Here is a 115,343-nt window from a genome sequence, read left to right on the forward strand (position 1 = left end):
AGCCACGTAAGCAGCACCACCGCTTATGCCTATCATGAGTCCATCACTTTTTGCGATTGCTCTAGCCGCGTTTAGTGCGTCATCGTTGCTTACTTTTTCTACCTCGCTAACTAAGCTCATATTCATAGTATTTGGTAAAAATCCGGCTCCAATGCCTTGAATTTTATGTGGTCCTGGGTTGCCACCACTTAAAACCGGCGATGCTTCAGGCTCAACTGCGATGATCTTAGTATCATAGCCCTTTTCTTTTAAAATTTTTGCTACGCCACTTATTGTGCCACCTGTACCAACACCAGCTACAAATGCATCAAGCTTACTAAAATCAGCCACAATTTCAGCAGCTGTTGTTAGTTCGTGAGCTTGTGGGTTATACTTGTTTTCAAACTGGCTTAGCATTACGTGATTTGACTGAGCTGCTAGCTCTGTAGCTCTTGCGATCGCTGCTTTCATACCACCAGACGCTGGAGTAAGCTCAAGTTGTGCGCCATAAGCAGCTACTATTTTGCGTCTTTCGATACTCATGCTCTCTGGCATGCAAAGTATCACTTTAAAACCAAGTGCAGCACCGCACATCGCTACACCAATGCCAGTATTTCCGCTCGTTGGCTCAACGATAGTATCACCATGTTTTAGCGTACCGTCAGCTAGCATCTTAGTTATCATATTAAATGCAATCCTATCTTTTACAGAGCCACCTGGGTTAAAAAACTCTAGTTTTACGTAAATTTCGGCTTCATCAGCACCTGTTTTTATCTTTACAATAGGTGTATTACCAATCGTTTTAACGATGTTATCGTAAATCATCACTCCTCCTAAACTAAATAAGATAAATTTTGTGTAAATTTAGCACAGAATTTTAAAATAGACTATAAAAAGCCCCGATATTTGGCAAATTTATAAATAGTTGTTACATATTAGTAGTTTAATTTTTAATGCTGCTTAATATTTTTTGGCCATTTTGGCTTAAAATTTTACCTTTGAAATTCTCTTTACAAAACTCCAAAATAAGAGCGTGATAGAGTTTTAAAATTTCAATCTCATCAAATTTCTCGCTATCAAGAATTTTATAAATTTCATCATAATCAAGCGAGCTAAACCACTCAGCCGCCTCGTCATAGCTCTCAAAAATGTAGTCAAAATACGCCATTATCCTAAGCGCGTAAGCATCAACGACCATATAAGGCTTGCCGCAAGCATATGCCAGTATCGCGTCGCAAGTCTCGGCTCCAACGCCTTTTACGCTTATTAGCCACTCACGGCTGGCATTTTCTTTAAAATTTTCAAAGCTCTCGAATTCATTTTTTATAGCCAGACAAAGCGTCTTTAGTCGTTTAGCCTTTGTATTATAAAAGCCACTTGGCTTTATAAGTGTGGCAAGCTCACTGTTTTCAAGAGAACAGATGCCATTTAGGCTATCTTTACCTGCATTTTTTAGATTATTTAGCGCTTTTTCTACGTTTTTCCAGTTGGTATTTTGCACTAAAATAGCACCTAAAATAACCTCAAAAGTACCCTCGTCTGGCCATTTTAGCTCATCAAAATTTCTACTTTTGTGATTTAGCAGAGCCAAAAACAGATCAGTTGATCTCATTTTAAATTTTCTTTAAAAGTTAGATAAAACTGCTTTGCTGTCCTACCACTTCTGCTGGCTCTTAGCGTGGCAAAATTTTTAGCAAGCGTATGAAGCTCCTCTTTGTCACCTGCGTAGTCTTTGAAGTAAAAATCAACCATTTTTAGGTACTCGTCGTAGTTACCTTGATAAAAGCTGATCCAAAGGCCAAAGCGATCTGAGAGAGAAATTTTCTCCTGAGCTGCGTCGCTGTAGTGAATTTCTCCGTCAATTAGCTCTGAGTTTTCATTTTCACTTTTAAACTCACTTATTAGATGTCTACGATTTGATGTAGCGTATAAAAGGACGTTTTTTGGTGGCTTTTGGATAGAGCCATCCATGATAGGTTTTAGAAATTTATACTCATTGCTGCCATTTTCAAAGCTTAGATCATCACAAAAAATGATAAATTTAAACTCACTCTTTCTGATCTCATCGATGATGTCGCCAAGGTATTTTAGATCTTCGCAGCCGATCTCGATGATGCGAAGTCCCTCTTTACAAAATTTAGTAAAAACAGCCCTTACAAGGCTTGACTTGCCACATCCTCTCTCACCCCAAAGAAGCACGTGATTTGCCTCCTTGCCTTCTATAAAATTTAGAGTATTTTTTAGCAAAATTTCTTTTTGTTTCTCTAGCCCGTAAAGTGAGTCGATATCTACAAAATCAATATCCTCAACCGGCTTTAGCATCCCTTTTGTGCTCTTATAAATCGCTGCGTATTTCACACCCCAATCTATCATTTCTTATCCTTTCTTAGATAGACCAAAATTTCAGCCAAAACATCGTCATCGTCCTTGCTACGTGACTTTAGCCTGATCTTCTCGTCATCATTTTTTGTTATTAGTATATTTTGTTCGCTGTTTGAGATCGTCTTTATGCCAGCTTTTAGAGCTAAAATTTTGATGATGATAAGGTCTAAAAACTGCTTTGTAAATGTATCTATCTTGCCAAATCTATCTTCAAGCTCGCTTTGTATCTCATAGACTTCACTCACCTCTTTACACTTGCTAAGACGCCTGTAAATTTCAAGCCTTAGCCTATCTTCTCTTATAAATTCTTGATTTAAAAAGGCACTCACACTAAGCTTTAGATCGATCTTGTCAAGCTTTGCGGAGTCTTGATTAAGAAGCTTGTTTATCTCATCTTCTAGCATCTTTAGATATAGCGAGTAGCCGATAGCCTCGATGTGACCACTTTGCGCCTCGCCGATGATGTTGCCACCACCCCTTATCTCAAGGTCGTGATAGGCTAGCACTGAGCCAGCGCCTAAAAATGAGTTGCCCTCAAGTGCCACGAGGCGTTTTAGAGCGTCTTTACTAATGGCATCTTTATCTTCTACCAAAAAGTAGCAATAAGCCTGCTTATCGCTTCTGCCCACACGTCCGCGCAGCTGGTGCAGGTCAGCCATGCCAAATTTATTGGCATTTTCTACGATTATGGTATTTGCATTTGGCAAGTGGATGCCGCTTTCAACGATACTGGTGCAAAGAAGCAAGTCATACTCACCCCGCTCAAATTTCATCATCTCATCTTCAGCGACTTTTGCATTTACCTTTGAGTGAAGTATCAAAATCCTAAGCTTTGGCAAAATTTTTCTTAGCTCATTTGCCGTCTGCTCGATATCTGCGATGTGGTTGTGGATGTAAAAAGTCTGTCCACCACGTCTTAGCTCACGCATGATCGCCTCTTTGACGACCTTTTCGTCCCACTCTCTCACACTGGTTCTCACATCCAACCTCGAGTTTGGCGGAGTGGCCAAAATGCTATATGTTTTTATCTTGCTAAGCGCCATATTTAGGCTTCTTGGTATCGGTGTGGCGCTCATACTTAAGATGTGCGAGTGCTGAGAAATTTCTTTTAGCTGCTCTTTTTGCTTAACGCCAAATTTATGCTCTTCATCAACTACTATAAGCCCTAAATTTTCAGCCTTTACGCCAAGAAGCGCATGCGTACCCACGCAAACTATAGGCTCATTTTCTTTTAGCGCTTTTTGTAGGTTTGATTTTTCTTTGGCACTTGAGAAGCGATCCAGCCTAAAGACCTTTATGCCAAATTTGCTAAATCTTTGGCTTAGCGTCTTGTAGTGCTGTGAGCTAAGAAGCGTCGTTGGCACAAAGAAAAACGCGCTAAAGCCTGATTTTATGCAGGTAAATATAGCATTCATCGCTACTTCAGTCTTGCCAAAGCCAACGTCTCCGCTAAGCAGCCTATCCATGACCTTGCCGCTTTTTAGCTCATCCCTTATATCATTTACCGCCTTTTGCTGGTCGCTCGTGTATGAAAAGCCAGCGTCTTGGACGAAATTTAGATAAGAGATATCCTCTTTTTGTAAAATTTTGCCTGCGATTAGCTCCCTTTTTGCAGCCATTGCTACGATCTTTGAGGCGATCGCGAAGAGTTTTTCTCTGACCTTTTCTTTTATCTTTGCAAAATTTGCCTTACCCAAACGATCAAGCACCGCCATAGAGCCATTTTGAGCGATGTAGCGGTCTATCAAATTTAGATGTTCAACTGGCAAAAGAAGCTTGTCGTCATTTTGGTAGGCGATAACCACAAATTCTTTCGTCGCGCCCAAAACCTTAATCTTTTCAAGGCCCAAAAAACGTCCTATACCATAATCTTCATGCACGACGTAGTCATTTACTTTTAGCTCATCCACCACGAGGCTTGAGCGTTTTACTCGCCTTTTTTTCTCAAATTTATTAAGTGAGACTACGATCTTGTCGCTTGAGGTTAAATTTACTACAAGGGGCGAAATTTCAAGCTTTACGTTGGTAAAGCCATCAAGCTCATAGCCCTTAAAAAGCCCTTCATTTCTTGAAAGAACGGTTATACTTTTGCTCTTATTTAGCTCAAAAAAGTCAAAATTTAAAGTAACTTCTAGATCTTTATAGACCTTTGGCTCGGGTAAAATTTCAATGCCCTTAAATTTATCTTCAGGCACATCATAAATTTCAAAATCGATCTTTTTAACAAGCTTTGAGTCAAATTCTTTTAAATAGTCACTAAAGCTATCTATCGCCCAAAATCCAAGTGAATTTAGATCACTCACCAAGGCGTCACTTTGCATATCCTCAATCTTTTGGCTAACTTTTTCAAACTCATCTTTGCTCAAATTTGCGATAAATGGCACGATCTCAGCTTCGCTTAGCTCAGCTTTATTGCTAATTTGCGTGGCGGTGTTATAGTTTCTTATACTCTCAACCTCATCACCAAAAAGCAAAATCCTAACAGGATCGTCCATATTTACGCCATAAATGTCAATCACTTCGCCGCGTATGCTAAACTCGCCAACGCTCTCAACGATATCGACGCACTCGTAGCCAAAGCGTATGAGTAGGTCAGCAAATTCGTTTAAATTTAGATTGTCTTTTAGCTTGATTGTTGAGCTTTCTAGGTTTTTTTGCGTTGGAAGTGGGTTTAAAAGCGTGCTAAATGGGCTTATGATAATCTTTTTGCCATCAAATTTATAGTATTTGCTAAGAACGGATGAAATTTCAAAGAGCTCTTCGTTAAAGCTTCTTAGATCATCGCCCTTTTTAGCTCTAAAATCAGGTAGTTTAAAGGCGTTAAAGCCAGCAAAACTGGCCGTATCCGCACAAAGTGCCGCCTCCTTATCATCTTCGCAGATGAGAATTTGTGGAACGTGCGTTAAAAGATACTCATAGACCTTTGCTTGCATAGTACTCTTTTAAAAAGGCTTCGGCTAAGTGAAACGAGCCAAATGCTAGGTAAATTTTGCCGTTTTTTGCCTCTTTTATATCGTTCATATCGCTTGACTCAAACTCTCTATGCGAAATTTTAAGCTCGTTTAACGCTTTATTTATGAGCTCTCCGCCAAGCTCCCTACCCTCGCAGTGATAGTGATAAAGCAGCACATCCTCAACGACTGGCTTTAAAGCTGCCAAAACCGCTTTGAAATCTTTATCCAAGAACGAATTATATACCAAGGTAAGCTTCTTGCCAACAAACTCACCTTGGCTAAATTTCTTAGCAACAGCCTTTGCGCCAAGCTCGTTGTGACCGACATCAACGTATAAATTTGAAGCGATCTTTTCGCATCTGCCTCGAAGCGTAAGAGCACCCAGCTTTTTGATATCTATGCTGCTATCTAAAATTTTAGCCGCAGCGTAGGCTAGAGTTAAATTTGATCGTAAAAACTCTGGCAGATTAAATTTATTTGCATAGTTTGCGATCTCGTTTAAATTTTCTTTGGTTAAAATTTCTCTTGGGAAGCTTAAAGTGGAGCCTTTTTCACTTGCGATCTCTTTTGCGATAGCAACGCTTATCTCGTTCATCTCATCATTTAAAATAGCTCTTGCGCCCATAGCCTCAAATTTCGTACGTGAGATTTCTTCCAAACTATCCCCAAGAACTGCCGTGTGATCAAGCCCAATAGGCGTAAAAATGCTTAACTCTTTTTCAAAGACATTTGTCGCATCAAGCACACCACCCATACCAGCCTCACAGACAAAGTAGTCACAACCCTCAAAAAGCACGGCAGAAAGCAGCGTCATATACTCAAAATAGCTCGTTTTTACCTTGTACTCGTCGCTTAAAAGTCCTTGCAAACGCTCATGAGCTGCCTCTAAAATTTCATCGCTAGCGACCTCACCATTTAGCCAAAATCGCTCATTAAACTTAAATATATGAGGGCTCGTGTAGTGCCCTACTTTTGCGCCATTTTGGCTTAAAATTTGCGCTAAAAAGCGGCCAGTGCTGCCTTTGCCATTTGTGCCTATTATGTGAATAATCTTAAATAGCTTTATATGTTCTTTTATAGTCGCATACGCTCTAATGATCCTGCCGTAGTCAATCTCTTTATAGTAAAGTGGTTTGCCATCAAGAAATTTAGCTAGGCTCATTTTTCCTCGATTATCTTTGGCATTACTTGATTTCTACCATTTTCTTTTGAGAGATAAAGCATCTTGTCAGCAGCCTCAAGCGTCATCGTCTCGCTTAAATTTGCACTTCTTGTCGCTATACCAGAGCTGATAGTAACCTTAATACGCTCGTTTTTATAGATAAATTTGAAATTTTCTATCATACTTCTTAGCTTATCCCCAAATTTAACACTATCTTTTAAGCCAGTACTTGGAAGTAAGATTACAAATTCTTCGCCACCATATCTACCAACGAAATCAACCTTTCTAGCATTTTTCTTAAGCACTTGAGCTACCGCCGAAAGTATAACATCTCCAGCCTCATGCCCATAAGTATCGTTTATACTTTTGAAAAAGTCAATATCAACAAAGCATATAGAATAATCGGTCCCATAGCGTTTATACGCTTCTTCGATGCGTTGAATCTCGTTCATCAAAGCACGCTTAGTAGATACTTTTGTCAAAAAGTCCTCTTTGCTCTCCAGCTTGGCTTCCTCAAGCTCTTTTTCAAGACTATTTACTCTATTTTGAAGCTCTAAGATAGTAGCTTGCCTATTGTGCATCTCGATACCAAGCTCTTTGCTCTCGATCTCCAAAGCTCCAGCGATCTCAATAAGCATGCTTCTTACTTGATCAATGCTGTTTGTATTTAAATTTACATTTTTTAGATCATTTTTAATGCTTTTTACTTTATCAGAACTACTTTGCGAACTAACCGCGATATCAGAAATTCTCTCGCTTATATTTTGTAAGACATTATTTAACGAACCAACTTTTTCTATGATTTCCGTTCTATCTTCTTCTATTCTGCGATCAACAAATGCCTTTACCTTTTCTTGAAATTCTTTGCTATTTAAGGTTTTAGGATTTTGCTTCAAAGTACTTCTTATTGTGCTAAGCTCTTCATCAAGATCCTTTGTAATAGAAGGCTCAAGAGTAAGGCTTAAAAGCTGAATCAAAACATCCTCTTCGTCATCTTCATCTTTTTGTGTAAGAAATTTCTCAAGTTCAGAACTCATTGTCTTTAAATCATCAAAATTTCTAACACCATAATATTTCAAAAATTCTAAAAATTCAGTGTCATACGAGCTAACAAAGTCAAACCATCTAAGGCACATCTCTTCAAGGTTTTTCTCATCATATCTTCTAGCAAGTAGCTGCATACTTTGCTCTGCTAGGCTTTTTGCATCTTTATTGTGAAGCATTGAGATAGCTTGGAGAATTCTTCTAGCAAATGCGTTTAGTGATTGTAGTTTTTTATCATCAGTCGCAAATCCTGCTCCTTGTTGAGCACCTCTAGAGAGCCTGGCGGTCATAAAAGCGACAAACTCATCGACCGTCTTTATATGAAGGCTTAGGGCTTGATTTTTATATTCATCGCCAAGCCTTGAGATATATTTTTCTATCTTTTTACTCTCTTCTGTTGTAAAGCCGTATTTTTTAGAAATTTCATTATAGACTTCAGTGTAATTCTCTGGCGTTAGCATCAAATGGCGATCTTTGATCTCATTTAAGGCTTCCTTGACTATTTGACTAACGGTTACTGCTGCCATTTCTATATCCTTTTACCGCTAAACTTGCGATATACTCATCAAAGGCCTCTTTTGATGCCTCTTTGATAGCTTCGTATTTTTGAGTATCACTAAGAACGCTATCAGCAAATCTTACATCTTTTTGACGTCTTGCGACACTAAAGTCATACTCGCCAGTGGCTGGAATGTCAACTACGCTACCATCTTTAAATTTAGTCTTATAATTTAAGCTAAGATGTGCTTTGTATGACGTAATGTAGCCAAACTCATCATAAATGATCGCTTCGTAATTTAAATCTTTTACCGAAATAATTATTGAAGTATCAGCACTCTCTTTGCTTGATAAATTTTTATTTAGCCTTGCGACCATGCCTTCTTTTACAGCGTCTTTTATCCAAACGCTATTTTTTGGCTCTTCTTTGCTGATAATCACATCAACGTAAATTTTATCGCCAACTAGATCATGTGTGATTTTTGAAACCGGCTTATAACCACACCCACAGATAAATATCGCAATAAAAAATGCTAAAAAATATCTCAAAATTTATCCTTTAATGACAAAATTTACTAATTTGCCTTTTATATAAATCTCTTTTAAAATTTCTTTTCCTTCAAGCCACTTAGCTACGTTTTGCTTAGCTAGCTTTAAAATTTCACCCTCACTCTCGCTTGCTGCCACTTCAAACTCAGCCCTTTTTTTGCCATTTACTGTAACTGCAAGAGCGATACTATCTTTTACAAAAACCTCTTCTTTTACGGCTATCTTTGTGAAATTTTTCCTACCAAAAAGCTCTTCACTAAGCTCATTTGCGATGTGCGGTACGATAGGTTCTAGTAAATTTAAGATGATAAAAAAGCCTTCAGCATTTACATCGTCGTTATCCTGAGCATTTATAGCATTTAGTGCCTCCATGCAAGCAGCGATCAATGTATTAAAAGCAAATGTGTCACCAAAAACCTCGGTTGATTTTTTAAGTGCTTCATAAATTTTTAGCCTTGCAAATTTCTCATCTTTGCTTAAACTCTCATGGTCTATAGCTGGGATTTTATCCATCTTTTTGATGGTTTGTGCCTTTTCCCAAAGTCTATTTAAAAATCTAAAAGCACCCTCAACTGCGCTATCGTTCCACTCAAGCTCTTTTTGAGGAGGTGCAGCAAAAAGAATAAAGAGCCTTGCCGTATCAGCACCATATTTATTGATAATATCGTCAGGATCTACGACGTTGCCCTTACTTTTGCTCATCTTTTTGCCATCTTTTAAGACCATGCCTTGAGTTAGTAAATTTTCAAACGGCTCATCATCTCTTAGATAGCCTAGATCTCTTAAGACCTTTTGGAAAAATCTAGCGTATAAAAGGTGCAAGATCGCATGCTCGATACCGCCGATATACTGATCTACATTCATCCAATAATTCACGCTCTTTTCATCAAGTGCTTTTTGCTCCCAACTCTTCTCATCGCTTGCAAATCTAGCAAAATACCAGCTACTCTCCACAAACGTATCCATCGTATCAGTCTCTCTGATCGCATCTTTACCGCATTTTGGACACTTTGTAAATTTCCAAGTTGGATGTTTATCTAAAGGATTGCCCTCGCCTGTGATCTCGACATCTTCAGGAAGTGCAATAGGCAAATTTTCCTCTTTTTCAGGCACTACACCGCAGCATTTGCAGTGCACTACTGGTATTGGTGCACCCCAATATCTTTGACGAGAAATTCCCCAGTCTCTTAGTTTGTAGTTTGTGATCCTTTTGCCAAGACCATCTTTTTCAAATTTTTCTATTATGAAATTTTTAGCTTCTTCAGAAGTAAGTCCATTTATAAGCTCAGAATTTATAGAAATTCCATACTCAGAGTATGCTTTTGAGCTATCACTCTCGCCCTCAAGTGGCTTTACGACCGGTTTTATAGGAAGATTAAATTTACTTGCAAACTCGAAGTCTCTTTGATCATGTGCAGGGACAGCCATAATAGCGCCACTGCCGTAGTCAGCTAGGATAAAATTTGCAACCCAAACTGGGATTTTTTCATTGGTAAGTGGATGAACGACGTAAATTCCTAAAAATTCCCCGTCTTTTTCGCTTGCTTGACGCTCTCTTGGGCTTTGATTTAGGATTGCTTTTATCTTTGCCTTTTTGCTTTCATCAATTTTATCACTCTCAAGAAGCGCTTTTACAATAGGATGCTCAGGGGCAAGAGCTGTGTAGCTAACGCCATAAATCGTATCAGCTCTTGTAGTAAATACCTCAAAGCCGTCAAATTTACCACCTAAAGCCTCTTTTGAAGCTTCATCAAGATAAAATTTAAACTCCAAGCCGTAGCTTCTACCGATCCAGTTTTCTTGCATTGTGATTACTTGATTTGGCCATTTGCTTTCAAGAAGTTTTAGATCATCAAGTAGCTCGCTAGCGTATTTTGTGATGTTGAAGTAATATCCTGGAAGCTCTTTTTGCACCACATCATTACCGCATCTCCAGCATTTGCCATCCTCCACCTGCTCGTTCGCAAGCACGGTTTGATCGTATTCGCACCAATTTATAATTGCATTTTTTCTATAAACAAGCCCTTTTTCAAACATCTTTATAAAAAAGCTTTGCTCCCACTTAGTGTAAAGTGGATCAGACGTGGCTAAAATTCTCTTTTTAGAAAATGAAAAACCAAGGCTTGCAAGCTCTTTTTTCATATAGTCGATGTTTTCGTAGGTCCAAATTTTAGGGTGAATTTTATGTTTTATGGCTGCGTTTTCAGCTGGCATACCAAAGCTATCAAAGCCAATAGGATGAAGCACATTGTAGCCACTTTTTCTATATGATCTAGCCAGCGCATCGCCGATAGAGTAGTTTCTCACATGCCCCATATGTATACGTCCGCTTGGATACGGAAACATACTTAGGATATATTTTTTCGGCAAGCTTAGATCGTCTTTTGGCTCAAATTCCTCATTTTTATCCCAAATTTCTTGCCATTTTTTTTCTATCTTTAAAGGCTCATATTTTCTCTTTTCAGCCATTTTTTCTCCTAAAATTCTTCTTGAGCTTTACTTGATTCTATTAAAACCAAGGCTAGTGAAAATATATTTGCAATGACTGCGCCAATAGCCAATGAATAGCTAAGTGTTATATTTTCAGAGACTTGCAAAATAACAAAAGCTGGTATAAGGTGCAAATCAGCAACCAGCGAGCTTGCAAAAAGCTCAGCTGAGAGTAAATTTTTAACACCGATCTTAAGTAGCGTTGAAACCAAATTTATACTAGCCGCCACAAAAAGTGCAATCTCATTTTTATCATATAAAAACTCCGCTGTAGTCGTAAGACTCATCAATGCAAAAAATATGTAGATAACTTTTCCCCAGTTCATTATCCCTCCTTACACAACGCCTTTCTCAAACATAGCACGCTCTTTTTCGCGCTCTTTTTTTATCTTTTGCTTTTCAGTCTCTCTGCTTCTAAAATGCTCGATGCTAAATTTAAACCAGATAAGAAACGGCGAAGAGATATAGATCGAGCTGATCGTTCCTATGACAATACCAACAATAAGAATAAATGAAAATCCATGTATCATATCTCCACCAAATAAAAATAACACAAGAACTGTCATCATTGTAGTTGCTGAAGTTAGGATAGTTCTTGAAAGCGTGGCTGAGACCGACTCGTTGATAACGCCCTCGATATCAGTTCGCTTGCTCTCTTTGATACCTTCTCTTATCCTATCAAAGATAATAATCGTATCATTTAGAGAGTAGCCAAGTACTGTTAATACAGCCGCTAGCGTATCTAAATTTACATCAATATTAAATAGCGAAATAGCACCAACAGTTATAACTATATCGTGAATTTCAGTTGCGATCGCAGCAAGCGCAAAACGCCACTCAAACCTAAATGTGATGTAGATTAATATGCCAATTAGTGAAATTCCAAGAGCCATCAAGCCTTTTTCTCTAAGCTCATCACCAACCTTTGGTCCAACGATATCAACACGTCTTACTTCAAAATTTCCAGTATCTTTTAAAATTTGCTTTATCTCAGTACCGATATCGCCAGTTAAATTTGAGCTTGAACCTGAAAATCTAATAACAGCCTCATCTTCGCTTCCAAACTCAGTAACAGAGGCGTTTTTAAGCACTTCATTTGTGTCAAAAGCATCACGAATTTTATCAAGTGGCGCTTTGGTGTCGTATTTTAGCTGAATAAGCGTACCGCCAGAGAAATCGATGCCGTAGTTTAGACCCTTTGTTGCAAGCAAAAAGATCGAACCAACAAATAAAAATATAGAAAGTGCCAATGAAGCAAATCTAAACCGCATAAAATCATAAACTTTTGCCTTAGTAAAAATTTGCATCCCTAGCTCCTTTTATAACCAAACCAAAGTCTGGTATTTCCACTTTTTTCTATCTTATCCATAGCAGCATCAAACATACCATGGGTGCCAAGTATAGCTGTTAGCATCGAAGCCATGATACCTATGGCCATAGTTACTGCAAAGCCTTTAACTGGTCCAGTACCATAAGCATAGAGTACTGCAACTGTGATGATAGTAGTTAAGTTTGAGTCGATGATCGCGCTCATTGCATGCTCATAGCCCTTTTGCACAGCTGTCCTTATCGCCACTCCCTCACGCAAAAGCTCGCGGATACGCTCGTTTATGATGACGTTTGCATCGACCGCCATACCGATAGTTAGCACGATACCAGCCATACCAGGTAAAGTAAGCGTCGCTCCAAAAAGTGCCATAACAGCGACTAATATAACGACGTCTGCAACTAGTGCGATATTTGCAAAAATTCCAGAAATTCCATAATAAACTAGCATAAATAGTACGACTAAAATAGATCCAGCAGCAAGTGCTACCATACTTTGGTTGATACTCTCTTGTCCCAAAGATGGGCCAACGCTTCTTTTTTCCAGCATCTTAACAGGGGCTAAAAGTGCACCACTTCTAAGAGCGATCGCTACATCGTGAGCCTCATCAAGAGTAAAGCCACCACTTATCTGACCGCTGCCGCCACCTATTCTTTCATTTATAACAGGAGCTGAATAAACCTTACCATCAAGCACGATAGCAAGTCTTTTGCCAACATTTGCGCCAGTAAAATCACCAAAAATTCTAGCGCCTTCTGAGTTAAGAGTGAAATTTATGATCGGTAGGTTATTTTGCTGAGAAAATGCAACCTTTGCGTCAGTTAGCATCGAGCCATCAAGCACTGGGATGTTTTTAACGACATATTTCACGCGGTCATTTTTAGCATCTTTAAAGATCACATCGCCGTAGCTTTCAGCTTCAGCCTCGCTCATTGTATTAGCCTGATCTTGTCTTTTATCATCAACTGCCATAAGCTGCAAGTGAGCAGCCTTTGCGATGAGATCTCTTGCTCTTTGTTCATCCTCTTCAGTTTTTATACCAGGAAGCTCAACTAGGATATTATCTTTGCCCTGTCTGGCAACAGTTGGCTCAGCTAGACCAAACTGATCGAGTCTGTTTCTAATAGTTTCAACAGCTTGTGAGATCGCATACTCGATCGTATCCGTTCTTTCTTGTTCTGTTAAAGATATGCTGTAATTTAAACCATCTTTTTTGATATCAAGCCCCTTTATCTCAGCTAGTGCTTTATCTACTTTTGGAGCTTCGTCGCCATCAAGAAGAGTAAAGTCAATGTTCTCTTCTTTAATCTTAAATTTATCAATTAACACATCTTCTTTTTTAGCATAATAATTTATACTTCCAGCTATTGATTTTATTTTTGAGTGAATAGCTTCGCTCGTTTCAACACCAAGTAGCATATGAAGGCCGCCTTGAAGATCAAGGCCAAGTGAAATTTTAGCTCCACTTTGTGTTTGAAAAAAAGATGGCACCGAAAAGCCAAAACCAAAAATCAAGGCTAATATTAAGATAACTAGCCTATATGTGACTCTTGCGTTACGCATTATTTATCTTCGATCTTTTTAGCTACAAACTCGCGTGCTATACGAACGATTACATCATCGTTAAGTTTAACTTTGATAAAATCATTTTCGGCTTTAATCACTTCGCAGATAAGTCCGCCATTAGTTATTATCTTATCACCTTTATCAAGAGCTGCGAGCATTGCTGCATGGGCTTTTTGTTGTTTTTGTTGAGGTCTAATAACCAAAAAGTAAAATATGGCGAAAAGCACAACAAGAGGTAGTAATGATGTTAAAAAATCAGCGTTTTGCATGGATTTCCTTATTTGTAAGATTTTTAAATGGGCATTTTAGCACTAAAATTATAATAAAAGCCTTTGTCGGTGCTTTTTTGCTTTCCAACTTTATTTTTTTAAGCCTCTTCGAGAATTTGCTCTTAAATTTCATCTCACCGTTTCTAACTTTGACTGGAATTTACATCATCATAAATTTAAGCAGAGCTGGTTTTTTTACGGCTGGATTTTTCATAGGAATTTTATGGTTTTATTGGATCAGCTTTAGTTTTATCTACTATGATTTGATCTGGCTTATTCCGTTTGTCATTCTCTTTGTAGCCATTGTTTACGGATTTATGTTTTGGGTGGCTTCTTTTCCCAGTTTTGTCGTGCTAAGAGCTGTTTTACTATTTTTAGTAAGCTACGTTCATCCATTTGGCTTTAACTGGTTTAACCTTGAAGCAACACTTGTTTTGGGTGTTTTTGAGCCAAGCACAAGAGGGCTTATATTTATATTTTTAGCAGCCATTTTTTTAAGTTTAAAGAGTAAATTTTTAAAATTTATCCCTACTTTTATCTGTCTAATCGCTGCCTTGCAATTTAAAAGTAGCGAGGCAAAAACTCTGCCATTTGACGTGGAGCTAATAAACACCGATGTCACTCAAAGGGTGCGCTGGGATAAAAGCTTACGCATGGAATTTACAAATGAAAATTTAGACTTAATAAATAACGCCATAGCCGAGCAAAAACGCCTTATTGTGCTGCCAGAGAGCTCGTTTCCATTATTTATGACAAATGAGCCACTACTTGTCGATGAGCTAAAAGAGCTTTCAAAAAAGATAACCATCGTAGCTGGTGCGCTTGCCTATGAAAATAAGCAAATTTATAACTCCGCCTTTTTGTTTCAAGATGGCAATCTTAGGCGAATGGATAAGAAATTTTTAGTACCATTTGGAGAAGAAATTCCTCTGCCAAATTTTATGCAAGATGCTGTAAATAAGCTATTTTTTGGCGGAGCTAGCGACTTTAAAAAGGCTGAAAATTTTAGCGACTACGAGGTAGATGGAGTAAAAATTAGAAACGCTATCTGCTATGAAGCGACAAGAGAGGAGCTTTACAAGGGCGAATTTGACGTGGTTGTAGCTATCACAAACAATGGCTGGTTTGTGCCAAGCAGCGAGCCTGTGCTTCAAAGGCTGCTTATAAAACACCTTGCCACGAAATACAATAAAACGGTCTATCACAGCGTAAATGGCTCAAAAAGTGAGATCATAAAACCTAAAAAAGTATTTTGGGATGAGTTTTAAAAAGAAATTTAAAGTGGCTTTTAGATAAAGCCACTTTGATATGATTATTTTTTCAGTAAAGCTTTGAAGGTATCAACCGCATCAAGCTTTTCCCAAGGGTATTTTGCATTTCCTACTTGACCTTTTGCAGCTACTTTTGCATATAAAAACGTATCTTTACTTGGCTTATCAAGACCAAATTTATTTGTTATCCAGCGAGGCGTTAGAGCGAAATGCTCGCTTACAAAATTTGAAAGCATATCGTCATTTATGCCATTTGCATGAGTTCCCATGGTATCAACACTAACTGAAGTTGGCTTTGCAACACCGATCGCGTAGCTTATCTGGACGATACATTTTTTAGCAAGGCCTGCTGCAACGATATTTTTAGCTATCCAGCGAGCTGCGTAAAGTCCGCTGCGATCAACCTTTGTATAGTCTTTGCTTGACTGAGCACCGCCGCCTATTGGGCTATATCCACCAAAACTATCAACGATTAGTTTTCTACCTGTTAGACCGCTATCATGAAGTGAGCTATGGTTTACATATCTGCCTGTTGGGTTTATGTAAATGATCGTTTTTTCTTTATTATATAGCTCTTTTGGAAGACCAGTTTCGTCTATTAAATTTTGAATTAGTGCGCGAAGCTCTTCTATCTTCATGCTCTCCACGCAAGGAGCAGAGACAACGATAGTGTGGATGCTTTGAGGTTTGCAGTTTTCAAAGTTGTCTTTGCTACCGTAATCAATCGTAACTTGCGTTTTAATATCAACGCCAAGCTTATCAGGGTTTGCTTTGGCAAATTTATATACTTTATCGCAAAGCATTCTTGCGTAAGTTATAGCTGCTGGCATAAATTCTTTCGCTTCGCAGCTTGCAAAACCAAACATAATGCCTTGATCGCCCGCTCCGATCTCACCGCTACTTTGATCAACACCTTGATTTATATCTGGGCTTTGTTGATTTATGCAAACTTTAACCTCGATATCATCTGGGTGCAAACACTGCTCTTTTGTAAAATTACTCTTTCCATCATATCCGATATGCGCAAGAGCATCTTTTACGATCTTTTCATAGTCTTTATAAGAGAGTTTTACTTTTGAGTTTATCTCTCCGCCTATTACTATATTTTTTCCAGCCACAAAAACTTCGCTAGCGACGCGTCCATTTGGATCTTGCGTTAAAATAGTATCCACTATGCTATCAGCGATGATATCAGCACATTTATCTGGATGGCCCGGACTTACAACTTCAGAGGTAAATAGATACATTTTTATCCTTTTATTAACTAAAATTTTGTGCAATTGTAACAAATCTATTTAAAAAGCTAATTAATCTTTATCAAATTCTTTATATTTAAAAATTGTTTAGCTAAAATCAACAAAAAACTAATTTATTAAGGTGTCAAATGAATATGCTTAAAAACATAGCAAGAAGATACGCCGATGGAAATTTGATAATTCAAATTTTAGTTGGTATCATCCTAGGTGCCCTAGTTGGCTTTTACACACACTACGAAGTAGCTCCTTATAACAAGATCTCAGCTAAAATTCAAACTATTCAAAACGAAAGTGGTTTGAGCGTAGATGAAGTTATAAAAACTCGCCTTAGTCAAAATGAAGCCAAGCAGCTAAATGAAGCCAAAGAAAAAGCTAGTTCAGCCGATTCTATCGCAGCTTCAGCTTCAGTTTTAGGAGATTTATTTAAAGGCGCTTTAAAAGCTATCGCACCAATTCTTGTCTTTGTTTTAGTGGCAACATCCATCATTTTAAGAGATTTTGGTCATACAAAAGGTATGCAAAAGATCATTACACTCTATCTAATTGGTACATTTTTAGCAGCCGTTGTTGCAGTTATTGCTAGTTTTTTATTTCCAGTGGAGCTTTCTTTAAAAGGTCTTGCAAGTGCTGATATGTCAGCGCCTCAGGGAATTACTAATGTTTTAAAAGATCTCATTTATAAAATGGTTGAAAACCCGATAAATGCTTTAGCAAATGGTAACTATATAGGTATAATCACTTGGGCGGTTGGTAGTGGTATCGCACTTAGAAACTCCACAGCTGAGACCAAAAAAGTATTTAAAGACATAAGCGATGGTGTGACTCATATCGTTAAATTTATCATTAGACTAGCTCCATTTGGTATCTTTGGTATGGTAGCTATTAGCATTCATGAAACTGGATTTGAAGTACTTGCAGGATATCTAAAACTAATTTTAGTTCTTGTTGGAGCAATGCTTGTTGTCGCATTTATCATCTACCCAGCCATGGTTTTTGTATTAACTAGAAAAAATCCTTATCCACTTGTCATGATCTGCCTAAAAGAGAGTGCTATTTCAGCATTTTTTACAAGAAGCTCAGCCGCAAACATCCCTGTAAATATGGCACTTTGCAAAAAGCTTGGTCTAAAAGAGGAGCTTTACTCGATCTCGATCCCACTTGGAGCTACCATAAACATGGGCGGTGCAGCAGTTACTATCAGCATCCTAGCGCTTACTGCGGTAAATTCTATCCCATCTATCACAGTTACATTTGGCGATGCGCTACTTCTTTGCTTCATCTCAGCTCTTGGTGCGTGCGGCGCATCTGGTGTGGCTGGCGGCTCACTTCTTTTAGTGCCATTAGCGTGCGGACTTTTTGGTATCGGCAACGACATCGCCATGCAGTTTGTCACAGTTGGCTTTACAATAGGCGTCATCCAAGACTCAGTTGAAACTGCGCTAAATAGCTCATCAGACGTGCTTTTTACAGCCGTAGCCTCAGAGACTTCAAACTAATCTTCATAAAATTTCAGCTAAATTTTGGCTGAAATTTTACTTTTATCCATTTTTTTGTAAAATGTCCCAAAAATTTAAAGGATAAATATGCAAATTTGGGATCTAAAAGCACTTTTTGCAAACGAAAAAGAGTGCGAGCAAAACGCACTAAATTTACAAAAAGAGTGCGAGAAATTTAAAGATAAATACCTAGAAAATTATGAAAATTTAAAAATAGACGAGTTTTTAAATGCGTTTTCTGAATATGAAAACTTGATCACTAAAATTTCAAAAGTAATGACCTATTCTTTTTTAAATTTTGCCAAAGATACAAGCAAGGGAGCGTTTTATGCAAAGATCGATGAGATAGCGACAAAAGCAAATGAAAATTTGATATTTTTTGAGATCAAATTTAATGAGCTTAGCCCTAAAAAACAAGAAGAGATCATCAAAAGCTCTAAAAAATATGGCTACTATCTAAGCAATCTCGCTAAAGCAAAACCACACCAACTTAGCGTTGCTGAAGAAAGAGTTTTGCTTCGCACTGCAAGCACTGGGGCTGAGGGCTTTTCGAGGCTTTTTGATGAGAGCATGAGCAAGATGAGGTTTAAATTTAAAGGTGAGCTTTTAAATGAAGAGGAAATTTTAGCCAAGCTTCATGATAACGACCAAAACGTGCGAAAACTAGCCGCCAAAAGCCTCTCAAACGAGCTTAGCAAGCACCAGCACCTTCTTGGCTACATATACAATATGATAAAAACTGATCTAAAAACAAGCTGCGAGCTTAGAAATTTCAAGCTTCCTGAAGAGCCAAGACACCTTGAAAATCAAATCAGTAAAAAAAGCGTTGATTCGCTAATTGCTGTAACTGAGAAAAATTTTGACCTAGTTTGTAAATTTTACGAGCGAAAAAGAGAAATTTTAGGCCTTAAAAAGCTTTATGACTACGATAGATACGCGCCTCTTAGCAGCGAGGGTGAGTATAAATTTGATGAGTGCAAAAAGATAGTTTTAAAGGCGTTTGGGGCGTTTTCACCTAAATTTGGCGAGATCGCAAAAAGCGCCTTTAGTGACGGCTGGATCGACGTTTATCCAGCGCCAAACAAGCGAGGTGGGGCGTTTTCTCACTCAGGATCAAGCGACACACACCCTTATGTTTTGCTAAATCACACCAATCAACGAAGAGACCTTTTCACGCTAGCTCACGAGCTTGGCCACGCCGTGCATCAAAAGCTCTCATATAGTGTAAGCTACCTAAACTCAGATACGCCACTAACCACGGCTGAGACAGCTTCAGTATTTTGCGAGATGCTAGTTTTTGATCACATTAAAGACGGTCTTGGCAAAAAAGAGAAAATTTCACTGCTTGCTGGCAAGATCGAGGATATATTTGCCACGCTTTACCGCCAGATAAATTTCACCACTTTTGAGCGAGCTGTGCACGCACATGAGGGCGAGATCAGTCTAGACGAGCTAAATAAAATTTGGCTAAGAGAGAGCAAAAAGATGTTTGGCAAAAGCGTCACACTAAATGACTACTACAAAATTTGGTGGAGCTACATTCCGCACTTCATCCACACGCCATTTTACTGCTACGCCTACTCTTACGCGCAGCTTCTTGTGCTTGCACTTTTTGGGCTTTACAAAAGTGGCAAATGCAAAAATTTTGTCGAAATTTACACCGAGTTTTTGAGCCTTGGCGGCAGCCTTAGTCCAAAGGAGCTTGTAGGTAAATTTGGCTTTGATATCGATGATAAAAATTTCTGGCAGATCGGTATAAACGAGGTTAAAAAGCTAGTAGATGAGTTTTTAGAAATTTCAAAGGATTAAGATGTTAGACGAAATTTTAGATGATGAGAAATTTTCACTTTTGATGAAGATGCACGTCTATGAGTGCATTGATTTTTTGCTTGAAAAAGGGGTAAATTTCTCAGTTATGGCAAATTTACCACTAGTTAGCTTTGAGCCAAGCTTGCCAGATGAGATAAGTAGAAGCTTTAGCATGCCTGTCATTATGTTTTCACTTGGTGGCTATACGCTTGAGAGTGCAAAGTTAACGCAAGATGAGCTTAGCTTTGAGGCTGGCTTTGGTAGTGAAAATTTTGCCTCTGTGGTTTCTTTTCCACTCGGTGCAGTGGTTCAAATTTTGGTTGAAAATAGCCCGATTCTTGTAAATTTCTCTATCTACAAGCCAAAAGAAAAGCAAGCAGACCACACGAAAAAATCGGTTTCAGTCTTTTTACAAAATCCTAAAAATAAAGATATATTTAAGAAAAAATAGTAATTTTAAGCATTTTTGGCTAAAATCAAAAGAAAATTTAAAAAGCAAAAAATGGAAAAATTACTATCAAATTTAAACGAAGCCCAGCGCGAAGCAGCCACCCACATAGATGGTCCGATGCTCATACTAGCAGGTGCTGGCAGTGGCAAGACAAAGACGATCACAACTAGGCTTGCCTATCTCATCGGCGAGGTCGGCATAGACGCGGCAAACACATTAACTCTTACATTTACAAATAAAGCCGCAAACGAGATGCGCAGCAGAGCCATGGCGATGCTAAGTCAAAGCGGTAAAAACTACTCGCCACTGCTTTGCACATTTCATAAATTCGGGCTTTTGTTTTTAAAACTCTATATAGAAAAGCTTGGCAGAAAAAATAATTTCGTCATAATCGACACAGACGATAAAAAACGCATTATAAAAAGCTTTGAAAGTCCAGTCGCCACGGCGATTTTGTCAAGTGAAATTTCAAATTATAAAAACTCACTTTTAAGCGTCGAAGAGGTCTATAAAAATGCAAATTTCTCTTCATTTGACAAGAGCAAGGACAACTTTTACAAGCAAGCAGCACAAATTTATGAAAAGTATGAGGACTATTTAAAGGCAAACAACCTTGTTGATTTTGACGATTTGCTAGGGCTTACATATAAAATTTTAGACGAAAACGAAGATCTTGCTAGAGAAATTTCAAACCGCTACAAATACATAATGGTTGATGAGTATCAAGACACAAACGACCTTCAGTATAAGCTCCTAAAAAAACTCTGTCTATGCCACGAAAACATCTGTGTCGTGGGCGATGATGACCAGAGTATCTACGGCTGGCGCGGCGCAAAAATAGATAATATCTTAAATTTTAAAGATCAGTTTAAAGATGTAAAGATTATCAGGCTTGAGGAAAACTACCGCTCGAGCGAGGCGATACTAAAAGCCGCAAATGAGCTGATAGATCATAACCGCAACCGCCTTGGCAAGAAGCTTGTGGGCACAAAAGGCGAAGGCGAGGCCGTAAATTTGATAGAGAGCTTTGATGAGAGCGTCGAGGCTGGCAAGATTGCAAAATGCATAAAAGAGCTCTTAAGCAAAGGCGTGCAGGCAAAAGATATTGCGATCTTATACCGCATAAATGCGCTCTCTCGCTCGCTTGAAGATGGACTAAACAAAGAGCAGATCGCCTATAAAATGGTCGGCGGTGTAAAATTTTACGAAAGAGCCGAGATCAAAGATATCATAAGCTACCTAAGGCTTATAAATAATCCAAACGATGATTTTTCAATAAGGCGCATCATCAACCGTCCAAAGCGCGGCCTTGGTAAAGTTAGTCTTGATAAGCTTGAAAAAATGGCATTTGATAGCAAAATTTCCATTTACGAGGCGATCTCAAACATCTCTGATAACGACGAAGCCTTTAGTAAAAAGGTAAAATCAGCTCTTGTTGAGTTTGCAAACAACCTAAAAGAGCTTCAAGAAAGTAGCTCAGTTTTTGACCTCATAGATAATTTTGAAGCTAAATTTGGCGTGAAAAAATACTACGAGAGCCTACCAGATGGCGCTGAAAGAGCGGCGAATATCGACGAGTTTTACGCTGTTTTAAAAGATCAGATCAAGCAAAATCCCAGCTTTGATCTGGAGGAATTTCTAAACGAGATCACGCTAACAAGCGAGCAAGACGGTATCAGTGATGAGGCTATAAGTATTATGAGCGTGCATGCGAGCAAGGGGCTTGAGTTTGAGCACCTTTTTGTTATCGGTCTTGAAGAGGGATTTTTCCCACTAATTGGCGATGGAAGCGACATCGAAGAGGAGCGCAGGCTTGCGTACGTGGCGATAACAAGAGCCAAAAAGACACTTAGCCTAAGCTTTGCAAATTCGCGTTTTCACAAGGGTCAGCGTACGAGGCTAAATAAGAGTAGATTTTTAAGCGAAAGTGGCATAACGCATGGCTCGCTAGTCATCGAAAAGAGTAATGAATTTAAAAAAGGCGACCTTGTTAAACATAAAATTTTTGGTATCGGTAGAGTGAGCGCGGTTAGTAAGATCAAAAAAGAGTTTAAGCTTACTATAAATTTTGGTGGCAACGTAAGAGAGATAATGTCAAGCTTCGTGGAAAAGGCCGTATGAACGCCATCTTCGTAGCAAACAAGCCAGCTGGCATGAGCTCAAACCACTTTTTAGGGCGATTAAAGAGAAAATACGGCGTTAAAAAAGCTGGCTTTTCAGGCACACTTGATCCATTCGCTAGCGGCTGCCTAATAGTCGCTTTTGGTTCATATACGAAATTTTTTAGATTTTTAGACAAAAGTCCAAAAGTCTATGAAGCTACGATCTGGCTAGGGGCGAGTAGTCCGAGCATGGACAATGAAAATATCACTGAAATTTCAAATGTAAAAGAGATAAATTTAGAAAAACTAGAAGCCATAAGAGGCGAGCTAACTGGTAAGATAAGCTACATCCCACCAAAATTTAGTGCCAAGCACATAAATGGTACAAGAGCCTATAAGCTAGCTAGAAACGGCGAAGAATTTGAGCTAAAGACAGAAACGATGGAAATTTTTGATAGCCAAATTTTAAACTACTCACACCCATTTTTAACTATCCGTCTAAGCGTAAGCGAAGGAAGTTATATCCGTTCGTATGCAGAAATTTTTGGGAAAAGACTTGGTTATAATGTAACTTTAAGCTCATTAAAAAGGATAAGTGAAGGTAAATTTTGCTACGAAAATGAAAAATTTTTGAATATTTGTGATTTTTTAAACATTCAGAAAAATACATACTTTGGGGACATAAATGATATTCTTGAAGGTAAGAAATTAAAAATTAACGATTTTGAAACACAAAAGCAAGGAATTTATTTGCTAAATTATGATAAATTTATGAGCGTAATCCAAATCACGGATGATACTATAAATTACACTCTAAATAAGGTTGAAAAATGTTAATCCTAGCAAGAAAAGAAAATGAAGAAATTTTAATAGGAAATGACATAAAAGTTGTCATAGTAAATATTTCAAAAAATACCGTTAAACTCGGTATCGAAGCGCCACGAAATACAATGATACTAAGAAGCGAACTAGCAAATGATATCAAAAACGAAAATATCCATGCCACAAAAACTGCAAGTGAAGCCGATATCCACGAGCTAGCAAAAAAAATCGAGAAATGAAAAGCTTTGCAAAGATCAATGTCTTTTTGAAGGTAGTTGGCACCAGAGGCAACTACCACGAAATTTTATCGCGCTTTGTTCTCTGTGAGCAGCTTTTTGACGAAATTTATTTTAAAAAGTCAGATTCATTTGCCATAGAATGCAGCAACTGCGATATAAAAGAAAACATCATCCAAAAAGCGATAGATGAGCTAAAAAGAGCCGGCTTTTCAAACGAGCTCGACGAGTTTTTTAGCTCCCATAAAATCATCATCAACAAAAATATCCCAATTGGTGCTGGTCTAGGAGGAGGTAGTTCAAACGCTGCCACCTTTTTGCTAATGGTAAATGACGAACTAAATTTAAATATAAAACATGAAAATTTGATGCAAATAGCCTCCAAAATTGGCGCAGATGTGGCCTTTTTTGTAAGTGGCTACAAAGCAGCAAATGTAAGCGGCATAGGCGAGATCATAGAAGAATTTGACGATGAAGTGCCAAATTTAAATATCTTCACGCCAAATGTTTTTTGCTCCACACCGATGGTTTATCAAGAATTTAGAAGCAATTTCTTACAATACATAGACGTCAATGCTGCAAAAAAGATACAAAATTTAAAGAGCAAAGAGCTACTTGAAATTTATAAAAACGAGGAGCTAAACGATCTTTTTGCCCCATGCTTTAAGCTCTATCCACAGATGAACGAGTTTAAAGATAAATTTCTAAGTGGTAGCGGCAGTAGCGTATTTAGCGTAAAATAAAAGGTAAAATTTTGATAAAAGATCTAGCAAAAAACAAAAAAGCCCTGCATGACTTTAGCATACTTGAGACCTTTGAAGCTGGCATCGTTTTAAAAGGCAGCGAAGTCAAGGCTCTAAGGGCTGGTAGAGCAAATTTAAAAGATAGCTTTGTGCGCATCATAAAGGGCGAGCTTTTCTTACTAAACGCCCACATTAGCTATCTTGAGACTACACATAGCGTATTTCGTCCAAATGAGCGAGCAGCCAGAAAACTTTTGATGCACAGAAAGCAGATCGATAAAATTTTCGGTCAAGTCTCACAAGATGGGCTGACACTAGTTGTCCTAGCATTTTACCTAAGCGACAAAAACATCGTAAAAGCAAGACTAGCCATTGCAAAAGGTAAAAATTTACACGATAAACGCGAGACTCTAAAAAGACGCGAGGCAGACAAAGAGGCAAGAGCTGCCATAAAAAGATATGTTTAAGGGATAAGATGAAGAATTTGCTTGTTTTAATAATCACTTTATTTGCTTTTTTTGGCTGTGGTGACGATGAGAGCAGTAGTGTAACTTTTAAAGAATTTAGTCCAAATGAAGAGGTTAAGCTTGTAGATGTGAGCGGCAAGGAGCTTACTTTAGTTCGAAAAAATCACAGCTTTGCTATCAAAAATGATGAAAATAAAGTTTTAATGATAGACATTTTTGGCACATTTTGCCCGCCTTGCCAAAAAGAGGCAGCTGAACTTACAAAATATCAGCTTGAAAACAAAGATAAATTTACACTAATTGGACTAACTCATTTTGAAAATGTCACAAATGAGTATGTTTTGCACGAATTTATGCAAAAATTTAACGCCTACTACTTCATAACAAACGATCAAAAGATAAATGACAGAATTGCCGAGCAGATCGTAAGAGACATCGAATACAAACACGAGATCGCGCTACCTTTTAAAGTGGTGATAAAAAACGGCGAATATCAAATTTTAACAGACGTAGATAGCGGACAATATGGGGTAAAATACTATCTTGGTGGTATAAAAGTCACAAAAATGAAAGAAGATCTGGCAAAAATTTATGAGACAAAATAAATTTACCCTATATTTGGAACATCGTTTGCTTATAAAAATGTGAAATTTCATAAGGATTTTAAATGTTTGTTTTAGATAAATCAAAATCTAGCCCACTTGTTGAATCAGCTCTTGCAGGCAGAGAACTACGCCAAAAACTAATCTCTGGCAATCTTGCAAACGTTGATACACCATTTTATAAAGCTAGAGATATAAGATTTGAAGATGTTTTAAAAGAAAAAGCAAATGAAATTTATAACACTTCAAGCCAAAAAAAGCTACAACTTGCTAAGACAAACGAAGCACATATGGCTGCAGTTGATTTTCCAAAAAGTGACACAGCTCAAATTTTCTTGCGTGACGGTCACATGGCTAGAAACGACGCAAACACAGTCGATCTTGATGTTGAGACAACAGAAATGGGCAAAAACACAGTTATGATAAACGCCCTTGATAGCGCCTACAAGGCTCAGGGCAATATCTTTAAAAGCGTAATAGACGCAAGTGCTAAGAACTAGGAGAGATGATGTCATACTTAAATGATTTTGATATTAGCGGATACGGACTAAGCGCACAACGCTTCAGGATGAACGTCATCAGCTCAAACATAGCAAATGCTCAAACCACAAGAACAGCTGAAGGTGGACCATATAGAAGGCAAGAGGTCATCTTTAAAGAGATGAACTTTGATAAAATTTTAAACGACCAGCTTAAAAGCTCACAAAGTCTACTCGAGTATGAAAATCCGCTTGACGATCCAAACTCACCAAGAAACGCTCATCCTGCCCTAACTAGCGTGATCGTGGATAAAGTGGTGCGTGACGATAAGGACTTTCAGCTAAAATATGACCCAAGCCACCCTGACGCAAATGCAAATGGCTACGTCGCATTTCCAAATATAAATCCAGTCATCGAGATGTCTGACCTACTTGAAGCAACAAGGGCATATCAAGCAAACGTGGCAGCCTTTCAAAATGCAAAAACAATAGCACAAAGTGCGATATCACTTATTTCAGGACAAGCATAATGATAAATAGTATAAATTTAGACAAAATAAATAAAAATGAAAATTCAAATAAAATAGCAAAAGCAGGCGAAGAAGGCGGCTTTGAAAATGCTCTAAACGACTCTTTAAAAGAGCTAAATAAAGTCCAAATCAACGCAGATAAAGCCATAGCCGATCTTGCAACTGGCGAGGTAAAAGATCTTCACCAAGCTGCTATTGCGATAGGCAAAGCAGAGACTAGCATGAAGCTTATGCTAGAAATTCGCAACAAAGCACTAAGTGCTTATAAAGAAATTTCTAGAACACAAATTTAAGTCATTAATGAATTCCAGAAAATCAAAAATAACCATACTTTTTTTATTAATTACTTTTGGAATTTCAATATTTGTACTTGTCATATTTTATAGAGCAAGTATCGAGCGAAAGCTTCCTAGGCTTCAAACAAGCGATATAAATACGGCAATTCGTGGCAATATAATCACAAAAGATGGCTTTAGCATCTCTTCAAGCCAAAAACTCTACAAAGTGATGCTTGATACTAGAAATATTGATCCTAATAAAAAAGAGATGTTTATCAAGCTATATTCGCTTTACAGCGGCGACGATCCAAACAAAGTAAGAAAGATTATAAATGACACAAAAGGTATCGTTACACTTTCATATAGCATTGATGCAAAGGGTGCTACTTATCTTCAGGAGCTCTCAAGAAAGCTAAATCGCAAGAGTATTTTGGTTTCATACCTTGACCCAAAAACAGGTCTTGCTTCATTTCAGGGCATGAGAGTAATGGAGAGCGGCCAAAATCGTAAATTTATGTCAAAAGACGCCCTCACACCAGCTATTGGCTACGTGAGCAAAACTGAAAGTGATGCACTTACAAAAAGCAAAGGCGTAAAAGGTCTTGAGAGATATTATGAAGATTATTTAGCTCCTATACAAAATGCAAAAATTTTAGGGCCTCGCGATATTGGAAATAATATCATTTTAACAAGTGACTCAAATTTAGCAACAAGAGTAGATGGCTACAATGCAGTACTTTCTATACCGCTTAAATTTCAAACCAAACTAGAGCAAATTTTAGATGAAAAGCGTGAATTTCTAGATGCAAAAGAGCTAGTCATCTGTATAATGAATAGCAAAAATGGAGAAATTTTAGCTCTAGCCTCTAGCTCAAGATATGATCCTTCAAACATAAGAAAGCAAGATTATAGCGCTCTAAACTCTACCGTTAGCGAATATGCTTATGAAGTTGGCTCAGTTTTTAAACCATTTATATTTTCTATCTTACTTCAAGAGAAGAAAGTAAATCCATTCGAGCTTGTAAATACCTATAATGGCCGATACCAACTTGGCAAAAGGATAATCAAAGATACCCATCCAGAGCCTTTTATGAGCGCTGAAGATATAATCGTGCACAGTTCAAACATCGGTATGATTCAGCTTGTTGAGCGTTTAAATGGGCCACAAATTTACCAAGGACTTTTAAATTTTGGCTTTTCAAGAAAGACCGGCATAGACCTACCTTACGAGCAAGTAGGTATGATGCCAACAGTTACAAAGCTAAATTCATCGACATATAAGGCGACTGTGAGCTACGGATACGGCTTGCAAGCTACATTTATGCAGCTTTTAAAAGCCTATAATACATTTAACAATAAAGGCATTGAAGTTACTCCTCACATGGTTGCCTACTTAGAAAGAAATGGGAAAAGATACGATTTGCCAAAGTCCGAGCCAGCTCAAGTTATATCACAAGAAACCGCAAAGATAATGAAGAGAATTTTAATAAAAACGGTTGAGAAAGGTACTGGACTAAAAGCCTTTACGCCAGGGCTTGAGATAGGTGGCAAGACTGGAACTGCACACATTGCCTCAGGTAGTGGTGGATACAGCAATACCTACAATGGCTCATTTTTTGGCTTTGTAAATGATACAAGAGGCAATAGCTACACAATAGGCGTTTTAGCAAGGGATCCTAAAAGACCTTACTACTACTTCGGCGCTCAAAGTGCGTTGCCTATGTTTAAAAAAGCAGTTGATCTGATGGTTGAAGATGGATATTTATTTCCTGATGCAAATGTAATAGCTGAGTTTGAAGCCAAAAAAGATAAGCTTAAAAACGATAAGACAAAACAAAAGCCTGCTTTAGACTAAAATTTAAGGATAAGAAAGATATAAAAACTAAGCAAAAGCTAAATATAAAAATTTCTCTTGCTTTTTGGCATTTTCTCTAATTGCAAAACCTTTAATGCTCTTAAAATACTTTTAGTTTCTAATAGCAATTAAATTATAAATGGAAAATCTAAACTGATCAAAAAATTTTAAGTCTTTAATATTTTTAGAAGTTATCTCTTTGTCATCTTTATAGTTTTTTCCGCCTAAAAAGAGCAGATAAATAAGCGGCATAACATAATTAAATCTTAAGAAAAGCGCTACGATACAATGAAAAAAGCCGTAGTTGTATCTGATACAAACATAAAAACCATAAATTATATAGGCCATCATTAGAATCAAAAAAGCATAGAATACAAAGCTTAAACCAGCATAATCTGAAATATTTAAAAAGCTACAAACTAAAATAAAAGCACTTACCAAAGTAGGTAATATAATGATTGGAAAAATTAGATGAAATCCGATTAGATCAAATTTACTCGCATAAACCTTTATATTATACCTACCTGCTGGGATTATCAAAAATATAGGCAATACGATTGAAAAGAAAATAAGAAATATCACATACATAGAATCAATATCATAAGAACTCATTTTTTATCCCAAGCTTGATTTTAAGATATTTCAACTACACTTTTTTGAATAAATTTATCTACGATTTTTGCGATTTTCTATGCCGATTTTTTCACTCTCTTCTATTTCGACAATGTAGCTTGGATTTTTCTTTTTAGCCTCTTTGTCTAAAAAACTAATGAGCTTTGCATCAGAATTTTTATGAGAGCAGATCAAAATTATGAAATTTATATAGTTGTTTGCCTCTTTTGGCATGACTTGGTTATTTTTAGCTGGTATACTAAAATTTCCTACAAAGATTTGAATAAGTTCGAAAAGCTCGTTTTTGCTTAAACTATTATCACCCGCAAGCTTTTCAAGCTTTTCGATCGTTATCTCTTCTTTTTCTAATACAAGCTCCTTTGTTTCGGTGCTATAATCCCTATTTCTTAAAAGTATATAGATTAACACACAAATTGCAATTAATAGCAATACAATAAAGAAAACTATTAGACCTTTTATTAGCATCTAAAGCCTTGAACAAAGTGATCGCTTTGTAAATGCCAAAATACTCATAAGCACCATTATCACGATACTAATCCAGACAAAATCAGGCACTGGTAATGGATCGCCAGCTGCATACGAGTGCATACCAGCTAAATAAAAATTTACGCCAAAATAAGTCATAATAATCGACCAATAAGCAAAGAATGAAGCCACTGCAAATGCATACTGGTTATTTAGCTTTGGAATAAATCTTATATGAAGAACTGCGGCATAAACAAGTATCGAAACTAATGCCCAAGTCTCCTTGCTATCCCAGCCCCAATATCTACCCCAACTCTCGTTCGCCCAAACACCGCCCAGGAAATTTCCAAGAGTAAGTAAACTAAGTCCTAGTATCATAGCCATCTCATTTATGCGGGTGGCTTCGAGGATATTGCGAGAAATTTCTGGATTTGGCTTTTTCTTATTTTGCAAAATGATAAGTAATAGAGTAAAGCCACCAAGTAACGCGCAAAGCCCTAAAAATCCATAACTTGCAGTAATGACAGAAACATGTATTGTTAGCCAGTAGCTTTGAAGCACTGGCACAAGTGTAGTGATCTGCGGATCCATCCAGCTAAGGTGTGCAACAAATAATGTAACACCAGCCAATATAGACGTAAGAGCAAGAGCGATAGGGCTACGTTTTGCAAAGACGATACCAGAAAATCCTAAAGCCCAAGCGATATAGACCATTGATTCATAAGCGTTACTCCAAGGCGCATGCTCAGCAATGTACCAACGAAGTCCAAGTCCAACAGTATGAGCAAGAAAAGCTAGTAAATTTACAATATATACAACTCTTACAATACCATTTATCTGAACATTTGGAGCTAGCATTTTAACAAAAACAAAAAATAAAAGTGCAAGGCCAGCCAAAAGATAAACCGGCGTCAATCGTTCAAAAATTTGAATTTTATTAAACAAAATTTCTATATTTATCTTTTCTTCACTTGGCATTACAGCAGAGCCGTACTTTTGCTGATAGGCTGAAATTTTATCAAGTGCAGCATCAGCCTTACTCCAATCACTATCTTTTGTTGCCGCATCAACTGCTGCAAAATACTCTCTCATCATATTGATGACTAGATCGGCCTCCTTAGGCGGAAAGTACATCATTGCACTAGCAGGCGAATACCAAGAGTTTGACGGGTCATCTTGTTTTGGAAAAATTTTAAAAATTTCACCAATAAATATCATATAAAAAACATTCAATCTCTCGTCGATCTTTATCACATCTTTATCAAATGTATTGCGTGATCCAGGATGCTTACGATTAGCAATTTCGGCAAATTTTGTAAGTTTATATTCACTTCCGCCATCTTTTGTGGCTCTAAAAAAATCATTAAAACTTGCATATTTTGCATTTTCATCTATGCCAAGCTCTTTTTTTAGCTCCTTGCTTTGTCCAAGTGAGATAATTTTTTCACTTCGCCAAAAATCAGGCGTTACCATTATTGAAAGCATAGCTTGATTAGAGTTTAGGCTATTTATGTTCTCGCTTCTATGTATTTTATTTAAAATTTCTTTGCTAAGAGTATCAAATGGCTTCATTCTACCATCTGAGCTTTGCACAATAAGTCTAGAAAGCTTTTGTGTGTGCTCTTTGCTGATATTAGGCAAAAAGTCTTCAGCCTTTAATGAGCTAAAATTTAAACTTAAAAGCATAATGGCAATGATAGCAACAACCTTTTTACCACCTTTTGTTGATTCATTGTCTATTAACTTAGCTAGTTTTCTAAAACGGCTACCAGGATTTACAACATTTAACACAAAGCCAAGCCCAAGTAAAAAGTACCCGATATAAGTTGGTATCTTGCCTGGATCTTTATTGACAGAGAGAATGGTTCCTTTTTCGTCTGTATCGTATGAACTTTGGAAAAATCTATAACCATCATAATCAAGCACGTGATTCATATAAATTTTATAGTCAAGCCCCGACATGTTTGTATCATCTTTTACAATAACTTCACTTGAATAGCTCATAGGAGAATTTGAGCCAGGATATCTTTTAAGCTCAAAGTCTTTTAAGTATAAGCTAAACGGGAGTTTAACTTGCTGCGCACCCCATGAAGCGTTAAATTTTTGTCCGGCCACAGCCAAGCGTGAAGGTTCTGTTAGGTTATAAAAAATATGCATCTCTTTACTCTCGCCTTTATAATTTAATTCAGCTATCAAGGCGTTAAATTCGCTATCTTTTGTGCTAACTAGCTTCCTTGAGGCATGAGCTGAAACTAATCTTGGAGCAAAATTTATATTTGAAATAGTATAAAGACTACCCATGCCAAATTCATTTACGCTACCAGCTTTTAACTCAGTTTTTGAGCTATCACTCATTGTAAATTTTGAAAGATCAGTATTTGAAGTAACTGTAAAATTTCCATCCACTAATTTAAAAAGCACATATTTTTTGCTTTCGTCTGGCTTAGCATTAAAGATAAAACTAATATCTGCAACTCTTGCTTCCTCTTCTTCTAACAAGAAGATTTCTTCACTTTCACTCTCGTTTGAAACCACAAATTCCACTACTGGTTGCCCGTTTTTATCATCCACAAACTTATAACTTGCATTTGGCACAAATTCTTTAAATTTTAAATTAGCTTCATTATCTGCTATTTTTAGCTTTAGATCAAAACCTTTTTTTGCATCAGAAATTCCTAGTGGCAAAGCAGCGTTTATCTCTTCTCCATTATCGTTTAATGCGGTTAAATTTAAATAGGATATTTTTGTCGTAACGATATTTGACTGAGTTTTTTCTCTTATATGCATATCAGCCTCAAAGCCAAGATATCTTGTTATACCAGCACCGATTAAGATAACGATAAAACCAAGGTGAAAGGTAAGCGAAGGGAGTTTTTTTGGATCGATTAAGTTATATCTAAAGATATTATAGGTCAAATTTATACCAAGCAGTAGTTGAATGATAGCAAACCAGCTGGCACCATAAACATAGTACCATGCAGCTTCTGTACTAGTTTTACTTTCTATTATCGTAGCGGCTCCGCTAGCTATGGCAAAGATTATCATCAAAACGATAGCTGAGCCCATACTTAAAAATAATGATTTTGGATTTAACATCTGCTTCCTTTTATTTATATTATGACAAAGCTATCAAAGTGAAAATTATCTTAAATAACTACCTTGCTTTGTTTGAGTAGAGACTGGTTTGTTTTCATTTGCGTCTTGTTCAGCAAATGCATCTTTGCCTTTTAGATAGGCAAGAATCGCACCAAGGTCATTATTTGAAAGAATTTTAGCTTGGTTTTGCATTACATTTTTACCGCTTCCACCGAAACTTGAGTCACTTCTATAAGAGATGATGCTATCTTCAATATCCTTAGCATCTATATTTTTTAGAGGCGTTGAACCAAATGGCCTTTTATCAGCATTCTCGCCATGACAGCTAGCACATTGCTTTTCATAAAGCTCCTTACCCAAAGAAACACTATATCTGCCCTTTCTATCAACGCCTAATTTTAAAATTCTATTATCTTTATAACGTCTTGGATCTTCATCAACATAGACATTTACTTTTTCATTTCTATCATTAGCCTGTTTTTTTGCCATTTCAGCAAGTTCTTTACCAAACTCACCACGAGCTTCTATATAGTAGACTTGTGAAGCTGCAAAGGCATTTGCCACCAAAAAACACGCCAAAAAAGAAATTTTAATACTTTTCATAATTTTCCTTGAAATTTTGCTCTAAATTTAAAAATCCCGGATCAGATTACTCCGACCCGGGATTATATCATAAGTTGATTAATGAGCTATGAATTAGAATGAGTATTTAGCTTCAAATCTGAATTTATCTTCTTTCTTTTTCTCATCATTATCTAATTTATGTGTTTGGAAAGAGTAGAATGAACTAAATTTCAACTTTTTGCTGTATTGATAAGCAAATCTTGGAACAAATTCTTCAACTTTATCTTTTGCATCTGGATTACCAGCACCAGCTGATGTTTTTTGAGTACCTTTTACATAGTCTAAACCAGCTGTAAATTTATCAAATGTATAAGCACCTGTTACGTAGAAGAAGTTACCTTTGCCTTCTGCATATGTCCAGTCAAATATATCTTCACCTGCGTCAATCAAGCTTCCTTGATCTTCAAATGAAAATGCTGATATACCTTTATCTTTAGATTTCCAACCGATATAACCACCAGCTAAATCAAAACCAAATAGTGAAGTTGAAAGTTCTCCAGCATAGAAGTTACCATCGTTATATCCTAGTTTGCTTTTTGCACTAGCATCAACTGTGCTATTTACATAGTTAAGTCTTGCACCCAAAGAAACATCATTAGTAATAGCAAAATTTGCTGAAACATCAGCAGCAAGTAGGTCAGCTAGGTTTGTTAAACTAGCATACCATAGTTGGAAATTTACTGGATCATATGAGCCAGCTATGCCAGCTGCATATAGATTACCAACATCATAACTGTCTAAAGAACCTGTTGCCTTCTTGTATAAATCACCATCAGCCCATTCACTAGAGATAGCATCAAATGCTAAAGCTGTAAGCGTAAGACCTTCAATGTCTTCATTTACTACTCTTACACCTGTACCAACTGCATCATCAGTAAAGTATGAACCAATGGCTTGTTTACCGGCTGTGATAGTTGTACCGCCAATTTTATAGCCAAGATAGAATTGGTGAACAGCAAATGTCTTTGTTGTATCTGTTTTATCTGTACCATCTGTATTATCTGTTTTAGCGTTATCGCCTGAGCCATCAACAGAGTTATATCTTAAACCAATAACTCCAAAGAAATTATCATCAATAGCGGCTTTAAAGTTTGTAACCATTCTAAATTGATGATTAGCTTCGCTTTTTTTTGTAACATCACTTTGCTCTGTATCTTTATTGTGAGTATTTGTATATCTATATCTTGCAAATCCTGAAAGATCTACATTTTTTATAGCTTCTTCAAGTGGAGTAGCACTTGCTACGCTTGAAAACGCACCTAAAGCAACCAAAGTGGCTAAACTAATTTTTGTTAGTTTCATTTTTTCTCCTTTTAAGGTTTTGTGACAACGATTATAATCTATAAATTTTAATTTAAAGCTTAAAAAATCATAAAATTTTTAATTTTTGTTACCAATCGTTTACTGATTTTAACCAAAAAAGTATATTTTTGATAATTTTAACCTCAAAAACAGCATTTTTGGAAAAGGGAATAAAAAGAAAAAGGGGCTGTTGCTTTGCCCCTTAAAAGGAGTTCTAGTTTTGATTGCTGTTGAAATTATATAAGTAAGCAGTAAATCAACGGTAATTAAAAAGAAATTTTTTCCTCTTTTGGCACTTCGATATTTGTTTTTACATTTTTTCTTTTAATAATCACTTCATTTTGTGGCTTTTTTATACCATTATATAAGCCACTAGAGCCGCCCTCTTTTATAAGAAGCATATCTATAAGTTTATCTGCATAAAAGGTCGCATAGACTAAGTCGCCTTTATCATAATAGTATCTATTTGCACAAAAATTTGCTTTATTGAGTTTGTGGTTTTTTGTATCGCTCGCCACTATTTCATAGCAGTATTTTGAATCTTTATATGTAACCTCTTTTATAAAACCTTTGATCGAGCTTTTTACTGGTGTATTTTGCATGACCTGTCTTGGCTGTTTTCGCACTGGTGGGTTATCCTCAAAAAATGAACAACCAAAAAACATGATAGCAGTTGCCAGTGGAAGTAAAATTTTAGCTTTCATCTCTTCTCCTTAGTGTAAAACGGCGAAGTATAACTTTTAAGATTAAATAAATTTTGCGGGAAATTAAAGGCTCGTATCTAAATTTATATGATCGTGTATATAAATTTATCTTAGGCGAGCCTGCCTAAGATAGTTAAGCTGAAACATTTAAAACGTTACCACCAAGCTCGGCGATCTTTTTATCAAGTGTCTCAAGGGTCTTTTCAATAGTCTTTTGTGAAATTTCAGGAAGCTCGCCTCCCCAAATTTTCTTCGCATCCTCAAAACCCTTTGCCACGCCATCTCTACCGGCTTTTAGTTTTTCCACGTCATCACCTGCACCATTTAACACAAAGCTAGCTATCCTATCAGCCGTATTTGCGATACCAAAAAATCCATTCTCACTAATAAGATCATTTGCCTCGTCACTAGTTAGCTCGTTTAAAGATTTACCATTATAGCCGATACTTGCAAGATCAAGTCCTGATAAAATTTCTGATAAATTTTTAGGCACATTAAAGCTTAAGCCACCTTGAGCTAATAAATTTGAACTACTACTTTGAGCGATCTCTTTTTGATACTGCAAAAAGTAGCTATTTGAAATATCTTTGGCTGTTAAATTTGTAATTTCAGACTCTTTTTTAGAGATATTCTTTTCATCTTTATGAAGCGAAATTTCTGATTTTACATTTTCTTTTATACTTGAACTATTATATGAGTTTGCGATTTGAGAAATTTTCATTTTGGCTCCTTAAAATTTTATAGAATCAATATCGCCAAAAAATAGAATTTATTTAGATAAAGCGGGAAAACTCCCGCTAGTAGTTATTTGCTAAGTGTTGCGTTTAGCATCCAGATCGCTTTTTCAAATTTTGCGATTTGATCTTGTGCATACATTTGAGTTGTTGTATCACCTTCTGCAAGCTCGTCAAGCTTTTTAAACTCGCCCAAGAGGTGTTTATAATCAGCCAAGACAATCTCTAAAACCTCAGTTGGAGTGTAAATTTCTTTTGGCTCGTGTTTGATATGAGTAACTTTTGCTAGCTCCTCAGCCTTGACGATAGGTCTGCCACCAAGCATAAGAGCTCTCTCAGCTGCATCGTCAAATATCTCACTCATATCTTCGTAAGCTTTTTCTGTGTATTCATGAACGCTAAAAAATTGAATACCTTTTACATTCCAGTGAAGATCGTGAAATTTAATATAAAGTGCATTTGCATCAGCCTGAATAACATTTAATTGTAAAATAACTTTTGACATTTTGTCTCCTTCTTTATTGTAAATATGATGAAATTATATATAGCTAGAGTTAATCGGTGGTTAATCAAATAATAAATTTTATTATTTGATATAAAATTTGACTACAAAATAAAATTATCTTGTAGTCAAATGTAGAATCATAAATTTTTCTATTTTTTATATGGTGTAGTTTTGTAGCCTTGCTCGATCAAACTACTCATACCTCCATCCAAATTTATTATCTTAAGATCTGAGCTATCTATCGATGTAGCTGCTGCCGTACTTCTTCTGCCGCTTCTGCAAACAAGAGCAATAGGTTTTTTGATATCAACTGCCTTTGAAAGCTCCTCCAAAAATGTACTCTTATCGTTTGGATTAAAAGTTATAGTCTTTGCACCTGCGATAACGCCAGTCTCTTGCCACTCAGATGGAGTTCTTATATCGATAATCTGATCATATTTTTTGATCTCATCTGGGCTTATATTAACGGTTTTAACATCAGCTGACAACATACAACAAACAGCTCCTAAAAGTAAAATTTTTTTCATCTACTCTCCTTAAATAAATTTTTGAAATATTAGCACGGATTATTAAATATATAAAAATTTTTGTTGATAAAATTTATTAGTTTAGATAAAAATTAATAATATAACGTGTTGATAAAAAAAGCTAAACCCACTACGAATGCATATATAGATAAACCGACTAGATTGATAAAAAATATAGCTGCTTACCATTACACATTTTTATAAAAATTTTTCTTTGATTTTAGTGATCATATTTTTAAAAGTCTATTCTTTGTTTTTTATTTTACTCTATTTGCCGATCTTCATAAGAATATTTTTTATAAATTGCTATATCTTAATTGTATGTTTTGGTATATACCTGTTTGAGTATTTTGTATTTTATAAAGATGATTATATGATGGTGTCCCCAACAGGGTTCGAACCTGTGGCCTTAGAATTAGGAATTCTACGCTCTATCCAGCTGAGCTATGAGGACAATTCATATATTTTGTAGATAGATTTTATCAGAATAAATAATTTTTGAAGGACAGATTACTCTGCCCTTCCTTGGTTAATTAGCCATTTCTTTTTTTAATGATCTCATCACTTACGTTTTTAGGAACTTCTTCGTAGTGATCGAATTCCATTGAATAAGTTGCACGGCCTTGAGTCATTGAGCGAAGATCTGTTGAATAGCCAAACATTTGAGCTAATGGACAATAAGCTGCAATGATCTTCACACCATTTCTATCATCCATTGAATTTACTTGGCCACGGCGTTTATTAAGGTCGCCTATAACATCACCCATATACTCTTCTGGAGTTTCTACTTCAACCTTCATCATAGGCTCAAGAATAACAGCACCTGCTTTTCTAGCACCTTCCTTAAAGCCCATTGAAGCAGCAAGTTTAAATGCCATTTCAGACGAGTCAACTTCATGGTAGCTACCATCAAATAGTGTAACTTTAACATCTTCGACTGGATAACCAGCAAGAACACCACTTTGAAGTGCCTCTTTACAACCTTTTTCAACAGCTGGAATATATTCTTTTGGAACAACACCACCTTTGATATCATTAACAAACTCAAATCCACTAGCAGCTGGGAGCGGCTCAATACGTAAAAATACGTGACCATATTGACCACGACCGCCTGATTGTTTAGCATACTTATATTCCTGCTCAACTGTCTTACGAATAGTTTCGCGATAAGCAACTTGTGGTTGACCAACTTCAGCATCAACTTTAAATTCACGAAGCATACGATCAACAATGATCTCAAGGTGAAGCTCACCCATACCACTAATAATAGTTTGACCGCTCTCTTCGTCTGTGCTAACTCTAAAACTTGGATCTTCTTGAGCTAGTTTTTGAAGCGCTATTGCCATTTTTTCCTGGTCTGCTTTTGTTTTTGGCTCAACCGCAACACTAATAACTGGCTCTGGAAAGTCCATTCTTTCAAGAATAACTTTATCTTTTTCACTAGCTAGAGTATCACCTGTTAGAGTATTTTTTAGACCAACAACAGCGCCGATCTCACCAGCGAAAAGCTCAGTAATCTCTTCACGTTTATTTGAGTGCATTTTTAGCAAGCGACCGATTCTCTCTTTACTATCTTGAACAGTATTATAAGCATAGCTACCACTTTCCAAGCTTCCTCTATAAACACGAATAAATGTTAGCTGTCCAACAAATGGGTCAGTCATAATCTTAAATGCAAGAGCTGCAAATTCCCCATTATCAGTGCTTTCAACAGTTACTTCAGTACCATCTTCATATACGCCTTTAATAGCTTCAATTTCATCTGGAGCTGGCAAGTAATCAACAACAGCATCAAGTAGAGGTTGAATACCCTTGTTTTTAAACGCGGTTCCACAAAGCATAGGCGTGATAGTCATTCTCAAGCACCCTGCTTTTATGCCTTTTTTAATCTCTTCTTCACTTAGCTCTTCACCAGCAAAAAATTTCTCCATCAAGCTATCATCTGTCTCTGAAACTGCTTCGATTAGTTTTGCACGGTATTCCTCTGCTTTTTCTTTAACTTCAGCTGGAATTTCTTCTTCAACATAGTCAGTTGGCTTTTTCTCATCATTCCAAACGTAAGCTTTCATTCTTACAAGGTCAACCACACCTCTAAAGTTATCCTCAGCACCTATAGGAATTTGAATAGGAATTGGGTTTGCTTTTAGTCTTTCCCTGATCTGCTCTTCAACTCTAAAGAAATTTGCACCAATTCTGTCCATTTTATTAACAAAAACAATTCTTGGTACGTGATATTTATTTGCTTGTCTCCAAACGGTTTCTGATTGTGGTTGAACACCACCAACAGAACAAAATACTGAAACAGCACCGTCAAGGACACGCATAGAACGCTCAACTTCGATAGTAAAGTCAACGTGTCCCGGAGTGTCAATTAGGTTTATTTGATAACCCTTCCAAAATGCCGTAGTTGCAGCCGAAGTAATAGTAATACCACGCTCTTTTTCTTGTTCCATCCAGTCCATGGTAGCAGCACCATCATGAACCTCACCTATTTTATGGCTCATACCAGTAAAGAATAAAATTCTCTCACTAGTAGTTGTCTTTCCAGCATCAATGTGAGCCGCAATACCGATATTTCTTACCTTATGTAAAGGCGTTTTTCTCTCTGCCATATTAATTCTTTCTTACCAGCGGTAGTGAGCAAATGCTTTATTAGCCTCTGCCATCTTGTAAGTATCTTCCTTCTTCTTGAAAGATGCACCTTTTGAGTTTGCCGCATCTAAGAGCTCATTCGCTAGTTTATCTATCATAGTTCTTTCGCTTCTCTTTCTAGCGTAAGTTATAAGCCAGCGAATAGCAAGAGCTTGTTGGCGAGCTGGGCGAACCTCAACTGGTACTTGATAAGTAGCACCACCAACACGGCGTGATTTAACTTCTAAAATAGGTTTTACATTTTCAATAGCATCGTTAAAAACGTCAATGCCTTTAACCTCAGCATTTTTCTTTTCTATGGCTTTAATAGCACCATACATTATCTCAGTAGCGACGCTTTTTTTGCCATCATACATAAGAGAATTAATAAATTTAGTGATTATTTTATTTCCGTAAATCGGATCAGGTAAGACTTCCCTTACAGGGGCTTTTCTTCTTCTCATTTTGATCTTTCCTTCAAATTTTTATGAAATTTTACTCAAACGTTTGCAAATTTTAGCAACGTCTGCGAACCTAAATTTTTACTTTTTTGTTGCAGCTGCAGCGCCAGCTTTAGGGCGTTTCGCACCATATTTAGAACGAGAAACTGTTCTTTTTGCAACACCAGCAGTATCAAGTGCACCACGAACGATGTGATATTTAACACCTGGTAAGTCTTTAACCCTACCGCCGCGAACTAAAACGATACTGTGTTCTTGTAGGTTGTGACCTTCACCACCGATATAGCTGATGACTTCAAAACCGCTTGTTAGCCTGACTTTGGCAACTTTCCTCAAAGCTGAGTTTGGTTTTTTAGGAGTTGTAGTATAAACCCTAGTGCAAACTCCTCTTCTTTGAGGGCACTCTTTTAACGCTGGAGATTTTGACTTAACAGTCACTTTCTTGCGTTCTTTTCTGACCAATTGATTTATGGTTGGCACAATAATTCCTTTCAACTAAATTTATTAAAAAGACCTAATTTTATTTAAAATAAACTTAAATAACGGTTAATAAGTTAGACTTACTCATCTAATTCTTGATTTTATAAATTCTTGATTTTATAAAACTCTGCTGTCTTTATTTTGTATTAGTCTTGTTTGATAGCATATTTGCCACTACCTATCAAAAGAATACAAAGTGAAATAGCAATATAAAGATAGATAAGTTCCGATTTAAAGCCATTAACCTCATTTAATGCAAATAAATTTGCAAATCCATAGTACGAGTATAAAATAGTAATACTAGTACCTAAAACTAGGATAGCGCCTACTCTTGAATAAAAACCAATAATTAACATGATGGGTGCTAAGAGCTCTCCAAGGTAAGAAAAATATGCCAAAAATCCAGGTAATCCAGCATTTACTAATATACCTTTTACTCCACTAAGTCCATGTAAAATTTTACCAAAACCATGCATAAAAAGGCAGATACCGAGTCCTAAACGTATAAATAAAAGTCCAAGATCAACGTTTTTCATAAATTCTCCATAATGTGATTTAAAGACAATGATTTTATTAGGTGATAGTTAATAGCTTGTAAATTTTTAATTGATTTAATTTTATAAAGAGGTTAAGCCCCAAAATAGGGGCTTAAAGGACTAGTTTTCTTTGATTTTTACTTTTTTATCTTTATAAAAACCTGTTCCAACTGGGATCATACGTCCGAGGATAACGTTCTCTTTTAGATCTTCAAGATAGTCAAATTTAGCAGCAATCGATGCTTCTGTTAAGACCTTAGTTGTCTCTTGGAACGATGCAGCAGAGATTACACTATCACTTCCGATAGCTGCTCTTGTAACGCCTAATAAGATCGGCTCAGCAATAGCTGGCTCACCGCCCATGTTCATGATGCGCTCGTTCTCTTCTTTAAATTTATTTCTTGAAACCATATCGCCAACAATGAAATTTGTATTTCCGCTATCAACGATTTTCACTTGGCGAAGCATTTGAGAGACGATGATCTCGATGTGCTTATCAGCGATCGCAACACCTTGGCGACGATAAACTTGCTGAATTTCACTGATCAAATAGTAGTGAAGTGCCTTTTCACCAAGAATTCTTAAGATATCATGGCTTGAGATTAGTCCGTCTGTTAGTTTCTCGCCAGCATGGACAAATTCGCCGTCTCTTACTTGGATCTGACGGCTCTTCTCGATCAAATACTCAGCTGTCGTGCCATCTTCTGCTTGGATAATTATGCGCTCTTTTGAGCGAAGTGGCTTGTCAAATCTAACCACACCATCAATCTCTGCAACGATAGCTGTATTTTTAGGGCGTCTTGCTTCAAATAGCTCACTAACTCTTGGAAGACCGCCGGTAATATCTTTTGACTTAGCAACAGCTTTTGGGGTCTTGGCCAAAATATCAGCCTGAGCTACTTCATCACCACTTGAGACAAAGATCGCAGTTTTTGGATCAAGCGGATACTTAATTAAATTTCCTTTTTTAGTAGCGATAATAATCGCAGGTTTTACACCGCTTGGCAAATACTCATTGATAACAAGACGTCTTTGTCCAGTCGCCTCATCTGCTTGCTCAGTCGCACTATATCCTGGCTCAATATCCTCAAAGCTAACCACACCAGCTTCTTCAGCAATAGTTGGAGTTGAGTATGGGTCCCACTCAGCAATAATCAACTTGTCATCTTTTTCAGGCAATGAGACTACTGTCGCTCTCTCAACTGCATCATTATCAGAAACTTGAATGATAGAATTCCTTGGGATATAATGGCGAACCGCCTCACGTCCATCTTTATCAGAAACAACTACAAAGAAACCTTTTTCAGTTACTTTGTGACCTTTTTTGATATCTTTAACCCTATCAAGATAATCACCTTTTAATATGAAAAATTTAACCACACCATTTGCGTCAGCTAAAATTTTACGAGTTACCGGATCTCCGTCTGAAATTTTAAGTTCACTAGCGTATGGGATACGATTTGGGATATTCCAACCCTCTTTTATGATCTCAACGATACTTTCATTCTCTTTTACTTTATCACCACTTACATAAGGTATATACATCTTTCCTTCGATCTTTCCGCTAACACCAGCTAATTCATTTGGCTTAGCAAGATCATTTCTTCTAATTGTATATTTAACCTCTTCTTTTTTACCTTTTATCACGATATTTACATCTTCGTGGGCATATTCGATCTCTATTTTGCCGTCAATCGTTGATTTAATCTTTGGCTCAACAAGTAGCACAGCTGCGCTTCTTCTATTTGCAACGATCTTCTTATCGCCGTTATCATAAGTATTAAGGTTATAATATCTGATGAATCCCTCTTTTTGGGCGATTACTTGACGATCTTGTTGCTCAGTAGAAGCCGTACCACCGATGTGGAATGTTCTTAGTGTTAGCTGCGTACCTGGCTCACCGATAGATTGGGCTGAAATGATACCAACTGCTTCACCTGGTTTTACAAGTTTACCCTCACCCAAATTTAAGCCGTAGCATTTTGCACAAACGCCTTTTGGTGCTTTGCACGTGATAGGTGTTCTAATGCTTACTGATTTTATACCAGCTTCAGTTATAGCTCTAGCTTTTTCTTCATCAAGTAGCGTGCCTTCGCTAAATAAAATTTCATTTGTTATAGGATCGATCACATCATCTGCTAAAACACGGCCCAATACTCTCTCTTCAAGGCTTTCTATTAGCTCGCCGCTCTCAGTAATATCTGTGATTTCAACGCCCTCGTGCGTACCGCAGTCATGCATTGTTACTTTAACGTTTTGAGCAACATCGATTAGTTTTCTTGTTAAATAACCGGCGTTAGCGGTTTTTAGCGCTGTATCTGCAAGACCTTTTCTAGCTCCGTGGGTAGAGTTGAAGTACTCCATTATGTTTAGACCTTCACGGAAGTTTGAAATAATAGGCGTTTCGATGATCGAACCATCAGGTTTTGCCATAAGACCACGCATACCAGCTAGCTGGCGAATTTGTGCTGCACTACCTCTTGCGCCTGAGTCTGCCATCATATAAATCGAGTTAAATCCGCCCTTATCATTTTGGATAAGCTTCATCATCTCGCTTGCAACGCTGTTGTTTGTATCTGTCCAGATATCAATGATCTTGTTATATCTCTCACTATCTGTTAAAAGACCAGCACCGTATTGCTTTTGAATTTCACGAACTTTTTTCTTAGCTTCGTCAATATATTTTTGCTTGCTATCAGGCACGATGATATCAGCAATAGAGATAGAAATTCCCGCTTTTGTAGCATATCTAAAGCCTAAATTTTTAAGCTTATCAAGGAAGTCGGCCGTTACTTCAAGACCACCATTTCTATAAACATAATCAACCAAATTTGCGATATCTTTTTTCTTCATGATCTTATTCCACATATTTTCAGGAACAAAATCAGGAAGTATAGCTCTTAAGATCAAGCGACCAGCAGTTGTAAAGATGATCTTATTATCAACCATAGTCTTGATTTTAGCATGAAGACCAAGAGTATTAGCCTCTTCAGCAATCATTACTTCATCAACGCTTGAGAAAATTTTATTTGCGCCTTTTTCGTCATTTCTCTCTAGGCTTAAATAATAAATTCCTAAAACCATATCTTGTGAAGGGACTGTGATAGCCTTACCACTTGCAGGAAGCAAGATGTTCATTGAGCTAAGCATTAAAATTTTACACTCAGCGATAGCTTCTTGAGATAGTGGTACGTGAACAGCCATTTGGTCGCCGTCGAAGTCAGCGTTGAACGCCGCACAAACTAGTGGGTGAAGCTGGATCGCCTTGCCCTCAACAAGCACTGGGTGAAACGCCTGGATAGAAAGCTTGTGAAGTGTCGGAGCACGGTTTAGCATAACTGGATAGTCTTTAACAACCTCTTCTAGACACTCCCAAACCTCATTTGTCTTATCTTCTATCATCTTTTTAGCTTGTTTAACAGTTGTTGCATAGCCCTTTTCTTCAAGGCGAGCAAGCAAATGTGGCTTAAATAGCTCTAGAGCCATCTTCTTTGGAAGACCGCACTGATCCATCTTTAGCTTTGGACCAACAACAATAACAGAACGTCCAGAGAAGTCAACACGCTTACCTAGCAAATTCTGGCGGAAACGGCCTTGCTTACCTTTGATGATCTCGCTTAGTGATTTTAGCGGGCGCTTATTTGCACCTTTTACTGCATTTGCTCTGCGGCCATTGTCAAATAGCGCATCAACAGCCTCTTGAAGCATTCTCTTTTCGTTTCTGATAATGATCTCAGGTGCATCAAGCTCAAGTAGACGTTTTAGACGGCTATTTCTGTTTATTACACGGCGATATAGGTCATTTACGTCTGAAACAGCAAATTTACCACCATCAAGGCTGACTAGCGGTCTGAGATCAGGTGGAAGAACTGGTAAATTTGTTATCATCATCCACTCTGGGCGATTGCCTGAATTTAAAAAGCTCTCGATAACTTTTAGGCGTTTTACGATAGTCTTTTTCTTAGCCTCAGAATTTGTAGACTCCATCTCTTCTTTTAGTTGATTTAAAATTTCCATCAAATCAAGCTCGGCTAGCATATCATAGATGACCTCGCCACCCATTCTAGCCGTAAAACCAGTCTCTTCATATCTTGAAGCTAGGCTTTGATATTGTTCTTCATTTAAAACGTCGTATTTTTCAACTTTCTTAGAATTTTCATTGTCGTAATAAGCCTCACCAGCATTATCAACAATGTATGCCTCATAGTAAAGTACGCGCTCAAGGTCTTTCATCTTAATACCAAGAAGTGCACCAATACGGCTTGGTAAGAAATTTACATACCAGATGTGAGCCACTGGAGTTACAAGCTCAATGTGACCCATGCGAGAGCGGCGTACTTTAGATGTCGTTACTTCAACGCCGCACTTTTCACACTTGATGCCTTTATAACGCATCTTTTTATATTTGCCGCAAAGGCACTCGTAGTCACGGATCGGTCCAAAAATTTTGGCACAAAACAAGCCGTCACGCTCAGGTTTTAGTGTGCGGTAGTTGATAGTTTCTGGCTTTTTAACCTCACCATAACTCCAAGATTTTATCTTCTCAGGACTTGCTAAACGAAGTTGAAAAGCTTCAAAATCACGAGGTCTATGCTCTTCTTTTATCTCAACTGGTTTTAAATTAGTTAGTTTCATTTGTCTCATCCTCATCATATACTTCTACATCAAGAGCTAGTGATTTTAGCTCGTTTGTTAGAACAAAGAACGTCTCAGGGATACCAGTCTCAGGAACGTTTTCACCTCTTGTTAAAGCTTTGTAAGCAGAAAGTCTTCCCTCAACATCATCTGATTTTACAGTTAGCATCTCTCTTAGTGTATGAGCGGCACCATAAGCCTCAAGTGCCCAAACCTCCATCTCACCAAATCTTTGACCACCAAATAACGCCTTACCACCGACAGGTTGCTGTGTAACAAGGCTATATGGTCCAGTGCTTCTTGCGTGAACTTTTTCATCAACCAAGTGGTGAAGTTTTAGCATATACATACAACCAACATTAACGCGTTCTCTTATCTTTGAGCCTGTGCGTCCATCGTATAGCTCAGTTTTGCCGTCACTATCTATCTTTGCCATCTCAAATAGTTTTGCAAATTCATCAGCCTTAACGCCTTCAAAAATTGGAGTTGCAAATCTTACGCCATTACTCCAATCTTTTGCATATTCAAGAAGCTTCTCATCGCTCATCTTACCAAGAGCTTTTTTAGCATCCATTAGCTTAGCAACACCTGCTATCTCTATCATCTTAGCTCTTAGCTCTTTTATCCACTCGCCTTTTTTAGTTTCAAAAATTTCATTTATCTGCTCGCCTAAGCGGTAGCCAACAAGACCAAGGTGGCTCTCTAAAATTTGACCAATGTTCATACGGCTTGGAACGCCAAGTGGGTTTAGCACGATATCAACGATCTGACCGCTTGGAAGATACGGCATATCGACTTCTCTTACTATATTTGAAACGATACCTTTGTTACCGTGACGTCCAGCCATTTTATCGCCGACTTTTAGTTTGCGTTTTGTAGCTATGTAAACTTTTACAAGCTTTACAACGCCGCTTGGTAAAATGTCATCTTTTTCTAAAATTTCTATCTTAGCATCGTGCTCTTCTTTGAGCTTTTTCTTCTCATTTTGGAAGTAATTTTTTAGCTCGTCATATTTCTTTTGGATATCTTTTGAAAAGCTTTTAACGATAGCATTTAGAGTAAACCTATTTATATTTTCAAGATCAGCCTTATTGATCTTTGAGCCTTTCTTATACTCTTTTTTATTTACCTCTTGATCACTTGCTAGTGGATTTTTAGAAAGAAGTGCTGTAACTTTTAGCATCTCTTCGCGGTCCAACATAAGTAGTCTATCGTGATGTTCTTTTTCTAAAAGAGTCTTCTCTTCTTCGTAAGCTTTATTTGTTCTGCTATCTTTTTCATATCCTTTTTTGGTGAAAATTTTAACATCAACAACCACGCCCTCCATTGAAGCTGAAGCATAGAGCGATTTATTTACAACGTGACCAGCCTTTTCACCAAAGATCGCACGTAATAGTCTCTCTTCTGGAGTTGGCTTAACCTCGCCTTTTGGAGATACTTTACCAACTAGAATCATGCCAGGTTTGATCTCTGTACCAATTTTTACAATACCACTTTCATCAAGGTGCATGAGCTCCTCTTCTTTGACGTTTGGTATATCTTTTGTTATCTCCTCAACGCCATCTTTTAACTCACGAGCCTCGATCTCTTTTTCATAAATATGAACACTTGTAAAAGCATCTTCACGTATCATTTTTTCGCTAATAACGATCGCATCTTCGTAGTTATAGCCATTCCAAGGCATAAATGCTATTAGTGCGTTTTTACCAATAGCTAGCTCGCCTTTTTCCATACTTGGACCGTCAGCTATGATTTGGCCAGCAACGATTTCATCACCTTTTTTAACTATCGGATGTTGAGAAAAAGTCGTATTTTGGTTTGTTCTTAAATTTTTCTCCAAAGAGTAGTGATCAATATATGGACCAGCTTCGTCTTCGCCTAAAATGAATATATTTTTATTATCAACCTTTTCAACCACACCACTACGTCTTGCTTTTACGCTTTCCCACGCATCTCTTGCGATAACACTCTCCATGCCTGTTCCAACAATAGGAGCAGTTGAGCGAAGTAGTGGCACTGCCTGACGTTGCATGTTTGAGCCCATGAGAGCACGGTTAGCATCATCATGCTCTAGGAATGGAATAAGTGAAGCCGCAACACCAGCTATCATACCAGAACAAAGGTCGATCAAAGTAACATCTTCTCTACGGGCAAGCATCATCTCGCCATCTTTTCTAACCTCAATCAAGTCCTCAACGATGTATCCATTTTCATCAAGTTTAGTTGATGCTGGAGCTATAACATTGCCCTCTTCTTGAGTTGCGGTTAAATAAACTATCTCATCAGTTACTTTGCCATCTATAACTTTTTTGTAAGGAGCTTCAACAAAGCCAAGATCATTCACTTTTGCATAGGTTGAAAGCGTATTGATAAGACCAATATTTTGACCTTCAGGAGTCTCAACCGGACAAATTCTACCGTAGTGGGTTGGGTGAACATCACGCACCTCAAAGCCAGCACGCTCTTTTACTAAGCCACCCTCGCCAAGTGCAGATAGACGGCGCTTGTGAGTAACCTCACTAAGCGGGTTTGTCTGATCCATAAACTGGCTTAACTGTCCGCCTGTGAAAAATTCCATAATCGTAGCAGTAATCATTTTTGGATTAATAAGGTCGTATGGCATAATCTCTTCAGTATTATTGCTTAAGCTTGTAAATTTATCGCGAATTGCCTTTTGCATCTTTACGAAACCAAGGTGAAGTTCGCTAGCAAGTAGCTCACCGATTGACCTTATACGGCGATTACCAAGGTGGTCGCGGTCATCAATGTGACCTTGTCCGTTTTTAACTTTTATAAGATATTTTGCAGTTTTTATGATATCTTCACTTGTTAGCAAAGTAACATACTCTGGCACATCAAGCGAGAGCTTATGATTCATTTTCATACGACCAACTTTTGTTAAATCATATCTCTCAGGGTTAAATAGCATATCATTTACAAAACTCTTTGCGGCCTCTTTTACAACTGGCTCTCCTGGTCTCATAACCTTATAAATTCTAATAGCCGCAAGATCGTTTTCGTCATCCACGCCCTCAGTTTGTTTTAAAACCTTAAGCATATCGTTGTCAGCTATGAAAGAATTTATAATCGCATCATCAACACCAGCAGCAGAGTTATTTATAATCTCAATACTTTCATGTTCAGCTAAAATTTTTGCAAGTTTATTCTCGTCAAGAGCAGATAATGTATCATATAAAATTTCTCCACTCTCTGTATTTATTACAGGATTTGCCAAATATCTACCGATAAGTGCTTCAACTGGGTATTCAACAAATTTTACGCCATCTTCAATTAACTTATCAGCTTTTTTCTTAGTTAGACGTTTGCCTGCTTGGTGAAGAATTTCTCCATCTTCGTTTTTTATATCATATTCAACTCTTCCCAAATAATCTTCAGGATTAAAAAGAGTTAAGAATTTGTTATTTTTAATAATTAAATTTTGTATTGGATAAAACAACTTAATAATGTCTTGTTTTTTATATCCAAGCGCCCTAAATAATATAGTTACTGGCACTTTTCTACGTTTATTTATCCTAACATATAAAATATCTTTTGTGTCATATTCGAAATGTAGCCAAGAGCCACGATCAGGTATTATTTGAGCTGTATAAATTAATTTATTTGCAACAGTCGCACTCTCTTCTTGTTTAAAAATAACACCTGGACTTCTATGGAGTTGATTAACAACAACGCGCTCAACACCATTTATAATAAATGAAATTCTATCAGTCATTAGTGGAATTTCGCGTATAAAAATTTCTTGTTCTTTTATATCTTTAACACCAACTTTATCACCTGTCTTATCATCTTTCTCATGAACGATAAGACGTATTTTCATCTTTAAATTTACAGAGTATGTAAGACCTCTTTCTATACACTCTCTAATTGTATATTTTGGTCTTCCAATTTCTGAGCCAACATATTCTAAAGTCAAACGATTTTGCGGATCATGTATTGGAAAGATTGATTTGAAAACTTTTTCTATACCGCTTTCTGTTTGATTGTTATTTAGATTTAAAAAATTATCAAAGCTCTTTTTTTGTAGTTGTAGTAGGTTCGGAACGTCTATCTCCTTAACGACATTAGAGAAGTCAACCCTAAGACGATTTCCTGAGTATAAGCTATTTAACATTGCATCTACCTCGTGGTAATTTTGAAAGAAAAGTATAGCCTTTTAACAAGGCATCTAAAATTTAAAAAAGAGAGAGCCTATGCCCTCTCTTGAAATATTAAGCTCAAATAATAAAAAATTATTTAAGTTCAACCTTGGCACCAGCTTCCTCAAGCTCTTTTTTAGCTGCCTCAGCCTCATCTTTGCTAACGCCTTCTTTAAGAACAGATGGTGTTCCCTCAACTGCGTCTTTAGCTTCTTTAAGACCAAGACCAGTAAGCGCTCTAACAACTTTAATAACGTTGATTTTCTTATCACCAGAATCAACCAGGACAATGTTAAATTCTGTTTTTTCCTCTGCTGCAGCTGCTGCACCGCCTGCTGCAACAGCACCACCAGCTACCATTACAGGAGCTGCGCTAACACCAAATTTCTCTTCGAACTCTTTTACAAGTTCACTAAGTTCAAGTACAGAAAGATTAGATATAAACTCTAATACATCTTCTTTAGTAATTGCCATTTTTAATCCTTATTATTTTTTTAATTTAAATTAAGCTGATTGTTCTTTTTTCTCTTTAAGTGCATTCAAACCAATTGTAAAATTTTGAATTGGCGCATTCCAAACTTGTAAAAGCATCGCAATAAGCTCATCACGGCTAGGCATTTTAGATAGAGCTTTAACTTTATCAACGCTAGCAATTTCGCCATCAATATAAGCTGTTTTTATTTTAAAAAGATCAGCATTAGACTCTTCAAATTTTGCGGCTACTTTAGTTACTGCTAATTGATCTCCACTCCAAAGATAGATATTTGTATCTTTGAGTTCCATTCCGACTTTATCAGAATTTTTAAGAGCAATATTTGCAAGAGTATTTTTAATAACCTGAACTTTTACATTTTGTTCTTTAGCAGAATTTCTTAAAACTTCAAGTTTCTTTACTGAAAGGCCACGATAGTCACAAACTATAATAGCTTCAGCAGTTTTAAATTCACTCTCTAATTTTGCAACAACTTCAGTTTTTTCGTTACGTGTCACTTTTTCTCCTTTCCGACCGGTGATTTCAAGCAGAGCGGGTCGAATCAATTAAGCCCAATGGCCTCGGCTATCTCCAATCTAAGATATAAATTTTAATTTTTAGTTTTATTTTAAGTCCATAACTTCTTGAGTATCAAGAGCTATAGATGGGCTCATTGTCAAAGACAACGAAGCATTTCTAACATATCTGCCCTTTGCTGTTGCAGGCTTATGTTTATTGATCGCTTTAATAAATGTTGAAATATTTTCATTTAATTGTTCTTTAGTAAAATTAACTTTACCAAGACCTGCATGTATATTTCCTTGCTTATCAACACGGAAATTTACTTGGCCGCTTTTTGCATTGTTAACAGCTTGTGCAACATCCATTGTAACTGTGCCAGTTTTTGGGTTTGGCATTAATCCTTTTGGTCCTAAAATTCTACCGACCTTACCTACAAGACCCATTAAATTTGGAGTAGCTATAAGAACATCAAAATTCATTATACCTTTTTGAATATCTTCGACCAAATCATCTGCACCAACAATATCAGCACCAGCTGCTTTTGCCTCATCAGCTTTAGTATCTTTTGCAATAACTGCAACTCTTACGGTTTTACCTGTACCAGCTGGTAAAACTACTGAACCACGAACCATTTGATCAGCATGTCTTGGATCAACATTTAATTTTAATGCAATCTCAACTGTTTCATTAAATTTAGCAGAAGCTAGAGTTTTAACTGTATCAATAGCCTCACTAAGGTTATAAATTTTATCTTGCTCTACTTTTTTGAGCAATTCTTGAAATCTCTTACTAGTTTTTCCCATAAATTTCTCCGCATATATATTGCTTCCGTCTTTTGCTAATCAACCTGACGGTAAAGGTTTTAGTCTATTACTTCGACACCCATTGATCGAGCTGAACCAGCAATAATTTTAGCTGCTTGCTCTTTATCATTTGTATTTAAATCAACAAGTTTTTTCTCAACTATTTCTAAAACTTGAGCTTTTGTTAGTTTGCCTACTTTATTTTTTAAAGGATTATCAGTTCCTTTTGTTATACCTGCAGCCTTTTTAATAAGATCTGTAGCAGGAGGCTGTTTTGTGATAAATGTAAAACTTTTATCAGCATAAACAGTTATAACAACTGGAATATTAAACCCAACCATATCTTTTGTTCTCTCATTAAAGGCTTTACAAAATTCCATAATATTAACACCTTTTTGTCCAAGAGCTGGACCAACCGGCGGACTAGGGTTTGCTTTTGTTGCAGCAATTTGTAATTTTATTTCACCTATAACTTTTTTAGCCATTTCTTGCTCCTTAAATTATCTTCTCAACTTGTGAATACAAAATATCAACAGGGGTGCTTCTACCAAAAATAGAAACATTAAGCCTAAGTTTTCCATGTATCATGTCATATTCTTCAACAATACCTGTAAAGTTAGCAAAAGGACCTTCTGTTATACGAACACTCTCACCATCCTCAAAGAATATCTTAGGTTTTGGCGCAGCTCTTTTTTGAACTTTTTCTAAAATAGTATTAATATCTTTTTCAGATAATGGTGTAGGTTTTTTAGCTTCACCAATAAAACGTCCAACTTTTGGTAAAGATTGAATCCTGTGCCAAAGAGCTGTATCAAGGTCTAAGCATGCAAAAGCATAACCTGGATAAAGAGTTCTTTCGTTGATTTTTTGCTTGCCATTTTTTATTTCAATTACGTCTTCTGTAGGAACTATAACTTCTTTTAGCTGATCTTCTATTCCATGATCTTTTACTAAATTTTCAATTCCTCTTTTTACTGCCATTTCACTTCCAGCGTAAGTCTGTATAGCATACCATTTATGTGACATTACTTTTCCTTATATCATATAACTTTAGATAGAACAAAGGACATAATAACATCGACAAGAGCTAAAAAAAGTGATACAACAGCAACTACGATAAAAACTGCAAAAAAAGCATTTCTAATTTGTTCTTTTGTAGGATAGATAACCTTCATTATTTCCAATTTAGAAAGCTTAATATAATTTATAATTTTCTCCATAATCTTAACCTTAGTCGTGGCAGGGCAAGAGGGATTCGAACCCCCAACCATTGGATTTGGAATCCAGCGCTCTACCGTTGGAGCTATTGCCCTAATAGCTTCTTAATTAACTTTTTAATTTAACTTCTTTATGTATAGTATGTTTTTTTAGTCTTGGGCAATACTTTTTAAGCTCAACTTTATCTGTAGTAGTTTTACTATTTTTAGTTGTTGTATAATTTATATCACCACTTTCAGAGCATTTTAAACCAATTTTAATTCTCATATAAGTCCTTTTCAAAATATCAAAGGGAATATTCTCCCTTTGACAAATTTTTATAAATTAACCAAGTATTTTTGAAACAACACCTGAACCAACAGTTCTACCACCTTCACGGATAGCAAAACGAGTACCTTCCTCAAGTGCTACTGGAGCAATCAACTCGACTGAAATTCTTACATTATCACCTGGCATAACCATCTCTGTTCCTTCTGGAAGCGTAATTGAACCAGTAACATCAGTTGTTCTTACATAGAATTGTGGTCTATAGTTATTAAAGAAAGGAGTATGACGACCACCTTCTTCTTTTGTCAAGATATAGACTTCGCCTTCAAATTTTGTATGAGGGGTAATTGATTTAGGCTTGCAAAGAACCATACCACGCTCAACATCCTCTTTCTTAGTACCACGGAGAAGAACGCCAACATTATCACCAGCTTCGCCTTGATCCATCTCTTTTCTAAACATTTCAACACCAGTAACTGTTGTTGTTTGAGTTGGCTTAATACCAACAATTTCAATTGTATCACCAACCTTAATAACACCTTTTTCGATTCTACCAGTTACAACTGTACCACGACCTGAAATCGAAAAAACATCTTCAATCGGCATAAGAAGGTCTTTATCTGTCGCACGAACTGGAGTTGGAATATAGCTATCAACTGCATCCATTAATTCCATAATTTTTGCCGACCATTCACCATCTTGACCAGCTTTTGCCTCTTCAAGAGCTTTAAGCGCTGAACCAGAAACAATAGGTGTATCATCGCCTGGGAAATTATACTCATTAAGTAACTCGCGGATTTCCATTTCGACCAATTCAAGTAGCTCAGCATCATCAACCATATCAGCTTTGTTCATGAAAACAACAATATATGGAACACCAACTTGGCGTGATAATAAAATATGCTCTCTAGTTTGTGGCATTGGGCCATCAGCTGCAGAAACAACCAAAATAGCTCCATCCATTTGTGCGGCACCTGTAATCATATTTTTTACATAGTCGGCGTGACCAGGGCAATCAACGTGAGCATAGTGGCGTTTCTCTGTCTCGTACTCAATATGTGAAGTAGCAATTGTAATACCACGCTCTTTTTCTTCTGGAGCATTATCAATATTATCATAATCCTTTAGCTCAGCAAGTCCCTTGCGTGAAAGAACAGCAGATATTGCAGCTGTTAATGTAGTTTTACCATGGTCTACGTGACCAATAGTGCCTATGTTTACGTGCGGCTTGTTACGTGAAAATTTTTCTTTAGCCATCTTTTCCTCCATATGTGATATATGTCTTTTTTCTTACTAAATTTGTATAATCATAAATAAAACCATATTAACCAGTGGAGCTCATAGCGGGATTTGAACCCGCGACCTCTTCCTTACCAAGGAAGTGCTCTACCTCTGAGCCATATGAGCGAAAAACGCTTGGCAGAGATGATTCCAATTAAACAATACAAACAACTAAAAATTTTGAAAATAAAGTAAGGAATAACTGTGTTTAGTAAAATCTAGATACAGCTCCCAGTTTATTTTCCCAAATTTTGGAGCGGGAAACGGGGCTCGAACCCGCGACCCTCAGCTTGGAAGGCTGATGCTCTAGCCAACTGAGCTACTCCCGCATAACAATGGTGGTGAGACGTGGATTCGAACCACGGAAGACATAGTCAGCAGATTTACAGTCTGCCCTCGTTGGCCGCTTGAGTATCTCACCTTAAACATTAATAAACTATTTTGGTATTTTCTGGTCAAACACTGTTACAAAAATGGAGCTGGTGAACGGACTTGAACCGCCGACCCACTGCTTACAAGGCAGTAGCTCTACCAACTGAGCTACACCAGCACCTGTTTTGTGAAGTGGCAATTATATATCAAAACAAGGTAAAAGTCAAGGGAAATTTAAAAAATTTTCATAAAAATTAAAATCATAAAATACAGCCATTTAAGAATACAAATTTTTATTACATTTAAATCCGTAATGCATCATTAAATATTTATGAAATATGTATAATTTTTATAGTTTTATTTTTTTTAAAAGCTAAAATTTCTATAATTACAAAAAAATATATAAGGACTTAATATGCAATTTTTACCTTGGGCAATAATTTTATTACTGATTTACGTAATTTATTTTCTAATGATACGTTATGAGAAAAGAATATCAACTCTTAGCAAATTAATTGAACAAAATAGCGATGGCATTAAAGAAAATAGGGATTTGATTGGACAAAATAGATCACTTATTGAAAAAAATAAACATGATATTGAAAAAAATACAAAAGACATCATAACAAATGTTGAAAAAGTAGATATCGATTTGGAAGACTAAAGTTTCTGATTTCTTATCTCGGCTATTAATAAATTTGCTAGAATTTTTTATTTATTTTATTCTTTAGCCAGTAAAAGTTGTGTATGTATTTCTTATAGGCGCATATATAAAAATTTATAGTTTTTGAAGAAGGATTTTAAATTTCTCACAAAAATAAATCAAGATTTTATGCGTCAAGCTGTTTCATTAAAAGCACAAGTCCTATTCTATCCTTTACATTTAGCTTACTATAAATTGAGCTTGTATGTGCCTTGACCGTCCTTAGTGTAATGCCTGTTTTTTCTGAAATTTCATTATTTGTTAGACCCTGATAGATTAAATCTGCAATTTCTCTTTCCCTTGAACTAAGCTCAGAGAGATCGGTCTTTTTGTCTATCTTTTCACTTTCGCTATTAATATATGAGCCGGTTAGCTCACTAATCATTGCCTGAACAAATTCTTGGTAAAGCCATATATTTCCATTAAAAATAGTTTCAAAAGCATCTTCAAAGTGAGTCTTCCTCATATGAGAATTTGCATAGCCCTTGATTCCAAGCGTAAGTAGATGCTTGCCTTCGTTTATCGTTGGCCTATTTGAGAGTATGAGTATTTTTATATTTGGGGAATTTTCAATTATATTTTTTATAACATCATCAATATTATCTTTAAAAACATCAATATCAATGCCTATAATATCAACATCATCATTTATATGAGAAAAAAACTCTTTTCTATTATGTATAAATTTCACATCGCTATTGCCAGTAAAATAACTTCTCCAAATATTGTTTAATGCACTATTTTGTGTAAATAAAATAACTTGCATTACCTTTCCTTGGATTATTTATATGATTCTTTCATAAATTTTTTTACTATTTATAAAAAATTCTATATGACGACTTTCGCCATTTCTGTGTATCTTGTAATCTATTGATGAGAAAAATTTAGTAACCACAGAAGGTTTTTCTTCTAAAAAAATAGTCATTTCAAAAAAATCTTGTGATATAGCATATTTATAAGGAGTATTTAAATTTAAAATTCCAGGATCAAAGTCAAATTTATCCAAACTCTGGTCAAAGCCTTTTATTAAAATTTTAATACTTCTTACTATATCATCTTGAATTTTTATATTTTCAAATAGTTTTTTATGTCTACTAGCAACATCTACTAATTGTAAAAATTCTATTTCACAATCACTAAATTTAAATCGTTCAATTTCATCATTAACTATATCGCAGGAATGATCATCTTTTATGAGATAGAAATTTTGTAAATTTTGAAATTTTTCAATCTCATATTCACCAAATTTCTTATCATAAAAAGCGATCTTGCCCATTACCTCTCCGTTAAGGCATTTTGTTTTGCCTTTAAAATAGGCTTTAATAAATAATCAAGTATTGTCTTTTTACCGGTAATGATATCAGCTGAGACTATCATACCAACTTTTATTCTAAGCGGTTTTTCTTCGCTACCAAGATAATTTTTCTCAGTTTCTATCCTGACCAAATAATAGCTCTCGCCAGTTTTTTCATTAGTCTCCGTATCGGCACTAATCTGCGTTACTTTACCTTTTAAACCACCGTAAATACTAAAATCATAAGCCGTAAATTTAACCATCGTATCAAGTCCAGGTCTCAAAAACGCAACATCAGCTGGTTTTACTTTTACTTCAGCAACCAATTTATCCTCAAGAGGAACGATCTCGGCAATATTTTCACCAGGCTTGATAACTCCTGATACGGTATGAACCATCATTTTGCTGACGATACCATTTACTGGAGATCTTACATATGTTCTTTCCACTCTATCGCTTAGGCTGATTTGTGATTCATTTATCCTTGCGATCTCTGCTGAAACCTCATTTAGCTCTTTTTTTGCATTGTTTTTAAATGCAAGTTTTGCTTCTTCGATTTTATTTTTCGCTTCTTTTATAGTTGATTCGACCCTTGGCACGGCAAGCACAGATGCGTCAAGCTCGCCTTTTAGGTCATTTACGCGTCTTTGAAGCTGGATATACTCGACCTCGCTAACAAGACCTTTTTTAAAGATAGGCTCCATGATAGCTTTTTCTTTTAAAACAAGGTTGTAGCTATTTTGAGTTTGAGAAATTTTATTTCTAAGCTCATTTAGCTCACTTTGGCGTTGATGGATCTGCTCTGTTAGAATTCCTATTTGCTCATTTAAGTGATCAATATTTGAATTATGCAGACTTAGCTCGTATCTTATGGCTTTACTATTGTTCGCATCTCTAGCTTCGTCGTAGTCAAATTCCTTATCATTTGCCTCAGCATCAAGTCTCATAAATTTTGCTTGAAGTTCATCAAGTCTTAGTTTTGACTCGCCATAACTACTCGTAAAATTTTTATTATCTAGCCTTATTAGAATTTGATCTTTCTTGACTTCATCACCCTCTTTTACAAAAATTTGATCGACTATACCGCCTTCGAGATTTTGTATCGCTTGGTTTTTTCCAGACGGGATGATTTTACCACTACCTCTTGTGATCTCATCTATTTGTGCCCAGGAAGCCCAAACAAGAAGCCAAAAGATAGTTATAGCAACCGTATAGAGTATCTTTTTAGATGTAGATGGGGCTTTAGCCAAAACAGCCTCAGAAAGACTTGACATAAATTTCAAATCATAAGCATCATAATTTTTTGTTTGAAGATTAGACTTTATATCATCTACACTATTTAAAATTTTATTACTAGCTTCCTCTTGTTCTTTTATACTATTTTCAGAAATTAATCTCTTTTCAGTTTTTAGATTTTCATTTTGTTTATTCTTGATATCTTCTTGCATGATCACTTCCCACTAAGTCTTGCTAAAACTTCATCTCTTGGTCCGTCCAATAAAATTTTGCCATTATCCATAACTATAAGTCTATCAACAAGATCTAGCATCGACGTCCTATGTGTAACAAGCAGCATCGTTTTATTTGCTGTATTTGTCTTTAAATTTATTTTTAGCTTATTTTCAACTGTATTATCAAGAGAATTTGTTGGCTCATCAAGCAAAATAATAGGACTATCTAGCAAAAATGCCCTAGCCACAGCTATACTTTGACGCTGTCCACCACTTATGCCGTCACCTCTTTCAAAGACTGGCATGTCAAATCCAAGTGGATGGGCATTTACATATTCATCAACTCCGCTTACTTTAGCTGCTTTTATAATCTGAATATCATCAACATATGGTGCTTTTTGAACAATATTTTCTCTAACCGTTCCTTTAAAAAGCACAACATCTTGCGGAACATAGCCGATGTTTCGCCTAAGATCGGCTGGATCAATTTGATTAATATCAATACCATCAATTAGCACTGAGCCTTCAGTTGGTGAGTAAAGTCCCAAAATGAGCTTTTGCAAAGTAGTCTTTCCAGAGCCATTTTTGCCTATAATGCCAACTTTTTCACCTGGCTGAATAACAAAATTTATCCTATCAAGCGAACCTTTTGTGGTATCTGGATATGTAAAGCTTACATTTTTAAACTCGATCTTTCCATCAAAAGAATTTCTTCTAACAAATTTTTTACCTTCTGGCCTTTCAACAGGCATTTGCATAATCTTACTAAGACTTTGATAGGCTGTTTTTGTCTGCTCAAAATTTGCAGCTAGTGAAGCTACCTGTCCCATAGGAGCGATAGCACGAGAGCTAAGCATAACTGCAGCGATAAGACCACCCATTGTAAGATGCGTATCTTGTATCATATAGACGCCAAGAACGATGATGGCAATAGTATTTAATTGCACTAAAAAAGATGTAACAGTCGTTATCGAAGTTGTAATAATTTTTGATTTAATGCTTCTATTTGCTATCTCACCGGTTGCCTCTTCCCAGTTCCACTGTATATGTCCGCTAGCGCCAAGAGTTTTGATGGTCTCAAGACTACTAAGGCTCTCTATTAAAATTCCATTTTTTATAGCCGAAGCCTCAAATGTACTTTTAATAGCATTTTGAAGTGGATCTTTTATAAAAAATGTATAACATAAAATAGCTATCATAATAACAATTGGCACTAGTACGATATAGCTTCCTATAAAATAAGTAACTATCAAGAAAATGATCGCAAATGGAAGATCGACAATGGCTGCCAATGAGGCTGATGAGAAGAAATTTCTAACCGTATCAAACTCTTTTAGATTACTAGCGAAAGAACCAACAGATTTTGGTTTATTGCTAAATTTCATATCCATAACGCGCTCAAATAAAATAGAACTCATTATGATGTCACTCTTTTTGCCAGCAATCTCAAGAAAATATGATCTTACAAATTTTAAGAAAAGATCTATGCCATAAACTACACTTACGCCAAGCGCCAAGACCCAAAGTGTCTCAACTGCATTATTTGGCACGACACGGTCATATACGTTCATCGTAAAAAGCGGACTAGCAAGAACAAATAAATTTATAATAAAACTTGCAAGAACAACATCAAAATAAATCTTTTTTGAACGTTTTAGAGTTCCCCAAAACCAGTGGTCGTTGCCCGCATCAATTAGCTTTGTTGAGCTAGTATCCTCTGGAACAAACTCGCGCTTTAAATAGTATGCATAGCCTAAATATTCTTCTTTTAATTTACTTATTTCTATCGTGCTAGTACCAGTTGAAAGTTCTGGAGTTATGATATTTGCTGTCTTTTTATCTTTACTAAAAGATTGCAAGATGCAAGCTTTTTTGCCTCTAAGCATTAAAATGCAAGGTAAAACTAAAGGAGAGATTTGTTCGAGATCTTTTCTTACAAGGGTAGAAGCAAAACCAGCACGAGAAGCAGCACGAGAAAATAAAGACCTTGAGCTTTTAAGTGAAAAAAGCTCAATCTCATCGCCATCTTTTACTGGCAAGCCAATAGTTAAAGCATCGGCACTGTATGGATTATTATGAAGCTTGGTAAAAATAACCAAGCATTGAAGCAGCTCATCTTTTATCTTATCACTATGCATCTATCATCCAATGTTCTTAATTTCATCTATATAAATTCCTTGCATATTTTTAATGCCAAGATCAATTAGCTTTTTCTTCTGCTCTTCGCCTTCAACACCAATTGCGATCAAAATAATGTCTTTTGAGCTTAAAACAACGTCAAGCGATTGTTTTGTATTTACTCCTGACTTATCACTTAAGAAGTCGATTAAGACATTTGACTGAATTTTTACATAATCAGGGTTAAATTCTTTTAGCTTCTCGATACCTTTTGCATTAAGCTCGAAGTGGTCAAAGCCAAATCCAAAGCCAAGTTCTTTTAATTTTTTAGTAAGCTTAACTATACTTTCTATGCTAATATCGTCTTTATTTGGAATTTCTATATAGTTTTTATATTTTGAAATTTGACTTATCTTTTTAAGTGTAGCTTCAAGTTTTGAAAAATTTTCATCTGAATTTAATATCTCTTTTCCCAAATTTATGGCCAAGTTGCCACTTGGTAAGATATTCTCCGGTAAAATTCTGGCTACTCTATTTAAGATATGAAGATCAAGCATTGCACCTAAATTTAGCTCATTTACCATCGGCATGAAATATGAGGCCATACGCCATACACCATCTTTATCAACAAGCCTCAAATAAAGCTCATACTGCTCAAAATTTGAATTAAGATCAATCACTTTTTGAGCTGCGAATTTAAATTCATCTTCTTTTATTGAGTCAAAAATAAGCTCTTTATACTTCTCTTTACCAATCACTAAAGTATTTTGATTTTCATTAAATACCTTATATGTAAAGCTTCCAGCAAGTCTTGAGCTAGCCAATGTAACGTCAGCTGAAGTAAGAAGTGTCTTGATATCAGTATTTGGTGAATACTCAACTATCGCAGCATTTACTGGATACTCGCTATCATTTAGCGCAAAATTTGCATAAAGCTTTTTAAACTCGTTCATAATTTCATCACATAGAGCCAAGAAATTTGATGAATTTCTACCATACGAAAGTACAATGAAATCATTATCGTTAAGCCTTGCAACAATCGCATTTTTATCATTATGGATTGATTTTTCTTGTAAAATTTGAGCTATTTTCATTATAACGCTTTGCCATTTTTCAAAGCCAAGCGTACTTTTTAAATTTATTAGATCTTTAAAACTAACAAGTAAAGCAACACCACTTGAATATTCTTCACTTGCTAGATACTCACTAAATTTAGTTTGAAAAAATCTTCTGTTATTAGCACCACTCATTGTATCTTTATATAAAAGTTCTTGATACTTACTAAGTGTGGCTGCCTCTCTCTCAAAAATGTCTTTTACTTTACTAACCATAGAGTTCATAGCTAGAACCATTTTTTTAAGATCAGCTGTAAATGGAATTCTTTTCTGAATAATAAATTTATTATCAAGTATGGCCTCAGCCTGATCTTGAACCTTCATAAGTGGTCTAAAAATAGCTTTTAGAGCGAAATATGCCACCACGAGAGTGACAATTATCATTAGAAGAAGAAAATTAAAAATATTTTTTGAGTTAGTATAAAGCTCATTGTAGGCAAGTGCGGTGCTGCCTTGAACATAAAGCGTGCCAAATTTTGCCCAGCCAGTCATAATCTCGCTATCTGCTATTGGCGCTTCAAACTTGGCTATTTTGTAAAACCACTCAGGAATATCTTTAACAACAGTTTGTTGAGAATTTTCAATAAGAACCTTGCCATCAACATCTTCAAGCTTGATAAGCTTGTATCTACCGCTGTCAAACATAGAATTTATCATTGTTTGAGCCAAGGACATGTCATCTGGATCGATAATAGGCTTTAAAGCAAGTCCAAGCGAATTTGCTGTATGTCTTGCGTTTTCACCAAGCTGGTCATTAATATATCCATTTAGGCTCTTAAAATTTAAGTAGCCAACAGCCATAAAAATCATGATACCAAAAGTTATCACGGCGATCATAATTTGTTTAAATAGCGTCATAAATCCTCTTTTCCTATCCTATCTATTAGTTCCATCCACTTAGGATTTTGTTTTTTATTTCCACCTGGTATTGCTTGACCAAGACCTTCTTGTTTTGCCAAGTATAGCGAATCACCATTAAAACTATAAACCGGAACAAGGTCTGTTCTTTGAGTTGCGATTTTTATTTTACCATTTATGTTATCTAAAATTAATGGAATAGATTTTGGTGTATCGTAGTATGCTAAAACCATATGAGCTTGATTGTATCTTAAGGCTTTAACATATGTGAAGTATAATTTTTGAGTTGGAATTCCTAGCTGCTTTAGTGTAAAATATTTTGCGATAACGTAGTCTTCGCAGTCACCAGCACCTTTTCCTATAAATTCCATTCTAGTAGCCCAATAATCCTTTTTGTGCCAAAGCTGCATATCATCAACCCATCTAAAAGAGTTAAAAAAGTCATTTACTTTTATCAATTTCTCTTGTTCAGTTGCATCTTGCAATGAAGTCATTAAAGAATTTAGAGCAGAAGCCCTTCTTCTTGCATCTTCTCCATAAATTTTAGCTACCTTTGCTATAGTTGTTGATTTTATAAAATCCCCAATAGCACTTGCTAATAATAAAAAAAGGACGCTTACTATAAGCGTCCAAAAATTTGTCTTGACCCTCATGGTCATTACTTTTTACATTTTTATCTTAAATCGTTTTGAATGCTGCAAGCACCTTGAATGTATCTCTTTGCAAAACCTGGTTCAAAGCTATCTGAGATCATTCCCATATTATCTAATAGTCTGTATTTTGCATAAGATAGTGCTGTCTCAGTTGTAGCGATCTCTTTTAACGCAGAGTTATATTCATTTTCAGCATCAAGCAAGTTTATAAGATCACGACGACCGATTCTAAATTCATCCTGATAAGCATCAAGTGTAGCTTTAGCATATTCAACGTGTTGATTTAGATATCCCATTTTTTCTTGGTTAAGAATATAATTTTGCCATGAAAATTCCAAAGATTCTTTAAGCTCTCTTACAAGATTATCCAAAGTTTGTTGCTCTTGTTGAACGGCAAGTTGGCTTTTTTCTTTATCTAGTTTATCATTACCTTTATTGTAAAGGTTATAGTTTAGTCTTAAAAGTGCATCAAATGTTTGTTCTTCATAATTGTCATATAAAACATTTGAATGATCATACGCACCAGATACAACAAGATCTAGTTTTGGTAAGAATGGCGCATTTTTCTCTTTCACAACTGACTCTGCCATAGCAATATTTGATTTTTGAACCAAAAGTGATGGGTTGCAAAGAATTGCTTTATTATAAACAGCCTCTTTTGTGCTAGGCAAAGGAAGGCTAAACTCAGGCATTACTAAATTTTTAGCTGCAACTTTTTTTCCATATAATTTCTCAAATGTAGAAAGTGCATCTTCATAGTTATTTTTAGCAGCTGTATAGTTTGATTGAGCTAAAGTATAGCGTGATCCAGCTTGTCTCTCTTCAGAAGCTACGCCATAACCTGACCTTGCTCTATCTTTAATTTGGCTATAAATTTCCTCATGACTCTTTACGTTTTCTTCTTCAATGTCTAAAATTCTCTTAGTTTGAAGAACTTGTAAGTAAGCATTTGCAGCATTTAATGTAAGTCTATCTGCAGCTTGTGCTACTGAATAAGCAGCTGAATCAAGTCTTGCGCTTTGAGAATTTATTCTATTTTTATCAGCACCACCATTGTATAAATTTTCAACCAAGGTTAGAGATGTACCAGAAATTCTTCCATCTCCTCTTCTTGTAGAAACTCCATCATCAAGGCGTTTTTTCTCATATCCCACTCTAGCAGCAGCGTCAAGTGTTGGATAATAGGCATTTTTTGCTATTTTTAGATCTTTACCAACTTGTAGATAGTTAAATTCTGTAGCTTTTAAACTTGGATTTTCATTTAAAATAGTCTTTATAACTTGATCTAAAGTCAAAACTCCATCATCAACTTGTACTACTGGTTTTACTTCAGTTGATATAGCTTGTTCTATATTAGATTTTTTTGTTGTTTGAGCATCAGCTACAGGTGCTTTTGCTCTCATTAAAGCATCCTTATAGCCTGATTCGTTTTGAACTTTAACTAATAGACTATTAGCTTCATCCTCAGAGACTGGAGTTGTGTCAACATATAAAAATTTTCGTCCACCAACCTCATAGATACCTGTGGTCAGCCTACTATCAGAAATTTTACTATTAACTTTATTAATAGCACTGTCGATTCTAGCCTGATTATCATCTTGTGCAAATGAAGCTAGAAAAATCCTATAAGGAACATCTTGAGCTGACAGCACAGTTGCTGCCAAAGCACTAATTGCTAACACCTTTTTCATAACTAAGATCCTTTTACCTTTTTATTAACTTTATTAACAAGCCTAGACTTGAACTTTTTGGTACGAATTATACACCAAGAAATATTAAATATATTTTAAATATCTTATGACAAAAAAATAATTTTTATATAGTTTTAGAAAAACGCCTTAAATTCTCTGGAATTTTCTTTAGATATTCATCAAAACACATTGCAATATTTCGTATTATCAGTGTTCCAGTTTCATTTACGCTGATTTTATCTGCTGTAACATTGACAAATTCACTTAAATTTTTAAGCTCCTCAAGCTCTTCCTTAAAGTGTTCAAAGAAATTTATATGGAATTCATTCTCGATAAATTTAATATCAAGCCCAAAATTACTCATTAAGTTCATAATCACACTTTTTCTAAGCAAATCTTCATCACTTAGATAAATTCCCTTTGCATATGGCAACTTTCCACTATCGATCGCCTTTTCATACTCGTCCATATCTTTATGATTTTGTGCGTAGTGCCTTTTGCATTCACCTATGCTGGTCACTCCAATGCCAATAAGATCAGCGCCACCCTTTGTCGTATAACCTTGAAAATTTCTATGCAAAGTACCATTTGCAAGAGCACCAAAAAGCTCATCGTTTGGCTTTGCAAAGTGATCCATTCCTATCATTTTATAGCCATTTTTAGTTAAAAACTCAGCTGTAAATTTTAAAATTTCAAGCTTCACTTCTGGATTTGGCAATGTGGTTTCATCAAATTTACGCATTGATTTTTTTATCCATGGCACATGAGCGTAGTTAAAGACTGCAAGCCTATCAGGATCAAGCGTAAGAGCAAGCTCAAGCGTCTTTTTAAAGCTCTCCAGACTTTGATATGGCAGACCGTAAATTAGATCCATATTTATTGATTTTATGCCCTTTTCTCTAGCCATTTTTACGGCATTTTGAGTGACCTCATAGGGCTGAATTCTGTGAATTTCTTTTTGCACCTTCTCATCAAAGTCCTGCACACCGTAGCTTATACGGTTAAAGCCGTGAGATATGAGCACATCAAGCTGCTCATTTGTTAAAAATCTCGGATCTATCTCGCAGCTTATCTCAGCCTCTTTTGAGAAATTTTTAAATTTAGCTTTGATAAGCTTGATAATCTCATCAAGCTGCGCAGCATTATAAAATGTCGGAGTACCGCCACCAAAGTGCATCTGTAAGACCTCGGCACTGGTGTCCAGGTGGTGAGCTAAAATTTCAAGCTCTTTTTCTATATATCTTATATATTTCTCTTTGCGGTCCTCTTTGCTAGTGTAGATGACATTACAGCCACAAAAATAACAAGCACTTCTGCAAAATGGCAAGTGTAAATAAAGCGAAAGCGGTCGATTCAGATCACGATTTTCAAGCTCTTTTATATAAGCTTCATAGCTAAATTTGTCACTAAACTCTGGTGCTGTCGGATAGCTAGTATATCTTGGCCCTGGCCTTGAATACTTCACATAAGCACTAAAATCAATCATCTGCCCTACTCCTTGCCATTTGAATCACCTCTTTTATGTCTACAAATAAATTTGGGTGCTCTTTTTTGATATTTTTTACCAGTTTGTCAAGATCAATATTAAATTGTCTGCTTTTTTTATCGCTTGCGATCTTTTTTATCTCATCCATAGCAACCACCCAAACATCGCTAAAATCAACCGGTATATTTTGCCAGATCGTCTTTTCAAGCCTTAGATCAAAATTTTCTTTTTGAGACTCTTTTAAGGCCTCGATCAAAGCTGAAAGCGATTTTACAGAGATTACCGTGTGTAAATTTTGATTTTCATCAATACCAAACCACGGCTCTTTTGAGTCCCAAGAGCCACTTTTTAAATTTAAAATATGCTCATTTGGATTTTTTGTTGAAACTATCTCAAAGATCGTTTTTTCAGGGCTACTCAGCCCAAGATTATTACCGATCTCATCTATCTCATCATATATATTTTTCTCTTTGCTCATCTTCTTCTCTCATCCAGCCAGACCATCACGCCTTTTTGGGCATGAAGTCTGTTTTCAGCCTCGCTAAAAATTTCATCCGCGTGCTTCTCAAAAACCGCCTCGCTCACCTCATAACCTCTATAAGCTGGCAAGCAGTGCAAAAATATCGCATCTTTTTTAGCTAAACTCATCAATTTTTCATCCACGCAGTATCCAGCAAAGTCTTTTAGCCTCTTTTCTTTCTCGGCCTCTTGACCCATCGATACCCAAGTGTCCGTAGTCACTACATCGGCACCATTTACCGCTTCTTTTATATCATTTGTGATAAAAATTTTCGCACCTGAAATTTTTGCGTTTTCATTGGCCATTTTTAAAATTTCAGCATCCACCTCGTAGCCTTTTGGCGTGGCGACCCTTAGCTCAAGGCCAAGCTTGCTAGCTAGCATGAGCCACGAGTGAGTCATGTTGTTGCCGTCCCCTACGTACGCAACCTTCTCGCCTGCGCTAAATTCAAGCATAGTTAGATAGTCTGCCATTAGCTGCACTGGGTGAAATTTATCGCTTAAGCCGTTTATCACTGGCACGCTTGAAAATTTAGCAAATTCTTCTAGCGTCTCGTGCCTATCAACCCTTAGCATAGCCATGTCACACATCCTGCTTATAACCCTAGCGGTGTCACGTATAGGCTCGCCACGACCTATTTGTATATCATTTTTGCTTAAAAATAGCGCATATCCACCAAGCTCATGCATGCCCACATCAAAGCTTACTCTCGTTCTAGTCGAGCTTTTTTCAAATATCATCGCAAGCTTTTGATCTTTTAGATATGGCTTAAATTCTCTAGCCTTCGCCTCTTTTTTGATCTTGCGGGCTAAATTTATCATCTGCTCGATTTCATCTTTGCTAAAGTCATTTAACGTCAAAAAATGTCTCATCTTAGCCCCTTAAAATTTTGGCTGCTTCTTTTGCGTGATACGATATGATCAAATTTGCCCCCGCTCTTTTAAAGCCAATCAAAGTCTCCATCATAACGCGCTCGTAGTCGATGATGCCAGCTTTTGCGCCAGCTTTTAGCAGTGCGTACTCGCCGCTTACGTTATAGACACAAAGTGGTAGAAGTGTTAAATTTCTTAGCTCTCTAACGATGTCAAGATAGGCAAGCGCTGGCTTTACCATCAAGATATCAGCGCCTTGCGCCTCGTCTTGCAAGCTCTCGTTGATCGCCTCTAGACGGTTTGCGCTGTCCATTTGGTAACTCTTTCTATCGCCAAAGCTTGGAGCGCTTTGCGCCACGTCACGAAATGGTCCGTAGTAGGCTGAGGCAAATTTAGTTGAATAAGCCATCACTGGTAAATTCTCAAAGCCGTTGCTATCAAGTGTCTCTCTTAGCGTTGCAATGATGCCATCCATCATGCCGCTTGGTGCGATCATATCAGAGCCATTTTGAGCGTGTATCAAGGCTTGTTTAGCTGAAATTTCAAGTGTGGCATCGTTGTCGATGGTGTTGTGTACGTGATCGATTATGCCGCAGTGGCCGTGGTCTGTGTACTCGCAAAAGCAAAGATCAGTGACGACTACTAAATTTGGGAATTTATCTTTTATGGCTCTAAGCGCGGTTGCGATGATGCCGTCGTTGCTTAGTGCGTCGCTACCAACGCTATCTTTTAGGCTTGGTATGCCAAATAAAATGATCGATTTTATGCCTAAATTTACTATCTCTTCGCACTCTTTTAAAATTTCATCGATACTCATTTGATAAACGCCCGGCATCGAAGCAATCTCGTTTTTAACGCCTTTGCCCTCGACTACAAAGAGCGGATAGATGAAGTCATTTACGCTAAGGCTAGTCTCTCTTACCATGTCTCTTAGGGCTGGATTTATTCTTAATCTTCTAAAACGTTTAAACATATTTTTGCCTTTTCTTTGTTAAAATGCGTGATTTTTAGCTAGTTTAGCACAGTTGGAGTAAATTTAAAATGAAAATAGAAATTTCAAACGCCGCAAATCTACCATCAAGATTTGGCACTTATAAGGTTCAAGCCTTCAAGGAAGGAGCAAAAGAGCACCTAGTGATCTACAAAGAGCCTTTAAACGAGGTGGTAAATCTTAGAATTCACTCCGAATGCCTAACTGGCGATGCGATCGGGAGCCTAAAGTGCGACTGCCGCGACCAGCTTGAAGCGAGCCTAAAATATATCGAAGAAAATGGCGGCATGGTCATCTACCTGCGTCAAGAGGGCAGAAATATCGGGCTTTTAAACAAGATAAACGCTTATAGCCTCCAAGACAAGGGCTTTGACACCATTGAAGCCAATCACCAGCTAGGTTTTAAGGCTGATGAGAGGACTTACGAAGTGGTCGATTTTATCCTAAATCACTATGGCATAAAAGAGGTAAATTTACTCACAAATAACCCTTTAAAACTTCACGGACTAAGCTCAGTAAAGATCGTAAAACGCGTGCCTATCGTCATCAAGCCAAATAAATTTAACGAAGGCTACTTAAAGGTCAAAAAAGAGCAAATGGGGCACATCTTGTGATGAAAAATGAGCTTTGCTTGCCGGCAGAATTTAACGAAAAAGTAAAGGCTTACACTCAAATTTTTGCTAAATTTAACAAAGTTCATAGCTTAAGCAACTATAAAGATATAAGCGAGCAGGTGCTTGATAGCATAAAGCCGCTTGAAATTTTTGATCTAAGTGCCAAAACGGCGATAGATGTAGGCAGTGGAGCTGGCTTTCCAGCGATATTTTTAGCGCTTGCGATGCCGCAAACAAAGTGGCACCTTTTTGAGCCGATAGCCAAAAAGTCATCATTTCTAAGCTTCGTTAAAATCGAGCTTGGCTTGCAAAATTTAGAAGTTCATAGCCAAAAGATCGAGCTTGCAGATAAATTTACGGCCGATCTCATCACCTCAAGGGCACTTAGCAAGACAAAAGAGCTTATAAAAATTTGCGATGGATTTTATGATGAAAATACTAAATTTCTCATCTACAAGGGCTCAAGCGTTATGGAGGAAATTTCAGGCATAGACGCACAAATTTATAATGATAAAAATAGAAACTACATTTTTTTTAATCTCAAAAATCAAGGGAGAAAACATTGAAATACTTGCTTTTTGTAGCGATTTTGGTTGCGATTTACATTATATTTTTTAAAAATAGAAAAAAAAGCGACAAGATAAGCAGCAGCAACTTCGAAGAGTGCAGCAAATGTGGCGTCTTTACAGACATTGACCAAATGGTGCTGCGAGACGGAAAATACATCTGCAAAGATTGCATAAAGGGTGAGAGATGAAAATTTTGGGTGATGAGCTGATAAAATTTGAGCCGCTTTTTCTTTGCAAAAGCAAAGATGAAATTTCAAATGGCAGGCAAAATCTCTTTAAATTTGATAGAAATTTAATAAAAAGGGCGTTAGAGGCTGGAGCAAGCTTTAGTATCATCGCAAATGACATAAACGAAGCTATCATCGCAAACGCCGCTGGAGCAAAATTTATTATCGCAGATATTGATATTGCAAAAGATCTAGCAAAGATTGCTGAGAGTTATCTATTTGACGCACTTATAGCTGTTTTGATAAAAGATGAAAGCGAGCTAGCACAGCTTGCAAAATTTAACATAGACGCTGCGATCTTACCAAACGCTATAAAAAAATAAGGACAAAAATGGAAATTTTTAAAACTGCTTTTTTAATGGTTGCTTTAATGCTGATTTTTATCGCTGTTGGCGGATATATTGGAGGTGAGCATGGCATGATGATCGCCTTTTTGATGGCAGCTGGCATGAATATCTTTTCTTACTTTTTCAGCGACAAACTCGTGCTAAAAAGATATAACGCTATCCCAGTTGATGAGAGTAACGCTCACGGGCTTTATGAGATCGTATCTCGCCTCACACAAAAGGCAAATTTGCCTATACCAAAAATTTACATCATACCAGAAGAGGTACCAAACGCCTTTGCCACAGGCCGTAACCCAAGCCACGCAGCTGTCGCGGTAACCGAGGGGCTTTTAAAAATTTTAAATGAAAACGAGATCGAGGGCGTGCTAGCTCACGAGCTAAGCCACGTAAGGCATTACGACATCCTAACTGGCTCAATCGCTGCCATACTAGCTGGCGCTATCGCAATGCTTGCAAATTTTGCTAAGATTGGTGGTATTGCTGGGCAGAGTGGCGGTTCAAGAAGAGGTGGCGGTAATGCCATCGTTATGCTAGCACTTGCTATACTCATGCCAATAGCTGCCACAATCATACAAATGGCGATCTCAAGGGAGCGCGAGTATAAGGCAGACAAGGGCGCAGCTTATCTAACAGGACACCCAGAGTGGCTTGCAAGTGCCTTAAGAAAGCTTGAGAGCTACTCAAATTCTTACATTATGCAAAACGCAAGCGAGCAAAGTGCTCATATGTTTATCGTAAATCCATTTGGCTCGCTAACTAACAAGCTTGGCGTACTTTTTAGAACGCATCCAAGCACTAGCGATAGGATCGCTGAGCTTGAAAGACTTGAACAAGAGATAAAAAGAGGCATGTAGAAAATTTAGTTCTAGTAAAATTTGGGCTAAATTTCTTCTTTTTACCATCTTTTTTGGCTTTAAATTTATAAATTTACAAAAATTTTAAATTTCATGAGTGAGTAATTTAGGCTCTGATTTTAGTAGCAAACTTTTCGAAGCTTAAAATCAGTAGTCGATTCTTATGAGTAAATGGAATTTTAAATTTTGCAAAAAAATCAAATTTACAACCAAAAACTGAAATTTAGCCCCAGGTTTCACTGCAATTTCTTGCAGTCGCGATCTTCTATAGTGTACTCAAAAATAAGCTCTCCATTTTCTGAATAGAAAAGCTCGTCCAAGGCAACACCGATACTTAGCATATTTAAGATCTCTTTATCTTTGCAAGCAGTTCGTAAATTTTCCTTTTTGATAGCTTCGATAAATTCTAAAAGCTCTTTTTCCTCAAGTCTTTTGATCTCTTGTTTTCTTGCGTATTTGATGGCATATCTATAAATGAGCGTATCGCCGACATTTAAGATATCATTAAGTGTCAATGTTGGCGTGCAGATAAATGGAAGCTTTTTTTTGTAGTAAGTTGCATGATTTTTCGCTGCCATATCTGGCGTAAGAGCCAGGGCAAGCGAGTAAAAAAACAGTAAAAAAATGACTACTCGCAACTGCTTTTATCCAAATTTATATCAAAAAAATGCCTACCCTCAAAGCCGTAACTACCACTTAGCGTGATGCCACGATTTAGCACAGCTCTAGCCATACCTGAGTTGCAAAGCGCCTCTTTTCCGTTTTTATAAAACTCATCTTTTAAAGCTAAAATTTGAGCTTTGTTGTAGCCTTTTATCCTCTTTGTCTTGGTCTCGTTTAAAACAAACTCGCCATGTATGTTTAGCCCGCTGCTACTCACATCTTTTAGCGTAATCATCTCATCGACTCTGCTTGGCAAATTTGGCTTTGCAGTTTGGACGACAAAAGCTGGGATCTGCTTAGTATCAAGCTGATTTAATATCTGCTCATAAATTTTAAACTCACTCTCTTGCACACCAAAAGCAAGGCTAGCAAAAGCTAATAAAACGATCTTTTTCACATATTACCTTTATATAAATTTCCTAGTGATGTTTGGCGAGAGCTTTACTAAAATGTCATAACTTATCGTATTAAAAAATTTCGCCCAAATATTTGCATCCTCAAAGACACAGACCCACTCGCCGCTATCTTTACAACTAAAGCTATCCATAGAAATTTTGCCTAGTATTGGCTCGTTATTGGCAAGTCTTAGCTCGCCACATCCATTGTATCTTAGCAATCCATCGCCATATCCAAGATCATAAGTGGCTACATTTATATCTTCTTTTGTACTAAATTTAGCGCCATATCCAACACTTTGACCACTTTTTAAAATACGCTTGCTAACTCTTTTTGCCCATAGTGAAAGTACTGGCTTTAAGTCCAAACTATCACCAAACTGAGTATATCCATACTGAGCGATGCCAACGCGCACCATATCATCATCGATTTTACTTGCTCTTTCAAGCGCAGCTGAATTGTGAGAGTGAAAGATCGGTTTTTTTATACCAAACTCATCGCAAAGAGCTAAAATTTTCTCTTTTGCAGCCCTAAAATTTTCCCTTTGCACAAAATAATCAGCATTTAGCTCATCACTTGCACGAAAATGCGTATAAGCTCCAAGAAGCTCCAAATTCCTTCTTGTTAAAATTTCAAAGGCGTAATCAAGCTCACTTATATCAAGCCCATTTCTATGCATACCAGTGTCAATTGCAAGGTTGATTTTTGAGCCATCTTTTATCTTTAAAAGCGCCTCTATATCATTTATCGCATAGATAAATTTACTACTTTCATTTCCGGTTGGGATATGTGAGAGAATGAGAATATTTTCAAATATGTCAGAAATTTCATCTGCCTCAAACTCACTTTTTACAGCACAAATTTCTATGCCAAATTTTTTAGCTTCACTAGCAATAAGCCTTACGCCATGGCCATAAGCATTGTCTTTTAATACAACTATTACTTTCTCTTTGCCGCCAGCTTTGGCACAAATTTGAGTGAGGTTATGAATATATGAAGCTTTACTTAGACGTATTTCAGACATTAAAATTCACATTAAAAGCAGTATAGACATCCGGTAAAAGTTTTCTTACGTTGTAATCAAATGTATAAAATTTAGCGTAAATTTCTTTCAGATCAGCCTCTTTTACTTTGCTGAAATCAAAAACATCAGTACCATTTTTCTTTGGAACCTGACGGTCAAGCTCAGCAAAAAAAGCAGCTCTTGCCTCTAAAATTTTTTCGATTTTTTCTTTTACTTCTTGAGATTTTTCCACTTTTACTCCTCTATAAAAATTTTCATATCATCGTTATAAAGCTTCACATAAAGTGTCTTTTGACCAGCAAATTTATGTGTATCTGAAACATAATCTTCATAAAAACTCACACGAAAAAGCCTATCATTTTTAAGATTTGGATAAGGCGTGATGAGAAAATTTGAAAAAGAAATGCGTTTTTTCTCTTTTTTAGAAAAAATAGCTCTTTTCATACTTTTAAATTTTTCCAAGCTCATACCATCGTATCGCTCAAAGTTCTTATCGTAAAATTTAAGATAGTTTTCAATGTCGCTCTCACTCCATGTCTTTTTCCAACCCAAAAGTCCAGAAATGATCACTGCAATATCTTTTGCGCTAGCTTCTGGACGCTTATCTTCGTAGATAAATGCAAGTGTTTTTTTGTGATCCACTACATCATCAAATTTCATCAAAGTATCATTTTGCATAGCCACGCAGCCTTTTGTTTTTAGCTCGTCTGTCCTTTGACCATCAAGCGGATAGCCATGTATCCAAATGCCACCACCATTTCGTTTTGCAAGTTTGTCAAGCAAATTTGGATACGAAAGCGAAAATGCAAGTGGGCCAAGATATCTATCATTTGGCGTAAATCTACGTGTAAGCTGATACACTCCAATCGGTGTTTTTAGATCGCCTTCAAGAAGCTTATCACCATTTTTGCCAACTATAACGCTTGAGCTAAAAAGCTTTTTTGTAATGCCGCCATTATAAGAGATCACTTCAAGCTTCTTTTTAGTTTTATCAACTACACTTAGAAGTATCTCGTTGTCATAATATCCATATCTTACATCCTTGCCCTCAAGCTTTTTTAGCCAGTAATCCTTACTTAAAATATTTTTTTCGATGGCATCGATAACAGCAGCAGAGCCATTTTTTAAGTAAATTTCTTCGTAATTTTGGGCAAAAAGACAAGGCGATAACGCGATGAAGAAAAATATAATTTTTTTCAAGTGAAATATCCCAAAAAGTAAAATTTAGTCCGTAATTATATCCTAAAAAATTTATATTTTTAGATTTTAAAGGTAAATTAAGTAGTTCTAAATGTATAATGTGAAAACCATTATTAATTTTATCACAAAGGAAAAATATGAAAAAAATCGTTTTTGGTGCGATGCTTGCAGCTTCTGCTCTTATGGCGGCTGATATCAGCCTAGAAAATGTTAGAGCTAGAGATACAAAACCTGGCACAAACAATAGTGCAATTTTTATGGATATAAAAAATGCTTCAAATTCTGATGTAAAGCTTATTGGTGCTCACTCAAGCGTTTGCAAAAGTACAGAAATTCATACACACAAAATGAATGATGGCATGATGGCTATGGTTCAAATCGAAGATGCAGTGATCCCAAAAAATGGTGAAACAAAACTAGCTCCTGGCGGTTTACACATTATGCTTATGGATCTAAATAAACCATTAAAAGATGGTGATAAAGTTGATTTAGAGCTAAAATTTAGCAATGGCGAGAGCATAAAGCTTGATAATATTGGAGTAACTAAAAACTTTAAATAATGAAAAAAATCATAATTATTTTTTCATTTATCTTTATTGTTCTAGGTGCTTTTTCGATAGGCTATAAGCTTATGACAACAAGCAAAGAAGATCCACCTGAATTTGCCGATGTAAACACATCGTTAGATCCTTTAAAATGTGATCTAAACAATAAATCTTGTGAGATGGAATTTAAAGGCGTAAAGCTAAAAATAGACATCTCACCAAGACCTATTTATGCCATGAGGCCTTTTAGCTTTAAAATCATTAACGGTAAAAATTTAGGGCTAAAAAACCCTAGTCTTGAGATAGACGGCATAAATATGAATATGGGATCGATCAAAGCAAGACTTGAGCCAAGAGGCGATAACTTAACTGCTCAAGTAGTGCTAAGTGCTTGTGTTGTCGAGCTTATGAGATATCGATTTAAAGTGCTTGATGACGAAAAAGAAACTGGTTTTTTTGTAGATCTTGATCTAAAATTATAGAGGGTAACGATGAAAAAGGCATTTTGGGGCTTAATAATAATCTTAATTTGTATAGGTGTTGCACTTTTGCTAATAAAACCAAACAAGTATGATTTTAAGGCACTTTCACAAAATGGTGAAGTAAGTCTTAAAAATTACGACGGAAAGTACAAAGTTATATATTTTGGTTATCTTTTTTGCCCCGATGTCTGCCCTACTGCACTCTCTTTGATTGGCGATGAACTAAATAAACTAAAAAGAGATGACTTTGAACTACTTTTTATTACGCTTGATCCTGAACGCGATACTCCTGAAAATTTAACTCTAATGGCAAAAAATTTCTACAAAGATGCCGATGGATTAAAACTAAATGCCTTAAAAGAAGTGGCAAAAACCTATGGTGTAAAATTTCAAAAAGTCCGTCTTGAAAACTCAGCCATGGGCTACTCTGTTGCTCATAGCTCTTCAATATATTTAATAGACAAAAAAGGAAATTTTTATAAAGAAATTTCAAATCTAACAAATGAAAACATTGGAGAAAATTTATTAAATTTGATTAAAGATAGGCCTTAGGCTATAAATTTAGTAAGCCAAAACTGGCCTACTAAAATTCTTTATGCAAGCATCATCTCAAGATCTTCTAAACTAAAATTTAATTCACTTGCTATACTTTTGATTTTAATGCTTGCTGAGTGATTTTTCACCAAAAATCTAAATTAATCCTTGAACATAAATTTAATCTAAAAGCCAAACAAAGTTGATTAAATATAAGCAGTACTAGCAACAAATTTATTAAGAAGATCTATATGAAGGATAGGCTTTTGTACTATAAATTTTTAATTATGATGCAAAAGCCAGAAATTTAGTTTTACTATTTCACTCTATGATGCACGCTGCCGCCATAAGTAATATCCTCTGCCTTTACCTCATCACTTGTTAAAATTTCACTTACCTTGCCATTTTCTTCTAGCTTTTTTCTATTTTCTTCGGCATCTTCTTGATAGCTGTAAACCATCGCAACGCTCACTACTCCACTGATAGCTTCTATCTTTTTAAAATTTTTTATCTCATCTTCAATACTATCTGAGCTAACTACCACTACGATTCTATCGTCTGCGTCGGTTATTATTTCACACTCTTTTAGCTTTTTTATTTCGTTTTTTACACTTTCATTTTTATTGTCCGTATAAACTATCAAACTTGAAATATTCATTTAATTCTCCAAAATAAAATTTTATTCTCATAGGCTGAAGTTACGACTTCGTTATCGCTTATAAAAACTATGCTATTTATCGTACTTTGTCCAGTTTTTAGTATTGCGATATTTTCTAAGCTTTTGCTATCAACTAAATTTACATCGCTCATCTCATCACTCATATAAGCTGCCACTCTACCATCATCGCTAAGGCCGACACCATAGACCAAAAAGCCAGTATTTATCTTTTTTAGGCTTCCAGCTGAAAATATCCCCACTATCCTGTCGGTGCCTCCGCTGATCATGACTCCATTTTTATATGAGATGTCGTAGATATTGTCTGTATGAATGTCTAAAATTTGATCCATTTTTTTAGCTTTTATATTATAAAAGTAGACCTTCCCACTCTCGCAAGCGATAGCTAGCCTGCTTCTATCTTCATTTATCTCCATATCTGAGAGCATTGCAATTGAAATTTTAAAGCTGTCATAAATTTCACCACTTTTTAAGTTCAAAAAGTAAATTTCATTGCTGATTGAAGCAAGCGCAACATGCTCATCATCTAAAAATAATGCCTTTTTTGTCGCTTGATTTGGTATTTTTATGCTTCTCATCTGTCCATTTTCTCTTATATAAAGCACCTTTGTAGCATAGTCACCCTCGCTTAGGATGAGTATCTTGCCGTTTAACTCATCAACGTTTAGAATTTTTGGTCTTTCGTGATCACTAACGTAGGTTTTTATATCATCCATCTTAATGATCTCTTCAAATTTAGACTCTTTAGGATCATAAATTTCAACCGTCCCTCCATCAGTCGCGATAAAGAGTTTGCCATTTATTAGCGTTGTGCTTAGTACATTTGCACTAGCCTCTATTTGCTTATATGGAGTGGTGATCTCACTTGCAAAGATAAAATTTAATAGACAAAAAATAAAAAACAAAGCTCTCATAAGGCCTCCATTTGAAGTGAATTTTTAAAGCAAACATCAAAGCACTCGCCACAACTTAGGCAGTTTTGATTAACAATAGGACGAAAAACGCCAAGAAATTCGACTGCTTTAAATTTGCAAGCATCAAGGCAGTTGTAGCAGATTGTATCGTTCCATGCTAGACAGCTAGAAACATCGATGCTAACTTTTGCATTTATACTCTTTGGTGAGTTTAAGCTTAATGTCTTCTTACCAAGACTCTCGCAAGCCTTTGCGCACTCTTCGCAAAAGTCACAGCCCAGCTTTTTAACTTTAAAAACTACCCTTTCATTTTCAAAGCTAAGAAGCTCTTTTTCACAAGCATTTACGCAGCTAGCATCGCATCTATCGCAGTCAAACTCTCCGCTAAAAAAAGGCGGAGTTATAAATTTGGGAGCAGATTTTGCCCCCAAAATTTTACTAAAAAGCTCTCGCCTGCTTTGCATTATTTAACACCATCGTTTAAAACATCTAGTAAGTTTGACTTATGAGTGCCATTTTTATCTCTAAAATCAGGCTTAAATTTATTACCAACAAGCTGCGTTACGCCGTTTTGTTGCTCAACGTGGCATGTTGTGCAGTTATATCTTTCATCATCAAGCTTGCCTGCAAGATCTTTTTTGTTTCTGATATCATAAAAGTGAGATGATGGTATCGGTGTTGCTCCACTATCTTTTGCAAACTCAGGCATATGGCAGGTTACGCACATATTCATATCTTTTGTGATAGGCACTAAACCCTCAGTATCGTGTGGGATAAATGGTGGTGCATTTTCAAAAGACCTATCAAATTTCTTTGACATACCAGCTGGCTCTTTTGTGTAGTTCACATCTTTTAATACAACGTCTTTATCGTCTAGCAAATCGATATTTCTAAAGCCGATTTGCGAATCACTAATACTTGGATTACTAAAAGTACATGCCGCAAAAAACGCAGCGCACAATCCTCCAAGCATCATTATTTTTATTTTCATTTTTCTCTCCTTAAATTTCTAATACTAAATTTCAAAGCCCCGTCTCCACAAACATCAATGCACCTGCCACAGCTTATGCACTCGCTTGAGCTTACCGAGCGGCTCTCTTTACCGATCATGTCAAGCACTTGCATCTCTGGGCAAATAAGCTTGCATTTCATACATTTTGTGCAAGCCTGGGCATCATGTTTTACTCTAATTAGGGCAAATTTTGAGATGATGGCGTAAAAGGCACCAAGTGGACAAACATGCGAGCAAATACCACGCTTTAACACAAACATATCAAAAGCAATGATCGCAACCGCTATGCCTAAAGCACTAGCTGAGCCGTAAATAATGCCACGCTGAATAATGCCAATATAACTAATGCTCTCAAATACTGGATAAGATAAAGTAAGACTTAATATAAGAGCAAGAGCCAGCAAGTAATAACGTAAATTTTTACTCACGTTTAAGACCTTCTCGCCCTTAAAACCAAATTTCTCTCTTAGTTTAAAAGCAATATCAGTTAGCAAATTTATCGGGCATATCCACGAACAAAACGCTCTTGGAGCAACCAGTGCATAAAATGCAAAGATAATGCCAGCTCCAATAATTGCATTTATGCCAGCGCTAAAGCTCGCAAGTAAAATTTGAACCAAAGCAAATGGATCGCTTAGTGGAATTTTTCCAAAAAGCAAAGATGAGCTTAAATTTCCGCTAAGTATCTTAACTCCATAAAAATTTCCTAGGACAAATAGTGCTAGGATAGAAATTTGAGTTATTCGTCTTAAGATTAAAAATTTCATAGCTCACCACCATTTAGATAATCAGTCGCTTTTTTAATGTCAAGCTTTATTTTGCTGTCTGCATCGTCTATGCGTCTTTCATCTTCTTTTATCCAGCCTTTGACGTAGTTATCGCCTACTTTGCCAAGTACGGCGTCACGGTTTAGCACAGTAATGGCTGCTTTTTTAGTGATACAGGCTCGCTCGCATAGGCCACATCCGGTGCAGATGTCGCTATCGACCACTGGAAGCAAAAACGCATGCTTTTGCGTCCTTTCGTTGCGGCGATACTCAAGATACAAGGCCTTATCTATGAGCGGACAGGATCTGTAGCAAGCATCGCACTGTATGCCCCAGTATGCCACGCAGTTTTTCATATCGACCACTGCGACGCCCATTTTGGCCTTATTTATGTCAAGCTTGCCTTTTGTGCTTACTAAATTTACGTCCAAAGCTCCAGTCGGACAGGCTGGCACACAAGGGATATTTTCACACATATAGCAAGGAATTTTTCTAGGCTCAAAATAAGGCGTTCCAATGCTTATGCCATCTTCTAGCGATGAGAGCTTTAGCGTATCAAATGGACAAGCCTCTACGCAAAGCCCGCACCTAATGCAGCTTTGTAAAAATTGCTTCTCTTCTTTTGCACCAGGAGGCCTAAGAAGCATAAGTGGCGAAGCCTTGGCACTAAGCGACCAAACAAAGCCTCCGCCAAGAGCCAAAAGCGCTACTTTTGCTCCAAATTTTAAAGCCTCTCGCCTACTTGAAAATCCCATATCGCTCACCTATGCTTTGTAAATTTTAACCGCACACTTTTTATAATCAGTCTCTTTTGAGATTGGGCAAGTAGCGTCAAGACATACTTTGTTTATATATACGTTTTCGTCAAAGAAAGGCACATAAACAAGCCCTACTGGCGGCTTATTTCTACCTTTTAGATCTACTCTTGCTTTTACCTTGCCACGGCGTGATTCGACCCAGACAATCTCGTTTTGCATTACGCCAAGATTTTTAGCATCATCTTCGTGCATATAGCAAAGCGCCTCTGGAACCGCTCTATAAAGCTCAGGAACACGCATAGTCATCGTACCTGTATGCCAGTGCTCTAGCACACGGCCAGTACATAGCCAGAATGGATAATCTTTGCTTGGCATCTCGCATGGATCCATATAAGGGCGGAAGAAAATTTTTGCTTTATTTGCAAGAGATGTTTTATCTTTATTTGTAACGCCTTTTAGATCACCTGTTGGAAGTGCTGCATTTTTGTTGCCGTAGAATGCAAATTTCTCATTTGGAGCAGCTTTTTTAGCGTATGGGTCAAATTTAGTATTAAATCTCCACTGAGTCTCTTTGCCATCAACTACTGGCCATCTAAGACCTCTTACTCTGTGGTAGGTGTCAAAATCTGCTAGGTCGTGGCCGTGTCCAACGCCAAATTTTCTATACTCTTCCCAAAGATATTTGTGGATGAAAAATCCATATCCTTTAAATTCTTTGCCATCTGAGCCGATCACCTTTCTGCTATCGCCAAATACTTCTGTATTGTCGTAGTTTTCTATGATCGGATCGTTTGCACTAAATTTCTTAGCCTCTTCGTTAGCGAAAAGTACATCAAATAGCGTATCTTCTTCGCTGTATCCCATAGCTTTTGCCTCTTCAAGCACATTTGGAAGTGTAACTTTGTCATTTACTTTTTTCTCACCCCAAACATCTTTTAGCTTAAAGCGCTTGCTAAATTCCATCATTTGCCAAATATCAGGCATCGCTTCACCAACTGGAAGCACTTGCTGTCTCCAGTGCTGTGTTCTTCTCTCGGCATTACCGTATGCGCCCCATTTTTCATAGATCATCGCAGTTGGGAGGATAAGGTCAGCAACTTTTGCAGAAATTCCTGGATAAGGATCGCTTACGACGATAAAGTTATCCATCTCACGAGCTGCTTTTATCCAGTGGTTTGCGTTTGCAGTATTTTGCCACGGATTATTTACTTGAACCCAGATAAATTTAACCTTACCATCTTCAAGATCACGCATCATTTTTACGTAGTGAGAAGCGAGCACACCACTTAGTGTTCCAGCAGGAAGTTTCCAAATTTTTTCAGTTATCTCTCTATGTTTTGGATTCTCAATAACCATGTCAGCTGGTAAGCGGTGAACAAATGTTCCAACCTCTCTTGCAGTACCACACGCACTTGGTTGGCCAGTTAGAGAAAACGCTCCTGAGCCTGGAAGTGCTTGTTTGCCGAGCAAAAAGTGAACCATATAAGCTTGCTCATTTACCCATGTACCACGTTGGTGTTGGTTAAAGCCCATAGTCCAGAAACTTACGACTTTGCGGTTTTTCTCTATATAAAGATCAGCAAGTGCTTTTAATTTTTTCTTAAATTCTTCTATATCTTCGTTTGGATCGCCCTTTGCCACCTTTGCTGTAAAGTCAAGCGTGTAAGGATCAAGAGCTTTTTTAAACTCTTCAAATGTTATTTGCCAATGTGCGCCAGATTTTGCAGCATTTTTATTTTCTAGCGTATCGCCGGCTTTTAGTCCAAGATATGCAAGTGTAACGCCCTCAGCTTCACTTAGCACCTTTGACTTCTCAGTAGCAGCAGTGTCTAGCTCGCTTGGAGCATATTTTTTATGATTAATGTCTGGACGAAGACCATATCCGATATCGGCTGGACCAGTTGTAAATACACAGTGTTTTTTAACAAATTCTTCATCGATCATCTCTGGGTGGTTATAAACTATCTCACGAGCGATGTAGTTCCAAATAGCAAGGTCAGATGACGGAGCAAAAATGATCTCGATATCGGCCAAATTTGATGTTCTAGTTGAGTAGGTGCTTAAATTTACAACCTTTACTCTATCAGGATCGCTAAGCTTTCTATCGCTTACGCGTGCCCAAAGGATCGGGTGCATCTCAGCCATATTTGCACCCCAAGCTACGATAGTATCAGTTAGTTCGATATCATCAAAACAGCCTGATGGCTCGTCTATACCAAAAACTTGCATAAAGCCAACAACCGCGCTTGCCATGCAGTGTCTTGCGTTTGGATCGATGCTATTGCTTCTAAAGCCACCTTTTATAAGCTTAACAGCAGCGTAACCTTCTGGAATAGTATATTGACCAGAGCCTAGAACTCCGATGCCGTGAGGACCTAGTTCATCATATGCTTTTCTAAACTGAGCCTCCATAACATCAAATGCTTGCTTCCAGCTTACTTGCTTAAATTTACCTTTTTTATCAAATTCGCCTTTTTCATTTACACGCAAAAGCGGATGAGTGATCCTATCCTCGCCGTACATGATCTTAGCATTAAAATAGCCTTTAATGCAGTTTAGACCGCGATTTACTGGTGCTTCTGGATCTCCTTTTACAGCTACTATCTTGCCCTCTTTTGTAGCGACCATGATACCACAGCCTGTTCCACAAAACCTACAAGCTGCCTTATCCCAGCGCCAGCCTTTTTCGGCTTCGCTTGCTGCACTTAGCGAGCTTGGTACGGCTATACCAGCACTAGCACAAGCAGCACTAGCCGCAGCACTTTTTATGAATTCTCGTCGATTCATTCTTTCTCCTTTAAAGATTAAAACAAATTGAGTTGATATTAACCTTGTAAAACTTATTTACAACTTATTTACATTTACAAAAATTTCAAAAAACTTAAGCCAAAAATGTAAATATTTTTCTACATAAAAATATTAATTTTCTCACAAAGCACGATTTTAAAAGAAAATACTATTTAATAAAATTTAAAAATTTTAGAGTTGTTATCAAAAAAGCTAAAGAAAACAAAGTAAAATTGTTTTTGAATATTTGAGTAAAAAAGTAACATAAAATATCATTAAAAATTTTTATATCTTTACCGAAATAGCAATAATTGTAAGGATAAATTCCAATAGACTTCACTACTTTGCAGCAAACATAATCTATAAAAATTTAACTAGTAATATCACTATAAAGCTATAAAAATTAGATAATTTTTAAAAATTTTATTATATTTATAAAACAAAAAACAATTTTAAGATTAGAGATAGAATAGAGTTATTTTCATCCTCAAATTTTGAGGATGAAATATTAATGAATTTTTAAGTATCAAGCCATAAAGTTAAAATTTATTCTTTTTAACATCGGCTACTATCATCTTAGCCATTTCATCGATTTGGGCAGTGATTTCATTCGTTGAGCTCACGATATCAACATTTTGCTTTGTAATGCTATCAATCTGGCTTACACTTTGATTTATCATATTTATGCCTTCGCTTTGCTCTCTGATGCTCTCACTCATCTCATTGATGCTTTGAGTAAGTATATTTGCATTAGTTTCGATCTCACCAAGTGATTTTTGAGTTCGTTCAGCTAGTTTTCTAACTTCATCTGCGACCACAGCAAAGCCTCGTCCATGCTCACCAGCACGCGCCGCTTCGATAGCTGCGTTTAGAGCAAGTAAATTTGTTTGATCGGCTATATCTCTAATAATAACGATGATGTTTTTAATCTCTTCAGATTGTTTTATAACATCTACAGTCTTTTGACTAATTGCGCTCATTGAGCTACTCATTTGCTCGATCGCAGCAGCACTTTCTTGGAGAGAATTTGCTTGTGTGCTAGCACCTTGAGTTACTTGCTTCATTGATGCATCTAAATTTTTAGCTTTTTCTTCTAAGAATTGTGCTTGTTTTAAGTTAAACGCAAGCATATTAGCTATCTCTTCGCCAAGCTCATTTGTTACTAGTTCGACATTGCCTTTGGCATCCAAAATTCTTGAAGTAAAATCAGAATTTCTAAAATCATTAAAAGTTTTTTGGATCATATTTAAATCGCTACCGACTCTTTTTTCCAAAACATCTAGCATTTTATTTAAGACATCTTTTAATTCAATTAGTTTTGGATTAGCTGGAACATCTACTATTCTTGCTTTTAAATTTCCATTTTCTATCGCCTTTGCAGTTTCAACAGATTGAGATACCACTCTAGAGTCTTGATCGGCATTGTCAAAAATTTTAGCAATATTATCATTTATTAGTTTGCTCATTACGCCAAATTCATCTTTTGTTGCCACCTTTGAAACAACTGGCTCTTTTATCTCAAAATTTAAAAATCTAAAGAAACTAACCAAAGCATCTGTAATAGTTTTAATAGGATTAAGCGATCTTTTTAGCAAGAAATACACAAACGCAGACAAGACAACTATAAATATAAAGGCTAAAATAATTTGAACTTTTAAAATAGGTAAAGTATGCGAGCTAAAGATATTTTGATCCATTGCTGTTATTGCCAACCAACCTTTATCATTTATCTCTAACATATAGGCATAGACATCTTCGCCTTTTGTATTTTTATATGCTATTAATCCATTTTCATCAAATTTCTTTTCATTATATTGTTTTATTAGACTCTTTGCGATCTCATGAGGTTTGCCGACTAATTCTTTATTTGGGTGCATTATAATGTTGCCATTTTGATCTGCAACAAAAGCATAGCTGTATTCAGTCTTACTAATTTGCGATATATTATTGCTCAACTCCTCAATAGATGCATCTATACCCGTAACTCCAATATTTTTAATAGGTGCAGCAAAAGTTATAACCATCGCATTTAATGAAGCTGCCATATATGGATCAGTATATATTGGTTTATTCTCGGCTTTAACTTGTTTATACCATCCTCTAACTCTTGGATCGTATCCAGCTTTATTTTGCCCATTTGATCTAAACATAGCCCCATCCTCATATCCAGCATAAACAAGAGTGATCTCTTTTCCAGATATAGCTTTTGCTTGAGATAAAGCTAAATTTATACCATCAGCATTCATCGAGCCATCACTTTTCTCGCTTATCTTACTAAGAGTCTCAGCCATTTTCTCTATAGCATACTGATTATTGGTAAAAAAGCTATTTAGTGTGATTTTCACATCTTTTAAAATTTGCTTTTGAGTTTGTATTACTAACTCAATGGCTTTATCATGAGCTGTATTGTAGCTGGCTAAAGATATTAGTGAGAATGATATGAATAATGCCAGTATGAGCATTAAAGATATTTTGTTTGCAATCGAGCGCATTTACTTTCCTTTTACAAAAAATTAAGATACGATTTTATATTTTTTTATATTAAATAGTCTTAAATAATATTAATTACAAAATAGTGATGTATACATTAAATAATAATTTTGAATTATTTTTTCATTTTAGGTAGTTAAAATCAGCTAAATAAAATTAGAATTTAGGGGAGGCAAACCCCTAAATTCGGCTCTAAGATTAAAATTTATTCTTTCTAACGTCGGCTACTATCGTCTTAGCCATTTCATCTATTTGGTCAGTAATTTCATTTGTTGTACCAACAATATTAATATTTTGTTTTGTAATACTGTCGATCTGACTTACGCTTTGATTTATCATATTTATGCCTTCGCTTTGCTCTCTGATGCTTTCACTCATCTCATTAATGCTTTGAGCTAAAACATTTGCGTTAGCTTCGATCTCGCCAAGTGATTTTTGAGTTCGCTCTGCTAGTTTTCTAACCTCGTCGGCGACTACGGCAAATCCTCTGCCGTGTTCACCAGCACGTGCTGCCTCGATAGCCGCATTTAGAGCAAGTAGGTTGGTTTGATCAGCTATATCTCTAATAATAACGATGATATTTTTAATCTCTTCGCTTTGTCTTGTTACGTCGCTAGCTTTTTGGCTAATGGCGTTCATAGAACTGCTCATCTCTTCTATAGCAGCCGCGCTTTCTTGGATGGAGTCGGCTTGCTTATGAGCTCCGTCGGTTAGAGTTCTCATAGATTCTGCTAGGATTTTAGCTTTTTCTTCTAGGACCTGAGCTTCTTTTAAATTTTCCCTTAGCATATTGCTTACTGCGTCGCCCGCGCTTTGAAGGCCTACTATCATATCTTTTAGATCGCTTTCAAGCTCGGGTTTTAACTCTAGTCTAGGAGTGTAGTCGTTTTTGTTGTAAGAAGCTAAAACTACGGCTATTCCTTTTAAATTTTCAGAAATAGAAGCGAAGAATTTATTTAGTAGATCTTTTAACTGAACTAAAGCCGGATTATTAGGGACGGAGTTAATCTTAGCCCCCATGTGTCCTTTTATCATGAGATTTGCTATACCGTTCATCTCCTCTATTAAGGCGCTGTCTTTTTTAACGCCGTTAAGGACTTTTTCTATATTTTCGTTAATAGATTCGCTCATTCTGCCGAATTCGTCCTGCGTAGTTACTACTAGCTTTTCCGGAGCGTTAGGGGTTTCGTAGGTGATGAATTTAAACGCGTCTTCAAGCTTAGTTTGAATAGTTCTAATAGGACTAAGAGATTTTTTAAGAAGAACAAATACGATAGCCGAAAGTATGACTATAAAAGCTACGGCTAGGATTATTTGAGCTTTTAATAAAGGCAATGTATTAGACGAAAAAGTATCTGCTCCGATAGCGGCTACGGCTAGCCAGCCTTGATCGTTTATGGCCATTACTTTTGCTGTTACGTTTTCGCCCTTATAGTTGGTGTAAGGGATTAGCCCGTTTTCGTCAAATTTTTTAGCTGCAAACGCCTCGGCTAGATATTTGCTTGCGGGAACGGTTTTACCGACGTTGTTTGGGTCGTTATGCATTAGTATTAGGCCGTCTTTATTCATTAGATAAACATAGCCGTATTTTGTTTTACCCATTTCAAGGATTTTTTTACTTAAAGCATCTATATTTAAATCAAGCCCCAAAACACCATCAAAATTTCCATTTTTATTTACTGGAGCGGCAAAGCTAATTACTAAAGCATTAGACAAGGCAGCTTTGTAAGGTTCGGTATATATAGCACCATTTGCACTCTTTGCTGCTTTATACCAGCCTCTAGTTCTAGGATCGTAGTTATCGGCTGGAGTTGTTCTAGTGCCGTCAGACTGGAAAAAATGTCCATCACTCTCGCGACCATAAAAAATATCAGTAACTAGATGACTAACGCTTTCTTTTTGCATTTTTGTTTTTTCCATGTACGAGTCATCATTATTTGGTATTTGTGCTATATCTGAAGCAGACTTTTTGGCAACTTCTAAATAATCTTCAAAAAAAGAATCCGTGGTTGCTTTGATATCACTTAGAATCTGATCCTGGGTCTGGCTGACCAACTCTACTACCTTACTTTCCGCTGTATAGTAGCTGACTGCTGAAATAGCAGCAAACGAAATAACTAGCAATGAGATGATAATCATCGCTATCTTTGAAGTTATGGACTTCATCTTTCCTCCTTTAAAAAGTTAAAATCGCTTTAATTTATCGAAAAAGAATTAAAATTAGTATTAAATTTACCCTTTATTTAATGCTTTTTAAAAATTAATAAAGATATCTTGATAATTAAAATTTTTGAATAAATTTTAGATCACAAAATATCATTAAATAAGCTAGTTTTACTTTTTATTCTTTTGCTAGACATAGAGTATAAATTTTTACTTGAAAATCAACAAAACAACACCTGAAATAATAAGACAAATGGCTAAAATTTCTTTGTAATTTAGTCTCTCCCCAAGAAAAACAACAGCCAAAATAATAGTAAGCACAACGCTAAATTTATCAACCAAAGCCACTTGATAGACTTTACCAACTTGCATCGCTTTAAAACACACAGGACGAAATAACACAGTGGTGATATCCTTTACGTCAAGTTTTACAAATATAATTGCAAAATAAAAAATTTATAGAGCTATAGGCTTTAAATATAAATTTAAGCTTTTTGTGAATAGAAGATTTGTTTTAAATTTTAAGTTCAAAAGCAGGAGAAGACTCCCCTGCTTTTAATATTATTTAGAAATTTTTGGCTCAGCAAAAGCTGTAAGCTTTAATGCCTCGCCACCTTTATATTTCTCGATATTTACAAGAGCTGTGTGGCTGATGTTGCCGTTTGCTAGCTTACTTGTTGGGATATCTATGGTTAGCACGTTTGCACCGCCGTTTTTGCAAATTCCACTATCAAAGCCGTCATACCAAGCGCCCTCAGCTAGTTTTACAACGCCCTCTTTGATATTTTTAGTCACATGAGCACCTGCTAAAACCTCACCACGTGCGTTAAATACACGCACCAAATCGCCTGTTTTTACGCCAAGCTCTTTTGCGTCTTTTTCATTGATCCAGATAGGCTCGCGGTTTGCGATCGCGTAGTTGTCACGAAGTGAAGTTTGGCTTAGCTGTGAGTGCAAGCGGTCTGTTGGGTGAGCGCTTATCATGTGGAATTTAGCTGGCTTATCTTTCATGCCTAGCCACTCGATTGGCTCAAACCACATTGGGTGTGCCTTGCAGTCGTCATAGCCCATTTTCTCGATAGTCTCTGAGTAAATTTCTATAAGACCACTTGGAGTTCCAAGAGCATTTAGCACAGGATCTTCTCTAAATTCGCCAAATCTCACCCAACTATCGCTATCTTGAGATGAGGCAAATGTAACTGGCTTGTTCTCGTTCCAAAACTCTTCAAATGGCTTCATATCAGTAGTTAGCTCTGGCACAGCCTTGACCTGAGCGTAGGCTGCGTCATAGTACTCTTTGATCCAGTCAAACTCATCCTTGCCGTTATCTGTGTAGGCAATGACTAAATTTTTAGCATAAGCTTTGCAAAGATCGATGAAAATTTGATAATCATCTCTTGCCTCGTGGTATTTCTCAACGACTTGTTTCATCGGCACGATGTTCATATTTGAGTAGTCACCGGTCATGGTGATATCGTTTCTCTCATACTCTGTAGTGACTGGAAATACTATATCAGCCATTTTTGCTGTCGGTGTCCAGTATGATTCATGTACAACAACCGTTCTTGGCTTTCTCCACGCTTTTAAATTTGTATTTGTATCTTGGTGGTGTACAAGTGGGTTGCCGCCGACCCAGTAGATAAAGTCGATGTCTGGATAGGTTATCTTTTTGCCGTCGTGGTCGATCACTTTACCAGGATGTAGCAACGCATCAGCAATCCTTGCTACCGGGAAGGCATAGTTGGTTGCTTTTTGTAGCCAACTTTGGCCTGTGCCTGCTGCTGCGGCTGCCTTTGCGACGAAGCGACCTCGTTTATCGAACTCGCCTGTATCTGTGCCGATAAACTCACCTTTATCGTTAAATTTACCAACACTTGCACTATTTATGCCGCCGATGACCGCACCTTTGCAAGTCGGAGCGCCACCGTTTGAGTAATGGTAGCTAAGTCCAAATCCCCCACCAGGAAGCCCTATCTGACCGATCATAGCTGCTAGTGTCACCATCGCCCAGTGTGGTTGCTCTCCGTGGTGAGCGCGCTGCATACCCCAACCACTCATTAGCATCGTGCGATTGCTTACAAATGTATCAGCTAGCTCTTTTAAAGTATCTTTATCAATGCCACAAATTTTGCTCGCCCACTTTAAATTTTTAGGAGTATTGTCTGTCTTACCAAGTAGATATGGGAGAAATTTATCAAAGCCTGTTGTGTAGGTTTCAATGAAATTTTTATCATACTTGCCGCTTTCATATAGGTAGTGCATCATACCAAGCATCATCGCTGTGTCGGTGTTTGGCACAGGAGCTATCCACTGAGCGTTATCAAAGTATTGCGCTGTGTCACTCTTGATAGGATCGATGATGATCACTTTGATATCTTTTTTATTTTTGAGCTCTTCAAAGTATTTAAAGCCCTGCTCGTCGGTGCTAGTCCAAGCTATGCGAAGTGTCGCAAGTGGGTTTGCACCCCAGATGACTACGACTTTTGAGTTCTCAAGTACGACTGGCCAGCTGGTTTGCTGCTCATAGACCTCGATACTACCCACGACGTGAGGCATTATGATCTGGCTAGCACCTGTTGAGTAGTCACCTAGTGAGCCAACAAAGCCGCCACTTAAATTCATAAATCTATGAAGTAAAATTCTTGAGTTATGTACGTTTCCACTTGACTTCCAGCCATAGCTACCCGCAAATACACTTTGTAAGCCTTTTTGTGCTCTTGTCTTTTTAAGCTCTCTTGCAACTAGCTTGATCGCCTCTTCGTAAGGCACCTCAACCCACTCATCCTTGCCGCGAAGCTCTGGCTTTGGACTATCTGGATTTTCAAGGTAACTCTTTCTTACTGCTGGTCGCTTGATACGACATTTGTAGATCATATCTGGTGTGTAGTGCTGAAGTGGGTTGTAAATTTCACTTGTTTTTTGGATAGGCTCTGACTTTACTGCTACACCGTTTTTGGTTGTCACTTTTAACATACCCCAGTGGGCAGCTGTGATGACCTCGCTATCTCTTAAAACACTCTTTTTTACGCCATCAGCAAATAAATTTGATGCTGTTACGCTTGAAAGCAAAGGTGTCGCTGCAATTGCAGTAGCACCTTTTTTTAGAAATTCTCGTCTGTTCTCGTTCATCTTATCTCCCTTTCATTTTTAACTTCTCGCTTGAGCAAGCCCAAGCTCCGACAAACCCCATCGGTTTGATCCCGCACTAAAGCCTAAGATCGCAAGTCTGCGATCTAAATTTTGATTTTTCTTAAGTAAAACCTTTTAAATTTAAGCCTTTTTCCTTGCTAAAATTTAGTGAAATTTAGCCTGCTAGGTTTTACTTATTTGCCTAAATTTACGTCAGATGAGTGTTTTTGAAGGTATTCAACAACCAACCACTCGTCTTTTTTCTCTATTGCGGTTCTACCGATCATTGATTTTAGAAGTGACGGCCATTGGTTAGCGTTGAAATGTGTGGTTTGAGGCAACGCATGGCAAACACCACAACTCTCTTTATACATCTTGTCAGCTTTTGCAAACATTGCGTTTACGTCAGTGCTAAAGCCATCTTTTTGAACAAAAACTGTTGTTTCTACCTCGTTCCATTTGCCGTTTTTGCCCTCTTTGATCACTTTAATATCAAAAGGTGCAGTTTTTGCAAATGCAACTGAGATAATCCTCGCACCATCAGCAAAATAAACTACGTTGCTAACGGCTGGATTTTGATAGCCTTTTACTTTAATTTGCGCTCTGTCACCGCTTGTTTGTAAAATTTCAACTGCGTTGGTTGGTAGCAGTCTGCCTATACTTTTTGTTGAGCTAGCATCACCGTAAACATCTTTTACAACATCTGTGTAGTTTACACTAGCACCAAATGTCGCACAAGCCACGATGGTTGATAGAATGATTTCTTTCATATTTCTCCCTTCAAAATGAAATTGTTCAAATTTTAGGAGCTTTTTAATTAATTACAAATTAAAATTAAAAATATATTTTAAGAATAATGCAGAAAATTTTATTTAAAAATGAGTAAAAATACACCAGACACGATAAGGCAGACGGCTAAAATTTCTTTTAAATTTAACCTCTCGCCAAGAAAGACAACAGCCAAAATAATAGCAAGCACAACGCTAAATTTATCAACCAGCGCCACTTGATATACCTTGCCAACTTGCATCGCTTTAAAATACATGAGCCACGAAAGCCCAGTCGCTATGCCACTTAGTATGAGAAAGAGCCAGTTTTTGGGGCTTAGTGAGTTTAACGGTTGCCATTTTTTAGCCACGCTTAAAAGCAAAACAAGCATCAAAATGACGACGATCGTTCTTATAAATGTTGCAAAATCGCTATCAATATCCTTTACACCAAGCTTTGCAAAGATCGCTGTAAGCGCAGCAAAAACAGCTGAAAGAACTGCGTAAATAAACCACTCTGGCATTTTTATTTAAAATTTAAAAGGGCAAGTTGCCTCACCCATTTAAATTTAGCCCTCATAATCGCTTAACATATCAACTGTTGGAACAAAGTATAGAGCTCCAGTTACTGGCGTACTAAAGTCAAGCAGCCTATCTGAGTTGCCCTTTGGCTCGCCGATAAACATCTTTTTAAGCATAAGCTCAACCGTTGAAAACGTACTCGCATAAGCGATGAAGTAAGTGCCTGTTTTACTACCTTCAGTAAATGGCATATTGCCACGCACGACTTTTTTATCATCTCCGATGTTTGCAGCAGCTGAGTGTGAATTTGTAGGTTTTACATCTTCGCTCATCTCGATGTCAAGCTCTTTTGAGCGACCTATTACCTTTTCTTGCTCACTTACGCTTGTAGCGTTCCACTCTTTCATATTGTGGAAATATTTTTGTACAAAAACGTAGCTGCCGCCTTTAAATTTAGCGTCCTCATCGCCAACTTTAGCAAAGAAGTCTCTCTCCTCGCCATCAGGATTTTCAGTGCCATCAACAAAGCCTATTATCGCCCTACCGTCATGATACTTAAAGCCTTGTGTCTCGTCTGTAAGCTCTGCAAATTTAAAAAGCACGGCCTTTATCGCTTGAGCCATATCGAAGCAATCAGGTGCATTTAAAGCGCGGATATGGATGTGGATATCGCCCTTTGTGCTAACAGCCTCGTGTTTATCGCCTTTTATCGCTTTAAAATTTACAAGCTCTTTTGGCAGATTTTTTGAAATTTCAAGCTTTTTCCAAGCATCATGACCCACACCAAGAACGCAGTTTACATTTTCATTTGCGCCAAATCTAATCTTGGCAGTTTTATTTAAATTTACAACCAAGGCGCAAAGCTCAGCAAACCCCTCTTTACAAGCCTTTTTATCAGCTATTAAAACCCATGTTTGAAAGACTGTGTTGTTGCCTGGTGTCTGCGTGACTTCTTGTGAATTTACGCTCATTTTTTCTCCTTTTTAAAATTTATGCAATATTTTCTAAATTTAGTTGCGAGCTTATCTGCTCATCATTATCGTCAAAAATAAACTCAACTTTGTTTGCTCCAAAGCTCTTAGCTATCGCTTCAAGCGTATCGCGAGCTGATTTATGAATTTTACTTTGAAGCTGTGAGATAAGGCGAACGCTCATCTTTTTGACTTCATTTCTTGCCTCTTCGATTAGTCTATTTTTATCTTCTTCTGTAAAAGTACTACCAAAAAAGCCATTTAGCGAGTCAGGCAGCAAAAATGGTATAAATTTACCGTTTTTCTCATCGTAAAATTTCATGTCAGCGATCGAAAATTTATACTTGCAAGGAGGCATTTTTATCTTATAGCTAGAGTTTGCGATCTGCGTGATCTCGAGCTTTGGGCTAGTTAGATCGTAGATGAAATTTATCTCAAACTCAAATATCATCGAAAGCTTCTTCTCGCTTATAAGCCATCTTAGATACTCTTTGCCAAAATTTCCAAACGCATGATCTGTCTTTGTGACGATCTCTTTGCTATAAACTTGAAAAACAGATAGCTCGCCGATGCTTTTTAGCTGCGAAATTTCGGTGCTGACTGAGAGATTTTCGCTATCATCTTTTGCCTTTTTTAAAGCCTTATTTGACCTATAAAATGCAAATGCCAAAACAGCTAGTAAGATAGCTAATATCAAATTTGCATATTCGCTCATTTTTTCTCCTTTTAAGGTTTGCTATTTTAGCTTAAATTTGTAAAGCAAAAGTGAAATTCTACTTTTATTAAAAATTATATTTAAATAATTGTTTTAAAGTAAAATAGTAATTAATAATATTTAAGTGATATTATCTTGATCATTTTTTCATATCTTATAGTAAAAATAGCGTAAAAATGGGATTATTAAAGTAAATTTTTATCATAAATTTTAATATTTTAATTAATAATTTATTTTAAGGATATTACAATCCATTTAAATTTTATGCAAAAGGATGAGATGTGAAAAGATCCATTTTAAACAAAAAATGTATTTTGATAAGCGCGGCTTGTTATACTCTTTTGTTTGCAAATTCACTAAATGCTAACGATCAAGAAAGTGGCAAATTTGGTGACATAAGTAGCTGGGAGAGCACTGAGTATAAAGCATACTGGGGGCTAAAGCGTATAAATGCAGCTATCGCGTATGCTCTTGGAGTGACGGGCAAAGGTGTGACGCTTGGTGTTATGGACTCTGGCGCATTACTTAGCCACCCTGAACTTAGCGATAGTAGGATAAGCGCACTAAAAATTTCTGGCAGCTACTACAAAGACGGACAAAAATATCCAGATACTGAGCACGGCAACTCTCCTTTTTTAAAAAAGGGAAGCACTGATAAAAATAGAGCTGACTTTGGCGACTTTAAAAAAGGTGATAAATTTGAAGCTGATGGCAACTGGATCGCTGGTGTAAACGATTCGCACGGCACGCATGTAGCTGGCACAATTGCTGGCTCAAGAGATGGCAAAGGGATGCATGGTGTAGCATTTGGCTCAAAACTTATAGTAGGAAATACTGGCGGAACCGACGGTATGACATATGGACCAAACCAAGACTACAACTTCTTTTTAGCATCTTACGAGGGACTAGCCAAAGGTGGCGCAAGAGCTATAAATAATAGTTGGGGTTCAAACCGAAAATTTTATAAAGCTTATGAGGGAGCAACTGGATTTGATGGTGGCAATAGCTTAGATATAAAAGACCTTGACGCAGCCTATAAAAGCTACTATCCATTTGTCACAAATGGTAAAAATTTCATAGATGCTACTTATGAAGTTGCCAAAAAATATGGCATCATTCAAGTCTTTACTGCCGGAAATAGAAATGGCATGAAAGAGTCATACACAAGAGCAATGCTTCCATATTTTCGTCCAGATGCTGAAAAATACTGGATAAACGTCACTGGAGCGACAGATGGCGATGCACAATACTTTAATACCGCAGGACACTCAAAATGGTGGAGTATCGCAGCACCTGGTAAAAGCATAAAATCAAGCACGGTCGATCCTAAAAATGGAGAGGCTGGCTACGAGAGCTGGGATGGTACATCAATGGCAGCTCCACACGTCACTGGCGCACTTGGTCTTGTCATGCAAAGATATCCATATATGAGCAACTCTCAAGCAAGAGATGTTTTACTAACTACCGCAAGACAAGTTAGAGATGAGTTTAAAAAGCCAGCCGATACAAGAAGAATTTCTGGTTTTACTGCGCCACTTGGCGTACCTGATGAGCGCTGGGGCTGGGGAGCACTTGATATGTCAAAGGCTATGTTTGGACCAGGACAGCTACTGGGCGTATTTGATGTAAGTCTAGACACAGATGATCTTTACTCAAATAATATCAGTGATGTAGCTATAAAATACAGAAAGACTGAAGATGAGGCAGAGGCAAAAATTTGGGCTAATCGCAAGGCTGAGCTTGAGAAAATGTCAAATTTGACAGCTGAGCAAAGGGCTGAACTTGATATAGGTAACGCTAGAGAAAAAGCAAGAGAACAAAGAGCTAGCGAAGGCTATGAGGGAACTCTTATTAAGAGAGGTCTAGGCACCCTAAAACTAGCAGGAACTAACTCATACACTGGCAAAACCATAATAAAAAGCGGCAAGATCACAGCACTAAATCAATCACTAAAATCAAGCGAAGTAGTAGTTGAAAATGGCGGTGCACTTGAGATTGTTAAAGAGATGAGTGTTAGAGAGATTGATAGAAGCAGATTTTCTAAAAAGCTATCTTTTAAAGATGTAACTAGAAAAAGTACAAGTGACACAGTAAAAGCTACTATAAAAACAGGTGGTAGTTATATCATCTCAAATAATGCAGCAAATTTAAATCTAAATTTTGAGAAGAACTCTATTATAGATGTAAGTGAGCCAGATGTAGATGTCATGATAAGACTATATGATGATAGCTCAAAGGCAAAAACTTATGCCGTAACTGGAAATTTTAGTGGCTACAACGACACCATCTCAAAAAAATACGCATTTTTTGACCTTACTAGAAATTATAGTGACAACAAGCTAGAGCTAACACTCAAAAAATCAAAAAATACAATAACAAGTATAGCAACTAGTGATAACCAAAAAAGAGTAGCACAGCTCATAGAGAGCACTGCTAGCAGACCGGCACTCCTTACTTCGCCGTTTAGAAGTAGACCAGCAGTCATCACAAGCGATCTATATAGACACTTCATCTACGCTACACCAAAAGAAGCAAGTGACACACTAAAAACATTTGCAAATAATGCAAATTTAGCTCAACATAATGCATTTTTACTAGAAAACATCTTGCTCAAAAATGTAATCATCAACCATGAATTTGATCCATTTGGTGCAAAAGCAATTGATGCGAGTGGCATGAATTTTTGGTCAAATACCATGGCTAATGCTATGAAATTTGATGATGTAAAAGCAAACTCATTCACTCAGCTTTTTGGATTTGACGGCAATGTAAATGATGCTTTCACACTTGGTGGTGTGCTTGGTGCTAGCAATGAAAAAGTAAAAGAAGATGGCGATGATGCTTATAAAACAAAAGGCACAAGCATCGGCATCTACGGAAAAAGCCTGATCGCTAGCACAAAACTAGACCTCGGTCTCATATACACAAATGCAAAACGAAAAACGCAAAATGGTGCTACGATCGTTAGCTTTTACTCAGATGAGCATGTAAAAAGCAAGGAAAAAGCACTTACTGCTTATGCAAATTTGGCATTAACAGCATTTAATAGTGCGAATTTCTCACTAAATCCTTATGTAGGTGAAAGCTATCTACGTATGAAAACTGATAGCACTAGCCAAAATGTAGGAATTTTCAGAATGGATGTTGATGAAAAAACTAGAAATTTAGGTGTATTTAGCATAGGCCTAAACCCTAGTATGCCATTTAGTCTTGGTAGTACAAAGATGAAATTTGAAGCTGATCTAGCTTACAATAGACTAGTTGGCGATACAAGACCAAATATCGGCGTAAATATCGCAAATGCTGGATACTTGGAACTTGAAGGAAAAGAGGTGCGCGATCTTGGCACAGCTAGCCTTGGTGTAAAGGCGAATGTTTATAAAAATATAAATTTAGGCCTATCTTACACAGGTGCTTTTGCTAAAGACATGAAGTCAAACAGCGTAAATGCAAAATTTGAAATTTTGTTTTAATAGGTAAATCATGCTCGCTACTTTAAATAGTAGCGAGCCATTAAATTAAAATAGTTGAGTGAAAGAAAAACCGTTCTTAGTAAGAACTTCTTTAATCTTTTCTTGATGCTCAAGACCCTTTGTCTCAAGCGTGATCGTGATATTAGCATCACCGTAATCAAGCCTTGTTGAGAAGCGATCGTAGTCGATTTTTACAATGTTTGCATTTGCTGATTTTAAGCTATCTGTTAGGCTCATGAGCGCTCCTGGCTTATCCACAAGTGTGATTTGCAAGGTCATCTTGCGGTGAGACTTGATAAGACCCTTTTCGATGATGATAGAAAGTACCTGAACATCGATATTTCCACCACTTAGCACCACGCCTATCTTTGCGCCTTTTTTAAATTTGATTTTATCATGCATAAGTGCTGCCACGCCAGCTGCGCCAGCTCCTTCTACAACGATCTTTTGCGTCTCTAGTAAAAACAAAATCGCAGTCGCGATCTCCTCATCATCGACCTGCACAAACTCATCAACACACTCAATAATATTTGCCAGCGTGATCTCGCTCGCATCACGCACAGCGATGCCATCTGCTATGGTGCGGACTGATTTTGAGTTTATGCTCTTTTTAGCACCATAGCTATTAAACATCGCTGGAGCGCCTTTTGCACCGACACAGATTACTTTTGTCTTTGGATTGACCTGCTTTATACAACTAGCCACACCACTAGCTAGCCCACCGCCGCCAACTGGGACGATGACTATATCAAGATCGCTTATCTCATCAAGCATCTCAAGCCCAACAGTGCCCTGCCCCGCCATGACGTACTCGTCGTTAAATGGATGAACAAAGGTCATACCCTTATCTTTGGCGTAATTAACCGCAAAAGCGTACGCCTCGTCAAAATTATCACCTTTTAAAATAACCTCTGCACCAAGGTCTTTCGTACCAGCAACCTTTAGAAGCGGGGTTGATTCTGGCATGATGATACAAGCGTGTACGCCAAATTCTTTCGCGCTTATCGCTACGCCTTGAGCGTGGTTGCCAGCACTTGCAGCCACGACACCACGCTTTCTCTCTTCATCGCTTAGGCTAGCTATTTTATTGTAAGCACCCCTTATCTTATATGCTCCGGTTCGTTGTAAATTTTCCTCTTTTAGATAGATGCTTGCTCCCAAATTTTTACTAAGTTTCGCACTCAAAGCAAATGGAGTTTTATTTACAAAATGACCGATCGTGATCTTTGCTTGGATGATTTTATTTAGTGAAACCATTTTTTATTTTTCCTTTTTTAAATTATTCTTTTGCCCTTAGTAGCACGCCACACTCGATGTGATGAGTATTTGCAAACTGATCAAAAATGGCAAATTTTATCACTTTATGGCTTTTACAAAGCTCGCTTAAATTTTCTTTTAGAGTCTCTGGATTGCACGATATATAGATGATATTTTTAAAATTTTTGATGAAATTTACAACACTTTCGCTTAGTCCTGCACGGGGTGGATCAACAAGGACGTGAGAGAAGTTAAAGTCGCTTAAATTTATATCCTTTAGTCTATTAAATTCCCTAACGCCAGTAAATGCGCTCATAAGCTCATCAGCATCCATTCGTAAAAATTTGATGTTTTTAGCCTTATTTAGCTCGCAGTTTTTAAGGGCATTTGCGATCGAGCTCTTTGAAATTTCAGTGGCAAGTACATTGTTAAATTTAAACGAAAGCGGAATAGTAAAATTTCCATGTCCGCAGTAGAGCTCAAGAAGGTCGGCGCCGCCTTGCACGCACTCTTTTGCCCAAGCTATCATTTTTTCATTTACAGCTCTATTTGGCTGAATAAAGGCATTTTCAGATAGGCTAAATTTATAGATTTGCTCTCCAATATTTAGCTCATCGATCAAATTTAGCTCACTACTTAGTAATTTTTGTCCGCGAGATCTTGCAAGTATGGTGACATCAAGCTTGTTAGCTAAAATTTTCATAGCCGCTTCAAACTCGCCATCAAGCCTTTTATGGTAAAGAAGTGTGACCAAAATACCACTTTTACAAGAGATAAATTCCACTCCAAAAAGCTTTGCGCGCAGTATTTCGTTCTCTTGCAAGTTATAAAGCAAGGTTGGCATAAGCTCTGAAATTTGCTCGCAAACCTTTGGGCAATCATCTATAAAGACCTTTTTGCCCTTTTCGCTTGCATACATCGTGTAGCTAAGCTTGCTGCCTTCATGCCAGATGCCAAACTCAGCTCTCGTGCGGTAGTGTTTTGGTGTTGAGCTAAAAACATCAAACTCACCATCATAAAACTCTGAAAAATTTTGTTTTACAAGGTCAGTTTTAAATGAAATTTGCTCATCATAAGGAGTAAAAAGAGTGCAAGAGCCGCACTCTTTTAAATAATTGCAATCCAAATTTATGCTTCTACTTTCTTTCCAACAAATCTAACTAGTGCCCAAATCGCTAAAAATCCGCAAGGAAGCGCGATCCAAACGCTAAGACCAAGTGCAACTGGTAAGTAACCAACTAGCACACAAACCGCACAAACGCTAAGCGCATAGACCATTTGAGTCGATACGTGATCGATATGATTACATCCTGCACCCATTGATGAAAGGATCGTAGTATCCGATATCGGTGAGCAGTGATCGCCAAAGATCGCACCTGTAAGTACACCTGAGATATTTACGATCATGTATGCATGCATCGCATCACCATCTAGGCCGTAGTTTTTACCAACAGCGTAAGCTAATGGAATAGCTAGAGGCATCAAAATACCCATCGTGCCGTAGCTTGTTCCAGTTGAGAAACTAATAAACGAACCAAGGATAAAAACAGCAACTGGCAATATAAATTTAGGTGTAGAAGAGCTTAATAAATCAACCAAATATCTTGATGTGCCAAGCTCTTTGATAACAGCACTAAGGCTCCACGCAAGAAGCAGGATCACAACTGTAATTATCATAGTCTTCCAGCCCTTTACCCATGTGCTGATAGCCTCTTTTACGTCAAAAATTTTACGCCAAACGCCCATTGTGATAGCTACGATACTAGCAAGTAACGCTGCTTGAAATAGCGATGTAGCTGAGTCTGCCTCACCAAAAGTATCTTTAAAAGTAGAAAAAGCAAGCGGATTGGCAAGTGCATTTTTAAGAGCATCGCCCTCAAGTACAGCAAGACCACTAAAGTAAAAACTAGTAAAAGCACCAATAACTAGCACAAGAAGTGGCACGACAGCGTTTGAGGCACTTAGCTTTACGCCTTCTTTTGGCTCAAGTGTTTTATCTTCCAAGTCTTGAATTTGAGTTTTACCTGAGTGAAGTTCGCCCTTTCTGGCACGTCTTTCAGCTAATAGCATTGGGCCGTATTCACGTTGCATCAAGGCAGTACAAACTATAAAAAACAGTATAAAAAGGTTGTAAAATCTATATGGAATTGTCTCGATAAATATAGAATAAGCGTTAATTCCAGTCTCTCCAACTAGCTCATAGCCCTTTTCAATGAGCGAAACCTCAAGGCCAACCCATGTCGAGATGATAGCAATACCAGCGATCGGTGCCGCAGTAGCATCGATGATAAAAGCTAGTTTCTCGCGGCTTATTTTAAATTTATCGCTTATTGGTCTCATAATAGGGCCAACGATTAGGGCATTTGCGTAGTCATCGAAAAATACAAAAATTCCCATGAGCCATGTTGAAATTTGAGCCGAGATACCTGTTTTTGCCTTTTTGCTAAGCCAAAGAGCGACCGCCTTTGTGCCGCCCATCTTTGTAATGAGTGCAACCACACCGCCGATACAAAGTACCTGAAGCAAGATACCAGAATCAGTCTTATCAGCCATTGATTCAACTACTCTTGAAACGATACCTGTAAAGCCTTTTACGATACCCATAAAGATGTTTTCATTGATGATATTTATGAGAAACGTTCCGCTAAAAACACCTATAAATAGCGACAATATAACGTCTTTTGTGATAAAAGCAAGTGCTATTGCCACAACAGGTGGTATAAGCGTAAATACGCCATAAATTTCAGCGTTTCTCTTTGCCACTTCTGGATCGACACCAAAAAGCGCAACGCTAAAAAAAAGTAATAATAAAATTTGTCTCACAAGAACTCCTTAAAATTTTTCTATCGCAAGTCCGGCCCAAGTCTGCGTATTTGCCATGACTTCGACTCTATTTATATTGACACTTCCAGGCATATTTAGACAATTTACCAAAATCGTCGCGATATCCTCAGATGTGATGAAATTTGTATTTTCATAAAGACTATCCGCCTTTGCCTTATCTCCCCTAAACCTAACCTCGCTAAATTCAGTCTTGCAAAGCCCCGGCTCAATGTTTGTCACTCTGATATTTGTACCGACTAGATCGTTTCTTAAATTTAAACTAAACTGCTTCACAAAGGCCTTTGTGGCACCATAAACGTTACTTCCAGGATATGGCCATGAGCCAGCTGTCGAGCCTAGGTTAAAGATATAGCCCTTTTCCTGTTTGTAAAGTAGTGGCAAAACCGCCTTTGTCGAGTAGATAAGACCCTTGACGTTGGTGTCTATCATCGCCTCAAAGTCCTCCACTTTCGCATCTATCGTCTTTTCAAGCCCAAGTGCCATACCAGCGTTATTTACAAGCACTTCGATGTCCTTAAATTTATCAGGCAAGCTCTCAACCGCTTTAAAAACAGCCTCTTTATCGCGTATGTCAGCTACGATGATATACGTATCGCCAAGCTCGCTTGCAAGCTTCTTTAGCCTATCTTCTCGCCTTGCAAGAGCGACTATCTTGTAGCCCTCTTTTGAGAGTCTTCTAGCGATCGCCTCGCCAAATCCAGATGTTGCACCAGTTACAAAAGCTGTCTTTTTCATGATTTTTCCTAATTGAAATTTGGTTTTAAACCCAAATTTTCTAAAAATTTGATCGTCTTTTCGTTTTGTTCTTTCATGGCATAGTCAAGCGCATTAAACCCAGCATCATCAGTGGCATTAATATCAGCACCATTATCCATCAAAAGCTTTAAAATTTCTGGCGTTGCATGAGCTGCTGCATGCATAAAAACGCTTCTATTTGTGTGTTCTAGACCACAAGTATCTTCAACCTGCGTCATACCCAAATTTATCATATTCATCTTGGCATTTTCATCTATGTAGCTCTCATTGGCATTGGCACCATTTTTTAGCAAAAGCTCACAAAGTGGCTTATCGCTAAACTGCACAGCATAAAAAAGTACACTTTTTCCAAAGAAATTTTTGTGATTTACATCGGCTTTATTTGCAAGTAAAATTTTTACATTTTCTATATTTTTTAAAGCAAAAAATAACGGCGTCTCATCGCCCAAATTCACATCGGCCCCACGCCTTATGATCTCTTTTATCATGTCGCTACTTTTTTCGTTTAAAAGTGCGATATTAAGAAAATTTGTAAGCTCAGCAGTACTAAAATTTTTCGAGTAGAGCAAATTTGCCAGCTCATCGGAATTTATCCTTTGTGCCATCATGTTTTGCTCAGGTGTTAAAATTTTAGCTTTATTTACATTTTTACCAACGCCAAAAGTCAAAAACTCATTTACCACGCTAGTTGCGTAGTAAGCAGCACTTGCCGTATCAAGTCCCAGGCTTTCATAAAATTTTACAAGCGGAGTTTGAGCGTTTTTGTAAGCTTCGATAAATTTTTTATATTTTAAAAAATTAAACAAGCTCTCGTTTGCCCAGTATCTAAGATACTCCATTCTAGCGTCTTTTTCACCCTCAGCAACCTCTGGCTTTGCAAGCTCTTTTTGATAAAGCTCAGGTGCAAATGACGCTTTTAGCAAAAGCCATCTAAGCTTATTTAAATTTTCTTTATAAACTCTATCACCAACGCAACTTTGAGACTCACTTCTCACAGCCACACTCGCGTCAAAAAGCTCTTTCACCTCTTTTAAATTTAAAAGCGAACCATCACAGTAAAATAGCCCTTCATTCGTGTAAGCAAGATCGTTTGGAGTAGTTTTAAAGCTCTCTTTTTTGGCAAGATCACTGCACTCTAAAGCGTGTAAACTTATAAAAAAACAAACGCTAAAAAAGAGAAAAAAAACTACTTTTTTCATCAAAGCTCCTTAAAATTTCGCGATATTGTAACAAATTTATATGCTAAACTCGCTTATTTCATTAAAATTTAGATATTTATAAATTTCATCTTTATTTAAGCTAAGGCTATCTTTTACTATCTTTTTATATTCATCTACGCTTGGTAAATGCCCAAGTAGCGCACAAACAGCGGCCAGCTCGGCACTTCCTAGATAGACCTTTGCGCCCATGCCCATTCTATTGTCAAAATTTCTAGTCGAGGTCGAAAAAACGACGGCATTGTCATTTACTCTTGCTTGATTACCCATACAAAGCGAGCAGCCTGGTACCTCTGTCCTTGCGTTTAATCTTTTAAAAATTTCATAAACGCCTTCATCTTCAAGTATGCTTTTATCCATCTTTGTCGGCGGTGCTATCCAAAGCCTAGTTGTAAGCTTGCTCTCGCGCTCTAAAATTCTAGCAAGTGCCCTGTAATGGCCGATATTTGTCATACAGCTTCCCACAAAAACTTCATCGATTTTATGCACTCTTTTGTCATCAGCTAAAATTTCACTTAGCGTTGCCACATCGTCTGGGTCATTTGGGCACGCCAAAATCGGCTCATCTATCTGAGCTAGATCGATCTCCAAAATTTCAGCGTATTTTGCATCTTTATCGGCTCTTAAAAGATTTGGATTTTCAAGCCATTTTTGCATTTTTTCTTTTCGTCTAAGCAAAGTCTCACGGCTCTCGTAACCAGCTTTTATCATCGCGTCAATTAGCGCGACGTTTGAGCGAACATACTCCACAACGCTATCAACGCTTAAATTTACCACGCAAGCAGCCGCTGAGCGTTCAGCCGAAGCATCACTTAGCTCAAACGCCTGCTCTACTTTTAGATTCTCAAGCCCTTCTATCTCTAAAATTTTACCCGCAAAAACATTCTTTTTATCTTTCTTTTCAACACTTAAAAGCCCTTTTTTGATCGCAAAATACGGTATTGCATTGACAAGATCGCGAAGTGTCACGCCCTCTTTTAGCTCGCCTTTAAATTTGATCAAAACCGACTCTGGCATATTTAGCGGCATCATGCCAAGTACCGCTGCAAAAGCCACTAGACCACTTCCCGCTGGAAAGCTGATACCGATAGGAAATCTTGTATGACTATCGCCGCCAGTACCCACCGTATCAGGTAGTACCATGCGGTTTAGCCACGAGTGGATGACGCCATCGCCTGGCTTTAGACTCACACCGCCACGTAAATTTATAAATTTTGGCAAGCTCTCATGCATCACAAGATCACTTGGCTTTGGGTAAGCGGCCGTATGGCAAAAGCTTTGCAAAACAAAATCCGCGCCAAAACTAAGGCTTGCAAGCTCTTTTATCTCATCTCTAGTCATCGGCCCAGTCGTATCTTGCGAGCCAACAGTTAAAATTTCTGGCTCCACATAAGCCCCGGCTCTAACGCCAGCTACACCACAAGCCTTGCCAACCATCTTTTGAGCCAGCGTATAGCCACCACTCTGCTCTTTTGGCTGATCCGGCTTTATAAAAATTTGCTCCTCGCCAAGCCCTAGAGCCTCTCTGGCCTTCTTGGTCACTTGGCGTCCTATCATAAGTGGTATCCTGCCACCCGCTCTTATCTCGTCGCTTAGAGTGTTTGGGCTAAGTTTAAAATTTACCACGAGCTTTTTCTCAGTGCCAATAAGCTTATAAATTTCGCCTTTAAATGGATAAATTTCTATCTCATCGCCCATCTCAAGCTCGTTTACGTTTGCAACTATTGGCATTGCACCGCTATCTTCGGCAGTGTTAAAAAATATCGGAGCTATAGTAGTGCCTATCACGATGCCGCCCGTTTTTTTGTTTGGCACGCCCTCTATCTCATCGCCAAGGTGCCACTGGATAGAGTTTATGCCACTCTTTCTGCTGCTGCCAGTGCCAACCACGTCACCAACATACGCCACTTTTTTACCACGAGTTTTAAGTTCTTTTAAAATTTCTAACCCCTCAGGCATCTTTTTAACAAGCATTGCTTTTGCGTGAAGTGGTATGTCAGCCCTTGTGTAGGCCTCGCTCGCTGGACTTAGGTCATCAGTATTTGTCTCACCAGGTACCTTAAAAACGACTGCGTTTATACAGGTTTCAATTGACTTTTTATGAGTAAACCACTCCGCATTTGCCCAAGAAACAAGCACCTCTTTTGCAAATTTATTGCTACTTAGCTTTACTATCTCATCAAAATATTCATGCACCAGGATGATATTTTTTAGCTCATTTGCTGCAGCACGAGCAATATTTTCATCGCTATTTTTTAGCGCTCGCACCAAAATTTCCACGTTATATCCGCCAAGCATCTTGCCTAAAATTTTAATAGCACGCATAGCGTCAAGGCCGTTAACAGCAAGCCCGTCTATTACTTCACCAAGAAATTCTGCCTTTATCTTCGCTGCATCATCAACGCCGGGATTGATACGAGTTTCAAGCAAATTTATAAGAAATTTTAGCTCGCTTTGTGCCTTTTCGTCGCAACTAGACTTGCTGGCAATCTTTATTAGCTCGCAAACTTCACTTGTTTGCTTGGCATTTAGCGCAAGCGGTGGCACGCCCTCTTTTTCTCGCTCGCTCACGTGTTTTTCGTAGTCGGTAAAAAAGCTCATGAAATTCCTTTGTGGTTTTTACTCGTTATTTTTAGTCTAAAATCGCTATTTTGCTTGCATTTTATCAAAAAGCAAAACAAACTAAAGTAAAATTTGCCCAAAATTTCAAATTTCAAGGAGCAAATGTGTCAAAAGCTTACCTAAAATCTCCCATTGGATTTTTGGAGATCGTTGCCAGTAAAAATGGAATTTGTGAGATAAATTTTGTAGATAAATTTGAAAAAATTTCAGTAAAAGATAAAAATTTAAAGCTTTGCTTGGATGAGCTAGAGGCTTATTTTAATGGCAAGCTTAAAAAATTTAGCGTAAGGCTTGATATAAAAACCACTAATTTTAGAGCAAAAATTTACGAGGCTTTACAAAAAGTACCATACGGAGAAACGACCACATACGCGGCCCTAGCACTTGCCGTAGGTCACAAAAATGCCTACCGAGCAGCAGGCTCAGCCAATGCTAAAAATCCAGTGCCTATCATCGTCCCTTGTCACAGAGTGCTAGCTAGCAGTGGGCTTGGTGGCTACTCTGGCGGCGAGGGCTTGCCAACTAAAATCTGGCTTTTAGAGCATGAAGCAAAGCATAAATAGTTAGAAATTTACAGCAAAATAAAAATCTATCAAATTTTAAAATTTACAAGCGAACATTTCTAAAATTTATCAGAGCATTTGAAATGCATGCAGTGCTTTAGCGCCATTGAATGCATCTTGAACGTGAGTGATTTAGCAGATTTAAAAAAAGGAAGATAAGAGAACGGTCTCATAATTCAAGCCCCATTGTCTCTCTTTTGAATAAAAAAGGAATTTACAAATTTAATCAAGCTGTCTTTACAAATTTTAAAACTTCATTCACTCGCAAGAGCTGGCTACTAAAATCTGAATTCACTTACTGCTTAGCTCAAATTTTAGAGCCAAAATTACTCGTTTATGAAATTTTAAAATTTACTTGACACTCACTTGATTTAATAAAGCAAATTTACAAATTTTAAAACTTTACTCAATCGCCTTAGCAACTTACCAAAATTCAGGTCTCACTATTTGCTTGTCACTGAAATCGAAGCGTGATATGCTCGCTCATAAATTTTAAAATTTATTTTTCTCTAGTGTGCTGCATGTGATTATATTGTTTAAATTATTAATTGTATTTATACGTTATATGGCTTTTTGCTTGGATTTTATGATCATCAAAATTTATAAATTTCCCTAGCCCTAATCTCGCTTAGGGCTAGGGAAGGATTATTTTTTAGCTACAAGAGCATTTTTTAGCACATCATCGATCGTGTCTACGGCGATGATCTTCATATCAGCTTTTACTTCAGTTGGGATGTCGATAAGATCGCGGTCATAGTTTTTACGAGGTATCAGAGCTGTTTTGATGCCAGCTTTGTGTGCAGCGATGAGCTTCTCTTTTAGACCACCGATCGGTAGCACTCTACCAGTTAGCGTGATCTCACCAGTCATTGCTATGTCGTGTCTTACCTTTGTATCGGTTAGTATCGATGCGATCGCAGTTGCCATCGTGATGCCAGCGCTTGGTCCGTCTTTTGGCACAGCACCCTCTGGCACGTGCAAGTGAAGGTCATAGCGTCTATAAACGTCGCTGGCTTCTAGCTTGTGCTTGTCATCGTCAAATTTTGGCACGATAGTCATCGGTACTTTTATTTTTTTGTTGTCTATTAGCACTTTAACAACACTAAATGCGATCTGAGCACTCTCTTTCATCACATCGCCTAGCTGTCCTGTGATTTGCATATTGCCTTTACCCTGGATCCTTATAGCCTCGATCCTTAGTACGTCGCCACCGACACTAGTCCACGCAAGACCATTTACCAAGCCTATCTGATCTTTTTTATCCGCTGGCTCGATCTCATAGACCTTTTTCTCTAAAAATTCTTTCAAATTTTTAGCCGTGACGCTGATCTTGCCCTCGCTTTTTTTGGTAAGGATATTTTTGGCGACTTTTCTTAATATATCAGAGATCCTGCGGCGTAAATTTCGCACGCCACTCTCTCTTGTATAGTCGCTGATAATTAGCTCAAGTGCCTCTTTGCTGATGCTAACATCGCTTGGTTTTAGGCCGTGCTTTTTAAGCTCTTGAGGCAATAGATATTTTTTAGCGATCTCAAATTTCTCTTGTGGTGTGTATGAGCTAAGCTCGATAAACTCCATCCTGTCACGAAGTGCGGCTGGGATCATGCCCACGTCATTTGCTGTAGCGATAAAGATGATCTTGCTAAGATCGATGTTGAAATTTAGATAGTAGTCTCTAAATTTATTATTTTGCTCTGGGTCTAAAATTTCAAGTAAAACAGCGGTCGGATCGCCTCTATAGCTTCTGCCAACCTTGTCGATCTCGTCTAAAACAACCACTGGATTCATCTGCTTGGCTTCTATGAGCCCTTGCACGATGCGGCCTGGCATAGCGCCTATATAGGTGCGGCGATGACCTCTTAGCTCATTTACGTCCTCAAGTCCACCAAGTGCGATCCTAACTAGTTCGCGCTTTAACGCCTTTGCGATCGAGTTTGCAAGGCTTGTTTTGCCTACGCCTGGAGGGCCTGCAAAGCATAAAATGGCGCCGTTATTTACCTTTTCGCCAACACCTCTAAGCTCCAAAAGCTCACGCAAGGCAAAATACTCCTCTATGCGCTCTTTTGGCTTCTCTAAGCTGTAGTGATCGGCATTTAAGTGCTTGCTCACTTCAGCGATAGATGACTTTTTCTTAGCTACATTTTCAAATGGTATCTCAAGTACCCAATCAAGATAGCTTTGTAAGGTATTTGCGTCAGCTGAGTCTGGGTGCATACGAGAAAGCTTATCTATTTGTTTTTTGATCTCTTTGTAGGCGTCCTCAGCCATAAATTTTTTCTTCGCATCAAGCTTTTTGCGGTACTCTTCAAGCTCCTCTTCACGGCTCGTATCAGCTCCAAGCTCAGCTTGAATTTGCTTTAGCTGCTCTTTTAAAAAGTACTCTTTATTTGTCTTGTCGATCTTTGAATGGACTTTATTTTTTATCTCTTTTTGAAGCTTATTTGCCTCAATCTCTTCGATAACGTAGTCGATGAGCTTTAGTAGGCGTTGCTCTAAATTTTCCTCGACAAAAAAGCTATATGCGATCTGTTTTTTTAAGCGAAGTGCACTTGAAACTAGGTCACAAACCCTGATCGCCTCAGCGCTCTCTTCGATCGTTTTTAAAAGATCAGGCGGGAAAAAATGGCTAAATTGCGAAAGCTCTCTTACTTTTTCTCTTAAAACCACTATGAGTGCGTCAGTTTTGACCTGCGATGGGCGCTTGACGTGGAGCATATCGACAATACCACGGAGTGGATTTATGCCTGATTGTTTTAAAATTTTACCTTTGTCAATGCCTTGAAATAGTACTTTTACACGTCCATCGGGTAATGGCACACGGCGCATTATCGTGCCGATAACGCCAGCATCATAGATACCATCAAAATCTCTAGCGCCATCTTGCTGAGGCTTTGTAGGCACCACAAGGATCGGAGTCTCTTCTTGTATGGCAAGTTCGAGTGCCTTTAAATTTTCATCGTCGCTTAAAAAAAGCGGAGTTATCATAAATGGATATAAAAATAGCTCGTCCTCAACGATAATGGGAATTTCGGTTGGGAAGCCTTTATTTTCGTTTATTTGCAAAATTTCTCCTATTCAAACAGTTTTCTATACCATGCCACGTCAGGTTTGATAAGATCTGAGTTTCTAAACGGTGACTCTTCAAGTTTTTGCTCGTAAATTTTGGCCGAAACATCACGACCAGTCCTATTGTAAAGATCAGCTATTTGCATATCTAGGAAGTAAAGCGCGAGTTTGAATTTAATAAGCATAGTCTCGATAAGAGGCTTATATTCGGTATTTGGATACATATAAAGAAATTTCTCGATCTCTGTTACGCTATCTTCCATAAGCTTTTGGTTGCGATTTGGCTGAGTAAATGAGTCAAAATTTGCTTTTATTTTTAGATACTGAGCAAACTCTGTTTTTGGGCCGTTGTCACCATATCTTTTGATGTACTCGTCAAGATAGTGATTTGCCATCAGATACTCTTCATCATTTGCGTGAGCTTGGGCAAGGATAAGTAAAATTTGCTCCAAAAGCGGGCTTGCTACGTGTTCGCTTGCCATTGAAACATAGTGTTTATCAGCCGCTTCAAGATCACCATCTTTTATATCAGCGATAACCTGAGCATACCACTCATCAGGAGTTAGATTGTAAAGCTCGGTATATTTTTCAGCACAACCACTAAAAAGCCCCAAAAGAGCTACAACTGCTAGAAATTTAGAAAATCTTTTCATGCTTTTCCTTAAAAAATTTAAATCCTCGTATTCTACATTTTTTGCTATTATTTTTGTATAAATTTTTTAAAACTATGATAAAATACGGCAACTTTACAAAATAGGAGTTAGTATGATTTTTAGTGTTAAAAGCCCTATTTTAGGCTTTGAGCATATCAAAACGATGGAGTTAATTGAACTTGATAAATTTTTTGTTAAGCTAGCGAGCAAAGATGACGAAACATCTTTTACAATGATAAATCCTTTTGCATTAAGAAGCTACGAATTCGACATTCCAAGCTATTATGAAGATCTTATGGAGATTAAAGAAAGCTCTCAACTTAGAATTTATAACATTATCGTTGTTGCACTCCCGCTTGAAAAATCAACTGTAAATTTTATAGCTCCTATCGTTTGCAATATGGACAATATGACCTTATCCCAAGTCGTTTTAGACATTGCCAAATATCCTCAGTACGGGCAAGCTGAAATGATAGAAAATTTTATACAAAAATAGTAGCTAAAAGCTTTTAAAAATCTAAGGAGAGATTTTTTATTGTTATTTAGAGGATTTGTTGTGAAGATAGCATACTTACTCTGTTTTATTGTCACGTTTGGTTTTTGTGCACCCAGAGCTTGTACGACAGCAGAAGCAGCTTCTATTAGTTGTAGTGGAGCAAATTATTCTTGCTTTATAGATGCTGAAGAGTACCAAGACAACTCTTCTAAAAATATCCCACATTGCATAAGAAAATCTGATAGAACCTGGACGATAGATACCAATAGCTTTTCTTCAGGCTTAGCACAAGATCACTATCATATTTACGTTGAGCAATTTTCTCCATGGAATCAACGATCATTAATAGGTATGTGGGATGATCACTCTAAAGGCTTAAGACAAAGATCAATAAATGGAAATCTAAATACCAGAGTAAATGGAGATATAGCTACCATTGGTGCTACTATTATGATTCCACAATACGCTGGATATAATTTTGTTCCAGATCCATCTAACGTAACAAGAACATCATCTACAGCCGATAGAATATTTTTAAATGATGGTGGCTTTACGTCTAGTAATTACACGCTTTGCCAAAAAACATATATTTATAATCCTAGCAAGTATCCTTATTGTAAAAATTCATCCTCTTCCACGTTTGATTTTAGTGAGAAAAATACCTTTATACAAAATAATTTAAAAGGTAAAAATGTGGTCTATGCCAGACTTTACTGGGGTGGCTCTCTTTATCAAAACTGGGCCATTAAAACAAATTTATATACAAATGCTCTAAATTACATAAAAGGATATAGCAGGATTGATTTTAAAGCTCCTGGCAAGAATGTAATTACAATAGATGCTGATCCAAAAGATATCTTTTGGTTTGGCTCATTTAGTGAGTATAAACCAAAATCAATGACTCTTGAATCATATAATCAAAACGAGTCTAATAGCTACTATGTAAAGGCTGGAATAAACTACCAATATGTAGCAAGCGCTGATGTAACAGATATAGTTAGAGACTCTCTTGGTACTAGTGAGTCAGATAGGACATTTTATGCTGGCAATATCAGATCAACTACGATTCCCTTTAGTGATGAATTTATAGACCCAAATGATGGCATATATAAGGTAAACAACTCTACTAATAGAAAACTAAAAAAAACATACGGCACGCTACTATTCTCACCAGTTCAAGGGCAAAATGGTTACTGGATACAATCCATCGCACCACAATTTGCGGCTTGGAGTTTGGTCATCATTTATGACTTTGATGATAAAACTGCCGCAGCAAACAATATAGAGCCAAAGCTTGTTAGTATATTTGATGGACTAGAAAGACTTGCGGCGGACTGGATGAAGTCAAGCGATCCATTTGGTACTGTAAAGAGCTCAACCATAGATGTAAAATTTGAAAATATCTACACACCAAAAGCAGGAAATATAGATGCTTCGCTTACAATGTTTTCATTTGGTGGCAAGCCAGAAACAAAAGGTGAAGATATCAAGATAAAAAATGGTGGTAGCTATCAGAGTATTACCAGCGGATATAACGCGCAAGGCGATCAGTTTAATTCAACTATGACAAAATTTGGACAACTTATAAATCCAGGTAAAAAATTTCACTCTCAAGCAGACTTAGATATATTTGATATATCGGACAAAATGTCATATGCTCAAAAAGAAGCGGATATAAAATTTACAGTTACAACAATTAAAAGCTCAGGCGGTGCCAATGTTGTAAGCGCTGACCGTATAAATTTAGCTCTAGTTGGCTTTTCTTCTCGTATATACAAACCAGATGTTTGCTATATGGAATATATTTATGCAAAAAAACCTAGCGATAGTACTTTTACAAAGGTGCAAGAAAATACTCCGACGGTAGTGCCAGCAAATACTATTTTAAAAACTTTCGTTGAAGTTACAAATAATACTAATGAAGCTACCCAAGACTTTGCACTAAAAGCTACAATAGATCCAAGCCAAATTTATAATCCAAACTCAACTTACATTTACGCAGATAAAGCATCGCAAGGACCTAGTGATCTACTTACTATGTCAGGACAGGTACACTATAACGACAACACAGGCTTGCAGCAATTAAGCGGAAATGACTTAACTTTTTATTTAGGACAAGGTGCGGCTGCAAATAAGGGTGGAGAAATGCTGATTCATCAAGGCAACTACGCTTATGCCATATATGAAACTACCCTTAAGTCTAAATTTGAGCCAAATAGTTACAAAGCCACAGTCGCAAATGCTGATATAAATTTACAGCCCTATGACACATACATAAGAAGATGTAGCAATCAAAATTACAACATTACTTTAGGCGTTAGTGCCAGTCCAAATAATTTCGTCGCAAGCAATAGACAAGACGATGGCTCGGCAGCTTTTAAAACTAAATTTAAAAATAGACTTCTAACTAAAATCGTTTCTACGCCATTTAATGTCTATATCACGAACTATGATACAGATGGCAACAAAAAAGTACCAGATGCCCCAGTAGATGTAAAAGTAGAGTTGGTCGAGTCTTGCAGTGCTCCAACAAATTTATATGAACAAGATATAACATTTAATGGTGTAACTGATATTTTGTTGTCAGGCATTAGTATTGACAGAGCCTATAAAAGCGTAAAATTTAGAATTTCTCATCTTGATCCAGTGACAAATACCACAAAGGTTGAATGCGAAAAATTAGATGATTTTGCTATAAGACCAAGTCACTTTAGGCTATGGGATACCGACAAGAATACGATAAATAATAACAATGTTTTAATAGGCGGCAAAGTTTATAATAACATTGCTCTTGCAGCTATGAAACCTCTTGATAGTGGCTTAGCAAATGGATATATAAACAACATAAGTGGCTCAAATGGAGAGATAAAACTTGTACCAGCATATAGTGCGACTTGCGATCCTAGCATTATAGAGAGCGAGAACAAACTAAGCGTAGATTTTAACGATCCAAATAAAGCATTGGGTAAAATTTTCCGTCACACATCAAGTGGACCTGTTGGCTTCTCTTACTCAGATATAGGCGATACATATTTTTATGTATTAGACAAAGACTATACAGCAACTGATCAACATACACCATCAAGAGCTGATGATTGTGTAAAAAACTCAATTAGCAACGATCCGTCACAAGACACTGCTCAAGAAGGAAGGATCGGATGTAGTATAAAGCTAGAAGGTAATAGAGATTATTTATTTAGACCAAAAGATATACAAATAAGCAAGCTAAAGATAACAAAAGATAGCGATATAACATACCTTGATAATGAAGGCATACAAAAAGCAAAGCTTGACTTTGAAGTAACTGCTAGGTTGTTTAACGATGACCCTGCAAAACTTTATAATGAAGATTGCTATGCAAAGAATATGAACTTTGACATAAAGTTAGACAGAGTTCCTTTAAATTTTACAGACAACGATGGCAATGCCGGTACATTAGCAAAAGCAAATGAAGAAATTTTATTTTTTGAAATTCCTGGCTCAAATACTAGAAAAGCAATAGATCCAAGTGCTACAAAATCAACATTTTATGTAGAGAAAAATACTTTTGTAAATGGCGTAGGTAAAGGTGAAGTATATTTTAATTTTGAAAGAAAAGTAAATCATGCCAAAAATCCTTTTACTATTTCAAGTAATGATTTTAGCTTTAGCGGCATGTCAGATAGCACCGATACAGTAAAAAAATATGAAAAACCAGCAACAGAAACGACAGCAAAATTTTACTTTGGTAGGGTTTATGCACCATTTTATGAAGGGCTTTATAGTGGCTTTTATGCCAAAATTTATTATGGCGCCTACTGCGATGGATGCAATAAAAATATCTATATGAAAGATAATGGCAAACTATGGCAAGACTTTCCAGCAGCACCATTTTGGGCTACCAATCCAAAACATAGCGCAGGAGTACTTAACTATCATGACTTTAGCTTTACAAACACTTACAGCGGTACTGTTTTAAGAAATGATGTAAGTAGCATAAGCAATGGCGAGCAAATAATTTTTATAAGAAATCCTTCAGCGGTTACTGATGTGGCTAAAATGAGAGCACCTAGCTGGCTTCTTTATAGTGAATTTGATGAGAAACCTGAAACAAATAATTTCAATCTAAATTTTCTAGTACCAAATGGCGAATGGGCTGGTAAAGTCCTAAAGAGCAATAATATAGAGGATAAGACAAGCGGTGCAGTTGGAGGTTTTATAGGAGTAAAATCTAATAGTGATAGTAACCTAGATATAAGCGACAAGACAAACAGGAGAATAGAGTGGTAAAAAGAGATGGCTTTTCATTGATAGAGCTTATCTTGTCAGTGCTTGTAGTAGCCATAGTAAGTGCAAGCCTACCACTAGCAGTAAGAACTACTTCAAATTTAAGCGAGCAGTCCTTAATGCAAGAAGGACTAATGAATACTAAAACTTATATGTCATTAATATTAAAAGCACCATTTAGCGATCAAGTCTTAATAGCCGGTAAAAATA

Annotated in this window: 103 protein-coding genes, 6 tRNA genes and 2 pseudogenes (1 of these 111 running past the window's edge); 28 read left to right on the forward strand and 83 right to left on the reverse strand. The window is 37.0% G+C overall.

What is annotated here, in order from left to right; genetic code table 11:
• From cysK to yajC, 12 genes are all read right to left on the reverse strand, one after another.
• A partial coding sequence (cysK, locus tag A3854_RS00005; RefSeq protein ID WP_084040628.1) for a cysteine synthase A occupies positions 1-804 on the reverse strand: 804 nt, incomplete at its 3' end.
• A 118-nt stretch (positions 805-922) separates the two neighbouring features.
• Positions 923-1,591: an endonuclease III domain-containing protein gene (locus A3854_RS00010; RefSeq protein ID WP_084040630.1), complete on the reverse strand. Its 669-nt coding sequence runs from the start codon at positions 1,589-1,591 to the stop codon at positions 923-925.
• Complete coding sequence (locus tag A3854_RS00015) at positions 1,588-2,352, reverse strand: ATP-binding protein (RefSeq protein ID WP_084040632.1); 765 nt, start codon at positions 2,350-2,352, stop codon at positions 1,588-1,590. The genes A3854_RS00010 and A3854_RS00015 overlap by 4 nt, the downstream gene beginning before the upstream one ends.
• Positions 2,349-5,294: a transcription-repair coupling factor gene (gene mfd, locus A3854_RS00020; RefSeq protein WP_084040634.1), complete on the reverse strand. Its 2,946-nt coding sequence runs from the start codon at positions 5,292-5,294 to the stop codon at positions 2,349-2,351. Before mfd ends, A3854_RS00015 begins: the two co-directional genes overlap by 4 nt.
• Positions 5,275-6,477 carry a Mur ligase family protein gene (locus tag A3854_RS00025; RefSeq protein WP_084040636.1) on the reverse strand — a complete coding sequence of 401 codons (1,203 nt, stop codon included), beginning with the start codon at positions 6,475-6,477 and terminating at the stop codon, positions 5,275-5,277. The genes mfd and A3854_RS00025 overlap by 20 nt, the downstream gene beginning before the upstream one ends.
• A complete protein-coding gene (locus tag A3854_RS00030; RefSeq protein WP_084040638.1) occupies positions 6,474-8,048 on the reverse strand; it encodes a GGDEF domain-containing protein in 1,575 nt (524 codons plus the stop codon). The genes A3854_RS00025 and A3854_RS00030 overlap by 4 nt, the downstream gene beginning before the upstream one ends.
• Positions 8,029-8,568 (reverse strand): LPS assembly lipoprotein LptE, encoded by a 540-nt coding sequence (lptE, locus tag A3854_RS00035; RefSeq protein WP_072594887.1) that lies wholly within the window; start codon positions 8,566-8,568, stop codon positions 8,029-8,031. The genes A3854_RS00030 and lptE overlap by 20 nt, the downstream gene beginning before the upstream one ends.
• Before the next feature lie 3 nt (positions 8,569-8,571).
• On the reverse strand, positions 8,572-11,037 hold the full coding sequence (gene leuS, locus A3854_RS00040) for a leucine--tRNA ligase (protein ID WP_084040640.1): 2,466 nt from the start codon (positions 11,035-11,037) through the stop codon (positions 8,572-8,574).
• Between the two features lie 8 nt (positions 11,038-11,045).
• On the reverse strand, positions 11,046-11,384 hold the full coding sequence (locus A3854_RS00045) for a DUF6394 family protein (RefSeq protein WP_021090699.1): 339 nt from the start codon (positions 11,382-11,384) through the stop codon (positions 11,046-11,048).
• A gap of 9 nt (positions 11,385-11,393) precedes the next feature.
• A complete protein-coding gene (gene secF, locus A3854_RS00050; RefSeq protein ID WP_084040642.1) occupies positions 11,394-12,365 on the reverse strand; it encodes a protein translocase subunit SecF in 972 nt (323 codons plus the stop codon).
• Positions 12,366-12,367: 2 nt separating this feature from the next.
• Complete coding sequence (gene secD / locus A3854_RS00055) at positions 12,368-13,948, reverse strand: protein translocase subunit SecD (protein ID WP_084040644.1); 1,581 nt, start codon at positions 13,946-13,948, stop codon at positions 12,368-12,370.
• Positions 13,948-14,220, reverse strand: a complete 273-nt coding sequence (yajC, locus tag A3854_RS00060) for a preprotein translocase subunit YajC (protein WP_021090619.1) — start codon at positions 14,218-14,220, stop codon at positions 13,948-13,950. Before yajC ends, secD begins: the two co-directional genes overlap by 1 nt.
• Here yajC and A3854_RS00065 point away from each other — a divergent pair.
• Positions 14,196-15,488 carry an apolipoprotein N-acyltransferase gene (locus A3854_RS00065; protein ID WP_180378623.1) on the forward strand — a complete coding sequence of 431 codons (1,293 nt, stop codon included), beginning with the start codon at positions 14,196-14,198 and terminating at the stop codon, positions 15,486-15,488. The two genes, yajC and A3854_RS00065, sit on opposite strands and share 25 nt — an antisense overlap.
• Positions 15,489-15,532: 44 nt before the next feature.
• On the opposite strand, the gene metK is transcribed toward A3854_RS00065, so the two are convergent.
• Complete coding sequence (gene metK / locus A3854_RS00070; RefSeq protein ID WP_072594882.1) at positions 15,533-16,738, reverse strand: methionine adenosyltransferase; 1,206 nt, start codon at positions 16,736-16,738, stop codon at positions 15,533-15,535.
• Between the two features lie 137 nt (positions 16,739-16,875).
• On the opposite strand from metK, the gene sstT reads away from it, so the two are divergent.
• The 13 genes from sstT to A3854_RS00135 all read left to right on the forward strand — a co-directional run bounded on the left by sstT (position 16,876) and on the right by A3854_RS00135 (position 28,617).
• On the forward strand, positions 16,876-18,243 hold the full coding sequence (gene sstT, locus A3854_RS00075; protein WP_374057385.1) for a serine/threonine transporter SstT: 1,368 nt from the start codon (positions 16,876-16,878) through the stop codon (positions 18,241-18,243).
• Between the two features lie 87 nt (positions 18,244-18,330).
• Positions 18,331-20,052: a M3 family oligoendopeptidase gene (locus A3854_RS00080; protein ID WP_084040648.1), complete on the forward strand. Its 1,722-nt coding sequence runs from the start codon at positions 18,331-18,333 to the stop codon at positions 20,050-20,052.
• 1 nt (position 20,053) lies between these two features.
• Positions 20,054-20,503, forward strand: coding sequence for a hypothetical protein (locus A3854_RS00085; RefSeq protein WP_084040650.1), 450 nt, complete (start codon positions 20,054-20,056; stop codon positions 20,501-20,503).
• A gap of 51 nt (positions 20,504-20,554) precedes the next feature.
• Complete coding sequence (locus A3854_RS00090) at positions 20,555-22,624, forward strand: ATP-dependent helicase (RefSeq protein WP_084040990.1); 2,070 nt, start codon at positions 20,555-20,557, stop codon at positions 22,622-22,624.
• On the forward strand, positions 22,621-23,442 hold the full coding sequence (gene truB / locus A3854_RS00095) for a tRNA pseudouridine(55) synthase TruB (RefSeq protein ID WP_084040652.1): 822 nt from the start codon (positions 22,621-22,623) through the stop codon (positions 23,440-23,442). Before A3854_RS00090 ends, truB begins: the two co-directional genes overlap by 4 nt.
• Positions 23,436-23,666: a carbon storage regulator CsrA gene (gene csrA / locus A3854_RS00100; protein ID WP_021090864.1), complete on the forward strand. Its 231-nt coding sequence runs from the start codon at positions 23,436-23,438 to the stop codon at positions 23,664-23,666. The genes truB and csrA overlap by 7 nt, the downstream gene beginning before the upstream one ends.
• Positions 23,663-24,406, forward strand: a complete 744-nt coding sequence (locus A3854_RS00105) for a 4-(cytidine 5'-diphospho)-2-C-methyl-D-erythritol kinase (RefSeq protein WP_084040654.1) — start codon at positions 23,663-23,665, stop codon at positions 24,404-24,406. Before csrA ends, A3854_RS00105 begins: the two co-directional genes overlap by 4 nt.
• 14 nt (positions 24,407-24,420) lie before the next feature.
• Positions 24,421-24,873, forward strand: coding sequence for an SsrA-binding protein SmpB (gene smpB, locus A3854_RS00110; protein WP_084040991.1), 453 nt, complete (start codon positions 24,421-24,423; stop codon positions 24,871-24,873).
• 8 nt (positions 24,874-24,881) lie between these two features.
• Complete coding sequence (locus A3854_RS00115) at positions 24,882-25,478, forward strand: thioredoxin (protein ID WP_084040656.1); 597 nt, start codon at positions 24,882-24,884, stop codon at positions 25,476-25,478.
• A gap of 62 nt (positions 25,479-25,540) precedes the next feature.
• A complete protein-coding gene (gene flgB / locus A3854_RS00120) occupies positions 25,541-25,975 on the forward strand; it encodes a flagellar basal body rod protein FlgB (protein WP_084040658.1) in 435 nt (144 codons plus the stop codon).
• An 8-nt stretch (positions 25,976-25,983) separates the two neighbouring features.
• Positions 25,984-26,484: a flagellar basal body rod protein FlgC gene (flgC, locus tag A3854_RS00125; RefSeq protein ID WP_084040660.1), complete on the forward strand. Its 501-nt coding sequence runs from the start codon at positions 25,984-25,986 to the stop codon at positions 26,482-26,484.
• On the forward strand, positions 26,484-26,777 hold the full coding sequence (gene fliE, locus A3854_RS00130; protein ID WP_021090507.1) for a flagellar hook-basal body complex protein FliE: 294 nt from the start codon (positions 26,484-26,486) through the stop codon (positions 26,775-26,777). Before flgC ends, fliE begins: the two co-directional genes overlap by 1 nt.
• 7 nt (positions 26,778-26,784) lie before the next feature.
• Positions 26,785-28,617, forward strand: coding sequence for a peptidoglycan D,D-transpeptidase FtsI family protein (locus A3854_RS00135; protein WP_084040662.1), 1,833 nt, complete (start codon positions 26,785-26,787; stop codon positions 28,615-28,617).
• A gap of 111 nt (positions 28,618-28,728) precedes the next feature.
• On the opposite strand, the gene A3854_RS00140 is transcribed toward A3854_RS00135, so the two are convergent.
• The 29 genes from A3854_RS00140 to A3854_RS00280 all read right to left on the reverse strand — a co-directional run bounded on the left by A3854_RS00140 (position 28,729) and on the right by A3854_RS00280 (position 55,220).
• Positions 28,729-29,229 (reverse strand): hypothetical protein, encoded by a 501-nt coding sequence (locus A3854_RS00140; protein ID WP_084040664.1) that lies wholly within the window; start codon positions 29,227-29,229, stop codon positions 28,729-28,731.
• A 54-nt stretch (positions 29,230-29,283) separates the two neighbouring features.
• On the reverse strand, positions 29,284-29,658 hold the full coding sequence (locus A3854_RS00145) for a fatty-acid--CoA ligase (protein ID WP_223154653.1): 375 nt from the start codon (positions 29,656-29,658) through the stop codon (positions 29,284-29,286).
• Positions 29,659-29,715: 57 nt separating this feature from the next.
• Positions 29,716-32,811 carry a cytochrome c biogenesis protein CcsA gene (gene ccsA, locus A3854_RS00150; protein WP_084040668.1) on the reverse strand — a complete coding sequence of 1,032 codons (3,096 nt, stop codon included), beginning with the start codon at positions 32,809-32,811 and terminating at the stop codon, positions 29,716-29,718.
• A gap of 45 nt (positions 32,812-32,856) precedes the next feature.
• Positions 32,857-33,414 (reverse strand): c-type cytochrome, encoded by a 558-nt coding sequence (locus A3854_RS00155; protein WP_084040670.1) that lies wholly within the window; start codon positions 33,412-33,414, stop codon positions 32,857-32,859.
• Between the two features lie 93 nt (positions 33,415-33,507).
• Positions 33,508-34,737, reverse strand: coding sequence for a major outer membrane protein (locus A3854_RS00160; protein ID WP_084040672.1), 1,230 nt, complete (start codon positions 34,735-34,737; stop codon positions 33,508-33,510).
• 266 nt (positions 34,738-35,003) lie between these two features.
• On the reverse strand, positions 35,004-35,441 hold the full coding sequence (locus A3854_RS00165; RefSeq protein WP_084040674.1) for a hypothetical protein: 438 nt from the start codon (positions 35,439-35,441) through the stop codon (positions 35,004-35,006).
• A 133-nt stretch (positions 35,442-35,574) separates the two neighbouring features.
• Positions 35,575-36,162 carry a hydrogenase-4 component G gene (locus tag A3854_RS00170; RefSeq protein ID WP_084040676.1) on the reverse strand — a complete coding sequence of 196 codons (588 nt, stop codon included), beginning with the start codon at positions 36,160-36,162 and terminating at the stop codon, positions 35,575-35,577.
• Between the two features lie 83 nt (positions 36,163-36,245).
• Positions 36,246-36,680, reverse strand: coding sequence for a Dps family protein (locus tag A3854_RS00175; RefSeq protein WP_021090517.1), 435 nt, complete (start codon positions 36,678-36,680; stop codon positions 36,246-36,248).
• A gap of 149 nt (positions 36,681-36,829) precedes the next feature.
• Positions 36,830-37,207: a rhodanese-like domain-containing protein gene (locus A3854_RS00180; protein WP_084040678.1), complete on the reverse strand. Its 378-nt coding sequence runs from the start codon at positions 37,205-37,207 to the stop codon at positions 36,830-36,832.
• Positions 37,208-37,584: 377 nt separating this feature from the next.
• Positions 37,585-37,661: transfer RNA gene (locus tag A3854_RS00185), tRNA-Arg, on the reverse strand.
• 79 nt (positions 37,662-37,740) lie between these two features.
• On the reverse strand, positions 37,741-39,819 hold the full coding sequence (gene fusA / locus A3854_RS00190) for an elongation factor G (protein ID WP_084040680.1): 2,079 nt from the start codon (positions 39,817-39,819) through the stop codon (positions 37,741-37,743).
• Between the two features lie 12 nt (positions 39,820-39,831).
• The gene (gene rpsG, locus A3854_RS00195) at positions 39,832-40,302 is read right to left on the reverse strand and encodes a 30S ribosomal protein S7 (protein ID WP_021090980.1); all 471 of its coding nucleotides are present in this window, start codon (positions 40,300-40,302) and stop codon (positions 39,832-39,834) included.
• Between the two features lie 78 nt (positions 40,303-40,380).
• A complete protein-coding gene (rpsL, locus tag A3854_RS00200; RefSeq protein WP_021090705.1) occupies positions 40,381-40,779 on the reverse strand; it encodes a 30S ribosomal protein S12 in 399 nt (132 codons plus the stop codon).
• A gap of 146 nt (positions 40,780-40,925) precedes the next feature.
• Positions 40,926-41,315 (reverse strand): DoxX family protein, encoded by a 390-nt coding sequence (locus A3854_RS00205; RefSeq protein WP_084040682.1) that lies wholly within the window; start codon positions 41,313-41,315, stop codon positions 40,926-40,928.
• A 120-nt stretch (positions 41,316-41,435) separates the two neighbouring features.
• Positions 41,436-45,950 carry a DNA-directed RNA polymerase subunit beta' gene (rpoC, locus tag A3854_RS00210; protein WP_021091033.1) on the reverse strand — a complete coding sequence of 1,505 codons (4,515 nt, stop codon included), beginning with the start codon at positions 45,948-45,950 and terminating at the stop codon, positions 41,436-41,438.
• A complete protein-coding gene (gene rpoB / locus A3854_RS00215; protein ID WP_084040684.1) occupies positions 45,937-50,082 on the reverse strand; it encodes a DNA-directed RNA polymerase subunit beta in 4,146 nt (1,381 codons plus the stop codon). The genes rpoC and rpoB overlap by 14 nt, the downstream gene beginning before the upstream one ends.
• A gap of 118 nt (positions 50,083-50,200) precedes the next feature.
• Positions 50,201-50,581 carry a 50S ribosomal protein L7/L12 gene (gene rplL / locus A3854_RS00220; RefSeq protein WP_021090592.1) on the reverse strand — a complete coding sequence of 127 codons (381 nt, stop codon included), beginning with the start codon at positions 50,579-50,581 and terminating at the stop codon, positions 50,201-50,203.
• Positions 50,582-50,611: 30 nt separating this feature from the next.
• The gene (gene rplJ, locus A3854_RS00225) at positions 50,612-51,097 is read right to left on the reverse strand and encodes a 50S ribosomal protein L10 (protein ID WP_084040686.1); all 486 of its coding nucleotides are present in this window, start codon (positions 51,095-51,097) and stop codon (positions 50,612-50,614) included.
• Positions 51,098-51,202: 105 nt separating this feature from the next.
• On the reverse strand, positions 51,203-51,904 hold the full coding sequence (gene rplA, locus A3854_RS00230) for a 50S ribosomal protein L1 (protein WP_084040688.1): 702 nt from the start codon (positions 51,902-51,904) through the stop codon (positions 51,203-51,205).
• Positions 51,905-51,963: 59 nt separating this feature from the next.
• Entirely contained in the window at positions 51,964-52,389 is a 426-nt protein-coding gene (gene rplK / locus A3854_RS00235) for a 50S ribosomal protein L11 (RefSeq protein WP_084040690.1), read from the reverse strand.
• 10 nt (positions 52,390-52,399) lie between these two features.
• A complete protein-coding gene (gene nusG, locus A3854_RS00240) occupies positions 52,400-52,930 on the reverse strand; it encodes a transcription termination/antitermination protein NusG (RefSeq protein WP_054196403.1) in 531 nt (176 codons plus the stop codon).
• A gap of 14 nt (positions 52,931-52,944) precedes the next feature.
• On the reverse strand, positions 52,945-53,124 hold the full coding sequence (gene secE, locus A3854_RS00245; protein ID WP_072594862.1) for a preprotein translocase subunit SecE: 180 nt from the start codon (positions 53,122-53,124) through the stop codon (positions 52,945-52,947).
• A gap of 17 nt (positions 53,125-53,141) precedes the next feature.
• Positions 53,142-53,217, reverse strand: a tRNA-Trp gene (locus A3854_RS00250).
• Positions 53,218-53,230: 13 nt separating this feature from the next.
• Complete coding sequence (gene rpmG / locus A3854_RS00255; protein WP_035167196.1) at positions 53,231-53,389, reverse strand: 50S ribosomal protein L33; 159 nt, start codon at positions 53,387-53,389, stop codon at positions 53,231-53,233.
• Between the two features lie 57 nt (positions 53,390-53,446).
• Entirely contained in the window at positions 53,447-54,646 is a 1,200-nt protein-coding gene (gene tuf / locus A3854_RS00260) for an elongation factor Tu (protein WP_021090663.1), read from the reverse strand.
• Positions 54,647-54,721: 75 nt separating this feature from the next.
• Positions 54,722-54,796: transfer RNA gene (locus A3854_RS00265), tRNA-Thr, on the reverse strand.
• A gap of 126 nt (positions 54,797-54,922) precedes the next feature.
• Positions 54,923-54,999 (reverse strand) — tRNA-Gly (locus A3854_RS00270).
• A gap of 7 nt (positions 55,000-55,006) precedes the next feature.
• Positions 55,007-55,091: transfer RNA gene (locus tag A3854_RS00275), tRNA-Tyr, on the reverse strand.
• A gap of 53 nt (positions 55,092-55,144) precedes the next feature.
• A tRNA-Thr gene (locus A3854_RS00280) sits at positions 55,145-55,220 on the reverse strand.
• A 237-nt stretch (positions 55,221-55,457) separates the two neighbouring features.
• Here A3854_RS00280 and A3854_RS00285 point away from each other — a divergent pair.
• Positions 55,458-55,706 carry a hypothetical protein gene (locus tag A3854_RS00285; RefSeq protein WP_021090800.1) on the forward strand — a complete coding sequence of 83 codons (249 nt, stop codon included), beginning with the start codon at positions 55,458-55,460 and terminating at the stop codon, positions 55,704-55,706.
• Between the two features lie 166 nt (positions 55,707-55,872).
• Here A3854_RS00285 and A3854_RS00290 read toward each other — a convergent pair whose 3' ends face one another.
• The 11 genes from A3854_RS00290 to hemB form a co-directional block, all read right to left on the reverse strand.
• A complete protein-coding gene (locus A3854_RS00290; protein ID WP_084040692.1) occupies positions 55,873-56,511 on the reverse strand; it encodes a response regulator transcription factor in 639 nt (212 codons plus the stop codon).
• An 18-nt stretch (positions 56,512-56,529) separates the two neighbouring features.
• Complete coding sequence (locus A3854_RS00295; protein WP_084040694.1) at positions 56,530-57,021, reverse strand: DUF5416 family protein; 492 nt, start codon at positions 57,019-57,021, stop codon at positions 56,530-56,532.
• Positions 57,021-58,487 carry an HlyD family type I secretion periplasmic adaptor subunit gene (locus A3854_RS00300; RefSeq protein WP_084040696.1) on the reverse strand — a complete coding sequence of 489 codons (1,467 nt, stop codon included), beginning with the start codon at positions 58,485-58,487 and terminating at the stop codon, positions 57,021-57,023. Before A3854_RS00300 ends, A3854_RS00295 begins: the two co-directional genes overlap by 1 nt.
• A gap of 2 nt (positions 58,488-58,489) precedes the next feature.
• Positions 58,490-60,628 carry a type I secretion system permease/ATPase gene (locus A3854_RS00305; protein WP_084040698.1) on the reverse strand — a complete coding sequence of 713 codons (2,139 nt, stop codon included), beginning with the start codon at positions 60,626-60,628 and terminating at the stop codon, positions 58,490-58,492.
• 3 nt (positions 60,629-60,631) lie between these two features.
• Entirely contained in the window at positions 60,632-62,581 is a 1,950-nt protein-coding gene (locus A3854_RS00310; protein WP_084040700.1) for a bifunctional diguanylate cyclase/phosphodiesterase, read from the reverse strand.
• Positions 62,578-63,234 carry a transglutaminase-like cysteine peptidase gene (locus A3854_RS00315; RefSeq protein WP_054196396.1) on the reverse strand — a complete coding sequence of 219 codons (657 nt, stop codon included), beginning with the start codon at positions 63,232-63,234 and terminating at the stop codon, positions 62,578-62,580. The genes A3854_RS00310 and A3854_RS00315 overlap by 4 nt, the downstream gene beginning before the upstream one ends.
• Before the next feature lie 20 nt (positions 63,235-63,254).
• On the reverse strand, positions 63,255-64,925 hold the full coding sequence (locus A3854_RS00320) for a TolC family protein (RefSeq protein WP_084040702.1): 1,671 nt from the start codon (positions 64,923-64,925) through the stop codon (positions 63,255-63,257).
• Positions 64,926-65,049: 124 nt separating this feature from the next.
• Entirely contained in the window at positions 65,050-66,411 is a 1,362-nt protein-coding gene (gene hemN / locus A3854_RS00325) for an oxygen-independent coproporphyrinogen III oxidase (protein ID WP_084040704.1), read from the reverse strand.
• Positions 66,404-66,889: a DUF2603 domain-containing protein gene (locus A3854_RS00330; protein WP_084040706.1), complete on the reverse strand. Its 486-nt coding sequence runs from the start codon at positions 66,887-66,889 to the stop codon at positions 66,404-66,406. Before A3854_RS00330 ends, hemN begins: the two co-directional genes overlap by 8 nt.
• Positions 66,886-67,803 carry an ornithine carbamoyltransferase gene (gene argF, locus A3854_RS00335; RefSeq protein ID WP_084040708.1) on the reverse strand — a complete coding sequence of 306 codons (918 nt, stop codon included), beginning with the start codon at positions 67,801-67,803 and terminating at the stop codon, positions 66,886-66,888. Before argF ends, A3854_RS00330 begins: the two co-directional genes overlap by 4 nt.
• A 1-nt stretch (position 67,804) precedes the next feature.
• Positions 67,805-68,776, reverse strand: a complete 972-nt coding sequence (gene hemB, locus A3854_RS00340; protein WP_084040710.1) for a porphobilinogen synthase — start codon at positions 68,774-68,776, stop codon at positions 67,805-67,807.
• Between the two features lie 68 nt (positions 68,777-68,844).
• Between hemB and ribA the strand changes: the two genes are divergently transcribed.
• Genes ribA through htpX form a run of 5 tightly spaced genes read left to right on the forward strand, consistent with a single transcriptional unit; the run spans position 68,845 to position 71,405 of the window.
• Positions 68,845-69,408 (forward strand): GTP cyclohydrolase II, encoded by a 564-nt coding sequence (gene ribA, locus A3854_RS00345; protein WP_084040712.1) that lies wholly within the window; start codon positions 68,845-68,847, stop codon positions 69,406-69,408.
• Entirely contained in the window at positions 69,408-69,974 is a 567-nt protein-coding gene (gene rsmG, locus A3854_RS00350; protein WP_084040714.1) for a 16S rRNA (guanine(527)-N(7))-methyltransferase RsmG, read from the forward strand. Before ribA ends, rsmG begins: the two co-directional genes overlap by 1 nt.
• Positions 69,971-70,165 carry a hypothetical protein gene (locus A3854_RS00355; RefSeq protein WP_084040716.1) on the forward strand — a complete coding sequence of 65 codons (195 nt, stop codon included), beginning with the start codon at positions 69,971-69,973 and terminating at the stop codon, positions 70,163-70,165. Before rsmG ends, A3854_RS00355 begins: the two co-directional genes overlap by 4 nt.
• Positions 70,162-70,527 (forward strand): hypothetical protein, encoded by a 366-nt coding sequence (locus tag A3854_RS00360; protein WP_084040718.1) that lies wholly within the window; start codon positions 70,162-70,164, stop codon positions 70,525-70,527. The genes A3854_RS00355 and A3854_RS00360 overlap by 4 nt, the downstream gene beginning before the upstream one ends.
• Positions 70,528-70,535: 8 nt before the next feature.
• Positions 70,536-71,405: a zinc metalloprotease HtpX gene (gene htpX / locus A3854_RS00365; RefSeq protein WP_084040720.1), complete on the forward strand. Its 870-nt coding sequence runs from the start codon at positions 70,536-70,538 to the stop codon at positions 71,403-71,405.
• Positions 71,406-71,641: 236 nt separating this feature from the next.
• On the opposite strand, the gene A3854_RS00370 is transcribed toward htpX, so the two are convergent.
• The 5 genes from A3854_RS00370 to A3854_RS00390 are packed head-to-tail and all read right to left on the reverse strand — an operon-like array spanning position 71,642 to position 74,688.
• Positions 71,642-72,043 (reverse strand): flagellar protein FlaH, encoded by a 402-nt coding sequence (locus A3854_RS00370; RefSeq protein WP_084040722.1) that lies wholly within the window; start codon positions 72,041-72,043, stop codon positions 71,642-71,644.
• Positions 72,034-72,465: a peptide deformylase gene (locus tag A3854_RS00375; RefSeq protein ID WP_084040724.1), complete on the reverse strand. Its 432-nt coding sequence runs from the start codon at positions 72,463-72,465 to the stop codon at positions 72,034-72,036. Before A3854_RS00375 ends, A3854_RS00370 begins: the two co-directional genes overlap by 10 nt.
• Positions 72,466-72,474: 9 nt before the next feature.
• Complete coding sequence (locus A3854_RS00380) at positions 72,475-73,488, reverse strand: alanine racemase (protein ID WP_084040726.1); 1,014 nt, start codon at positions 73,486-73,488, stop codon at positions 72,475-72,477.
• Complete coding sequence (gene cmeU, locus A3854_RS00385) at positions 73,481-73,720, reverse strand: CmeU family protein (RefSeq protein ID WP_084040728.1); 240 nt, start codon at positions 73,718-73,720, stop codon at positions 73,481-73,483. The genes A3854_RS00380 and cmeU overlap by 8 nt, the downstream gene beginning before the upstream one ends.
• A 2-nt stretch (positions 73,721-73,722) precedes the next feature.
• Positions 73,723-74,688 carry a L,D-transpeptidase family protein gene (locus A3854_RS00390; RefSeq protein ID WP_084040730.1) on the reverse strand — a complete coding sequence of 322 codons (966 nt, stop codon included), beginning with the start codon at positions 74,686-74,688 and terminating at the stop codon, positions 73,723-73,725.
• A 137-nt stretch (positions 74,689-74,825) separates the two neighbouring features.
• Here A3854_RS00390 and A3854_RS00395 point away from each other — a divergent pair, with 137 nt between their 5' ends.
• Genes A3854_RS00395 through A3854_RS00405 form a run of 3 tightly spaced genes read left to right on the forward strand, consistent with a single transcriptional unit; the run spans position 74,826 to position 76,267 of the window.
• Positions 74,826-75,248, forward strand: coding sequence for a copper chaperone PCu(A)C (locus A3854_RS00395; protein WP_072594846.1), 423 nt, complete (start codon positions 74,826-74,828; stop codon positions 75,246-75,248).
• Complete coding sequence (locus tag A3854_RS00400) at positions 75,248-75,715, forward strand: hypothetical protein (RefSeq protein WP_035167203.1); 468 nt, start codon at positions 75,248-75,250, stop codon at positions 75,713-75,715. The genes A3854_RS00395 and A3854_RS00400 overlap by 1 nt, the downstream gene beginning before the upstream one ends.
• 9 nt (positions 75,716-75,724) lie before the next feature.
• Positions 75,725-76,267, forward strand: coding sequence for an SCO family protein (locus A3854_RS00405; protein WP_054196383.1), 543 nt, complete (start codon positions 75,725-75,727; stop codon positions 76,265-76,267).
• Between the two features lie 298 nt (positions 76,268-76,565).
• On the opposite strand, the gene A3854_RS00410 is transcribed toward A3854_RS00405, so the two are convergent.
• From A3854_RS00410 to A3854_RS00480, 17 genes and pseudogenes are all read right to left on the reverse strand, one after another.
• Positions 76,566-76,907 carry a chaperone NapD gene (locus tag A3854_RS00410; RefSeq protein WP_084040732.1) on the reverse strand — a complete coding sequence of 114 codons (342 nt, stop codon included), beginning with the start codon at positions 76,905-76,907 and terminating at the stop codon, positions 76,566-76,568.
• Positions 76,904-77,839 (reverse strand): WD40 repeat domain-containing protein, encoded by a 936-nt coding sequence (locus tag A3854_RS00415; protein ID WP_084040734.1) that lies wholly within the window; start codon positions 77,837-77,839, stop codon positions 76,904-76,906. Before A3854_RS00415 ends, A3854_RS00410 begins: the two co-directional genes overlap by 4 nt.
• Positions 77,836-78,303, reverse strand: coding sequence for a 4Fe-4S ferredoxin (locus A3854_RS00420; protein ID WP_084040736.1), 468 nt, complete (start codon positions 78,301-78,303; stop codon positions 77,836-77,838). Before A3854_RS00420 ends, A3854_RS00415 begins: the two co-directional genes overlap by 4 nt.
• The gene (locus tag A3854_RS00425; RefSeq protein WP_084040738.1) at positions 78,303-78,830 is read right to left on the reverse strand and encodes a nitrate reductase cytochrome c-type subunit; all 528 of its coding nucleotides are present in this window, start codon (positions 78,828-78,830) and stop codon (positions 78,303-78,305) included. Before A3854_RS00425 ends, A3854_RS00420 begins: the two co-directional genes overlap by 1 nt.
• The gene (napH, locus tag A3854_RS00430) at positions 78,827-79,618 is read right to left on the reverse strand and encodes a quinol dehydrogenase ferredoxin subunit NapH (RefSeq protein WP_084040740.1); all 792 of its coding nucleotides are present in this window, start codon (positions 79,616-79,618) and stop codon (positions 78,827-78,829) included. The genes A3854_RS00425 and napH overlap by 4 nt, the downstream gene beginning before the upstream one ends.
• The gene (gene napG / locus A3854_RS00435) at positions 79,615-80,373 is read right to left on the reverse strand and encodes a ferredoxin-type protein NapG (protein WP_107709516.1); all 759 of its coding nucleotides are present in this window, start codon (positions 80,371-80,373) and stop codon (positions 79,615-79,617) included. The genes napH and napG overlap by 4 nt, the downstream gene beginning before the upstream one ends.
• Positions 80,374-80,382: 9 nt before the next feature.
• Positions 80,383-83,163 carry a nitrate reductase catalytic subunit NapA gene (gene napA, locus A3854_RS00440; protein WP_084040744.1) on the reverse strand — a complete coding sequence of 927 codons (2,781 nt, stop codon included), beginning with the start codon at positions 83,161-83,163 and terminating at the stop codon, positions 80,383-80,385.
• Between the two features lie 539 nt (positions 83,164-83,702).
• Positions 83,703-84,902 (reverse strand): methyl-accepting chemotaxis protein, encoded by a 1,200-nt coding sequence (locus A3854_RS09945; RefSeq protein WP_374057388.1) that lies wholly within the window; start codon positions 84,900-84,902, stop codon positions 83,703-83,705.
• Positions 84,885-85,655, reverse strand: a pseudogene (locus A3854_RS09950) (cache domain-containing protein); the annotation flags it as partial. The pseudogene A3854_RS09950 and the gene A3854_RS09945, both read right to left, overlap by 18 nt.
• 196 nt (positions 85,656-85,851) lie before the next feature.
• The gene (locus A3854_RS09955; RefSeq protein ID WP_374057389.1) at positions 85,852-87,057 is read right to left on the reverse strand and encodes a methyl-accepting chemotaxis protein; all 1,206 of its coding nucleotides are present in this window, start codon (positions 87,055-87,057) and stop codon (positions 85,852-85,854) included.
• A gap of 30 nt (positions 87,058-87,087) precedes the next feature.
• Positions 87,088-87,819, reverse strand: a pseudogene (locus A3854_RS09960) (cache domain-containing protein); the annotation flags it as partial.
• 207 nt (positions 87,820-88,026) lie between these two features.
• On the reverse strand, positions 88,027-88,218 hold the full coding sequence (locus A3854_RS00455; RefSeq protein ID WP_257639839.1) for an EamA family transporter: 192 nt from the start codon (positions 88,216-88,218) through the stop codon (positions 88,027-88,029).
• A gap of 159 nt (positions 88,219-88,377) precedes the next feature.
• The gene (locus tag A3854_RS00460; protein WP_084040752.1) at positions 88,378-90,945 is read right to left on the reverse strand and encodes a molybdopterin-dependent oxidoreductase; all 2,568 of its coding nucleotides are present in this window, start codon (positions 90,943-90,945) and stop codon (positions 88,378-88,380) included.
• A gap of 194 nt (positions 90,946-91,139) precedes the next feature.
• On the reverse strand, positions 91,140-91,715 hold the full coding sequence (locus tag A3854_RS00465) for a cytochrome C (protein WP_084040754.1): 576 nt from the start codon (positions 91,713-91,715) through the stop codon (positions 91,140-91,142).
• 98 nt (positions 91,716-91,813) lie between these two features.
• The gene (locus tag A3854_RS00470) at positions 91,814-92,236 is read right to left on the reverse strand and encodes an EamA family transporter (RefSeq protein WP_084040756.1); all 423 of its coding nucleotides are present in this window, start codon (positions 92,234-92,236) and stop codon (positions 91,814-91,816) included.
• A 45-nt stretch (positions 92,237-92,281) separates the two neighbouring features.
• Positions 92,282-93,205, reverse strand: coding sequence for a Dyp-type peroxidase (locus tag A3854_RS00475; RefSeq protein WP_084040758.1), 924 nt, complete (start codon positions 93,203-93,205; stop codon positions 92,282-92,284).
• Between the two features lie 19 nt (positions 93,206-93,224).
• A complete protein-coding gene (locus A3854_RS00480) occupies positions 93,225-93,920 on the reverse strand; it encodes a DUF4230 domain-containing protein (protein WP_084040760.1) in 696 nt (231 codons plus the stop codon).
• 281 nt (positions 93,921-94,201) lie between these two features.
• On the opposite strand from A3854_RS00480, the gene A3854_RS00485 reads away from it, so the two are divergent.
• Complete coding sequence (locus tag A3854_RS00485; protein WP_084040762.1) at positions 94,202-97,393, forward strand: S8 family serine peptidase; 3,192 nt, start codon at positions 94,202-94,204, stop codon at positions 97,391-97,393.
• Positions 97,394-97,438: 45 nt separating this feature from the next.
• Here A3854_RS00485 and ilvA read toward each other — a convergent pair whose 3' ends face one another.
• From ilvA to A3854_RS00515, 6 genes are read right to left on the reverse strand one after another with little or no spacing between them, the layout of a single operon-like run.
• On the reverse strand, positions 97,439-98,650 hold the full coding sequence (gene ilvA / locus A3854_RS00490) for a threonine ammonia-lyase (protein WP_084040764.1): 1,212 nt from the start codon (positions 98,648-98,650) through the stop codon (positions 97,439-97,441).
• Positions 98,651-98,672: 22 nt separating this feature from the next.
• A complete protein-coding gene (trmA, locus tag A3854_RS00495) occupies positions 98,673-99,776 on the reverse strand; it encodes a tRNA (uridine(54)-C5)-methyltransferase TrmA (RefSeq protein WP_084040766.1) in 1,104 nt (367 codons plus the stop codon).
• 2 nt (positions 99,777-99,778) lie between these two features.
• The gene (locus A3854_RS00500; RefSeq protein ID WP_084040768.1) at positions 99,779-101,473 is read right to left on the reverse strand and encodes a Na+/H+ antiporter NhaC family protein; all 1,695 of its coding nucleotides are present in this window, start codon (positions 101,471-101,473) and stop codon (positions 99,779-99,781) included.
• Between the two features lie 9 nt (positions 101,474-101,482).
• Entirely contained in the window at positions 101,483-102,229 is a 747-nt protein-coding gene (locus A3854_RS00505) for an SDR family NAD(P)-dependent oxidoreductase (protein WP_084040770.1), read from the reverse strand.
• Between the two features lie 8 nt (positions 102,230-102,237).
• Complete coding sequence (locus tag A3854_RS00510; protein ID WP_084040772.1) at positions 102,238-103,449, reverse strand: ankyrin repeat domain-containing protein; 1,212 nt, start codon at positions 103,447-103,449, stop codon at positions 102,238-102,240.
• A 36-nt stretch (positions 103,450-103,485) separates the two neighbouring features.
• A complete protein-coding gene (locus A3854_RS00515; RefSeq protein WP_084040774.1) occupies positions 103,486-106,068 on the reverse strand; it encodes a bifunctional aconitate hydratase 2/2-methylisocitrate dehydratase in 2,583 nt (860 codons plus the stop codon).
• 125 nt (positions 106,069-106,193) lie between these two features.
• Here A3854_RS00515 and A3854_RS00520 point away from each other — a divergent pair, with 125 nt between their 5' ends.
• Positions 106,194-106,652: a methylated-DNA--[protein]-cysteine S-methyltransferase gene (locus A3854_RS00520; protein WP_084040776.1), complete on the forward strand. Its 459-nt coding sequence runs from the start codon at positions 106,194-106,196 to the stop codon at positions 106,650-106,652.
• Between the two features lie 645 nt (positions 106,653-107,297).
• Here the strand turns inward: A3854_RS00520 and lon are convergent.
• Both lon and A3854_RS00530 read right to left on the reverse strand, forming a co-directional pair.
• The gene (gene lon, locus A3854_RS00525; protein WP_084040778.1) at positions 107,298-109,715 is read right to left on the reverse strand and encodes an endopeptidase La; all 2,418 of its coding nucleotides are present in this window, start codon (positions 109,713-109,715) and stop codon (positions 107,298-107,300) included.
• Positions 109,716-109,723: 8 nt separating this feature from the next.
• On the reverse strand, positions 109,724-110,371 hold the full coding sequence (locus A3854_RS00530; protein ID WP_072594822.1) for an outer membrane protein assembly factor BamD: 648 nt from the start codon (positions 110,369-110,371) through the stop codon (positions 109,724-109,726).
• A gap of 112 nt (positions 110,372-110,483) precedes the next feature.
• On the opposite strand from A3854_RS00530, the gene fliW reads away from it, so the two are divergent.
• The 3 genes in view from fliW to A3854_RS00545 are tightly spaced (at most 60 nt apart) and all read left to right on the forward strand, a layout consistent with a single transcriptional unit that may run on beyond the window.
• A complete protein-coding gene (gene fliW, locus A3854_RS00535) occupies positions 110,484-110,867 on the forward strand; it encodes a flagellar assembly protein FliW (RefSeq protein ID WP_054196362.1) in 384 nt (127 codons plus the stop codon).
• A 60-nt stretch (positions 110,868-110,927) separates the two neighbouring features.
• Positions 110,928-115,136: a hypothetical protein gene (locus A3854_RS00540; RefSeq protein WP_141081814.1), complete on the forward strand. Its 4,209-nt coding sequence runs from the start codon at positions 110,928-110,930 to the stop codon at positions 115,134-115,136.
• Positions 115,130-115,343: the 5' portion of a type II secretion system protein gene (locus A3854_RS00545; protein WP_084040782.1), read on the forward strand. The gene runs 482 nt beyond the window's last position; the window shows 214 of its 696 coding nt (coding positions 1-214); its start codon is at positions 115,130-115,132; the stop codon falls past the right edge of the window. The genes A3854_RS00540 and A3854_RS00545 overlap by 7 nt, the downstream gene beginning before the upstream one ends.

The sequence above is a fragment of the Campylobacter concisus genome (genome assembly GCF_002092845.1).
Classification (GTDB): domain Bacteria; phylum Campylobacterota; class Campylobacteria; order Campylobacterales; family Campylobacteraceae; genus Campylobacter_A; species Campylobacter_A concisus_AQ.

What these genes read in the sequence shown, in the direction of transcription:
- A3854_RS00290 (WP_084040692.1), bottom strand. Translation starts at nt 56,511, where the DNA reads ATGCAAGTTATTTTATTTACACAAAATAGTGCATTAAACAATATTTGG.
- A3854_RS00160 (WP_084040672.1), bottom strand. Translation starts at nt 34,737, where the DNA reads ATGAAACTAACAAAAATTAGTTTAGCCACTTTGGTTGCTTTAGGTGCG.
- A3854_RS00175 (WP_021090517.1), bottom strand. Translation starts at nt 36,680, where the DNA reads ATGTCAAAAGTTATTTTACAATTAAATGTTATTCAGGCTGATGCAAAT.
- A3854_RS00415 (WP_084040734.1), bottom strand. Translation starts at nt 77,839, where the DNA reads ATGAGAGCTTTGTTTTTTATTTTTTGTCTATTAAATTTTATCTTTGCA.
- A3854_RS00480 (WP_084040760.1), bottom strand. Translation starts at nt 93,920, where the DNA reads ATGAGCGAATATGCAAATTTGATATTAGCTATCTTACTAGCTGTTTTG.
- flgC (WP_084040660.1), top strand. Translation starts at nt 25,984, where the DNA reads ATGTCATACTTAAATGATTTTGATATTAGCGGATACGGACTAAGCGCA.
- rpsG (WP_021090980.1), bottom strand. Translation starts at nt 40,302, where the DNA reads ATGAGAAGAAGAAAAGCCCCTGTAAGGGAAGTCTTACCTGATCCGATT.
- A3854_RS00475 (WP_084040758.1), bottom strand. Translation starts at nt 93,205, where the DNA reads ATGAGCGTAAATTCACAAGAAGTCACGCAGACACCAGGCAACAACACA.
- rpoB (WP_084040684.1), bottom strand. Translation starts at nt 50,082, where the DNA reads ATGTTAAATAGCTTATACTCAGGAAATCGTCTTAGGGTTGACTTCTCT.
- sstT (WP_374057385.1), top strand. Translation starts at nt 16,876, where the DNA reads ATGAATATGCTTAAAAACATAGCAAGAAGATACGCCGATGGAAATTTG.
- A3854_RS00305 (WP_084040698.1), bottom strand. Translation starts at nt 60,628, where the DNA reads ATGCATAGTGATAAGATAAAAGATGAGCTGCTTCAATGCTTGGTTATT.
- A3854_RS00405 (WP_054196383.1), top strand. Translation starts at nt 75,725, where the DNA reads ATGAAAAAGGCATTTTGGGGCTTAATAATAATCTTAATTTGTATAGGT.
- A3854_RS00065 (WP_180378623.1), top strand. Translation starts at nt 14,196, where the DNA reads ATGTTAAAAAATCAGCGTTTTGCATGGATTTCCTTATTTGTAAGATTT.
- argF (WP_084040708.1), bottom strand. Translation starts at nt 67,803, where the DNA reads ATGAGACATTTTTTGACGTTAAATGACTTTAGCAAAGATGAAATCGAG.
- secE (WP_072594862.1), bottom strand. Translation starts at nt 53,124, where the DNA reads ATGGAGAAAATTATAAATTATATTAAGCTTTCTAAATTGGAAATAATG.
- A3854_RS00515 (WP_084040774.1), bottom strand. Translation starts at nt 106,068, where the DNA reads ATGAGCTTTTTTACCGACTACGAAAAACACGTGAGCGAGCGAGAAAAA.
- A3854_RS00300 (WP_084040696.1), bottom strand. Translation starts at nt 58,487, where the DNA reads ATGCAAGAAGATATCAAGAATAAACAAAATGAAAATCTAAAAACTGAA.
- A3854_RS00105 (WP_084040654.1), top strand. Translation starts at nt 23,663, where the DNA reads ATGAAAAGCTTTGCAAAGATCAATGTCTTTTTGAAGGTAGTTGGCACC.
- A3854_RS00505 (WP_084040770.1), bottom strand. Translation starts at nt 102,229, where the DNA reads ATGAAAAAGACAGCTTTTGTAACTGGTGCAACATCTGGATTTGGCGAG.
- A3854_RS00155 (WP_084040670.1), bottom strand. Translation starts at nt 33,414, where the DNA reads ATGAAAAGTATTAAAATTTCTTTTTTGGCGTGTTTTTTGGTGGCAAAT.
- A3854_RS00285 (WP_021090800.1), top strand. Translation starts at nt 55,458, where the DNA reads ATGCAATTTTTACCTTGGGCAATAATTTTATTACTGATTTACGTAATT.
- A3854_RS00310 (WP_084040700.1), bottom strand. Translation starts at nt 62,581, where the DNA reads ATGACGCTATTTAAACAAATTATGATCGCCGTGATAACTTTTGGTATC.
- rsmG (WP_084040714.1), top strand. Translation starts at nt 69,408, where the DNA reads ATGAAAAATGAGCTTTGCTTGCCGGCAGAATTTAACGAAAAAGTAAAG.
- A3854_RS00360 (WP_084040718.1), top strand. Translation starts at nt 70,162, where the DNA reads ATGAAAATTTTGGGTGATGAGCTGATAAAATTTGAGCCGCTTTTTCTT.
- A3854_RS09955 (WP_374057389.1), bottom strand. Translation starts at nt 87,057, where the DNA reads ATGGCCATAAACGATCAAGGCTGGCTAGCCGTAGCCGCTATCGGAGCA.
- A3854_RS00025 (WP_084040636.1), bottom strand. Translation starts at nt 6,477, where the DNA reads ATGAGCCTAGCTAAATTTCTTGATGGCAAACCACTTTACTATAAAGAG.
- A3854_RS00315 (WP_054196396.1), bottom strand. Translation starts at nt 63,234, where the DNA reads ATGAGGGTCAAGACAAATTTTTGGACGCTTATAGTAAGCGTCCTTTTT.
- fliE (WP_021090507.1), top strand. Translation starts at nt 26,484, where the DNA reads ATGATAAATAGTATAAATTTAGACAAAATAAATAAAAATGAAAATTCA.
- secF (WP_084040642.1), bottom strand. Translation starts at nt 12,365, where the DNA reads ATGCAAATTTTTACTAAGGCAAAAGTTTATGATTTTATGCGGTTTAGA.
- csrA (WP_021090864.1), top strand. Translation starts at nt 23,436, where the DNA reads ATGTTAATCCTAGCAAGAAAAGAAAATGAAGAAATTTTAATAGGAAAT.
- A3854_RS00400 (WP_035167203.1), top strand. Translation starts at nt 75,248, where the DNA reads ATGAAAAAAATCATAATTATTTTTTCATTTATCTTTATTGTTCTAGGT.
- yajC (WP_021090619.1), bottom strand. Translation starts at nt 14,220, where the DNA reads ATGCAAAACGCTGATTTTTTAACATCATTACTACCTCTTGTTGTGCTT.
- ribA (WP_084040712.1), top strand. Translation starts at nt 68,845, where the DNA reads ATGAAAATAGAAATTTCAAACGCCGCAAATCTACCATCAAGATTTGGC.
- metK (WP_072594882.1), bottom strand. Translation starts at nt 16,738, where the DNA reads ATGTATCTATTTACCTCTGAAGTTGTAAGTCCGGGCCATCCAGATAAA.
- fliW (WP_054196362.1), top strand. Translation starts at nt 110,484, where the DNA reads ATGATTTTTAGTGTTAAAAGCCCTATTTTAGGCTTTGAGCATATCAAA.
- A3854_RS00470 (WP_084040756.1), bottom strand. Translation starts at nt 92,236, where the DNA reads ATGCCAGAGTGGTTTATTTACGCAGTTCTTTCAGCTGTTTTTGCTGCG.
- napG (WP_107709516.1), bottom strand. Translation starts at nt 80,373, where the DNA reads ATGGGATTTTCAAGTAGGCGAGAGGCTTTAAAATTTGGAGCAAAAGTA.
- A3854_RS09945 (WP_374057388.1), bottom strand. Translation starts at nt 84,902, where the DNA reads ATGTTAGAGATAAATGATAAAGGTTGGTTGGCAATAACAGCAATGGAT.
- rplK (WP_084040690.1), bottom strand. Translation starts at nt 52,389, where the DNA reads ATGGCTAAAAAAGTTATAGGTGAAATAAAATTACAAATTGCTGCAACA.
- A3854_RS00090 (WP_084040990.1), top strand. Translation starts at nt 20,555, where the DNA reads ATGGAAAAATTACTATCAAATTTAAACGAAGCCCAGCGCGAAGCAGCC.
- A3854_RS00115 (WP_084040656.1), top strand. Translation starts at nt 24,882, where the DNA reads ATGAAGAATTTGCTTGTTTTAATAATCACTTTATTTGCTTTTTTTGGC.
- ccsA (WP_084040668.1), bottom strand. Translation starts at nt 32,811, where the DNA reads ATGTTAAATCCAAAATCATTATTTTTAAGTATGGGCTCAGCTATCGTT.
- rpoC (WP_021091033.1), bottom strand. Translation starts at nt 45,950, where the DNA reads ATGAAACTAACTAATTTAAAACCAGTTGAGATAAAAGAAGAGCATAGA.
- A3854_RS00010 (WP_084040630.1), bottom strand. Translation starts at nt 1,591, where the DNA reads ATGAGATCAACTGATCTGTTTTTGGCTCTGCTAAATCACAAAAGTAGA.
- A3854_RS00330 (WP_084040706.1), bottom strand. Translation starts at nt 66,889, where the DNA reads ATGAGCAAAGAGAAAAATATATATGATGAGATAGATGAGATCGGTAAT.
- A3854_RS00165 (WP_084040674.1), bottom strand. Translation starts at nt 35,441, where the DNA reads ATGAAAGCTAAAATTTTACTTCCACTGGCAACTGCTATCATGTTTTTT.
- A3854_RS00530 (WP_072594822.1), bottom strand. Translation starts at nt 110,371, where the DNA reads ATGAAAAGATTTTCTAAATTTCTAGCAGTTGTAGCTCTTTTGGGGCTT.
- A3854_RS00080 (WP_084040648.1), top strand. Translation starts at nt 18,331, where the DNA reads ATGCAAATTTGGGATCTAAAAGCACTTTTTGCAAACGAAAAAGAGTGC.
- A3854_RS00170 (WP_084040676.1), bottom strand. Translation starts at nt 36,162, where the DNA reads ATGAAAATTTCTCAAATCGCAAACTCATATAATAGTTCAAGTATAAAA.
- A3854_RS00180 (WP_084040678.1), bottom strand. Translation starts at nt 37,207, where the DNA reads ATGAAAAAAATTTTACTTTTAGGAGCTGTTTGTTGTATGTTGTCAGCT.
- mfd (WP_084040634.1), bottom strand. Translation starts at nt 5,294, where the DNA reads ATGCAAGCAAAGGTCTATGAGTATCTTTTAACGCACGTTCCACAAATT.
- A3854_RS00085 (WP_084040650.1), top strand. Translation starts at nt 20,054, where the DNA reads ATGTTAGACGAAATTTTAGATGATGAGAAATTTTCACTTTTGATGAAG.
- A3854_RS00510 (WP_084040772.1), bottom strand. Translation starts at nt 103,449, where the DNA reads ATGAAAAAAGTAGTTTTTTTTCTCTTTTTTAGCGTTTGTTTTTTTATA.
- nusG (WP_054196403.1), bottom strand. Translation starts at nt 52,930, where the DNA reads ATGTCACATAAATGGTATGCTATACAGACTTACGCTGGAAGTGAAATG.
- A3854_RS00015 (WP_084040632.1), bottom strand. Translation starts at nt 2,352, where the DNA reads ATGATAGATTGGGGTGTGAAATACGCAGCGATTTATAAGAGCACAAAA.
- A3854_RS00320 (WP_084040702.1), bottom strand. Translation starts at nt 64,925, where the DNA reads ATGAAAAAGGTGTTAGCAATTAGTGCTTTGGCAGCAACTGTGCTGTCA.
- tuf (WP_021090663.1), bottom strand. Translation starts at nt 54,646, where the DNA reads ATGGCTAAAGAAAAATTTTCACGTAACAAGCCGCACGTAAACATAGGC.
- napH (WP_084040740.1), bottom strand. Translation starts at nt 79,618, where the DNA reads ATGAAATTTTTAATCTTAAGACGAATAACTCAAATTTCTATCCTAGCA.
- truB (WP_084040652.1), top strand. Translation starts at nt 22,621, where the DNA reads ATGAACGCCATCTTCGTAGCAAACAAGCCAGCTGGCATGAGCTCAAAC.
- rplL (WP_021090592.1), bottom strand. Translation starts at nt 50,581, where the DNA reads ATGGCAATTACTAAAGAAGATGTATTAGAGTTTATATCTAATCTTTCT.
- A3854_RS00465 (WP_084040754.1), bottom strand. Translation starts at nt 91,715, where the DNA reads ATGAAAGAAATCATTCTATCAACCATCGTGGCTTGTGCGACATTTGGT.
- htpX (WP_084040720.1), top strand. Translation starts at nt 70,536, where the DNA reads ATGGAAATTTTTAAAACTGCTTTTTTAATGGTTGCTTTAATGCTGATT.
- A3854_RS00205 (WP_084040682.1), bottom strand. Translation starts at nt 41,315, where the DNA reads ATGAAAAACGTTGATCTTGGACTTTTATTTATACGTTTAGGACTCGGT.
- A3854_RS00395 (WP_072594846.1), top strand. Translation starts at nt 74,826, where the DNA reads ATGAAAAAAATCGTTTTTGGTGCGATGCTTGCAGCTTCTGCTCTTATG.
- rplA (WP_084040688.1), bottom strand. Translation starts at nt 51,904, where the DNA reads ATGGGAAAAACTAGTAAGAGATTTCAAGAATTGCTCAAAAAAGTAGAG.
- A3854_RS00420 (WP_084040736.1), bottom strand. Translation starts at nt 78,303, where the DNA reads ATGCAAAGCAGGCGAGAGCTTTTTAGTAAAATTTTGGGGGCAAAATCT.
- rpmG (WP_035167196.1), bottom strand. Translation starts at nt 53,389, where the DNA reads ATGAGAATTAAAATTGGTTTAAAATGCTCTGAAAGTGGTGATATAAAT.
- A3854_RS00045 (WP_021090699.1), bottom strand. Translation starts at nt 11,384, where the DNA reads ATGAACTGGGGAAAAGTTATCTACATATTTTTTGCATTGATGAGTCTT.
- flgB (WP_084040658.1), top strand. Translation starts at nt 25,541, where the DNA reads ATGTTTGTTTTAGATAAATCAAAATCTAGCCCACTTGTTGAATCAGCT.
- A3854_RS00135 (WP_084040662.1), top strand. Translation starts at nt 26,785, where the DNA reads ATGAATTCCAGAAAATCAAAAATAACCATACTTTTTTTATTAATTACT.
- A3854_RS00030 (WP_084040638.1), bottom strand. Translation starts at nt 8,048, where the DNA reads ATGGCAGCAGTAACCGTTAGTCAAATAGTCAAGGAAGCCTTAAATGAG.
- hemB (WP_084040710.1), bottom strand. Translation starts at nt 68,776, where the DNA reads ATGTTTAAACGTTTTAGAAGATTAAGAATAAATCCAGCCCTAAGAGAC.
- A3854_RS00380 (WP_084040726.1), bottom strand. Translation starts at nt 73,488, where the DNA reads ATGTCTGAAATACGTCTAAGTAAAGCTTCATATATTCATAACCTCACT.
- A3854_RS00460 (WP_084040752.1), bottom strand. Translation starts at nt 90,945, where the DNA reads ATGAACGAGAACAGACGAGAATTTCTAAAAAAAGGTGCTACTGCAATT.
- napA (WP_084040744.1), bottom strand. Translation starts at nt 83,163, where the DNA reads ATGAATCGACGAGAATTCATAAAAAGTGCTGCGGCTAGTGCTGCTTGT.
- A3854_RS00425 (WP_084040738.1), bottom strand. Translation starts at nt 78,830, where the DNA reads ATGAAAATAAAAATAATGATGCTTGGAGGATTGTGCGCTGCGTTTTTT.
- hemN (WP_084040704.1), bottom strand. Translation starts at nt 66,411, where the DNA reads ATGATTGATTTTAGTGCTTATGTGAAGTATTCAAGGCCAGGGCCAAGA.
- A3854_RS00295 (WP_084040694.1), bottom strand. Translation starts at nt 57,021, where the DNA reads ATGGGCAAGATCGCTTTTTATGATAAGAAATTTGGTGAATATGAGATT.
- leuS (WP_084040640.1), bottom strand. Translation starts at nt 11,037, where the DNA reads ATGGCTGAAAAGAGAAAATATGAGCCTTTAAAGATAGAAAAAAAATGG.
- A3854_RS00140 (WP_084040664.1), bottom strand. Translation starts at nt 29,229, where the DNA reads ATGAGTTCTTATGATATTGATTCTATGTATGTGATATTTCTTATTTTC.
- A3854_RS00410 (WP_084040732.1), bottom strand. Translation starts at nt 76,907, where the DNA reads ATGAATATTTCAAGTTTGATAGTTTATACGGACAATAAAAATGAAAGT.
- secD (WP_084040644.1), bottom strand. Translation starts at nt 13,948, where the DNA reads ATGCGTAACGCAAGAGTCACATATAGGCTAGTTATCTTAATATTAGCC.
- fusA (WP_084040680.1), bottom strand. Translation starts at nt 39,819, where the DNA reads ATGGCAGAGAGAAAAACGCCTTTACATAAGGTAAGAAATATCGGTATT.
- ilvA (WP_084040764.1), bottom strand. Translation starts at nt 98,650, where the DNA reads ATGGTTTCACTAAATAAAATCATCCAAGCAAAGATCACGATCGGTCAT.